The 115,343-nt window shown below is 72.1% G+C and carries 91 protein-coding genes (2 of these 91 cut by a window edge); 35 read left to right on the top strand and 56 right to left on the bottom strand.

Annotation, left to right across the window (positions count from 1 at the left end; all coding sequences use genetic code 11):
- The 5 genes from DQ384_RS25660 to DQ384_RS25640 form a co-directional block, all read right to left on the bottom strand.
- Nucleotides 1-773, bottom strand: partial view of a glycosyltransferase family 4 protein gene (locus DQ384_RS25660; RefSeq protein WP_114031432.1) — the 5' portion only. 355 nt of this gene lie to the left of the window's left edge; 773 of the gene's 1,128 nt are visible here — the first part of the coding sequence; it begins with the start codon at nt 771-773; its stop codon lies off the left edge, out of view.
- A gap of 268 nt (nt 774-1,041) precedes the next feature.
- Nucleotides 1,042-1,965 carry a lysylphosphatidylglycerol synthase transmembrane domain-containing protein gene (locus tag DQ384_RS25655; RefSeq protein WP_114031431.1) on the bottom strand — a complete coding sequence of 308 codons (924 nt, stop codon included), beginning with the start codon at nt 1,963-1,965 and terminating at the stop codon, nt 1,042-1,044.
- A 16-nt stretch (nt 1,966-1,981) separates the two neighbouring features.
- Complete coding sequence (locus tag DQ384_RS25650) at nt 1,982-2,836, bottom strand: class I SAM-dependent methyltransferase (RefSeq protein ID WP_220183126.1); 855 nt, start codon at nt 2,834-2,836, stop codon at nt 1,982-1,984.
- 23 nt (nt 2,837-2,859) lie between these two features.
- Complete coding sequence (locus DQ384_RS25645; RefSeq protein ID WP_114031429.1) at nt 2,860-3,936, bottom strand: glycosyltransferase family 4 protein; 1,077 nt, start codon at nt 3,934-3,936, stop codon at nt 2,860-2,862.
- A 19-nt stretch (nt 3,937-3,955) separates the two neighbouring features.
- Nucleotides 3,956-4,885 carry a glycosyltransferase family 2 protein gene (locus DQ384_RS25640; RefSeq protein WP_114031428.1) on the bottom strand — a complete coding sequence of 310 codons (930 nt, stop codon included), beginning with the start codon at nt 4,883-4,885 and terminating at the stop codon, nt 3,956-3,958.
- A gap of 382 nt (nt 4,886-5,267) precedes the next feature.
- Between DQ384_RS25640 and DQ384_RS25635 the strand changes: the two genes are divergently transcribed.
- Nucleotides 5,268-5,687 (top strand): SSI family serine proteinase inhibitor, encoded by a 420-nt coding sequence (locus DQ384_RS25635; protein ID WP_114031427.1) that lies wholly within the window; start codon nt 5,268-5,270, stop codon nt 5,685-5,687.
- Here the strand turns inward: DQ384_RS25635 and DQ384_RS43720 are convergent.
- A complete protein-coding gene (locus tag DQ384_RS43720; protein ID WP_281274107.1) occupies nt 5,684-5,809 on the bottom strand; it encodes a hypothetical protein in 126 nt (41 codons plus the stop codon). The genes DQ384_RS25635 and DQ384_RS43720 overlap by 4 nt on opposite strands.
- Nucleotides 5,806-7,875 (bottom strand): hypothetical protein, encoded by a 2,070-nt coding sequence (locus tag DQ384_RS25630; protein ID WP_114031426.1) that lies wholly within the window; start codon nt 7,873-7,875, stop codon nt 5,806-5,808. The genes DQ384_RS43720 and DQ384_RS25630 overlap by 4 nt, the downstream gene beginning before the upstream one ends.
- A 146-nt stretch (nt 7,876-8,021) precedes the next feature.
- On the opposite strand from DQ384_RS25630, the gene DQ384_RS41505 reads away from it, so the two are divergent.
- The 6 genes from DQ384_RS41505 to DQ384_RS25590 all read left to right on the top strand — a co-directional run bounded on the left by DQ384_RS41505 (nt 8,022) and on the right by DQ384_RS25590 (nt 17,562).
- Nucleotides 8,022-9,743: a hypothetical protein gene (locus DQ384_RS41505; protein ID WP_181871406.1), complete on the top strand. Its 1,722-nt coding sequence runs from the start codon at nt 8,022-8,024 to the stop codon at nt 9,741-9,743.
- Nucleotides 9,744-9,844: 101 nt separating this feature from the next.
- The gene (locus DQ384_RS25610; RefSeq protein WP_181871405.1) at nt 9,845-11,671 is read left to right on the top strand and encodes an LCP family protein; all 1,827 of its coding nucleotides are present in this window, start codon (nt 9,845-9,847) and stop codon (nt 11,669-11,671) included.
- A gap of 252 nt (nt 11,672-11,923) precedes the next feature.
- Nucleotides 11,924-13,768 (top strand): acyltransferase family protein, encoded by a 1,845-nt coding sequence (locus tag DQ384_RS25605; RefSeq protein WP_114031424.1) that lies wholly within the window; start codon nt 11,924-11,926, stop codon nt 13,766-13,768.
- 80 nt (nt 13,769-13,848) lie between these two features.
- On the top strand, nt 13,849-14,964 hold the full coding sequence (locus DQ384_RS25600; RefSeq protein ID WP_114031423.1) for a glycosyltransferase: 1,116 nt from the start codon (nt 13,849-13,851) through the stop codon (nt 14,962-14,964).
- A gap of 252 nt (nt 14,965-15,216) precedes the next feature.
- The gene (locus DQ384_RS25595; protein WP_245966772.1) at nt 15,217-16,455 is read left to right on the top strand and encodes an MFS transporter; all 1,239 of its coding nucleotides are present in this window, start codon (nt 15,217-15,219) and stop codon (nt 16,453-16,455) included.
- Nucleotides 16,456-16,815: 360 nt separating this feature from the next.
- Nucleotides 16,816-17,562, top strand: coding sequence for an acetoacetate decarboxylase family protein (locus DQ384_RS25590; protein WP_114031422.1), 747 nt, complete (start codon nt 16,816-16,818; stop codon nt 17,560-17,562).
- Nucleotides 17,563-17,672: 110 nt separating this feature from the next.
- Here the strand turns inward: DQ384_RS25590 and DQ384_RS25585 are convergent, their stop codons facing one another.
- Genes DQ384_RS25585 through DQ384_RS25570 form a run of 4 tightly spaced genes read right to left on the bottom strand, consistent with a single transcriptional unit; the run spans nt 17,673 to nt 26,259 of the window.
- A complete protein-coding gene (locus DQ384_RS25585; protein WP_114031421.1) occupies nt 17,673-18,719 on the bottom strand; it encodes a hypothetical protein in 1,047 nt (348 codons plus the stop codon).
- Nucleotides 18,716-20,275 (bottom strand): hypothetical protein, encoded by a 1,560-nt coding sequence (locus tag DQ384_RS25580; protein WP_114031420.1) that lies wholly within the window; start codon nt 20,273-20,275, stop codon nt 18,716-18,718. Before DQ384_RS25580 ends, DQ384_RS25585 begins: the two co-directional genes overlap by 4 nt.
- Before the next feature lie 6 nt (nt 20,276-20,281).
- Nucleotides 20,282-23,686, bottom strand: coding sequence for an acetate and sugar kinases/Hsc70/actin family protein (locus DQ384_RS25575; protein ID WP_114031419.1), 3,405 nt, complete (start codon nt 23,684-23,686; stop codon nt 20,282-20,284).
- Nucleotides 23,686-26,259 carry a P-loop NTPase family protein gene (locus tag DQ384_RS25570; protein WP_181871404.1) on the bottom strand — a complete coding sequence of 858 codons (2,574 nt, stop codon included), beginning with the start codon at nt 26,257-26,259 and terminating at the stop codon, nt 23,686-23,688. The genes DQ384_RS25575 and DQ384_RS25570 overlap by 1 nt, the downstream gene beginning before the upstream one ends.
- Nucleotides 26,260-26,419: 160 nt before the next feature.
- Between DQ384_RS25570 and DQ384_RS25565 the strand changes: the two genes are divergently transcribed.
- The 3 genes from DQ384_RS25565 (at nt 26,420) to DQ384_RS25555 (ending at nt 29,737) form a co-directional block, all read left to right on the top strand.
- Nucleotides 26,420-27,997 carry a coiled-coil domain-containing protein gene (locus DQ384_RS25565; protein ID WP_181871403.1) on the top strand — a complete coding sequence of 526 codons (1,578 nt, stop codon included), beginning with the start codon at nt 26,420-26,422 and terminating at the stop codon, nt 27,995-27,997.
- Between the two features lie 2 nt (nt 27,998-27,999).
- Complete coding sequence (locus tag DQ384_RS25560; protein ID WP_114031416.1) at nt 28,000-29,112, top strand: protein phosphatase 2C domain-containing protein; 1,113 nt, start codon at nt 28,000-28,002, stop codon at nt 29,110-29,112.
- Nucleotides 29,113-29,206: 94 nt separating this feature from the next.
- Nucleotides 29,207-29,737, top strand: a complete 531-nt coding sequence (locus tag DQ384_RS25555; protein WP_114031415.1) for a hypothetical protein — start codon at nt 29,207-29,209, stop codon at nt 29,735-29,737.
- A gap of 39 nt (nt 29,738-29,776) precedes the next feature.
- Here the strand turns inward: DQ384_RS25555 and DQ384_RS25550 are convergent, their stop codons facing one another.
- The 12 genes from DQ384_RS25550 to DQ384_RS25495 form a co-directional block, all read right to left on the bottom strand.
- Nucleotides 29,777-31,114: a hypothetical protein gene (locus DQ384_RS25550; RefSeq protein WP_114031414.1), complete on the bottom strand. Its 1,338-nt coding sequence runs from the start codon at nt 31,112-31,114 to the stop codon at nt 29,777-29,779.
- A 45-nt stretch (nt 31,115-31,159) separates the two neighbouring features.
- Nucleotides 31,160-34,876 (bottom strand): CHAT domain-containing protein, encoded by a 3,717-nt coding sequence (locus tag DQ384_RS25545; RefSeq protein ID WP_147268893.1) that lies wholly within the window; start codon nt 34,874-34,876, stop codon nt 31,160-31,162.
- Nucleotide 34,877: 1 nt separating this feature from the next.
- Nucleotides 34,878-35,840 (bottom strand): hypothetical protein, encoded by a 963-nt coding sequence (locus DQ384_RS40535; RefSeq protein ID WP_147268892.1) that lies wholly within the window; start codon nt 35,838-35,840, stop codon nt 34,878-34,880.
- Nucleotides 35,841-35,874: 34 nt separating this feature from the next.
- Nucleotides 35,875-36,642: a Crp/Fnr family transcriptional regulator gene (locus DQ384_RS25535; RefSeq protein WP_114031411.1), complete on the bottom strand. Its 768-nt coding sequence runs from the start codon at nt 36,640-36,642 to the stop codon at nt 35,875-35,877.
- 502 nt (nt 36,643-37,144) lie between these two features.
- Nucleotides 37,145-38,044 (bottom strand): glycosyltransferase family 2 protein, encoded by a 900-nt coding sequence (locus DQ384_RS25530; RefSeq protein WP_114031410.1) that lies wholly within the window; start codon nt 38,042-38,044, stop codon nt 37,145-37,147.
- A 204-nt stretch (nt 38,045-38,248) separates the two neighbouring features.
- A complete protein-coding gene (locus DQ384_RS25525; RefSeq protein WP_114031409.1) occupies nt 38,249-39,016 on the bottom strand; it encodes a CDP-alcohol phosphatidyltransferase family protein in 768 nt (255 codons plus the stop codon).
- A complete protein-coding gene (locus tag DQ384_RS25520) occupies nt 38,994-40,052 on the bottom strand; it encodes an iron-containing alcohol dehydrogenase family protein (RefSeq protein WP_114031408.1) in 1,059 nt (352 codons plus the stop codon). The genes DQ384_RS25525 and DQ384_RS25520 overlap by 23 nt, the downstream gene beginning before the upstream one ends.
- Before the next feature lie 40 nt (nt 40,053-40,092).
- On the bottom strand, nt 40,093-40,827 hold the full coding sequence (locus tag DQ384_RS25515) for a phosphocholine cytidylyltransferase family protein (RefSeq protein ID WP_114031407.1): 735 nt from the start codon (nt 40,825-40,827) through the stop codon (nt 40,093-40,095).
- Nucleotides 40,828-41,034: 207 nt separating this feature from the next.
- On the bottom strand, nt 41,035-41,718 hold the full coding sequence (locus DQ384_RS43715; protein WP_281274105.1) for a DUF5941 domain-containing protein: 684 nt from the start codon (nt 41,716-41,718) through the stop codon (nt 41,035-41,037).
- 1 nt (nt 41,719) lies between these two features.
- On the bottom strand, nt 41,720-43,495 hold the full coding sequence (locus DQ384_RS43710) for a CDP-alcohol phosphatidyltransferase family protein (RefSeq protein WP_281274104.1): 1,776 nt from the start codon (nt 43,493-43,495) through the stop codon (nt 41,720-41,722).
- Between the two features lie 465 nt (nt 43,496-43,960).
- Complete coding sequence (locus DQ384_RS25500; RefSeq protein ID WP_114031406.1) at nt 43,961-45,391, bottom strand: bifunctional cytidylyltransferase/SDR family oxidoreductase; 1,431 nt, start codon at nt 45,389-45,391, stop codon at nt 43,961-43,963.
- Nucleotides 45,392-45,571: 180 nt separating this feature from the next.
- Nucleotides 45,572-46,603, bottom strand: a complete 1,032-nt coding sequence (locus tag DQ384_RS25495) for a glycosyltransferase family 2 protein (protein ID WP_114031405.1) — start codon at nt 46,601-46,603, stop codon at nt 45,572-45,574.
- Nucleotides 46,604-46,706: 103 nt separating this feature from the next.
- Between DQ384_RS25495 and DQ384_RS25490 the strand changes: the two genes are divergently transcribed.
- Nucleotides 46,707-48,236: an LCP family protein gene (locus tag DQ384_RS25490; RefSeq protein ID WP_245966771.1), complete on the top strand. Its 1,530-nt coding sequence runs from the start codon at nt 46,707-46,709 to the stop codon at nt 48,234-48,236.
- 16 nt (nt 48,237-48,252) lie between these two features.
- Here DQ384_RS25490 and DQ384_RS25485 read toward each other — a convergent pair whose 3' ends face one another.
- A complete protein-coding gene (locus DQ384_RS25485) occupies nt 48,253-49,083 on the bottom strand; it encodes a phosphoribosylaminoimidazolesuccinocarboxamide synthase (RefSeq protein ID WP_114031404.1) in 831 nt (276 codons plus the stop codon).
- Between the two features lie 286 nt (nt 49,084-49,369).
- Here DQ384_RS25485 and DQ384_RS25480 point away from each other — a divergent pair, with 286 nt between their 5' ends.
- From DQ384_RS25480 to DQ384_RS25465, 5 genes are all read left to right on the top strand, one after another.
- A complete protein-coding gene (locus DQ384_RS25480; protein ID WP_220183125.1) occupies nt 49,370-52,381 on the top strand; it encodes an AfsR/SARP family transcriptional regulator in 3,012 nt (1,003 codons plus the stop codon).
- 95 nt (nt 52,382-52,476) lie between these two features.
- Entirely contained in the window at nt 52,477-54,015 is a 1,539-nt protein-coding gene (locus DQ384_RS41500) for a hypothetical protein (RefSeq protein WP_181871402.1), read from the top strand.
- Between the two features lie 321 nt (nt 54,016-54,336).
- Entirely contained in the window at nt 54,337-55,935 is a 1,599-nt protein-coding gene (locus DQ384_RS25470; RefSeq protein ID WP_147268891.1) for an FG-GAP repeat domain-containing protein, read from the top strand.
- A gap of 113 nt (nt 55,936-56,048) precedes the next feature.
- Nucleotides 56,049-56,252 carry a hypothetical protein gene (locus tag DQ384_RS43095; RefSeq protein WP_245966787.1) on the top strand — a complete coding sequence of 68 codons (204 nt, stop codon included), beginning with the start codon at nt 56,049-56,051 and terminating at the stop codon, nt 56,250-56,252.
- Complete coding sequence (locus DQ384_RS25465; RefSeq protein ID WP_245966785.1) at nt 56,249-56,689, top strand: M15 family metallopeptidase; 441 nt, start codon at nt 56,249-56,251, stop codon at nt 56,687-56,689. Before DQ384_RS43095 ends, DQ384_RS25465 begins: the two co-directional genes overlap by 4 nt.
- Nucleotides 56,690-56,889: 200 nt before the next feature.
- On the opposite strand, the gene DQ384_RS40530 is transcribed toward DQ384_RS25465, so the two are convergent.
- On the bottom strand, nt 56,890-57,105 hold the full coding sequence (locus DQ384_RS40530; RefSeq protein WP_147268890.1) for a hypothetical protein: 216 nt from the start codon (nt 57,103-57,105) through the stop codon (nt 56,890-56,892).
- Nucleotides 57,106-57,407: 302 nt separating this feature from the next.
- On the opposite strand from DQ384_RS40530, the gene DQ384_RS25455 reads away from it, so the two are divergent.
- The 3 genes from DQ384_RS25455 to DQ384_RS25445 all read left to right on the top strand — a co-directional run bounded on the left by DQ384_RS25455 (nt 57,408) and on the right by DQ384_RS25445 (nt 61,988).
- Nucleotides 57,408-59,012: an FG-GAP repeat domain-containing protein gene (locus DQ384_RS25455; protein ID WP_114031400.1), complete on the top strand. Its 1,605-nt coding sequence runs from the start codon at nt 57,408-57,410 to the stop codon at nt 59,010-59,012.
- 298 nt (nt 59,013-59,310) lie between these two features.
- Nucleotides 59,311-61,248 carry an FG-GAP-like repeat-containing protein gene (locus DQ384_RS25450; RefSeq protein ID WP_181871401.1) on the top strand — a complete coding sequence of 646 codons (1,938 nt, stop codon included), beginning with the start codon at nt 59,311-59,313 and terminating at the stop codon, nt 61,246-61,248.
- Nucleotides 61,249-61,346: 98 nt separating this feature from the next.
- Entirely contained in the window at nt 61,347-61,988 is a 642-nt protein-coding gene (locus DQ384_RS25445; protein WP_114031398.1) for a M15 family metallopeptidase, read from the top strand.
- Nucleotides 61,989-62,490: 502 nt separating this feature from the next.
- On the opposite strand, the gene DQ384_RS25440 is transcribed toward DQ384_RS25445, so the two are convergent.
- Nucleotides 62,491-63,654 carry an acyl-CoA dehydrogenase family protein gene (locus tag DQ384_RS25440; protein ID WP_114031397.1) on the bottom strand — a complete coding sequence of 388 codons (1,164 nt, stop codon included), beginning with the start codon at nt 63,652-63,654 and terminating at the stop codon, nt 62,491-62,493.
- Between the two features lie 173 nt (nt 63,655-63,827).
- Here DQ384_RS25440 and DQ384_RS25435 point away from each other — a divergent pair, with 173 nt between their 5' ends.
- Nucleotides 63,828-65,147 (top strand): UDP-glucose dehydrogenase family protein, encoded by a 1,320-nt coding sequence (locus DQ384_RS25435; RefSeq protein WP_114031396.1) that lies wholly within the window; start codon nt 63,828-63,830, stop codon nt 65,145-65,147.
- 148 nt (nt 65,148-65,295) lie between these two features.
- On the opposite strand, the gene purE is transcribed toward DQ384_RS25435, so the two are convergent.
- The 3 genes from purE to DQ384_RS25420 are packed head-to-tail and all read right to left on the bottom strand — an operon-like array spanning nt 65,296 to nt 67,982.
- Nucleotides 65,296-65,820, bottom strand: coding sequence for a 5-(carboxyamino)imidazole ribonucleotide mutase (gene purE / locus DQ384_RS25430; RefSeq protein ID WP_114031395.1), 525 nt, complete (start codon nt 65,818-65,820; stop codon nt 65,296-65,298).
- A complete protein-coding gene (locus tag DQ384_RS25425) occupies nt 65,820-66,989 on the bottom strand; it encodes a 5-(carboxyamino)imidazole ribonucleotide synthase (RefSeq protein ID WP_281274103.1) in 1,170 nt (389 codons plus the stop codon). The genes purE and DQ384_RS25425 overlap by 1 nt, the downstream gene beginning before the upstream one ends.
- 36 nt (nt 66,990-67,025) lie before the next feature.
- Complete coding sequence (locus tag DQ384_RS25420; RefSeq protein ID WP_114031394.1) at nt 67,026-67,982, bottom strand: DUF8094 domain-containing protein; 957 nt, start codon at nt 67,980-67,982, stop codon at nt 67,026-67,028.
- A gap of 188 nt (nt 67,983-68,170) precedes the next feature.
- Between DQ384_RS25420 and DQ384_RS25415 the strand changes: the two genes are divergently transcribed.
- Nucleotides 68,171-68,815 (top strand): GtrA family protein, encoded by a 645-nt coding sequence (locus DQ384_RS25415; RefSeq protein ID WP_114031393.1) that lies wholly within the window; start codon nt 68,171-68,173, stop codon nt 68,813-68,815.
- Nucleotides 68,816-68,934: 119 nt separating this feature from the next.
- On the opposite strand, the gene DQ384_RS25410 is transcribed toward DQ384_RS25415, so the two are convergent.
- The 8 genes from DQ384_RS25410 to DQ384_RS25375 all read right to left on the bottom strand — a co-directional run bounded on the left by DQ384_RS25410 (nt 68,935) and on the right by DQ384_RS25375 (nt 75,208).
- Nucleotides 68,935-70,206 carry an ATP-binding protein gene (locus tag DQ384_RS25410; protein WP_114031392.1) on the bottom strand — a complete coding sequence of 424 codons (1,272 nt, stop codon included), beginning with the start codon at nt 70,204-70,206 and terminating at the stop codon, nt 68,935-68,937.
- A gap of 11 nt (nt 70,207-70,217) precedes the next feature.
- Complete coding sequence (locus tag DQ384_RS25405; protein ID WP_030451323.1) at nt 70,218-70,886, bottom strand: response regulator transcription factor; 669 nt, start codon at nt 70,884-70,886, stop codon at nt 70,218-70,220.
- Between the two features lie 223 nt (nt 70,887-71,109).
- Complete coding sequence (bfr, locus tag DQ384_RS25400; protein ID WP_114031391.1) at nt 71,110-71,601, bottom strand: bacterioferritin; 492 nt, start codon at nt 71,599-71,601, stop codon at nt 71,110-71,112.
- A 15-nt stretch (nt 71,602-71,616) separates the two neighbouring features.
- On the bottom strand, nt 71,617-71,796 hold the full coding sequence (locus tag DQ384_RS25395; protein ID WP_114031390.1) for a (2Fe-2S)-binding protein: 180 nt from the start codon (nt 71,794-71,796) through the stop codon (nt 71,617-71,619).
- Between the two features lie 131 nt (nt 71,797-71,927).
- Nucleotides 71,928-72,563, bottom strand: coding sequence for an MBL fold metallo-hydrolase (locus DQ384_RS25390; protein ID WP_114031389.1), 636 nt, complete (start codon nt 72,561-72,563; stop codon nt 71,928-71,930).
- Nucleotides 72,560-73,645, bottom strand: a complete 1,086-nt coding sequence (locus DQ384_RS25385; RefSeq protein ID WP_114031388.1) for an S-(hydroxymethyl)mycothiol dehydrogenase — start codon at nt 73,643-73,645, stop codon at nt 72,560-72,562. Before DQ384_RS25385 ends, DQ384_RS25390 begins: the two co-directional genes overlap by 4 nt.
- Nucleotides 73,646-73,813: 168 nt before the next feature.
- The gene (locus tag DQ384_RS25380) at nt 73,814-74,326 is read right to left on the bottom strand and encodes a PH domain-containing protein (RefSeq protein WP_114031387.1); all 513 of its coding nucleotides are present in this window, start codon (nt 74,324-74,326) and stop codon (nt 73,814-73,816) included.
- A 63-nt stretch (nt 74,327-74,389) separates the two neighbouring features.
- Entirely contained in the window at nt 74,390-75,208 is an 819-nt protein-coding gene (locus DQ384_RS25375; RefSeq protein WP_114031386.1) for a biotin--[acetyl-CoA-carboxylase] ligase, read from the bottom strand.
- A 250-nt stretch (nt 75,209-75,458) separates the two neighbouring features.
- On the opposite strand from DQ384_RS25375, the gene DQ384_RS25370 reads away from it, so the two are divergent.
- The 3 genes from DQ384_RS25370 to DQ384_RS25360 all read left to right on the top strand — a co-directional run bounded on the left by DQ384_RS25370 (nt 75,459) and on the right by DQ384_RS25360 (nt 79,525).
- Nucleotides 75,459-77,672, top strand: a complete 2,214-nt coding sequence (locus DQ384_RS25370; protein WP_114031385.1) for an FdhF/YdeP family oxidoreductase — start codon at nt 75,459-75,461, stop codon at nt 77,670-77,672.
- A gap of 29 nt (nt 77,673-77,701) precedes the next feature.
- Nucleotides 77,702-78,664, top strand: a complete 963-nt coding sequence (gene fdhD / locus DQ384_RS25365) for a formate dehydrogenase accessory sulfurtransferase FdhD (RefSeq protein WP_114031384.1) — start codon at nt 77,702-77,704, stop codon at nt 78,662-78,664.
- A 276-nt stretch (nt 78,665-78,940) separates the two neighbouring features.
- A complete protein-coding gene (locus tag DQ384_RS25360) occupies nt 78,941-79,525 on the top strand; it encodes an NYN domain-containing protein (RefSeq protein WP_114031383.1) in 585 nt (194 codons plus the stop codon).
- A gap of 58 nt (nt 79,526-79,583) precedes the next feature.
- Here DQ384_RS25360 and DQ384_RS25355 read toward each other — a convergent pair whose 3' ends face one another.
- From DQ384_RS25355 to DQ384_RS25345, 3 genes are all read right to left on the bottom strand, one after another.
- Complete coding sequence (locus DQ384_RS25355) at nt 79,584-82,373, bottom strand: phosphoenolpyruvate carboxylase (RefSeq protein ID WP_114031382.1); 2,790 nt, start codon at nt 82,371-82,373, stop codon at nt 79,584-79,586.
- A gap of 120 nt (nt 82,374-82,493) precedes the next feature.
- Complete coding sequence (locus tag DQ384_RS25350; RefSeq protein ID WP_114031381.1) at nt 82,494-84,050, bottom strand: hypothetical protein; 1,557 nt, start codon at nt 84,048-84,050, stop codon at nt 82,494-82,496.
- Nucleotides 84,026-84,835, bottom strand: a complete 810-nt coding sequence (locus DQ384_RS25345) for an ABC transporter ATP-binding protein (RefSeq protein WP_114031380.1) — start codon at nt 84,833-84,835, stop codon at nt 84,026-84,028. Before DQ384_RS25345 ends, DQ384_RS25350 begins: the two co-directional genes overlap by 25 nt.
- A 76-nt stretch (nt 84,836-84,911) precedes the next feature.
- Here DQ384_RS25345 and DQ384_RS25340 point away from each other — a divergent pair, with 76 nt between their 5' ends.
- From DQ384_RS25340 to DQ384_RS25320, 5 genes are all read left to right on the top strand, one after another.
- Nucleotides 84,912-86,510: an acyl-CoA carboxylase subunit beta gene (locus DQ384_RS25340; protein ID WP_220183123.1), complete on the top strand. Its 1,599-nt coding sequence runs from the start codon at nt 84,912-84,914 to the stop codon at nt 86,508-86,510.
- A gap of 9 nt (nt 86,511-86,519) precedes the next feature.
- A complete protein-coding gene (locus tag DQ384_RS44260; RefSeq protein WP_114031378.1) occupies nt 86,520-86,723 on the top strand; it encodes an acyl-CoA carboxylase subunit epsilon in 204 nt (67 codons plus the stop codon).
- Between the two features lie 104 nt (nt 86,724-86,827).
- Entirely contained in the window at nt 86,828-87,775 is a 948-nt protein-coding gene (locus DQ384_RS25330) for an NYN domain-containing protein (protein WP_114031377.1), read from the top strand.
- Between the two features lie 180 nt (nt 87,776-87,955).
- A complete protein-coding gene (locus DQ384_RS43090; RefSeq protein ID WP_114031376.1) occupies nt 87,956-89,677 on the top strand; it encodes a DNA-3-methyladenine glycosylase 2 family protein in 1,722 nt (573 codons plus the stop codon).
- A complete protein-coding gene (locus tag DQ384_RS25320; RefSeq protein WP_114031375.1) occupies nt 89,674-90,180 on the top strand; it encodes a methylated-DNA--[protein]-cysteine S-methyltransferase in 507 nt (168 codons plus the stop codon). Before DQ384_RS43090 ends, DQ384_RS25320 begins: the two co-directional genes overlap by 4 nt.
- Nucleotides 90,181-90,225: 45 nt before the next feature.
- On the opposite strand, the gene DQ384_RS25315 is transcribed toward DQ384_RS25320, so the two are convergent.
- Both DQ384_RS25315 and DQ384_RS25310 read right to left on the bottom strand, forming a co-directional pair.
- The gene (locus tag DQ384_RS25315) at nt 90,226-90,876 is read right to left on the bottom strand and encodes an MOSC domain-containing protein (protein WP_114031374.1); all 651 of its coding nucleotides are present in this window, start codon (nt 90,874-90,876) and stop codon (nt 90,226-90,228) included.
- 188 nt (nt 90,877-91,064) lie between these two features.
- Nucleotides 91,065-91,511, bottom strand: coding sequence for an NUDIX domain-containing protein (locus tag DQ384_RS25310; protein ID WP_114031506.1), 447 nt, complete (start codon nt 91,509-91,511; stop codon nt 91,065-91,067).
- 246 nt (nt 91,512-91,757) lie between these two features.
- Here DQ384_RS25310 and DQ384_RS25305 point away from each other — a divergent pair, with 246 nt between their 5' ends.
- Nucleotides 91,758-92,693 (top strand): hypothetical protein, encoded by a 936-nt coding sequence (locus tag DQ384_RS25305; protein ID WP_114031373.1) that lies wholly within the window; start codon nt 91,758-91,760, stop codon nt 92,691-92,693.
- A gap of 139 nt (nt 92,694-92,832) precedes the next feature.
- Here DQ384_RS25305 and DQ384_RS25300 read toward each other — a convergent pair whose 3' ends face one another.
- The 12 genes from DQ384_RS25300 to cutA form a co-directional block, all read right to left on the bottom strand.
- Nucleotides 92,833-93,813, bottom strand: coding sequence for a hypothetical protein (locus DQ384_RS25300; RefSeq protein ID WP_114031372.1), 981 nt, complete (start codon nt 93,811-93,813; stop codon nt 92,833-92,835).
- A complete protein-coding gene (locus DQ384_RS25295) occupies nt 93,810-94,475 on the bottom strand; it encodes a hypothetical protein (protein WP_114031371.1) in 666 nt (221 codons plus the stop codon). Before DQ384_RS25295 ends, DQ384_RS25300 begins: the two co-directional genes overlap by 4 nt.
- A 152-nt stretch (nt 94,476-94,627) precedes the next feature.
- On the bottom strand, nt 94,628-97,618 hold the full coding sequence (locus DQ384_RS25290) for a BTAD domain-containing putative transcriptional regulator (RefSeq protein WP_245966770.1): 2,991 nt from the start codon (nt 97,616-97,618) through the stop codon (nt 94,628-94,630).
- Nucleotides 97,619-97,688: 70 nt separating this feature from the next.
- Entirely contained in the window at nt 97,689-98,198 is a 510-nt protein-coding gene (locus DQ384_RS25285) for a pilus assembly protein TadG-related protein (RefSeq protein WP_245966769.1), read from the bottom strand.
- A complete protein-coding gene (locus DQ384_RS25280; RefSeq protein ID WP_114031370.1) occupies nt 98,195-98,560 on the bottom strand; it encodes a TadE/TadG family type IV pilus assembly protein in 366 nt (121 codons plus the stop codon). The genes DQ384_RS25285 and DQ384_RS25280 overlap by 4 nt, the downstream gene beginning before the upstream one ends.
- A gap of 146 nt (nt 98,561-98,706) precedes the next feature.
- Nucleotides 98,707-98,940 carry a Flp family type IVb pilin gene (locus tag DQ384_RS25275; RefSeq protein ID WP_114031369.1) on the bottom strand — a complete coding sequence of 78 codons (234 nt, stop codon included), beginning with the start codon at nt 98,938-98,940 and terminating at the stop codon, nt 98,707-98,709.
- On the bottom strand, nt 98,941-99,867 hold the full coding sequence (locus DQ384_RS25270) for a type II secretion system F family protein (protein WP_114031368.1): 927 nt from the start codon (nt 99,865-99,867) through the stop codon (nt 98,941-98,943).
- Nucleotides 99,860-100,771 (bottom strand): type II secretion system F family protein, encoded by a 912-nt coding sequence (locus DQ384_RS25265; protein ID WP_114031367.1) that lies wholly within the window; start codon nt 100,769-100,771, stop codon nt 99,860-99,862. Before DQ384_RS25265 ends, DQ384_RS25270 begins: the two co-directional genes overlap by 8 nt.
- On the bottom strand, nt 100,768-102,075 hold the full coding sequence (locus DQ384_RS25260; RefSeq protein WP_245966768.1) for a TadA family conjugal transfer-associated ATPase: 1,308 nt from the start codon (nt 102,073-102,075) through the stop codon (nt 100,768-100,770). Before DQ384_RS25260 ends, DQ384_RS25265 begins: the two co-directional genes overlap by 4 nt.
- A 25-nt stretch (nt 102,076-102,100) precedes the next feature.
- Nucleotides 102,101-102,913 (bottom strand): hypothetical protein, encoded by an 813-nt coding sequence (locus DQ384_RS25255; protein WP_114031366.1) that lies wholly within the window; start codon nt 102,911-102,913, stop codon nt 102,101-102,103.
- A gap of 1 nt (nt 102,914) precedes the next feature.
- On the bottom strand, nt 102,915-103,616 hold the full coding sequence (locus tag DQ384_RS25250) for a hypothetical protein (RefSeq protein ID WP_114031365.1): 702 nt from the start codon (nt 103,614-103,616) through the stop codon (nt 102,915-102,917).
- Nucleotides 103,617-104,019: 403 nt separating this feature from the next.
- Nucleotides 104,020-104,355, bottom strand: coding sequence for a divalent-cation tolerance protein CutA (cutA, locus tag DQ384_RS25245; RefSeq protein ID WP_114031364.1), 336 nt, complete (start codon nt 104,353-104,355; stop codon nt 104,020-104,022).
- Between the two features lie 464 nt (nt 104,356-104,819).
- On the opposite strand from cutA, the gene DQ384_RS25240 reads away from it, so the two are divergent.
- On the top strand, nt 104,820-105,443 hold the full coding sequence (locus DQ384_RS25240; protein ID WP_114031363.1) for a COG4315 family predicted lipoprotein: 624 nt from the start codon (nt 104,820-104,822) through the stop codon (nt 105,441-105,443).
- Nucleotides 105,444-105,545: 102 nt separating this feature from the next.
- Nucleotides 105,546-110,183 (top strand): type VII secretion EssC family protein, encoded by a 4,638-nt coding sequence (locus DQ384_RS25235; protein WP_114031362.1) that lies wholly within the window; start codon nt 105,546-105,548, stop codon nt 110,181-110,183.
- Between the two features lie 33 nt (nt 110,184-110,216).
- On the opposite strand, the gene DQ384_RS25230 is transcribed toward DQ384_RS25235, so the two are convergent.
- Both DQ384_RS25230 and DQ384_RS25225 read right to left on the bottom strand, forming a co-directional pair.
- A complete protein-coding gene (locus tag DQ384_RS25230) occupies nt 110,217-110,672 on the bottom strand; it encodes a TadE/TadG family type IV pilus assembly protein (protein ID WP_245966767.1) in 456 nt (151 codons plus the stop codon).
- Between the two features lie 72 nt (nt 110,673-110,744).
- Nucleotides 110,745-111,017 carry a WXG100 family type VII secretion target gene (locus DQ384_RS25225; protein WP_114031361.1) on the bottom strand — a complete coding sequence of 91 codons (273 nt, stop codon included), beginning with the start codon at nt 111,015-111,017 and terminating at the stop codon, nt 110,745-110,747.
- A gap of 256 nt (nt 111,018-111,273) precedes the next feature.
- Here DQ384_RS25225 and DQ384_RS25220 point away from each other — a divergent pair, with 256 nt between their 5' ends.
- From DQ384_RS25220 to DQ384_RS25210, 3 genes are all read left to right on the top strand, one after another.
- The gene (locus DQ384_RS25220) at nt 111,274-113,019 is read left to right on the top strand and encodes an acetyl/propionyl/methylcrotonyl-CoA carboxylase subunit alpha (RefSeq protein ID WP_114031360.1); all 1,746 of its coding nucleotides are present in this window, start codon (nt 111,274-111,276) and stop codon (nt 113,017-113,019) included.
- 54 nt (nt 113,020-113,073) lie between these two features.
- Complete coding sequence (locus DQ384_RS41495) at nt 113,074-114,474, top strand: hypothetical protein (protein ID WP_245966766.1); 1,401 nt, start codon at nt 113,074-113,076, stop codon at nt 114,472-114,474.
- Between the two features lie 272 nt (nt 114,475-114,746).
- Nucleotides 114,747-115,343 carry the start of a pentapeptide repeat-containing protein gene (locus tag DQ384_RS25210; RefSeq protein WP_147268889.1) on the top strand. It continues 666 nt past the right edge of the window, so 597 of the gene's 1,263 nt are visible here — the first part of the coding sequence; the start codon lies at nt 114,747-114,749; its stop codon lies beyond the right edge, outside the window.

Genomic DNA, 115,343 nt, shown 5'->3' with positions numbered 1-115,343 from the left:
ACGCGCACCGTCACGGGCAGCTCGCTGATCGCGGCGTCGACCTCGTCGCTCCAGCCCGCGGCGCTGGCCAGCACGAGCGCGGGCGGCGAGGGAAGATCGCGCACCGCCTGGCCGAAGCCCCGCACCAGGTTCGGGACGTTCTTACGGGGCTCGAAGGCGCCGAGGAACGCGACGTACGGGCGGCCGTGCAGCCCGAGCCGGCCCGCGGCCCGCGCGACCTCCTGCTCGGACGGCTCGTGGAACAGGTGGCGGTCGACCCCGTGGTAGGCGACGTCGACGCGCGTGGAGTCGGCCGCGAGCAGCCGCACCAGCTCGTCGCGGGTGGCCTTGGACGGCACCACCACGCGGGCCGAGTCGCGGACCGCCGTACGCGTGGCGGCGCGGAAGAACGACGCCTTCAGATCGCCCTGGAGCTCGGGCTCGGTGAACCACGTCACGTCGTGCACGGTCGCCACGGTCGGCAGGCCCGAGTGCAGCGGGATCGAGTAGTAGGGCGCGTGGATCACCTGGGCGGCGACCCTGCGCGCGAGCACCGGGATGCCGGTCTGCTCCCAGACCAGCCGCGCGCCGCGGCTCGCGATCGCCGGAGGCCCCGTGAGGATGCGCGCCCTTGGCGCGATCTTGCCGTAGCGGTCGGCGTCGGCGCGCTGGCAGACGACCGCGAGATCGGCGCCCGCGCGGTCGAGGGCGCCGACGAGACCGTCCACATAACGGACCAGACCCCCGCGGTCGGCGGGGACCGCGGTGGCGTCGACGAGCACACGGGGCGTCACTAGCCGCGCTCCTTTCCGGTCACCGATTCACTCTATTGCGAGGCTCCCCCGATCCGTGAGTGATATGACCGCTCATTTCCCCACCCGCAACCCCCGGTACGGCGCCGAGCCCCTTTCATCCCCCAACCATGTCTCACCTGTTAACCACGGCGACGGTTACCGCCTCGCACGGGCATGACGCACGGAGATGCGGGAGCCGGGCGCCGCCGGAGGGCTGGAGTTCCGGTGCGATGCGGCTCGGGCCGTCAGCACGCCACCCCGCAGTCGGTCAATCCCCTCGGGTGGCCGCCGGGACGGGTTCGGCGCGGCGGGCGGCGGCACCGGCCGCGGCGGCGCAGACGAGATCGCCGGCGGAGACGACCAGACGGGAGCACAGGGCGGCCGCGATGGCCGTCCCGCCGTCCAGGACGGGCGCGAGGGCCGCCACCATCGCCACCTCGCGCACGCCCGCGCCGGCCGGGGCGATCACCACGATGAAGCCCAGGCACCAGGCGAGGGCGAACGCGCCCGCGGACAGCGCCAGCGCGCGCCCGCCGGTGGCGCCGAGGCCCGCGACGATCAGCGCGAGGTGGGCGCCGTACGCGACCCAGCCCGCGAACGCCCACCCGGCGGAGGTCAGCAGGCCGCGCCGGGTCAGCGGGCGCTCCAGCGGGGGGCGTTTGAGCAGCTTGAGGCCGAACCCGAGGGCGGTGTTGACGACCTTCGGGTGGAGCCCGGCGACGAGGAGGGGGAGCAGCAGGAGCAGCCAGGCGTACCGGGACACCGACGCGCCCGCGAACGCCGGGAGGGTCAGCAGGGCCACCGCGAGCCCGGTCGCCAGGTAGATCGGATAGGTCAGGAAAAAGGCGGTGGCGCTGCGGGGGCGCGGGACGCCGAGGTCCTTCCCCATCTCCATCTGCGCCAGCACCGGCCACAGCGACCCGGGGATGTACTTGCCGAGCTGCCCGATGAAGAAGACCTTGGCCGCGTCCGGGAACCGCAGCGGGGACCCCAGGTCGGCGAGCAGCGCCCGCCACATGAGCATGCCCGACACCAGCGCCGCCAGCACCGCCACCAGCGATCCCGCCAGCAGCGGCCACGACAGGCGGGAGAACCCGTCCGCGACCTGCGACCACTGCCCGGCGATCGCCCAGCCGCCGAACCCCAGCGCGACCAGGAGGAACGCGAACCTGAGGAGCTTCTTGCCCGTCATCGGCCGGTCCGGGCGCTCATCGGGTGGCGACCCGCTGGGGCGGCTGCGGCAGCGCGGAGCCGAGCGGCCCGCGGGGCGCTTTGGTGGCCACCCACAGGTAGGTCGGGACGACGGGCAGCAGCCCGCGCAGCGCCGCGCGCGGCGAACGGGCCAGCGTGGCCTGGGCGGCGCGGCCCACGGCCCCCGGGAACAGCTCGGCGCCCGCGAACCGCTGCGGCGAGGCCAGCACGGGCAGCGAGTAGTCCCAGACGTGGAAGCCCGCCAGCATGCGGCGCAGGCCGCCCCGGGTGCGGAAGCGCTCGTAGTAGTGGTCGGCCCGGCCGGACGCGCGGACGTACCGGTCGGCCAGCGAGGGCGGCAGGTAGGACAGGAACGGCAGCTTGTAGTGCGGCTCCATCACCCCGAGCCGGTTGCCGAGACCGAGGTACAGCACGCCGTCGTCGGCGAGCACCCGGTGCATCTCCCTCACCACCGCGTCGGGGTCCACGACGTGCTCGTAGATGTGGTTGAACACCAGGACGTCCATGGACCCGTCACGGAAGGGCAGCGCGGTGCCGTCGGCGCAGACGAAGTCGACGCGCTCGCCGAACCGCTCGGCCGCCTTGCGCAGGCCCGGGACGTCGATGTCCACACCGAACGCGCGCTTCGCGCCCGCCAGGGCCAGCTCGTCGGCGATGAACCCGGCCGAGCATCCGATGTCGGCGACGGTCAGCCCGTCCAGGACCGCGCCGCCGCCGTCCCGCGCCTCCCTTCCCAGGAAGTGCGCCAGCACGGCGATGATCTTGGCGGCCTTGCGCCGCCGCTTCGCCTCGTCCAGCATCGCGACCTGGAACTCGGAGTACTCAAGCTGCGCGACTCGTTCCCTACCCACCCGGTCAAGAGTAGTAGCCGGCGTCAGGTCCCCGGGGAGATCAGCGTTTCGGTGTAGGTGTTCCAGTAGGGCTCGGGGTCGACGGCCTTGACGTTCCCGCGGAGGCGTTCGGGTTCACCGTCCGCGTAGAAGCGGCTGATCGCCCCGGTGAGGGCGTCGGCCGAGCCCGGGTCGACGACGAGGCCGTCGACGCCGTCGGTCACATGGTCGGCGAGGGCGCCCACGCGGGTGACGATCACCGGCAGGCCGTGCTCGTGGGCGAGCCAGACGTTCTGGCTGGCGGTGGCGGAGCGGTAGGGCAGGACGAGGGCGTCCGCCGCGGCGAACAGCGTGGGCACGTCCTCGGCGGCCACGTACCCGGGCCGCAGCTCGACCCGGTCGCCGAGCCCCAGCTCCGCGACCAGGGCGCGCGTCTCCTCCAGGCCGCCCCAGAACTCCCCCGCCACGGTCAGCGACACGCCCGGCACCCGGGCCAGGGCGCGCAGCAGCAGGTCGAGCCCCTTGTACGGGCGGACCATGCCGAAGAACAGCAGCCTGCGCCGGACGCCCTCCCCCGCGCGCTCCCCGGACCTGGCCGGAAGGTGCGGCGGCAGGGCGGCGACGGAGACCGGCGCGGGACCGAGCTCTCGGGCGATGGCCGCCTGCTCGGGAGAGTGCGCGAGCACGCGGTCGGACCGGCGCAGCAGCGCCCTGACCAGCGGCGCGTCGTACGGCTTGCGCTCGTGGGGCAGCACGTTGTGGCACAACGCCACGACCGGCGCCCCGCGGCGCAGGGCGTACAGGATGCCGAGGTAGGCGGGCACCTGCACGGGGCTGAGCAGCGTCAGCACGACCAGCCCGGCCCCGCGCAGACGGCGTCCGCACCGGAGCCACCCGTCGGGCCGCCGCCAGTCGAGGTCGCGCCGGACGTGCGGGAACGGCTCGCCCTCCGGCGCGGAGATCGTCTGCTGCCCGGGATACAGGAACGCGGGATACTGCGCGCGCCAGGACTCGATCACGACGTCGTGGCCGCCGGCCGCGAGCCGGTGCGCCAGCTCGGTGGTGTGCTGCGCCCCGCCGCCCTTGTACGGGTACGTGGGCCCGACGATCGCGATCCGCATGTCCCCCGCCCCCCGCGGCCTACTCGCCCCGGGAGCGGACGATCAGGTCCGCCAGCAGCGCCAGCGAGCCGATGATCAACCCCGAGAGGAACACCATCACCGTGCTGGCGGGGAAGTAGAACGGGTGCCGGAACATGTCCACGACGCCCTTCACCAGCCCGATCACCACCAGCCAGATGGCGGGCGGCATGAGCACCTTGAGCGGGTTGAAGTACATCACCATCCGCAGCACCTGGAGGATGTAGCGGTAGGCGTCGGAGATGAAGCTGAACTTGGACTTCCCGGCCCGCTTGCTGTACTCGATCGGCATGTAGTGCACGTCGTGCTGGTTGGACAGGAAGGCCAGCGTGATCGTCGTGACACAGGAGAACCCGGGCGGCAGCAGCCGCAGGTAGGGCAGCGACACCGATTTCCTGAAGGCGCGCAGGCCGGAGTTCAGGTCGGGGATCTCCTGGCCCGCCAGGCGCTCGGCCACCTTGCGGATGAACCACTTCGCCGGCACCCGGAGGATCTTGTGCGAGCCCTGCTCGCTCGTGCGCGCGCCGACGACCTGGTCGATCGCCGGGTCCTTCTCCAGGATCTGCACCAGCTCGGGGATGCGCTCGTTGGGGTAGGTCATGTCGGCGTCGGTCCAGACGACGATCTCGCCGCGCGCGTCCTGCGTGCCGATGCGCCGCACGGTGCCCGAGCCGCCGTTGCGGTGGAACGCGACGATGCGCATGTTCGGGAACCGGGGCGCGGCCTCCTGGAGGCGGTCGAGGGTTCCGTCGGTGGAGTGGTCGTCGACGGCGACCAGCTCGTAGGTGTAGCCGCTCACGTCCATGGCCCCGCAGATGCGTTCGACCTCCGCGATGACGTGGTCCTGCTCGTTGTAACAGGGCAGGACGATCGTCACATAGGGCTTGGCGTCCACGGCGAGTCCAGTCTCAGGCGTCTCGGTCACACTCACGTCGGGCGAGGATACAGTGCCCGGCCGAGGTTGAAATCCACATCTTCCCCATCAGCAGAGTCTTATCCGTCGGCGGCCGTGCCACTCCGGCCGTCCCGATCTCGCCGATTCCGCGGGCGCGTGACGTCCGGACGCGCCTGACCACGTGCTTGCCCGGCGCTGTCCGGGTTCCGGGCTTGCCATTACGGGGACTTTTCGCGATTTGCCGTATTTTCGCCCCCTCGCCTTCGGGCCGCAGACGTCCATCATTTCCCGCCTCCCGTCCGCCGTGACCGGCGAGAACCCCCACCGGCCGGCCCTTTTCCCCTCGAACCACCCGCGGGCGCGGAGTAAAGTTCCCTCAATATATACGCTTCGTAGTTATGATCTCACTCTGAGTACCATGATCCGAGGAGGTCACCCGATGTACGCCGCCGCCCTGGCCACCACTCTCGCCACCACTCTGGCCACCACCATGACGCCGGTCCCCGCTCCCGCCGGAGACGCCCCCGTCCGCCTGGTGATCAGCAAGAACCACCTTCACGCCGGTGACACCAGGAGCTGGTCCCTGAAGTGCGATCCCACCGGCGGCTCTCACCCGGCGCCGGAGAAGGCCTGCGCCATGCTCCGCGCGATCGGCGGCGACCTCGACAAGATCAGGCCCCGGCCCGGCGTCATCTGCCCGACCATCCACGACCCCTACGACGTGCGGATCAGAGGCGTGTACGACGGCCGGATGATCTTCTTCGCCCAGCGCTACTCGAACGGCTGCGTGCTGGACGGGTCCGCCGGCCCGATCGTTCCCGGCCACCGGCTTCATTAGGCCAACTCGACGCCGAGCCCGTTCTTCCCCTGCCGGATACGCGCCGCCCACCCTCCCGAGCACGCCCGCCGCCGGTCGGACGCGGCGTTCAGGGCGTCGGTCGTCCACACGACGGCGTTCACGGCGTGGTCATCCACACGGTGGCGTTCAGCGACCACGTGCCGTCCGGCGGGCTCACCAGCGAGCGCTCGTCCTGGCGGGTGCGCAGGCTCACCACCTGCTCCGCCGTGCCGTACGGGGCGAGCTGGCGGCGATCGGCGGCGAGCAGGACGGGACGGCGGCCCGTGGACCGCACGCGTCCGATCAGCCGCTCCACGTCGGCGCGCGGCGCGACGTCCCCCTCCACGACGCGGACCGATGCGGTGGGCACGCCGCACATGCCCCGCACCACCTGCGGGAACCGGTCGCTCGTCACCCGCTCGACGATCAGCACGGAGGCGTCACGGGGCAGCGCGGCGCACAGCCTCTCCACCTGGGCGGCCTCCCCCTGCTCGATATGGGTGAAGGCCGTGCCGATCGAGGTGATCGCGGCCGGGACGACTAGCAGCGCCCCGATGATCGCGGACATCACCGCGCGCGCCCGCGGGCCGTACCCCGCCCACCGCGCCCGGGCCGCCGCCCACCGCCCGCCCCACACGGCGAGGACCACCAGGCCCGGGATCACCACCGGCACCAGGCGCCGGGACGCGAACGGGTGGTCGGGGGTGATGGCGGGCAGCCACAGCGTGGTCACCGTGGTCCAGCCGACGACGGCCAGCGGCAGCACCCAGGCGAACCCGCGTCCCCGCGCCATGCGGTGCACGAGCAGGGCGGCCGCGAACGTGGCCAGCACGACGGCCGGCACGCCGAGGTACCAGAACACCCAGTACAGCGAGTCCTCGTAGTAGAGCCGCGACCTGTCCAGCGGCAGCCCGTTGGCCTGCTGCACCGCCTCGATGAACCCCGCGTTGAGCTGGTCCTCGGGGGTGACGGCGACGCGGTGCACCGTCTGCAGCCACGGGCGCGCGGCGAACCCGAGCATGACCAGGAAGACCAGCCCGGCGGCCGGCCCCGGAACCCGGGACGCGAGCCGGGGCGCCCGTCCCGCCCGGGACGCGAACCAGGCGATGATCCTCGGGCCGAGCGACGCGCCCGCGGCGGCCATCACCAGCACGGCCGCGCAGATGTACAGCAGCGGCACCACCGAGCCGGACAGATACGAGAGGTAGGGACGGGCCAGGAGGAGCGCTGCGGCGAAGCCGATCCCGGCGCCCACTACCAGCCCGCCCAGCAGCCACGGCCCCATGGGCGCGTACACCGCGGCCCGGCCCCCCGCGCGGCGCATCGCGATCAGCAGCCCCGCGTACGCCAGCACAGGCAGGATGTCGCGCAGGCCGTCGATCCTGACCAGGAGCGCCAGGCCGAAGACCAGCCCGGCCAGGGCCGCCACGCGCGGGCGGGCGCGCGCGTCCAGGGCCAGCGCGAGGCCGCCGAACAGCAGGATCAGCGAGGGGATCTCGCTGAGCGTCGTGCGCGAGGTGTAGAGGATCGGCAGCGCGACCGCGAACGCCAGGGCTGCGAGCGGCGCCCACCGCGCGCCCGCCAGCCGGGCGACGACCCCCGCCACGGTCAGCACGGCGAGCGCTCCGAGCACCGCGGGCATCACCAGCAGGCCGTCCAGGCCGCCCAGCCAGTGGCCGGGGGCGTACAGCATCGGGGCGCCGGGCATGAACTGCGGCACCACCGCGCCGCCGTAGTCGTAGAAGCCGACGCTGTCGAAGCGCAGCGCGGGGTCGGCGCCGCCGAACGCCGCCGTGTCGTACGGGATCGGCAGCGAGCCCCGCCGGGCGAGCCAGGCGGCGTACTGCGCGTACGTGCCGGGGTCGCGGCGCACCAGAAGCTGCTGGCTGTGGAACAGGCCGTTGAACAGGCCCGAGGCGGCCGCGATGACCGCCACCGCCGTGACCTGCCAGAATGTGGCCTCGGGCGCCTCGCGGGCGCGGGTCAGCCGCACTGCGTACGCGCAGAGGGCGACGGCGAGCGCCCCGCCGAGCAGCAGGACGGGCAGCGGCCGGAACGCGCCGAACAGCAGCAGGACCAGACCGGCCGGCAGCCAGCCGGCCAGGAGGAGCGCGGGCATGATCGTGGCCGCGGCGAGCACCCGGCCCGCCGGCGGCCATCGCGAGTGGTCGAGCCAGGTTCCGTCCATCTGTTCCCGCGAGCCTAGCCGCCGGTCCGGTTCCCGGCGGCGCGGCGCCCGCCCGGCGGCCCGGCGTGCCTCGGGGCGGCTCTTCTCATAGGGTCGCCTGTGCCCGTCGAAGACGCGTATCCGCATCCGACCAGCAGGGGGATCCAGTGGCAGCAGCGAGGTGGCACGCCCTCGCGCACGCGGCCCGGCGGCTCGGCGCGGCGGCCTTGACGCATCGGTCGTTCCTGGCCGTGCTGGCGCTGGGCGCGGCGCTGCGGGCGGTCGCCATGCTCGGGTACCGCCCAGCCATCTGGTTCCCCGACTCCTACACCTACGTGGTCACCGCGATGCGGCCCCGTCCGGATCTGGTGCGCCCCGCCGGGTACTCGATGTTCCTGCGCCTTCTCGAGCCGTTCCACAGCTTCGGCGTGGTCGTGCTCGTCCAGCACCTGATCGGCCTCGCGACGGCGGTGCTCGTCTACCACGCCGTCGTGCGCGCGGGCGGGCGGCGGTGGGCGGGGACGCTCGCGGCGGCGCCGGTGCTGCTCGACGCCTACCAGATCGAGCTGGAGCACCTGCTCGTCTCCGACGCGCTGTTCGGCCTGCTCGTGGCGGGGGCCGTGGTCGCCGCGCTACGCGAGCCGACCTGGCGTACGGTCTGCGCGGCGGGCCTGCTGCTGGCCGCCGCGACGCTGACCCGGACGGTCGGCCTGCCGCTGATCGCGCTCGTGACGGCCTGGCTGGTGGTGCGGCTCGCCTCCGGCCGCCCGCCGAAGGCCGGAGTCCCGCGGGAAGCCGAAATCCGTACGAGGGAAGCCGGAGTCCGCCCGCCGAAGGCCCCGGTCCATGCCCGGGAAGCCGAAGTCCGCCCGCCGAAGGCCCCGGTCCGTGCGGGGGACGCAGAAGCGCCGGGGGCCGGAGTCCGAGCGTGGGTGGCCGGAGTCCGAACGTGGGTGGCGGGGCTGCGGTGGCGGCGGCTGGGCCTCGCCGGGCTGCTGGCGGCCGTGGCGCTGGCGCCGGTCGGGGCGTACGCGGCGTGGTTCTCGGCGACCCACCACCGGTTCGGCATCGTGGGCTCCAACGGGGTCTTCCTCTACTCGCGGACGATGGCGTTCGCCGACTGCGACGTGATGCGCCCGCCTCCGGACCTGGCAGTGCTCTGCGACCCCACCCCGCCCGCGCGCCGCCCCCCGTCCCAGGAGTACATCTGGGCGGCCGGATCCCCGCTGGTGGCGCTGCCCGGCATCACGTTCACCGAGGCGACCGACCGGCTCGCGGGGCGGTTCGCGTACCTGGCGATCCGCAGCCAGCCCGCGGACTTCGCGGCCTCGGTGCTGTCGGAGTTCGCCCGGACGTTCACCTGGGGGCGGCCGGTCTACCCGGACCGCGAGATCTACGGCTACTACGAGTTCCCGGTCACGCCGCCTCCGCCGCCCGGGCGGTACCCGGCCACGGTCGGCGCGGGGTTCGCGGAGCGCTACGAACAGGGGGCGATCGGCACATGGGTCTCTGAACCGTTCGCGGGGTGGATGCGCGGCTACCAGCATGTGGTGAGGCTGCCCGGCACCGCGCTGCTGGCCGTCCTGCTGGTGCCTCCCGCCGTCGCGATCGCGCGGACGGCGCGGAGGGGGAGGCCTGCGGGAACGCACCGGACGGCGTGGACGGCGTGGACCCTGCCGTGGGCGACGTCGGTGGCCCTGCTGCTGATCCCGGCCGTGACGGCTCAGTTCGACTATCGGTACGTGCTGCCGGCGGTGCCGCTGGCGTGCCTGGCGGCGGCGCTGGCCGGACGGGGCCGCCCCTGGTCAGGAGCCGTTCCAACCGGATCCTGTGAACTTCCAGTAAAGCCACGGATTACGATATTCCACCGAATATCCTCGCCTCGGTAAGCTTGACCGCCGGATCAACCCATCTGGAGTACTCATGATCATGCGTTCATTCACCCGATCATGGCTCCAAGAGCCGGGACGATGACTAACCTCATGACGAAATGAGCGAGTACCGACACGCCGCGGTCAGAGACCCCCGGGACGAGCCGCCACAACCCGGCCGCCGGAGCCGCGGCCGAGGCCAGCAGCCTCCCGGCCCGCCCCCGCAACCCCAGGGGGAACGCGGACGCCGCCACCGTGGCGGCCCTCCCGACCAGCTCGTCGCCGCGCCCGACGACCCCGGCGCGTACGGCGCCTACGCCGCCCCTCCCCGTCCCCGCGGCGCGCAGGAGGCCGAACCGGCCGACTCCCCGCGCTCCGGGCGCCGCCGAGGCGGCCCGCCCGCGCCGCCCCCACCGCCCGACGAGCCCTCGCGGGGCCGCAGGCGCACCCCCCCGCCCGGCGCCGGGGGCTTGGGGGTGCTGGCGTGGATCAGCATCGCGCTCACCGGCGTGCTGGTGCTCGTCGCGCTGACGGGCTACACGCTCTACCGGAACGTGCTGGGCGGCGTACGCACCGAGGACGTCACCGGCGACCTGAACGCCAACCGCCCGGTCAACACCACCGGTGCCCTCAACGTGCTGCTCGTCGGCTCGGACTCACGCGCCGGTGACAACAAGAGGTACGGCCAGCACATGGCCGGCGAGGGCGAGCGCACCGACACGATCATCCTCATGCACGTCTCGCCGAACCGCGACAAGGCGACGCTGATCAGCTTCCCGCGCGACTCGATGGTGCAGATCCCCGCCTGCAAGAACGCCCGGACGAAGGCCGCGATCCCGCCCCGCCTCGACATGATCAACTCGGCGTTCAACGAGGGCGGCATGGCCTGCACGATCAACACGGTCGAGGCGAACACCAACATCCGCGTCGACCACTACATCAAGGTCGACTTCACCGGCTTCAAGAGCATCGTCGACGCGCTCGGCGGCATCCAGATCTGCGTCCCCACGGCCGTCGACGACAAGGCGGCCAAGCTGCACCTGGAGGCCGGCAAGCAGATCGTGAAGGGCGAGACCGCGCTCGCGTACGTGCGTGCCCGCCACGCCCTGGGCGACGGCAGCGACATCAGCCGCATCAAGCGCCAGCAGATCTTCCTCTCGCAGGTGGCGAAGAAGGCCACCAGCGGCGACACCCTGACCGACCCCGCCAAGCTGATCAGCCTGGTCTCCGCCGCCGCCCAGTCGGTGGTGATGGACCCGCAGCTCGACGTCGACACGCTCATCCAGATCGCGCAGAGCGCCCGCAGCCTCACCGCCAAGGGCGTGAAGTTCGTCACCGTCCCCTGGGAGCCGTACCCGGCGGACAAGAACCGCGTGCAGTGGAAGCAGCCGGACGCCGGGCGCATGTTCGAGTCGCTGCGCAACGACATCGAGGTCACCCCGACGGCCAAGCCGAGCGCGGCGGCGTCGGCGTCGTCCGGCACCCCCGCCAAGCCCGCGCCCAAGCCGGGCCAGATCCAGGTGCAGGTGCTCAACGGCACCAACACCGCGGGCAAGGCCAAGGAGGTCGCCGAGGCGCTGGCCGCCCAGGGCTTCAAGGTCACGCAGGTGGGCGACGCGCGGCAGGCCGACGGCACGGACCGGCCGCAGACCATGGTCCTGTACTCCAAGACGGCCACCGAGGGCGCCGACTACGCCGCCCCGCTGGCCGCCAAGCTGATGACCAAGGTGACCCCGGCCGCGGGCAAGGTGAAGACCGGGCTCACCACCCCCTTCACCGTGCCTGCGACCATCCAGCCGCCCGCGGGGTCGACCGCGACGCCCGAGCCCGGCAGCCCGGTGATCCAGCTCGTCATCGGCACCGACTTCAAGGGCGTCAAGGTGCCCGTGACGATCCCGGACAGCGCGCGCGTCGTGGACTCCAAGACCGACGTGTGCAGCACCTGATGACCAGCGCCTGACCAGCACCCGGTCAGCGCTTGATCATTACGCCCGACGGCCCGGTCCCCCTGTGGGGCCGGGCCTTTTCATGATCGAAGTCGGGCGAACTCGGTGCTCTGCCGCGACAACCACCGGCCGGGGCGTTATGGTGGATGATCTGGTCGGCCCGCCACCGCCATTTCCGTCCGCCTCGCAGAACTTCAGGCCGCCCTCCAGAAGCCAGCCCTGGTCTCCCGACAGATAGCCGAGCTTTCCCCCGTGAGCGACACGAGATCCTCCTCCTTCCAGGTTCCGGCGCCCCGCACCGACGACGTCTCCACCGACGCCGACGCCACGGCCGCCCCCGCCAGCCCAGGAGAGAGGCCCGTCGACCCCGGCCCGGACGCCAAGGCGGCCGAGGAGGACGCGCCGACCGCCCGCTGGCCCGTCCCCGACTACGCCGAGCCGCCGACGGGCGCCTGGGACCGGCGGCGCCCGCAGACCGGCGACCAGCCCCGCCAGCCCCTGTGGCCCGTCGCCGAGCCGGACGCACCCACCCCTCACGACGGCGCGCGCCGTCCCTCCGGTGACGATGACCCGGAGACGTTCAGCTTCGACCGTCCCGCGTGGGACGAGACGCCGCAGACCTCCTCCGGCGGCCACGCGGCCCCGCGGACCTGGGAGTCCTCCGGCGGCCACCCCGCCCCGCAGGCGTGGGAACAACAGACCTCCTCCGGCGGCCACGCCGCCCCGCAGGCGTGGGAGCAGCAGACCTCCGGCCGGGTGAACGAGCCGTGGGACGGGCCCACCCCGCCCGCCGGCCACCGCCAGGCGGCCCCGCCCCCGCCGGTCCCCGCGTGGGAGGCTCCCCCGCCCCAGCCGCCGTCCTCCGACGGCTTCTCCTACTGGGAGCGGCGGGTCCCCGAGGCGCCCGCGCCCCCTCCCCCCGGCTGGGACACGCGCGGCCCCGCGCCCACAGGCTTCGGCTCCGGCGGCTTCCCCGGCCCCTCGGGATTCGACGGCGGCGCCCACTCCTGGCGGGCGGCCGGCGAGCCCGCCTGGGACGCGCCCGCCCCCGAGACCGACGAGGCCCCCGAGGCCTCGCCCGCCAGGCGCCCGCGCGAGCCGTACCTCGACAACGTGAAGTTCCTGCTGATCGCCCTGGTCGCCACCGGCCACTCCCTGGTGCCCACCCTGTCGGCGCACTCCTCGCGGTCGGCGTACCTGTTCATCTACGTGTTCCACATGCCGCTGTTCGTCATCATCAGCGGCTATCTGAGCAGGAACTTCTGGAACTCGAACGCCAAGACCAACAAGCTCGTCGACACCTTCCTCGTGCCGTACGTCGTCGTCGAGGTCGGGTACGCCCTGCTCCGCTTCGCGTTCGGCCACAAGCTCAGCCTGACGATCATCGACCCGGCCTGGCTGAACTGGTACCTGCTCGCGCTGCTGCTGTGGCGTCTGTCCACGCCCGTGTGGAAGCGCATGCGCTACCCGCTCCCGATCGCGGTCGCCGTGTACCTGCTCGCGGGCCTCTCCGACCTGCCCGGCGACTTCAGCATGGACCGCTTCTTCGGGTTGATGCCCTTCTTCGTGCTCGGCCTCCTGCTCCAGCCCCACCACTTCGACCTGCTCAACCGGCTCTGGGTGAAGATCCTGGCGGCGGGCGTGCTGGTGGGCGCGGCCGCGGTGGCGATCCTCATCGCGCCGCACGTGCCACTGGACCCGATCTACTACAAGGACAGCTACGCCGACCTGCACATCTCGTGGTGGATGGGCATGGCGATGCGCGCGGGGTTGCTGGTCGCGGCGCTGCTGGTCTCGGCGACGATCCTGGCCCTGGTCCCCCGCAGGAACACCTGGTTCTCCGACCTCGGCACGCGCACCCTGTACTGCTACCTGCTCCACGGCGTGCCCGTGTACATCGCCAAGGAGATGGGCTGGCTGGACCTCCCCTGGCTGCACGGCCCGCTCGGCGTCATGGCCATCACGAGCAGTTGCTTCGCGCTGGCGATCATCCTGTGCCTGCCGGAGACCCGCACGGTCTTCAAATGGCTGCTGGAACCGCGCCTCACCTGGCTTTACCGCAGACCGTCCGCGGAGGCCAGCGCGGGCACCCGCTAGGGGCGGATGTTCAGCGGCATTTTCACCGCGATTAACGGTGCGCATCCGGATTTGAAGGGAACGGCACCCAACATCTACATATGAAGGTATGTGTCGGCACGATCGTCCACCACCCGGAGGACGCTCGGATCATGCACCGGCAGATCCGCGCCCTGCTCGACGCCGGGCATTCGGTGACGTACATCGCGCCGTTCACCCACTGCAACGTCACCCCGCCCAGCGAGATCACCGCGATCGACGTACCCCGCGCCGTCGGCCTGCGGCGGGGACGGGCGCTCAGCGCCGCGCGGCGCGCGCTCAAGAAGGGCGTCAAGGACGCCGACATCCTGCTGGTCCACGACATCGAGCTGCTGCTCGCGCTGCCCCGCAGGCGGCCGACCACCGTGTGGGACGTGCACGAGGACCTCGTGGGCTCGCTGGACACCAAGACGTACCTGCCTGAATCGGCCCGCCGGATGCTCCCGCGCATCGTCCACCACATGGAGAGCCGGGCCGAGCGGCGCATGCACCTGATCCTCGCCGAGGCCGCCTACCGCGACCGCTTCCTCGGCAACCACCCGGTGATCCCCAACACCACGTACGTGCCCACGACTCCGCCGCCGCTCCCCGGCGGCAACCGGCTCGTCTACGTCGGCCACCTGTCGGAGGCCAGGGGCGCGCTGGAGATGATCGAACTGGCGCGCAGGCTCGCGCCCGCGGGCATCCGGCTGGACCTCGTCGGCGCCGCGGACCCGGACGTGCGTCCCGTGCTGCGCGACGCCCAGCGGCAGGGCCTGCTCGACTGGTACGGGTACGTGCCCAACGACCACGCGCTGCGCATGGCCGAGGGGGCGCTCGCGGGGCTCTCGCTGCTGCACGACGTGCCCAACTACCGGCAGTCGCTGCCGACCAAGGTCATCGAGTACATGGCCAGGGGCATCCCCACCATCACCACGCCGCTGCCCATGGCCGCCTCCATCGTGGGCCGCGCCGACTGCGGCGTCATCGTCCCGTACGGCGACGTGGACGCGGTGGCCCAGGCGGTGCTGCGCCTGCGCGACGACCCCGAGCGCCGCGCGGTCATGGGCGCCCGAGGCTACGCCGAGGCCCGCGGCCACTACCACTGGCCCGACCACGCCCGCGACTTCATAGCCCGCCTGGAGGAATGGGCCATCCCCGCACCGGCCCCGGCCCTCCCCCGCGCGGTCCCCGCCTGACCCCCTTCCTCGGCCACGTCGGCCGCTCACCATGGCGCCGTCGACGCCCGGGTGAGCCCCTGGGAGCAGTGGGGCTCAGCGAGAGTGGGCCGGTGGACCTTGGCGAGCGGTGGGCCTTGGCGAGCAGGGGCGGGTGCGAGAGGCGGGAGGAAGACCTGGTCGTCTTCGTGTGCACGTGGGGAGGCGACGCAGGGACATAATCGGGCGTCCAGGTAGATTGCGAACGCAACACCCCCTCTCGAAGGAGCGTCCGTGTCCCGCGACGAGTCATTGCCCGATCCGGGACGCCGACTGGTCTTCATCCTCGCGCTCGCATGCGGCGTCAGCGTGGCGAACGTCTACTTCGCGCAGGCGATCAGCCCGCTGATCGCGTCCGGGCTGGGGGTGTCGCAGGACTCCGCGGCACTGGTGACGACCGCGACGCAGGTCGGATACGCGGCCGGGCTCTTCCTGCTCGTCCCGCTGGGCGACCGCGTGCGGCACCGTCCGCTGATCGTCACGCTGCTCCTGCTCACGGGGCTCGGGCTGACGGCGGCGAGCCTCGCGCCCGCGCTCGGGTTCCTCGTCGGGGCGAGCGCGGTCGTCGGGATCACCACCGTGGTCCCGCAGATCATCATCCCCATGGCGGCCGGGCTGGTCCCCGACGGCCGGCGCGGGGCGCTGGTGGGGACGCTGCTCGGCGGTCTGCTCGCCGGAGTCCTGCTGGCGCGCACCTTCGGCGGGGTGGTCGGCGAATGGCTGGGATGGCGCGGGCCGTACATCGTGGCCGCCGGGCTGGCGCTCGTGCTCGCGGCGGTGCTCGCCGTCACGGTGCCCACGACGGCGCCGACCTCGCGCGAGCGGTACCCGTCCCTGCTGGCCGCGACGCTGCGCCTGCTGCGTACCGAACCGGATCTGCGGCGCTCGGTCTTCTACCAGGCGATGCTGTTCGCCGGGTTCAGCGCCGCCTGGACCAGCCTCGCGCTTCTCATCGACGGCCCGGTGTACGGGTTCGGGGCGCAGGTGGTGGGGCTGATCGCCCTGGCCGGCGCCGGTGCCGTGTTCTGCACTCCGGTGGCCGGGCGCTGGGTCGACCGCAAGGGGCCCGAGGTGGTCACCCTGGTGTGCGTCCTCGGGGCCATCGTGGCGGCGGGCGTGCTCGTGGCGGGTTCGCTCGGTGGCGGCGTCGGGCTGGCCGCCGTGATCCTTGGCATGCTCCTGCTGGACATCGCCGTCCAGTGTGGCCAGGTCGCCAACCAGGCGCGGATCTTCGCCCTGCGCCCGGAGGCGCGCAGCAGGCTGAACACCGTGTACATGACCGGCACCTTCACAGGCGCGAGCGTAGGGTCCTGGCTCGGGGTGCGCGCCTTCATGCTGTGGGGCTGGTACGCGGTGTGCGGCTTGGTGGCGACGCTGGCGCTCCTCGCCCTCCTACGCCACACGCTGCGCCGCTCGACACAGGGAGCCGCAGCCCAGGCCCCTCACCGCACAGAGGCGCCGACTTCGCCGTAGACCCATCTCGCCGCCGCGGCGCCCACTTTGTCAGCCATCGAGGGCGGGGAGCAGGCGGGCGGTCTGGGGAGTCGGGAGCGTGGACGGGCCGTCGGCCAAGCCCCTCACCATATCGAGGCCCACCCCCGCCGAGATCCATCTCACCACCGGCGCCGATTTGTTCGATTGCTCACTCACCACACGGTTCCCCCGTCCGGCGTCCTCCACCGGCACGGCCCGCCCACGCGCCCATCACAGAGCCTTCCCCCACCTGCGACGCCCGGTGCGGTGAGTCGGGATCCGACTGTTCACCGCGCAGTCCGCTCGCGTCGTTCCCGTACCGGTGGCGCGTGCGGGGCCGGGGTTGGTGTACTGGGTGTCATGGCTAGCCATCTCGTCCAGGGGCGTGAGGTCACCCTGCCGGTGAAGGTCGCGGACGCCACGGCCTGCGCGGCGATCTACACCGTCCGGGCCGACGCCGCCCGGGCCGTGCTCGCCTACTCTCCCGACCTGGACGTCACCGAAGCCCTCCCGGGCAAGGCCCTGTGCGTGCTCGGGTTCATCCGCTACGACGACGGCGATCTCGGCGCGTACAACGAGTTCGGCGTGGGCTTCATGGTCCGCCCCGCGGACGCGCAGCGGACGTCCGCCGCCCGCAACGCCCTGTACGGCATGCGCGAGCTGCGCAGGCAGGGCACGGGCGCGTTCGTCCACTGGCTGCCCGTGGACCAGCGCTTCACGATGGAGGCGGGCCGCTCGATCTGGGGCTTTCCCAAGGAGCTCGCCGAGATCGACCTGCGCATGTCCTCGCCGTACAAGCGGTGCATCCTCCGCAAGGACGGACGTCTCATCCTCGACCTGCTGATCCGCCCCGGAATGCCCGTCCCTCCCGGCTCCGCCCGCCTGGACGCGTACACGCACCTGGACGGCACGACCCGCCGCATCCGCTGGACGACCCGCCCCCAGAGCGTCCGCACCCGCCCGGGCGGCGCGCTGATCAGGCTCGGCAACCACCCCATCGCCAAGGAACTCAGCGAGCTGGGCCTCCCCAAACACGCCATCCTGACCACGACGATCACCCACACCGCCATGACCTTCGCCGAACCCGACGTCCTCCCCCGATCCTGAGGGCGAACCCCGCGATGCCGTCCATCCTGAAACAGAGATCGACCTGCGTGGCCGTACGCACGGCGGCACCAGCAACGCCCGGGTGCTGATCTGCGGGTCCGCGCTCTCCGTCATGGGCAAGGTGCTGTCCGGGCAGCCGCCCCTGCGCGGCCCGGAGGGCGCCGTCCGGTGATGTCGGTGCGGGCGACCTCGGCGGCCAGGGGGGCGGCCGCCATCGCGGCGAGCCGTGCCCGGCGCTGCGCGGCTCCTCCGGCGCGCACGCCGGGGCGCGCGGGTGCGGTGGAGACGTCGAGGGCGAGGATTTCCGTACATCGCCGGCTCACCCGCGCACAGGCGGCGTGGAACCGCTCGACGGCCGTGGACGTGTAGACGGCGGCGGGATCGGCCGCGAGCGGGCCGGTGATCCGGTCCAGCAGGCCGGGCATGCCGGACGCCCGCCGGTCCTCGTCCGCCCATCTGCCGTCGCGCCGCGCGGCCTCGACGGCGAGCGCCGAGTCGACGGGGACGATCGCCTCGTCGGGCCAGGACAGGGGCAGGCGCAGCGTGGCGCGGGCCCGCTGCCGCGCCCAGGCGGCGGCCACGACGGGTTCGGACCGCGCGCGTCCGAGGCCGTCGACGACGAGTGTCGTCCGGTCGGGACCGGTGTGTTCGAGGGCGACGGAGAACCAGGCGGCGGCCTGGTGGAGGCGCTCGGGCGCGCCGTCCGGCGCGGTGTTCCCGGAGACGTACCCAGAGCGGTGCCCGGACGTGTCTGCGGACGTGTGCCCGGACGTGTGCCCGTAGATGTCCCCGTAGTCGACGACCACGAGCGCCGCATGCGCGCCGGTCAGCGCGGTGCGCAGCGTCATGGCCGCCGTCGACCCGGCAGGGGTGCCGTCGTACGGATCGCAGACCGGCGCGACCGTGAGGGCGAGCGGCGGTTCCATGGGGGTTCCGGCGAGCGTCGTGCGCAGGGCTTCGGCCGTCGTGCCGGTCGCGGTGCTCACGGCCGACACGGCGAGGACGCGCAGTTCGTACTCGCCTCTCGACAGCGCGCCGGTCGTGATGGTGGTGAGGTCGTCCAGCAGGCACTGCGGCAGCAGTCCTCCGGTGACCGTCGCGGGCATCCTCGCGAGCAGCGACGCGAGCCGTGGCCAGCGGTCCGGCACCGCGCTCACGTCGGCGGCGGAGTGCGCCGGGACGAGGAGGGTATCGGTGACGCGCTGGGGACATAGGCGACCCGGCAGAGCTTGTCCGGTCCGTACCCCACGCGCAGAGTCCACACCACGCTCCCCTTGTCACAGCGCAGCAGATCGCGGTACCCCTCCCCGGTGAGCGCGATGGAGTCGTCGCTCACCCGCCCGGCCTTCCACAGCTCCTTGAACGGAGCGCTTCCAGGGGCGATGACGATCGCATGCCGTCCCTCAGAGTGCTCGTCGTTGATCGTCCGCAGTAACCTCACCTGCCGGTCCCACCAGCTGTTCTGTTGCGGCAGAGGGATCGGCACGAGGCCCCGGATCGCCTCGTCGGTTTCGGCCAGCCGGGCGAATTCCTCGACGCTGCCGGGATCCGCCGCCAGGAGATTGTCGAAGCGGCTGCCCATGGCCGAGCGGTACGACGTGACCTCGCCGGCCGCCGGGCGCAGATTCTTGTCCGGCGCGAGGGCGGAGAAGCCCATCCATGTCGCCGGGTCGTGCTCGGCCAGCCAGATCACCGAGGCGGCCAGCTCCGCCAGCCGCCTCCACGGTTCGCCGCGCCGGGGGTCCGAGCCGAGGAGCTCCGTGATCACGTCCGGGTCGAGGACCTGCGGCGGCCCGGAGTCGGACCGGCCCTCCGGGCCGCTCGCCGATTCGAGATCGCCCTCGTCGACGTCCTCGGGGTGACCGTTGTCGCGGAGGGCCCGGGAGACCAGCTCGGCCGCGCGCTTCCTCCACGTCTCCTCCGCGGCCGGGGCCAGGCGCAGGAACAACAGGGACGTCCGTCGCCGTACGGCCGCCGACCACTCATCAGGAGAGCCCGTCAGGTGGTCCAGCTCGTAGGCGACGGCGTAGTCCCTGGTCTCCGGGTCGTCGGCCAGTTCACGACAGAGCTGCCGTAGCGCGCCCGCCACGACTTCCGCCCGGCTCGGCCGAGGCGCGGGGGGCCGGGCCTCCGCGGACGTCTCCTCGCCGCCGGGAACCGGGATGTCTTCAGTGACATCTGCGGCCACCAGGGTGCTTTCACGCACGCTGTCCTTCGCCGGGGTCGTCGCGGCCGCGGGTTCGTCCGCGGACGCGTTCGGGACGGGCGCCATGGGTCCGGCTGTGACGGCGTCGGTCGCGTCGGTCCTGTCGGCTACGTCGGTTGCGTTGCCCGCGTTGCCGTCGTCGCCCGTGTTGCCTGCTTCTTCGGTGGGGGTCAGGAGCGAATCGTGGGCGTGGCCCTCCTGCGGAGCCAGGGCGACGGTCGGTGCCGGGGACGGCGACGGGTTCAGGAGCGGGGGCGCGCCTCCTGTACGGGCCGTGTAGAGCACGGTTTCCAGTGCCTCCTCCGCCGCCCGTACCAGCAGGTACTCCTGTTCCCACCCGTCGGGCGCCTCGACGTCGAGGGCCGACTTCAAGCCGTCGTGGAGGGTGTCGTACAGCTCACGGAGCTTCGCCCGGACGGGACGGGCCCGCCCCTCGGGAAGCCGGGTGAGGATCTCGATCATCGCCGGGCCGAGTCGTTCGGGGCCGGCGGCGCTCGGCGTGGTCATGGCGGATCAGTGCCTTCCGTTGAACGGGTTGCGCTCGGGCCTCAGCTCGGGCTCGCCAGGCTCCATGGGGACGCGCAGGACCGATCCGGGCGTCCGCTCGACGTCACGCACGGACCCTGCCTCCCAGTAGCGGGGCTCGCCCCGGTGCAGGCGCAGCCGTCCCCGCACGTCCAGGGTCGCCACGTACCGCGCGACGGGCCCCCGCCGGCCGATGACGTGCAGCGTGTCCAGCTCCTCCTCTTTCCCGTCGGGCCTGCGCAGGAAGAAGCGATAGTCCCCCTCGGAGGAGGGGGCCGGCAGCGGCGCGGAGATCACCCCGGGGACGGCCGGGCTCTCCAGGTGCGGCTCGTCGTGGAAGAACCGGGTGAAGTAGCCGGTCGCCTCGTCGCCGGCGGCGGGCCGCCACTGGGGGAACAGCTCGACCGCGCCGTCGGATCCGTCGGCGTCCGCGGCCACGACGCAGACCGTCGCGGGCAGCTCGCGCAGCCGCCGTTCCTCGGTGCTCCAGAAGGACGCGCCGAGCGCCTCGCGCAGCTCGATGACCTGGTTCGGGACCATCCCGACGTGGTAGTGGGCCGGTCCGTGGCTCAGGTGCAGGTACGGGGTGAGAGACTGGTCGACTTCGAGCTGCGCCCGCACCAGCGCGGGACGGGTGCCGTCCGAGCTCGGCTCGAAGATGGTCCTGTCCGGGCGGTAGCCGCCCCGGTCCTGGTAGTTGTAGGTGCGGAAGACCCCCCACTGGATGGTCCTCCCCCAGCCGGTGGGGCGATGGATCTCGAAGTTGGGGATCATCGGCTGCCACTGGGCGGCCCTGGCCGCCAGCGTGCCCCTGTCGTCCACCTCGATCATCTTCGTGCCGGGCCACAGCAGCGTCTTGCTCTGCCTGGCGGTGAGCTTGAGCTGGAACCCGCACGGCAGGCTGTGGAAAAGGTTCTCGACGTCGATGTTGACCCACGTCCGTCCCCGGTCCAGCTCCGACTCGCCGCCGCCGGTGCCGCGCTCGCGGATCGCCTGCGCCCAGCAGGCTCCGAGCGACGCCGCCTGCTTGGCCCGCTCGGACTCGACGGCGAGTTCGGACGGGTTCCACGGCAGTCGTTCCTCGCCGTGCGCGAGCACATCGGTGACGACCCGGGACAGCAGCGGCATCTTGCTGGTCTTGCCGGACAGCATGACGCGGTCGAGCGCGGCGTCCTCCGAGTCGGTCGACGTGGTGCGCACCAGCCACGCGGCCAGCTCCGCCGCCTCCTGCAACGCCGGACGGAGCAGTGTCTCGAAGTCCGCGCGGGACAGCCGCAGGTCCGTCTTCGGCAGGAGGTCGCTCAGCTTGGGCAGGCCGGAGACCTTCTGCGCGTCGACGGCGAGCAGAAGGTCCTGCAGGGCCGTGTGGCCGAGGTCGATGCCTTCGTCCTCGGTCCCGCTCATCTTGATCTTGGCGCTCTCGGCGAGGTTCCACAGGAGCTGGAAGGCGTCCTGCGCCTTCTGCCACCCCTCCTGACGGCGGTGCCAGCTTGTGGGCAGGCCCGCGGTCAGGGCGTTGCCGATCTCCTCCGGGACCGGGTCCTCCGCGTCCGAGCCGACGACCAGCGGCGCCAGCGGCACCCGCGGCTGCTCCTGGTCCGTGCCCTTGCCGCGGAGTCTGCCGAAGACGCGGTCGGCGAGCCGCCGCCGCGTCTGCTCGTCGCCGGGACCCGACAGCAGCGAGTCCAGCAGCGCCGCCTTGATCCAGTAGAAGACCCGCAGCGTCAGGTAGTTCCCGCCGAGCTGGGCGTGGCCGGTGGAGTTCAACACCTCCGGGCGCAGAATGTAGAGCCGTCCCCGGACGAGGCTGTCGGGGTGCTCGGGCGTGATGTCCTGGAGGGTGAGGCCGATCAGCGCGATGTCGGTCGTGCCGGCCCCGATGTCGACGAGCAGCATGTTCTGCCGCCAGGTGGGCGGATCCTCGGACACCAGGCGGGCGCGGGCGCGGATCGCCTCGGCGCCGAACTCCAGCCGGCCGCTGCCGAAGTCGCGCATCAGGAAGTACAGGCCGGCGGCCACCCCCTCGTCGAAGTCGATGACGACCTTCTTCAGGTCGAGGGACACTTCGAGCAGGTCGTGCAGGTGACGGCGGGCGGAGGGCGGGGTGGTGGTCGGGTAGGTGGCCACCAGGTTGATCAGCCGTTCGACCGGCTTCTCGTCCCCGTCGCGGGCGAAGTTCTCCGTGGCCTCGACGAGGATGCGGTACACGCGCGCGATCAGGTCGTCGGTGGTGGCCTCGCGGCCGTCCTCGACGGTCATGCCGGGCAGGAGCTCGCTCTCGAACAGGTAGTTCTTCAGGTCCCGCCGCACGCCCTGGCCGTCCACGCTGAGCTCGATCTCGACCGGGTTCTCGTTCGTGACGCGGATCGAGCTCGGCCGCTCCCGCAGGTCCTTGTCGGGGTCGAAGACGACCTCGCGGATCTGCAGCTCCTCCAGGTTCGGCACCGTGAACGCGCGGTCGAAGCACTCCAGCAACCGGGGCGCGAACCATTCGGCGAGGTCGGTCCCGCACGCGGCGAGCGACTTCTCCAGCACCAGGCAGACCTCGTCCAGCAGCGGGTCGGTGCCCCCGCCACCGGACACGGGACGCCCCTCCAGCCGGTCGGCGAGCGCCGCGGCGTCCGCGAGCCCGGCGTTCCCCGCCCGCGGCCGGACGGTCTCGACGAGTTCCCGAAGGAGGTCCCGCCAGGGCGCGTCAAGCGGCGACGGCGGCGCGGCGCGCAGCAGCCCCGCCAGCTTCTCGCGCAGCTTCGCCGCCTGCCCGACGTCTATCGCCCGCTGGTTGACGTACCGCGAGTCGTACAGCGCCACCGCCGAGGACGAGGTGCCGAAGTCGACCACGGCGAAACCGGTGTAGTCCTTCTCGTCCTCGCCGCGCACGCGCAGCACGGTCGGCTTGTGGCGGCGTGAGGCGCCCTCCTCGGGGGCCGGGGGCGGTGGCTGGACTCCGACCGGCATGAAGACCAGGCGTACCCGCACGTCGTTGGACGCCGACACGCCGGTGACGTCCGTGTACACGTATCGCCAGGTCACCACCGCCTCGGGGGACGCGCCGGGGCCGAACACCGGGAGCCCGGCGGACACGACGACCCGGGTGGCCAGCTCCCGCCTGCCGGACACCCAGCTCCGCCCGGTCTCCCACACGTCGGCCCGGTCGGCGGCGTCGTTCCACGCCGAGCGGATCGTGTCCGCGAGCCCCTGCTGGTCGGGCGTCGCCCCACTCGCCTTCACGACGGCGGCCTCCTGCAGCTCCGCCTTCGGGACGGCCGGCCCCGTGAACAGCACGACGTCGGGCAGGACGTAGAAGCCGTGGGTCTCGTACAGGCGGAACGCCCCGGTGGCGGCGACCTGCACGTGCTCGCCGGGCGTTTCGAAGGACAGTTCCAGCAACATCACCGGCTCCTCAGTTCCGCGATCACTTCGATGAGCGGACGCCCGCCGCCTCCCGGACCCCCGCCCGGCCCGGTCCCGCCGCCCGGCCCGGTCCCGCCGCCCGGCCCGGTCCCGCCGTCCTGCGTGGGTCCGCCCTTCTCCTCCGGTGGCCTACGGTCCGGCGGGAACATCAGGCGGGGCGCGGCGGGGCCCGGGATCCGCTGCCACAGGCTCTGGAGCACCTTCAGCATCCCGTCGTGCAGGCGGTCGACGTCGGCGTTGACCTGGGCCGTCAGCCCGGCGGTGAGGCCGTTGCACAGCTCCCGCTGGAGCCGGAAGACGTAGAACTGGTGCCGGGCCATCTGCTGCTCGGCGTCGTCCGGCGCCTCGCGGACCTTCTCGTGCCACGGCAGCGCCCGCACCAGGTGGAGGGGGTACCCCGCGGTGACGTACTCGGCCGGCACCTCGCCGTCGAGGATCCTCTTGATGCCCTTGGCCATCCACGACAGGTCGGCCAGCCGGTCGAGCACCTGCCCGAGATCGCCCTCACCGTAGAGCCGGCCGAGCCTGGGCAGCCCGACCGCCAGCAGCCTTTCGACCTCCGGGTCGCGCAACCGCTCCTTGAGGTCGCCGAGCTCCGCGCAGGAATCCTCGATCCAGCGCAGCGCCGCCTCCTCGACGCCCCGGCGTCCAAGGCCGGTCGCCGTCCCGAGCGCGGCGGCGTAGGAGTCGAAGAAGGTCTCGGTGGTCTCGTTGCCGATGGAGCCCTGGCCGAGGAGGTCGCCCAGCCCGAAGGGGTCGTCCTCAGCCGGCCGGACGGGTCTGGACTTCTGGATGAATCCGTCCTGGGATCGCTGGAGGATGGCCTGCCACTCCGGCCACCGCATGACCTCGGTGACCGCGGAGGTGCGGATCCGCTCCAGCAAAGGCGCCCCGTCGGGGGCGCGCAGCCCGGCCGGGTCACGGAGCGTCCTGAGCGACTCGGCCACCCGCTGGTGGCGAAGCCGGAAGTCGTCGAGCAGTCCTTCGACGACCCGGCGGGCCGAGGCGTTGTCGTCGTCGGTGGCCTCCTCGGCCAGCAGCAGCCGTTCGAGCTGGACCAGCGCCTGGCGCATGCGCCGGTCCTGGCTGCGCATGGTGAGCAGCTTGTTCTGGAGACCGTGCGTGCGCGCGTGGTCCTCGATCAGCTTGCGCAGCCCCTCCATGCCGCCGTCCTCGGCGAAGCCCGCCAGCGAGACCGCCCACGGGTCGGCCGGGTCGGCGGCGGTCAGCCGTGCGGCGACCTCACGCCACGCGTCGGCGACCTCGGGCGCGGCGGCCACGGCGGCCTGGACCTTCTCGCCTTCCTCGCCGGGGAAATGGCCGGTCAGCCCGTTCCTGCTGATCGCCACGGGCGAGGAGACCAGCCGGATCCGCTCGGCCTGGTCCTGCACGAGGTTGAGCGCCGTGTTGGACAGGCCGGTCAGCTTCTGGGACGCCGCGCGCAGATCGGCGAAGGTCAGCCGGTCGTGGACGCCCGCCGCGGGCACGGGGACGAGGTCGAAGCGGTTGCCCGCGACCAGGACGTAGTCGCGCAACTCCTTCTCCTCGCGCCCGTACCGTTGCAGCATTCCGTAGAACCGGTCGGGCACGCTGGTGGACGGGTTGTCCGCGTCGATCACCGTGATGATGGTGTGGATGTCGCGAAGCTCGCTGCGGCTCAGGTACTCGTCCCGCAGCGCCGAGCGCCGCGAGTCGAGCCCGGGGAAGTCCAGCAGCACGACCTCGTTGCGGTCGCGCAGGCCGTCCAGCGGCCACACCCGCGGATCCACGCGCACCTCGTAGGACACGCGCTTCATCAGGGGAAAAGTGGCGCGCAGGGCGTCACCGTCGCGTTTGACCCCCTCCAGGGTGACCGAGTGGACCGACCGGGGCGGGAAGTGCCCGGGTACCGGCATGTCGGCGCCGAGGTCGATGGCGTCGCGGATGAGCTTGCCGGCCACGACCACCCTCTGGCCGAGCACGTCGGGCGCGCTCAGCTGGGCGTCGCGGACGGCCAGCAGCTCCACGGCGATCTTCCGGTGCTCGATGTTGCCGTGCGCCCCCGCCCACACCTGGGCCCGGCACCAGTGCTCCAGCCGGTCCCAGCCCTGCGTGGTCGGGTCGTACTCGGACAGCGGGGCGACGTCGGCGTCGGGGAAGATCTTCTTGACGGACACGACGAGCTCGCCGAGCATGTCGCGCACGCAGTCGGAGAGCTCCTGCCGGCTCATGTACGAGACGGTCACGAGCTCGTCCCACTCGGTGCGCGCACCCGGCTCGCCGGGCTTCAGGTAGAGCGCCGTGACGTTGCCCGTGGTCGCGCGCTGCTCGGTGGGGAGCAGATCGGGACGGCCCAGGAGCGTGCCGATCATCATGGACTTCCCGACCGAGAACGCGCCCACCACACCGATGGTGATCGGCTCGTCCGCCTGTCTGACCAGGTCGACCGCGTGCTGCTCGACGCGGTCGCGCACCGCGCGCAGCGTCTCGTCGTCAGGGAACACATGGGCGTTCAGCGCGGCGCGCAGCATCTCGGCGTCCGCGCGCATCGCCGCTATCTCGTCGATCGCCATAAGGCCGGCCCTCCCTCCCGGAGTACGGCGTGAGCGTACGGAGGGAACCGGGCACCGCATCCCGTCCTTAAACGGGTTTCCGGTGAAACGTCCTGTGTTCACTGGGAACGCGTCCGAGGATCGCGCCGGATCCCCCCTCGGGCGTAGAGAGGACGGGGCGGTGATGGAGGAGTACCCCGACGGTACCGACCGTGCCGTCGCGGCGGCGATCGACCAGCTCGCGAAGGAACCCGAGCTGAGGGGCCGCGCCGCGGAACTGGAGGAGCTGAGCGCGATCCTGCGCGGCGGCTCGGCCGACGCCGATCGCTGGACCGGCACGGACCTGCTCGCGACGTTCGCGCGCGACGACATGCTCGCCCCCGTGCCGCCGCGCCGCGCCCGGCTGCGCCGGTCCCTGTCGCTGCTCGCCTCCAGCCTGGTCTTCCTGCCGCTGCTGTGCACGTGGCTGGGCATCAGCAACGCGGCCGCCGCCTACGGCGACATGCTGGGCGACCCGCGGGACGGACGCGCCGCCGCGGGCCACAGCTTCCTGGAGCTGTGGCAGAGCGGCTTCGGCGGGCGGCTCACCGGCCTGCTCGACCTGACCCATGTGGCCGCCTACGCGCTGGGGTCCATCTGCCTGCTCATCGGCGTCACGGCGACCGTCTCCTGGCTGCGGCAGGCCGACGAGCGGGCCGCCTCCCGGCGTCGCGACGAGCTGCTCCTGGAGCTGGTGCCGGCGCTGGGCCGGGCGCAGCGGGCGCTGGGCCGGCGGCGTCTGGACTCGCCGGCCCGGTTCGCCGCCGAACTCTCGCTCGCGGCCCACCGCCTCGGCGAACTCCTGGAGGACGTCGACCGGGCCCAGCGCAGCACCTCGGACCTCGCGCACCGCAACGCGCAGGTGTCGAGGGAGCTGCGGACCTCGGCCGTGTCCCTCACCACCGCGATCGGACGGCTCCAGGCGACGGGTGTCGCGGTGGACTCCGCGGCCACCGCGCTGCGCGGCGTCGTCGTCCGGCTCGGCGACGAGATCACCGGACGCGTCTCGGACGCGGCGGCCCGGCTGGAGACGGCCGCCGACTCCGCCAGGAGCGAGCTCGGCGCGCTCCAGGCGGCGGGCCGCACCACCCTGCACGAGATCGGGGAGCGGCTGGAGGAGGCCCTGGGCGCCATGGCCAAGCGGGTCTTCGAGGCCACCGACGGGCTCGTGGCGGCGGGCACCGGCTTCGCGGCCGAGATCGGCGCGTCGGGCGAGCGGGCCGCCCGCGACATCGGCCACATCTACCAGGAGGCCGTCGCGGCGGCCGCCGTGGATCTGGAGGAGAAGATGGTCTCGGTGGGCGAGCGGCTGGACACGGCGGTGCGGCAGGTCGACGAGACCACGCGCGCGCAGGCGGAGCAGGCCAGGATCACGGCCGCGACGACGGACGAGCAGCTCCGCGCGCTGGCCGAGACGGCCGCACGCGACCGGGCCGAGGCGGTGGCCCGGTTCGAGGCGCTGGAGCGCCATCTGACGGGCCTGGCCGAGATGACGGCCGCGGCCGCCGACCGGCTGAGCGAGACGCTCACCGCGACCGCCGGCCGCCCGGCCGTCCCCCTGCCCGTCACCGCCCCCGTCCCCGCAACAGCCGCCGCAACGGCCGCCGCGCCGAACGGGCGGCTCGGTGACGGACACGAACAGACGCGACCGCCCGGCGCGGCCACTCCACGCCAGGACGACGCCCCAGGACCCGGCACGCCGCTCCCAGAAAGTTCGTGACCATGGAATTCTTCAGCATCGTCGTGTGGATCGTCCTGTCGGCCGCGCTGGTGACCTGCGTCGTGCTGTGGGGCAAGGTGCGGGACCTGCGAGGCAGGCTCCCGGCGACCGTCAAGCCGCAGGTCCGGTACGTGGACCGGCCGGTCGAGGTGGTCAAGCGGGTCGACCGGCCCGTCGAGGTGGTCAAGTACGTGGACCGGCCCGTCGAGGTGATCAGGTACGTCGAGCGCGAGGAGGAGCCGGAGACCCCGCCCGGGGCCGAGCACCTGGCCGACCCGGAGGCGCTGCCGGACGTGCCCGACGCCGTGCCCGACAGCGTCGTGGACGGCGCCAGGTTCGGCCGGCTCACCGTCCGCGCGGCCTCGGTGCGGGGCGAGCACGCCCGTCAGAACGCCCAGCTCCGCAAGCAGACCGTCTCACTCGCCGTCCTGGAGCTGTTCGACCCGCCGGTCCTGCTGTCCGCGCTCGCCGCGGGCCGGCCGAACAGCAGGCGCTCGCAGGTCGGCGCCGCCCAGGTCTGCCGCAGCGTCCAGCACCGGCTGTCGGAGGCGGCCCCGGACCTGGACGCGGCCTGGCGCGCGGCCGTCACGGGCGCCCCGGACGCGTCCGGCCTGCTCGACCGGCTGCTCGGCGACGTGGCGCTCAGGCTGGTCGACCCGCTGACCGAGGCCGCCCGCCGGCGGGCCCTCGGCCCGGAGGACATCGCGACGGACCTCACCTGCCTGCTCACCCGTCTCGGCGACGGTCAACGGCGCGAGCATCTCGCCTTCGGCATCGGAGCCGGGTCGGTCACCGTGCTCAGGACGGACGGAACCCTGGCCCCGGCGTACGGCCCCGAGGAGGGTGGGCCGGAGCGGACCAAGGAGCTGCTGCCCATGCACCCCGGCGCGCTGCGGTGGGACCGCTTCTCGACCACGGCCGGGGAGGTGGCGGTGGCGTGCACGGCCTCGACGGCCCGCCTGCTGTCGGGGCCGCGGTTCGCCGAACGGATCGCCCCCGAGTGGCTGGACGGGCCGCCCGCGCTGATCCGCTTCCTCGGGGGCCTCGCCGTCCCCGAGCCGCAGAGCCGAGGGGACCGGTCGATGGTCGGCCTGTGGGAGAAGAAGGCCCGGTGAGCCGGGGACGCGCCAAGGCGTACGGGGACACGGGACGGCGCGCACGTCCGGCCCTCCTCGCCGCCGCGACACCGACGGGCCTGAAGGAGGAGCGATGGCGCGGAAGATCTCGCCGTTCGGCGGGGAGCGGGGCATGTCCACGCGCGCGGTGGCGGGCTGGCTGTTCGCGGACCTGCTGGCCGCGCTCGTGCTGGTCGTCCTCGGCGCCGAGGTCTCCGGCCCGGCCCCGGGGACGGCAGCCAAGCCCGCCGCGTCCTCTGCCCCGGCCACCCCTTCGCCGTCACCGCCGTCCCCCTCACCGTCCCCGTCGCCGGTGGTGATCAGCCTGTCGGTGAAGCCGGAGGTCGCCGTCGTGCGGGTCCCGGGCGACGCCGGCGGGCTGAGGCGCGAGCTGCGTGGCCGTGACCGCCGGTTCCTCGGCGCGCGGGCCGGGCTGGTGCTGACCTTCGGTGCGGGCGACGCCACCACCGGGTCCGATCTGGCCCGCACGGTGAACCGGCACCTGCGCGCGTCCTACCCGAAGGTCTTCTCGCGCGCGGTGATGCGGGACTTCCACGACGGCGGCCTCGCCCCCGGGACCGCCCGCCTGGAGATATACCTGTTCACCGGCGAGCCGGGGCGGTGAGGTGCCGGCGACCGCGCGGGGAGGGCGGGCCGCCGGGGATCAGAGGGCGGGGGGAACGAAGATCCAGGCGTTCTCGGAGAACTGCTTCTCCGGGATGACGACGGCCGCCGGGCGGAACTCCGAGGGCACCAGGTCCTCGTACCCGTGCGCGACCACCTCCCGGTAGAGGGAGTCGGTCACGGCGAAGGCGATGTCGGCGGACCTGTCGCCCGCCAGGGCCTCCCGGAGCGGCTTGGAGTCCAGGACGCGGTTCACCGCGATCGACACGGCGCCCACGTAGCCGTTCGCGGCCTCGCGGATGATGCCCCGGCACAGCGCCACGCGCAGCCGCAGCCGATGATGGGCGTCCAGGCCGGCGTTGGCGTCCTTCAGCTCGATGCGCAGCCCCCGGATCAGGTCGGGGATCACCTGCGTCTCGTCGATCGCCGGGGGGAGGATCGCGAACTGGCCGTCGCCCGACGCCTGGCGATCGACCTCGGCCTCGGGCACCCCGGCCCTGCGCCGGGCGTGCTCCAGCACCCTGACCAGCCGCCCCTGGGCGGCGTCCTGCTCGTTGTCGTCGAACCGGCTGTACTTCTCGATGTCCGCGCTCACGCACAGGCGTACGGCCGCCCGGGAACGCGAGGACGTGCCCGGCCGTGGCGCGGGCCCGTCGTCGTGGGCGCCGGGGGGCAGTCGCTCGCTGAACGCCGCCGCCGTGGGCAGGCCGGTGGGGAAGACGTTCGTCCGCTGACGCCGCGTTCGGGTGATCTCGGTGGTAAGGGTCGCGCTCCCCGCCAGGTCGGGGGTCCCCACGGGCATCTCGACCAGCGCGTGCAGGCCGTACCTGCGGCGCAGCCCGCCTCCCTGCCGGGCGGTCAGGCTGTAGCCGAACCCGTCGGCCCTGCGGATGCCGAAGATCTCCGGCTCCTCCTCGCCGGGGCCCGATCGGCGCAGCCGGCTCCACATCCACCTGCCCCGGCCGCCGCCCGTGGCCGCCGAGACCGGCGGCGCGGGCCACGGACCGACGGCATCGTCCCAGGCCCCGTCGTCGGCCCGCACGCTGAGCGGCATCGCCGCCTCGTCGATCAGGCGGACCTCGAAACGCACCCGCGTGTAGTGGCGCCCGGCGGGCAGGTCCTCCAGGTCGAAGGCGAACAGCACGCCGTAGTAGTCGACGCCCAGGCTCGCGCGCCGGCTCCGCAGCACGGGCGAGAGCCACTCGTCCGGGACGACGTACGCGAGCGGGCGGACGAGCACCGCGCCCGACTGGCGGGACCGCTGCTCACCCTCGCCGAGGAACCGCTCCGTGAGGAACAGGTCCGGGCGGGACAGCACGTCCCGCGGGTCCAGTTCCGGCTCGTCCCCGACGACGTCGGCGGTCGGAAGGTCGTTCATCGAACCGGCTCCATTCTGTGCTTCCGCGATTTGTCCTGGCACGACTCAGAGCCCGTAGTAGGTGCAGGCCGCCCACACGTGCGGCTCCCGGGAGGCCGACAGCTCGGCCGCGGCCTGGGCCTGCGCCCGTCTCAGGGCGCTGACCGGCTCCAGGCCGTCCTCCAGCCAGCACCCGTGGAACTCCACCATGACGTCGAGGGTGGTCACCTCGCCCACTGGATACAGCGTCATCAGCAGGGCGCTCGGCCCCGCGGCGAGGAAGGCCCGGCTGAACCCGACGACGCCGTCCGGGGTCACCTCGCCTCCCCCGGTCTCGCACGCCGCGAGGATCACCAGGTCGGCGGCCAGATGCAGGCCGGGGACGTCGCGGGCGCGCAGAAGCCCATCGTCCGCGTCCGACCCGGCGAGCGCCACGTACGACATCATCGGGTCGTCCCGGACGACCTTGGCGTGGGTGCCGAGGAACAGAACCGTGCCCTCGGCGCCCGCCTCGCGCAGCGTCGCGATGCCCGCCCCCGCGCCTCGGTGGACGCGGCGGCGGCCCTCGGCGTAGTAGCGGGCGATGTCCCCGAAGCCGCGCTCGGTCGCGTCCAGCGGCCACGAGCCGTCGGCCAGCGGCGCGGGGTTGACCAGCGCGACCAGTGAGGGTGCCGCCCGGGCGGCGCGGGCCCGGCGGGCGGCCAGGTCGGGCAGGATGGCGAGCGCGGGAAGCACCCGGATCGCGTGCCGGTGGACCAGATGGGTCCCCTCCGCGTCGCGCAGCGCGCAGAACGGCACCTGGAACAGCTCGGCGTGCGGCACCACCGTGACGGGGGCGTCCGGATCGGCGGGCAGCAGGCCGGCGGGGATGACCTGCCACAGGTCGGCGTGCAGCAGGCGCAGCGCGTCCGCCATGGCCTCGCGGAGCGGGTCGCTGAGCTGGCCGAGCCGGGAGAGCCGCGTGAACGTGCCGACCGCCTCCGTCAGACGGCGGCGGTCCAGCGGGCGGCGGATCACCCGCATCCGCCCGCCCGGGGGGACGACCCAGATCACCAGCAGGTCGCCGGTGAGGAAGTACTCCACCACGGTGGCGTCGTGCGCGGCCAGGATCTCCGCGAGCCGGGTGCGGTCGACGACGCCCGCCGTTTCCAGGCCAGGGGGCGCCGGACGGTCCGACCGGGCCTCCAGGAGGTCGGCGAACGCGCGGGCCCGGGACATCTCCGAGGCCACCAGGGCGTCCTCGGGGGCGTCCAGGTCCAGCAGCAGGGTCACGATGCGCTCGTAGAAGGGCATCGCGCGGCGGGTCGACTGGATCCGGTCCCAGTCGGCGTCGAGCAGCGCCCGGGCCATCTCCACGTACCGGCTCGCCAGGCGCAGTCCCTCCTGCGTGCCGTCCCGCAGCCGTGCGGCGCCGCCCGCCGCGTCCGACCCGGCCACCCGGTCGCGCAGCAGGTCCAGCTCGGCGGCTCCGTCCCGGGCGAGGATCGCGAACAGTTCCCTGGGGGCGGGCACCTCGTCCTCGCCGAGCGCCTCGGTGTAGACGCGGCCGGTGTGGTCGGACGACTCCCAGGACGCGGGCACCGCGGCGCGCAGGCCGTGCGCGGCGGCGGCCAGCGCCCGATCCAGCTCGGCGACCGCGGCGGCCGGCGCCGCGCCGAACCCGGCGCCCCTGGTGGAGGGCGCCGCGCCGAACCCGGCAGCCCCACTGGCGGACGCCACGTCCAACCCGGCAGCCCCAGTGGCGGACGCCACGCCGAACCCGGCAGCCCCACTGGCGGACGTCCCGTCCAGCGCGGCTGCCGCGCTCGTCGATGTGGCGAGGTCCTCGGGTACGGGCCGCATCCGGCCCACGACCTGCTCCAGCGGGGCGAGCGCCGCCACGGCGTCCGATGCCGCCGCGTGGACCTCGGTGGCCGTGACCAGGTCGGGCCCGTCGCTCAGCCGCTCGCGGGCGTCGGCGGCGGCCTGCCTGAAATACCGGAGCCGTTCGGCCAGCTCCGCGACCGAGGTCTCCGCTGAGCGGACGACGCTCCGCCATGGGTTCAGCGTGGTCACGCTGGTGCGGCGCAGGTCAGCCAGCACGGCCAGCAGGTCCCGCATCCGCGCGTGGTCGGAGCGGGCGAACGCGCAGCGGATCCGCGCCTCGACCAGCCCGAGGCGGTCGAGCACATCCTTCCCCATGTCGCCGGACTCGGGCGGATCCGCGTACAGCCTGGCCGCTCGCTCCAGCACCCGGTCCGCCTGGCCGTAACGGCCACTCGTCTGGAGGTCGATGCCGAGGTGGCGCAGCGCGGTCCGGTCCTCGGCGGTGAACGCGTCGTCGGCGTCCCGATCCGGGTCGTCCGGCTCGTCCGGGTCGTCCTTGTCGTCCCGGACGAGCACGGCCAGGCGCAGGTCCCCGTCGTCGGGGATGAGACCGGCCGCGACGTCCGGGCCCTGGGCGAGGCGCAGGAACCCGCGCCGGCCGAGCGCGTCGGCGCCCCCCGGCCGGGCCGCCCGGTTCACACGCCCGGAGGACACGGGCCAGAACTCGTCCCCGGCGACAGCGACGGCCACCCCTCCCCCGCGATCAGCCCCCTCCCCGGCGACGGCTCCCCCTCCCGAGCCGCCCCCCGCCACCACCGCTCGTCCCGCGTCCCCCGAACCCTCCCCCGCGACCACCGCTCCTCCCGCGTACCGCGAGCCCTCTCCGGGCACGGCCGGTTCGCCGCCTGTGCCCACGGCGAGACGCACGCCGGTGCCCAGAACGCCCCGCCACCGGCCACGCAGCGACGCGTCCGCAAGCTTCGCGGCCAGCCGCTCCACGGCCCCGCCGGAAGGGGAGGACGGCGGCGCGGGGTCCTGCCGGTACGAATCCGCGCCCGGCGGGCCCCCGCCCTCGCCGGGCACCCAGTCCGCCTTGACCCGCCGCCCCGAGAACGTCGCCTCGTACCGGCCGGCGACCCCGTCGGCGCCGACGCCGCCGAGCCACAGCCGGCCCGTCACCTGGTCGCCGGCCACCTCGATCCGCGCGCCGCCGCGCCGCGCCTGGACCAGCCCGGCGATCGGCAGCCGCGGCTCCCGGTACGCCCAGAACGCGCCGACGGGGTCGGACGGCCCCGGGTCGATGACGACGTCGACGACCCCGCCGCTCGCCGTGACCCGCGAGCTGCCGGGCTCGGCGGCGATCATCATCATGTCGCCGGGGCTGGTGACGGTGTCGGTCGCCAGGGTGACGTTCACCGCGAGCGGCGACCCGGGCGGCGGTTTCTCCAGGAACAGCATCGCCGGCTGTTCGGGCAGGCGGATCCCGTTGTGGGTACCCCGCAGGGTGACGGCGTACGAGGTCGGCACCGGGACCTCTCCAATCCGGCGGACGACCGGGCCCGCCTCCTGTTCGTGAAGCGACACCAGCCGCTGCCGCACGCGCGCGATGACGGCGCCGAACCGGCCCGGGCCGACGTAGAGGGCGTCCAGGCTCCACGACCCGTCGGCGTCCATGGTCAGATAGCCGTCGATCGACGTGGGCCGCACCTCGCCGGGCGGGCTCTCGGCGGCGACCTCCAACGAGCCACCCGCCGTCCACCAGCTTCCGCGCAGCGTCGCCGATCCCAGGTGGGCCACGAAGAAGCCGTCCCCCGAGAGGGACAACGTGTCGTCGGTGAAGGCACGCGCCACGAATGCGTCCCGGGGGCGCAGAGGCGCCAGGTGCCAGCCGTCGAGGGTGCCGTCGGGACGGGTCCTCGGCTCGGCCTGCTCGACCTCCGGCGCCTCTCCGCGCAGCACGCGGTCCGGACCGCTCATGTCACTCCTTCTCCGAGTTACCCGGCTTCTCTGACTTCTCCTCGTTCTCCGGTCCCCCCGCGTTATCCGCGTTCTGCGGGCTCTCCAGGTTCTGCGGGCTCTCCGGGTTCTGCGGGTTCTGCGGGTTCTCCGGGTTCTCCGGGTTCTGCAGGCTCTGCGGGCTCTCCGGTTCTACGGATTCTCGGGGTTCTCCGGTTTCCCCCAGTTCCCCCTGCTCGCCGGGTTCTCTCAGTTCCGCGGGGTTCCCGGATTCTGCTATTCCTCGCGATTCTTCTGGTTCTCGGATCGCCCCCGTTCTCGCCTTCCTCCCACTTCTCCATTTCGTCGGGTTCTCCTCGTTCTCCGACCGCTCCCCGTTCTCGGCTTCCGCCGGGTTCTCCGATTCCTCCGGGTTCTTCGCGATCTCCGGGCCGAAGAGCCGGATCCAGGCGGGCATCGGGGACTTCGCGCCCGGCACCTCCACGCCCACCCGCCGGAACCGGTCCTGGCGCAGCACCGGGAACTCCGGCTGGGTGATCTCGTCGAACAGCGGCGAGGAGATGATCAGGGCGAGGTCGCACCGCGGGTCGGCGGACAGCTCCGCGTCCAGCTTCTCGACCGCGCACATGCCGCTGACCGCCGTCACCGCCCGGCCCTCGAAGCCGTCGGGGCCCAGCCGGGTGATCCCCTGGTGGAAGGCCAGTCGGAGCCGCCAGGCGGCCGAGCGCCGCGCCGCACGGCGCAGCTCGCGCGTGAGATCATCGATGACGCGGGCCTCGTGGACGCCGGGGGGCATCACCAGCACGAGCCCCGGGTTCCCGGCGCCGCTCCACTGCTCCTGAAGGAACAGCCGATCCAGATCGGCCGCCGCGCAGGCCTCCCGCACGACGTCGAGCAGCCAACGGTGCGGGTCCGCGGCCCGCGCGCGCGACGGTCCCTGCGCGCGGACGGCGGCGCACAGTCGCCGTACCGGATCGGAGTCCATGTCGCCCCTTCGCCGCCGGCGTGCGCCGGACCGGTCACTCCCCCTCACCTTGGGGCCGGGGCGCGGACCACACCCCGTATTCCGGCGGGATCTCGGCGATTCCCGCGATGGCGTGCAGGGCGGCGGGGTCACGGATCAGGATCCGCCGGTATCCGGTCTCGACCACTCCCTTGTGGCGCAGCGCGCGCAGTTCCTTGTGCACGGTGGGCTCCCGGGCCCCGGCCAGCGCGGCGAGGTCGGGCTGGGTCAGGGCGAGCCGGATCTCGATCCCCTCCCGCACCCGCTCGCCGTGCTGGGCCGCTAGCAGGACGAGCACGCGGGCGAGGCGCAGCGGCGCGGGCGTGCTGCCGTACTCGATCCGGTGCCAGGTGGAGTTGCGCAGCTTCGCCGTGACGACCCGCTGCACCGCCCGGGACACCGTGGGGTGATGGTCGAGGAAGTCGAGGAACTCCGCCTGGCCGACGCGGCGCACCACAGAGGGCTTGACCGCGATGACGCTCGCCAGCCGAGGCCGGCCGTCCAGGCTGGCCAGTTCGCCGACCAGGTCGCCGTCGGTCCTGATGGCGAGCAGGACGGTGTGACCGTCGGCGGTGTTGCTGACGACCTTGACGCACGCCTCGATCAGCAGCAGCACGTGCCGGGACGTGGGGTCCCCCTCGCGCAGCAGGGACTCGTTGGCCCCGAACTGCGTCGCGGTACCGAGCCTCAGCATGAGCTCCCGCGTCGCGGGCTCCAGACTGCCGAGCAGGCTCCGGGGAGGCCAGTTTCCTATTCGCCGCGGCCCGGAGGTGCCGTTCTTCATCCGGCCCTCCGCGCGTTACATAAAGAATTCACGACAATGAGCCGGACGCGATCGGCGGCCGGTCGAAAGCGAGAGCTCGGACATACCGATTCATGCCTGCCTGGGTGTGTGCCGTCGCTCATGAGAACCTCCGGTGAGGGACCCGGGTGATCGATTGGAACGATGCAGTTCCGACGCGAGGCGCGCCGTGGCTCATCTTTCTCACGCTACTGAACAGTAGCCAACTGATGGCGGACAGTCTGCGAAAAATCACTATCCGTCCCTGGCCCCCGGACAGCGGCGCTCGACCGCGCATCCGGCCGAGACGGGCGCCGACCGCCAAGCCCTACTCCGCCGAAGCCGCCCCGCATTGACGAGGGCAAACACGCTGTGATCATCCAAACGATAAAACACCGTCGCGACGCTTACCGTCCGTAACGGATCGATCAGAGGCAGGTGAGCCCGAGACAGAAGCTCGGGCTCACCCACCGGGATGAGGCAACGGGCGGACCGTCTGGGAGCGTCAGACGATCGGGGGGCGGCCGAGGCGGAGCATGCGCCAGGCCGTGCGCCAGGCCATGGGGCGGCGCTCGCCGGCCGGTTCGCGGATGCCCTCCACGAAGCCCTGGAACCAGGACCGGATCGCCAGGGACGAGCGCTCGCGCACCAGCGTGAGCATGATCCAGTCCAGGAGGTACAGGACCGCGAGCGGCCAGGGAAGGTTGCGGCGGGCCAGCCAGACCCGGTTGCGCGCGTTGAGCCGGTAGAAGTTGGCATGGCGCGTCGGCGGGACCTGTGGGTGGTACATCACGCAGTCCGCGTCGTACTCGATGCGGTAGCCCTCGCCGAGCAGCCGCCAGGCCAGGTCGGTCTCCTCGTGCGCGTAGAAGAAGTGCCCGGGAAGGCCGCCGACCTGCAGATACGCCGAGCGCCTGATGGCCGAGGCGCCGCCGAGGAAGGTCGTCACCGGCGAGGAGCGCTGGGGGTCGCCCGCACGCAACCGGGGCACGTGGCGGCGCTGGCCCACGCCGCCCTCCGGGTCCATGACGCGGAAGGACAGCACCGCGAGGTCGGGCTCGTCCGCGAAGCGCTCGCGGACGTGGGCCGCCACCTTGTCGTCGGCGTACCAGCCGTCGTCGTCGAGGAACATGACGACGTCGCCGCTGCACTCGCGGACGCCGTGGTTGCGCCCTTCCGGGATGCCGACGTTGTCCGGGATGCGCACGATGCGGACGGAGGCCGACCCGATGCGTGAAACGGACGCGAGCGGAGGGACGTCGGCGCCGTTGCCCACGACGACGACCTCGACGTCGCCGTCCGTCTGCGTCAGCGCGGACTCGACCGCCCGGTCGAGCTCCGCGATACGGTTACCCATAGTGAGGATGACACAGGAGATCTTCAACGCGTCATCGCCCCGACGCATGGAGAACGCATGTGTTCATGATCACCGAGTCTGTGTGAGCGGGCAATCCCGGCCGTGTCTGCATACTGCCAAATAAGCGTATCGGAACTGTAAGGAAACCCCCACCGAACATTGAACGTCAATCCGGCGGCGACTCTTGACAAAGTTCCACGCGATAGAGGTACGACGCCGACAGGGCGCCACCGGTTCCGTGGCTCTGTCATGTCACGCAAGCCGCCGGGACGCCAGGATGCTCACCAGGTGGAGGACCGTCTGCAGCCCCGCGAACAGCACGCAGGCGACGGTCAGCACCTGCGTCGCGGTCAGGCCGCCGGCCACGGCGTCCCAGACGGCCGCGACCACGGCGATCAGCGACAGCTCGACCGCCTGGATCACCCGGTGGAAGCGCAGCGCCGCCGCGACCTTCCGCGCCGCCCCGAGCCGCCGCGACTGGAACTGCTCGGCCGCGGCCTCGGTGGTGGCCGTGAGCCCCGAGCGGGCGCGGGCGACGTCCACCAGGTCGGTCTCGGACTTGATGAGGATGGCCCCGAGCGCGGCGGCGACGCCGAGCACGGTGTACCAGTCGGGCAGCGTCGCCGACGCCCGGAAGCCCAGGCCGATCAGCAGCGCCGCCTCGGCGAAGTAGTGGCCTACGCGGTCGAGGTAGACGCCCGTGATGGACGTGCGGTGGGTCCACCGGGCCAGCTCGCCGTCGGAGCAGTCGAGCAGGAGGTACACCTGGATGAGGACGGCCGCCGCGACGGCCGCCCACAGCCCCGGCAGGGCCAGCACCACGCCCGCCAGGACGCCGGAAAGGATCATCAGCCCGGTGACCTGGTTGGGGGTGATCGCGGTGCGGGCCAGCGCCCACGTCACGTAGATCGACAGCTTGCGCATGTACAGCGCGCCGGCCCAGTGCTCGCCGGAGTTGCGGCCCATGGTGGTCTGCGGCTGGGCGACCGCGCGAAGCTCAATTACCGACGGCCCGGACATATCGCTCCACCCGGTCGCGCACCTCGGCCTCGGACAGGCGCAGGTGCTCAAGGATCGTGTACCGCCCGGGACGGGTCGAGGGCGCGAGCATGACGGCCGCGCAGAACTGCTCGCTCGTCAGCCCGATGTCGCCCGGGGTCACCGGCAGCTCGTGGGCGCGCAGGCATTCGACCACCGACGACAGCAGGCGGTCCTCCTCGCGCAGGAAGTAGCAGAACGCCGTGCCGATGCCGGCCAGCTCGCCGTGGTTGGACGTGCCCGGGTAGAGCTGGTCGATGGCATGCAGGATCTCGTGGTCGCCGCCGCTGCCCGGACGCGAGGACCCCGCGACGACCATCGACATGCCCGAAAGGATCAGCGACTCGGCCAGCACCGTCAGGAACGCGTCCGACTCGATCGAGTCCTGGCGGCCCAGCACGGCCTCGGCCGCGGTGCGCGCCATCGAGACGGCCAGGCCGTCGATGGGCTCGCCGCGCTCGACGTTGCCGAGCTGCCAGTCGTCGATGGCGGACAGGTTGCTGATCACGTCCCCCACTCCGGCCCGCACGAGCCGCGGGGGCGCGTCGTGCACGAAGTCCAGGTCGACGAGCAGCGCCAGGGGCATCGGGACGCCGAACGACCCCTTGCCGCCCTCGTGCTCCAGCGAGGACACCGGCGAGCAGATGCCGTCGTGCGAGAGGTTCGTCGCCACGGCGACCATGGGGATGCCGGCGAGCGACGCGGCGTACTTGGTGACGTCGATCGTCTTTCCGCCGCCGATGCCGACCACGGCCTCGTACGCCCCCTTGCGCAGGTCGGCGCCGAGGGAGACGGCCGCGTCGACCGAGCCGTCGGGGACGCGGAAGACCTCGGCCTCGCCGAGGGTGGGCGCGATCATGCCGGAGATGTGGTCGCCCTGGCCGGAGCCCACCGCGACCGCCACGCGGCCGGAGGTGGCCACCCGGCTGTCGGCGAGCAGCGCGCCCAGCTGGGCCACCGCGCCCCGGCGGACCTCGACGGTCAGCGGGGCCGTGAGCATTCGAGCTAGAAGGGGCATGCGGTCTCCAAGGCCGTCGTCGCGCCGGCGGGCGGGCCGGCTAGTACGTGCACGCGATCTCCCTGGCCTTGGCGAGGTCGTCGTGGTTGTCGACCTCGACCCAGTCGACCTTGCCGATGGGGGCGACGGCGATCTGCTCGCCGCGGGAGACCATCTCGCCGTAGCCGTCCTCGTAGTAGAGCTGCGGGTCGCGCTCGAAGGTGGCCTTCAGGGCGTCGGCGAGACGCTCGGCGGCGCCCGGACGGATGAGCGTCGCGCCGATGTACTCGCCGTACGCCTCGGAGGGGTCCATCAGCTTCGTGATGCGGCGCAGGTGGCCCGCCTCGTCGAGTGTGACCTTCATCTCTTCGTCGGCGAGCGTCTTCACGTCGTCCACCGCGAGCAGGATGTCGCTCGTCACTGGGGCGTCCAGGAGCGTGCGCTCGACCGAGACGGGGTGGACGGTGTCGCCGTTGACGAGCAGGGCACCCGACGCGAAGTGGTCACGGGCGCACCACAGCGAGTAGGCGTTGTTCCACTCTTCGGCCTTGTCGTTGTGCACGAGGGTGAGCTTCACGCCGTGCCGCCGCTCCAGCTCCGCCCGGCGGTCGTGGACGGCCCGCGCCGCGTACCCGACGATGACCACGACTTCCCGCAGGTCCACGGCCGCGAGGTTCCGCAGCGCGATGTCCAGGATCGTGGTCTCACCGTCGACCGGCACGAGCGCCTTGGGCAGCGTGTCGGTGTACGGCCGCAGCCGACGTCCGGCCCCGGCGGCCAGCACCATTCCCAGCAACGTGCACTCCTCAGTGTGGCGTGAAGTCTGTAAGGCCAAAGGTTAGTTGCCTGGAGGTGGTGATCGTGTAATCGGGAGTTCACCTATTCGATTACAAGACCTTGCCTTGGCAATGTAGGCCGTGACAGGGGTGCCACGTGTGACGCTCGGGGCTGAGGTGCGCGGCCGGCTTTGGCCGGGGCTTTGCCCGGCCAGGGATGCCCGCCGTCAGTCCTGCGTGCCGAGGTCGGCCGCCTCGACGCCGGATCTGGGCGCGGCCAGCCAGCACGTGACGCTCTCCCAGCAGAACAACGCCGAGAGATACAGCGCGGCCAGCACGAAGACGGCCGTCACGATGCCCAGCAGGGCGCCCATGGCGATGATCAGCATACGCCCCTCCCAGCCCAGACCGGCCGACGCGAGCCAGGTGGGTGGGTAGACGTGCTGACGGCAGCGGTAGACGACGTCGTAGTGGTGGAACAGCACCGCGCCGAGCAGGGCCAGCACCAGGAAGCGGGGGACGCCCCAGGCGAAGCCCACGCTGGCGATGAAGCCGTACTCGGTGACGCGCAGGATGGGCGGGACCAGCCAGTCGAGCCGCCCGTCGTGCGGGTGTGAGCTGCCTGGGCCCGCCAGCATCAGCGCCACGGCGGGCGCGAACACCGCGGGGCCGTCCGCGCCCGCGACGCCGAGGAACAGCATCACGCCGGTGACGAAGGCCCCCGCGATCGCGGGCGGCAGGGGCGGGAGCTGCCCGGCGACGAGCAGGCCCATGCCGCGCGCCAGCACGCCGTCGTCGCGGTAGGTCACCACGGAGCTGCGCGGCACCCGGGTCATGTGCACGGTGGTCATCTCGGGCGCGGCCTGACGCTGCCGCTCACGGGGCTGCCTGCGGGCGGGTGTGGTGGTCATGTCAGAAAGACCTCGCGATCCTGCCGGTGAGCGTGTACAGAAACGCGAAGCCGCCCCAGGCGAGCAACGCCAGGAACGTCGCCCGCGCGTCGAACAGCGCGGCGGTGACGCCGATCAGCACCATGCGGTCGCCGATCGGCAGGACGATGATCTTCCTCAGCCAGCGCGCGGCGGTGTTCCCGTCCAGGCGCCCCTGGACGCGCGCGACGGCGCCGCCGCCCGCGCCGGCCGCGCCGGCCTCGGCCCGCGCGTCGGCGAAGGAGAAGTCGACCATGTGGCGGACGGCCTGCAGCAGCATGGCGGCGACCGCCATCGCCCAGATGCCGTCCGACCCCAGCGCCCCCACGTCGGCCCCACCGGCGTACCCGACGGCGAGGCCGACGTAGACGACGTACTCCTTGACGCGGTCGAACGTGGCGTCCAGCCAGGCGCCGAGGGGCGAGAACGTGCGGGTGTAGCGGGCGAGCTGCCCGTCCACGCAGTCCAGGACGAAGGACAGGTACAGGAGCACGGCCCCTGCCACCATCGCGCGGCGCCGGCCCGACGAGAACGCCACGGCGGCGAGGCCCGCGAGGCCGACGGACAGGCCGGTCACGGCGTTCGGCGACAGGCCGAGACGCGCGGCCGCCCGCACGAGATGGCCCGACCACGAGCTGACCAGGTAGGTGGACGAGAAGCCGTCGTCGGACTTGATGGCGGCCTGCAGGCGGGCGTGGCTCTCGTCCACCTCCGCCAGCCGGGTCATCGCGGCGTCCGCGGCCGGCTGGGTGGTGACCCGCTCGCAGTGCAGCCGGCCGAGCGGCGCGGCCCGTACCGGCACGCCGACCCGCACCAGCCCGGCCAGCAGCAGGGCCGTGACCTCCGACTCCCCCGCGTCGCCGAGGCGGTCCTCCTGGGCGAGGTCGGCGAGCTCGTCGGCGACCTCGGCGAGGCTCGCCAGATCGGCCTCCGCGACGTGCAGCACCCCGCGGAAGGCGGCGTTGGGGCCGCTGACCGTGTGGAACGAGTTGCCCGCCGCGACCACCTTGGCGCGCTCGGCGCGCACAGGGGGAAGCTCGGGGTCGCCCTCGGCGTACCCGGAGGACACCAGCGCGCCGGTGCCCCGCGCGGGGTCGGACAGCAGCAGGGCCAGGGCCTCGGTGTGCGCCACCAGATCGCCTGGGAGCACGGCGACCGGGCCCGCGCCGGACCGTGCCAGGTCGGCCACCGCACGCAGATCGCCGGGGAGGCCGCCGCTGCGCGTCCCCCTGGACGCGGTAACCGTCGCCTTGGAGGCGGAGGCCCTCCACTCGGGCGCGGAGGTCGTCCGCTCGGGCGCGGGGGTCGTCCGCTCGGGCGCGGGGGCCGTCCGCTCGGGCGCGGGGGCCGTCCGCTCGGGCGCGGGGGCCGTCCGCTCGGGCGCGGGGGCCGTCCGCTCGGGGGCGGGGGTCGTCCGCTCGGGGGCGGGGGTCGTCCGCTCGGGCGGCGGGCCGGTGGCCGGGTCGGCGACGAGCACGGCGGGCCGGGGCGCCGGGACCGGAGGCGGGGGCGGGAGCCCAGGCTGGGACTGGAGCTGAGGCTGGGACTGCGGCTCGGGCTGGAGTTGGGCGGGATGTGATGACTGGGGCGGGTCGGTCGCCTTCGTGACCTCGGCGCCGATCGCGACAGGCGTCACCCTTGTGATGAGATGCACCGGGCCGGCATGGAGCGCGGCGAGCTGTCCGATCAGGCGGTCGGCCAGCGTGCCCTCGGCGCAGGCCAGGCGGGTGGCCGGGGTCGTCGCGAGCACGACCGCCACGCGCGCGGACGTCCTGACGTGCGGCGGCCGCGCCGGAGCGCCTACGGGTGCCGGCGAGGGCTGCGCGGGGGGTGGGGACGCGGACTCGGGCAACCGGGGTCTCCTTCCGCGACCGGGGATCGTCCACCCCGCAACGTAACCGAGCGATCACACGGCTCGCAATCCCATCCGGCGCGTCGCCCACCGCGCCGCAGGTGAAAAGCCTCCGCGCTTCATGGAACGGACGATGCCACGCGGCGCCCGACAGTGACGGAGCGCGACGATCGCCCTACTTCACACCGAACGACCGATACCGGACACCACCCCGACAGGGCGACGGCCCGGGTAAAGATCAGCAGGACAGGCGCACACACGCCGTCGAAGATCCCGGCGACCCGCCGACCGCGACTGACAACAGACCCGAAGACCAAGACCAACAATCACCAGTAATACAGCAAGAATCCCGCCGACAACACAGCCGACGCGTCAGGGGGTGTGGGGTGTACCGGTGGCGTGGCCTGTTACGTCGGAGGTGAGGATGTTCAGGCACGTCTGAGCAACGTCGGGCGGTGGCGGAAGCGGGTCGCCGTCGCCCGGGGAGGACTCGCCGGGAAGCGTGCCGGTGCTCCGGAGGCTGACGCAGTTGACTTTGACGCCGAGGTCCGCCCATTCATCCGCCAGCGCCTGGGTCAGCGCGACCACGGCGGCGTCGGTCGAGCACCGGAGGCTCGCGTTCGCCGATCTCTCCGCGGGCGAGTCGGCGCGGGAGCCGATGGTGGACAGCAGGAGGTGGCCGCGCGTCTCGCGTAGGTAGGGCAGGGACGCTCTGGCGATGTTGACCGGGCCGAGGTGGTTCACGGCGATGGTCTCGCGGACGGCTTCCCCGTCGGCCTCGTCCAGCCGGCCTTCACCCGCCGCCGCCGTTTCGGTGAGATGGACCACGTGGTCGACGCGCCCGCTCTGCTTGGACGCCTGTTCCAGGGCGTGGGCCACCGACGCCGGGTCCTCCACCCGTACCCCGCTCCCGCCGGACCCCGTCCGCGAGAAGACGTGGACGGCAGCCCCGTACCCGGTCGCGAGGTCGGCGATCCGCGTACCGATGTCGTCGCCGCCGAAGACCGCCACCGTCGTGCCCTCCAGCGCCCGCCGGTGGGCGTCGGGTCCGGCCGGGACGGGCGCGGCGCGCGAGGCCAGCTCGATGAGCTTCTCCGCGATGTGGACGTCGACCGGGTGTGTGACCTTCATGTTGCGCTCGCTGCCCGGCACGATGTGAATGGGGACGTCCGGGAGGTAGCGCAGCACCACGCCGCAGTCGTCCGTGGCGGGACGTCCCGCGAAGCCCGGGTCGCGCAGCGCCCGCTCGTACGCCTCCCGGATCACCGACAGCCGGAATCCCTGCGGGGTCTGGACGCGCCGCAGCAGGGAGCGGTCCGGGACCTCGCGGATGACCTCGCCGGAGGGGCCGGGAGCGGCCACCAGGATCGTGTCGGACGACGGGATCGCGACGTTCACCGCCGAGTGCGTCCTCAGCGCCTCGACGCAGTCGGAGATGATGCGCGGCTCGACGAGCGGCCGGACCGCGTCGTGCAGGAGCACGTCGCACTCGTCCGGCCCGAGCGCCTGAAGGGCCCGCCAGGTGGACTCGGTGCGCGTCGCGCCACCCTCGACGACCTGGCGGACCTTGTGGAAGCGGCCCCGCGCGACGATGCGCTCGGCCTCGGCCGTGAAGCCCGGTGCCATCAGGACGACTACCTCGTCGATCTCGGGCGCGCGCTCGAAGACCGCCAGCGTGTGCTCGATGATCGACCGTCCGCCGATCTTGAGCAGTTGCTTCGGCCTGCTGTGTCCCATGCGCCGGCCGACGCCCCCCGCGAGCACGACTCCCACGACCCGCCGCCGCACTTCTCCTCCAGCCAACGTCCGACCGCTCCCTGTTGTCGTCGTCACTCCCAGTGTCCTGCACCGGGCACGCCCGCCCGCACCGAACGGCACCCGGCCGGACGCCTCCCTGAGCCGGTCCCCGGCCCGCGACTCTCAGAGCCCGCGCCTCAGGCCGGCGGATGCGGCGGCTCTGAGCTCCTCCAGCAGGTTTCCGGGTCAGGCGGGGGTGGTTCTCCGGGGTGGCTTGCTCAGGGCGGGGGGGCTGGTCAGGAAGCCCCAGCCCCAGGAGAGGTGCATGGTGGCGTAGACGATCGGGAGGCGGGCCAGGGCGTCGGCGGGGAGGGTGCGGCCGGTCAGCACCGAGCCGGCGAGGACCGCGGCGACGTAGGCCGCCGGGACCAGCAGGGCGGGCCAGAAGAACGGGGAGACGAGCAGGCCCAGCAGTATCGCGGCCACGGCGATCGGCGGCGCGAGGTAGCGCAGGTTGATCGTGCCCTCGTGGGTGCGGGCGACGACCCGGCGCCAGCGGCCGTAGTGGAAGTACTGCTTGGCGAGGGCCTTGACGCTCGGCCGGGGACGGTAGGAGACGCGCATGCGCGGCTGGAACCACACCAGGCCGCCGGTCTCGCGGATGCGGTGGTTCATCTCCCAGTCCTGCGCGCGCTGGAAGTGCTCGTCGTAGCCGCCGACGCGCATCAGGGCCTCACGACGGAAGACGCCGAGGTAGACGGTGTCGGCGGGCCCGGCCTCGCCTCCGGTGTGGAAGCGGGCGTTGCCGACGCCGATCTTGGACGTCATGGCGCACGCGACGGCCTTCTCGAACGGCGTGACGCCCTCGGCGGCCATGATGCCGCCGACGTTGTCGGCGCCAGTGGCCTCCAGCGTCTCGACCGCGACCTGGAGGTAGTCCTCCGGGAGCATGGCGTGGCCGTCGACCCGGGCGATGATCCCGTTGCGGGACGCCCCGATGGCGGCGTTGAGCGCGTTCGGCGTGCGTCCGGTGGGGTTGGGCACCACGATCACGCGGGGATCCTCGGCCGCGAGGGCGTCGGCGACCTCCTGCGTGCGGTCGTGGGACGGGCCCACGGCGAGGACGACCTCGATCGGGCCGTCGTAGCGCTGCGCGAGCACCTGTCGTACGGCCTCACGCAGGTGGCGCTCCTCGTTGAGCACCGGCATGACGACCGAGATGGGCGGCCAGACGCGTGTGGTCCGGCTTGTTCGGGGCGAGTCGGGGAACTCCTTCATGGCGGCGCTCACGCTACTGTACGAGCGGGTGGGGACGGCAACCCACGGACGCGCGAAACGTCCTCACCGGTGACGCGTTCTCGTCGATGAGGGGGGCACCACGGTGAGCGACGACGATGCCGGCGTTCCCGTGGGCGCCGAGTCCGGTGTCCACGTGGGCGGTGACGCGTACGGCGGCGTGCGGCTCGCGCAGCGGCGCGCGAGGCGGTCACGGGCGGGCGCGCGGGGCGTGATGGTGACCGGAGCGCTGTCCACCATGGTGCTGGCCGGGTCGGGCGTGCTGTGGTTCCTCTCGACGTACGCGACGAGCCAGATCAGGTCCGTGAACGCGGGGACGGCCGGGTCGGACGCGCGGGGTGCGATGAACATCCTGCTGGTCGGGGTGGACAAGCGCGACGACCTCACGCGGCAGGAGCAGAACCGGCTGCACCTCGGCCGCGAGGTGGGGCAGCGCAGCGACACGATGATGGTCATCCACCTCTCGGAGGACCACGAGAAGATCACCGTGGTGAGCCTGCCCCGGGACAGCTGGGTGAACATTCCCGGCAAGGGCACCCACAAGATCAACTCTGCGTACTCCCTCGGCGGCGCGCAACTGGCCGTCCGCACCGTGCGCGAGGCCACCGGGCTGACCATCAACCACTACGTCGAGGTCAACGTGCTCGGCTTCATCAAGGTCGTGGACGCCCTCGGCGGCATCTCGGTCTGCACGCCCGTGGCCATCGACGACCAGCACACCAAGTTCAAGCTCCAGCCGGGGACCTACGAGCTCGACGGGGTGAAGGCGCTGTTCTACGCCCGCACCCGCGCCACCGCCCGCTCCGACCTGGACCGCATCGACCGCCAGCAGCAGGTGATCTCGGCGCTGCTGCACCGCGCGCTCAGCGGCGGCACCCTGGCCAACCCCGCGAAGCTGACCGGGCTGGTCGGGTCGACGCTGAAGACGCTGACGGTCGACGACGCGCTGGCCAAGGACATGCTCGGGCTGGCCAACCAGCTCAAGGACGTCTCCACCGACGACGTCGCGTTCACGACCGTGCCCCTCGCGGACGTCGACTACCGGGCGCCCACCGGCGAGTCGGCGGTGCTGTGGGACAAGGCGGCGGCGCGCGACCTGTTCCGGCGCATCGGCGACGACGAGCCGCTCGTCAAGCCCGCCGTCACGAAGACCGCGATCCCTGCCCCGTCGTCCACCCCGCCCACGTCGCCCTCGCCGGACCCGGCGGCCACGTCCGGCGCGAAGGAATTGACGGTGCCGCCCGAGCGCATCGCGGTGCGCGTGGTCAACGGCACGGCCATCACCGGCCTCGGCGCGCGCACCAAGGCGGACCTGCTGCGCATGGGCTTCCAGGTGCCGTCCGCCCCGGGCGACACCGCGACCAGGAACTACACCGACCCCGTGGTCCGCTACCCGGCCGGGCGCGAGGAGTCGGCGCGTACGGTGGCCGCCGCGATCCCCGGAGCCGAGTTGCGCGAGGCCGACGTGGCGGGCGTCGAGGTGATCGTCGGCTCCAAGTACTCGGGCGTGCGCAAGGTGACGGTCAAGGACACCGCCGCGTCCCCCTCGACCAGCCCCTCGGCCTCGGGCTCCCCGGTGGCGCGGACGGCGACGCAGAACATCTGCAAGAAGTGACCGGGCCCGGCGGGCGCTACCAGGCCTTGCCGGTGATGAGCTCGTAGGCCTCGATGTAGCGGGCGCGCGTGGCCTCGACGATGCCGGCGGGGACCTCCGGGGCGGGGGCCTGCTTGTCCCAGCCCGTCCCGGTGGCCCAGTCGCGGACGAACTGCTTGTCGAACGAGTGCTGCGCGCGCCCCGGCCGCCACTGGCCGGCGGCCCAGAAGCGGGAGGAGTCGGAGGTCAGCAGCTCGTCCCCGAGCATGAGCGTGCCGTCGGCGGACCGGCCGAACTCCAGCTTGGTGTCCGCGATGAGGATGCCGCGCTCGGCGGCGATCTCGGCGCCGCGCCGGTAGACCTCCAGGGTGGCGCGGCGGAGCTCTTCGGCGGTCTCGGCGCCTTCCTGGGCGATCACGTCGTCGAAGGTGATGAACTCGTCGTGCTCGCCGAGCGGGGCCTTGGTGGTGGGCGTGAAGATCGGCTCGGGCAGTCGTGAGCCCTCGACGAGGCCGGGCGGCAGCGCGACGCCGGACACCGAGCCGCGCGCCTGGTACTCCTTCAGGCCGGACCCGGTGAGGTAGCCGCGCGCGATGCACTCGACGGAGACCATGTCCAGCCTGCGGCACCGCACGGCCCGCCCCGCGAACTCCGGGGGGACGTCGGTGGCCGAGATCACGTGGTTGGGGACGACGTCGGCGAGCTGCTCGAACCACCACAGCGACAGCCGCGTGAGGACCTTGCCCTTGTCGGGGATGGGCGTCGGCAGGATGACGTCGTAGACGGAGACGCGGTCGGAGGCCACGAGGACGATGTCCCCACGATCCTCGTAGACGTCCCGCACCTTCCCGGAGTGGAGAAGCTTCACCCTGCCCCCTGCTCTGCGGTCCCAGGCGGCCCACCCGCCTCCCCGGCAAGCTCTCAGGCTACCGCCGCCCGGCCCGCCGCCGTCCCCCGCCCCGGGGCGCGCGGGCGCGAGCCGCGTGAGTGTCCGGCTCCAGCTCCGCGCGAGGCCTGTGGCTCAATGGTTGGATCACGAAAGGAAGCCCGTCGCGCGACCTTGCGCGCCGAGCCGGCACTGGCCATGCTGTGCCTACATATCTGTTAATTCAGTAAAACTGCCTCGCCGGAAAGCCGACATACGGGGAGTGGCGGTGGAGTTTCGGCTTCTGGGGCCGGTCGAAGTGACGGCGGCTACGGGGGTGTCCGTCCCGCTGGGCGGAGCCAAGCCGCAGACCTTGCTGGCCACGCTGCTGCTGGAGCACGGGCACATCGTGCCGATGGCCCGGCTGATCGACATCCTCTGGCCGGACGACCCGCCGGAGACCGCCAAGGCGGCGATCCAGACCTACGTCAAGACGTTGCGCCAGGCCCTGGCCCGGTACGGCATCACCGACGTGATCGTCACCCGCGCGCCCGGCTACATGGCGCAGCTCCCCGTCGGGTCGCTGGACGTGGACCGGTTCGAGCAACTCCTGGCCAAGGCGCGGCAGGCGTCCAATCTCCAGGAGACCTCCGACCTGCTCGGCGCGGCGCTGGCCCTGTGGCGCGGGCCCGCCCTGGCCGGGCTGGGCACCTCACCGCTGGGCGGGGAAGTGGCCCGGCTGGAACAGCTCCGGCTGACCGCCACCGAGGAGCGCATCGAGGCGGATCTCGCGCTCGGCCGGCACGGCGAGCTGGTGAGCGAGCTGGCCGCGCTGGTCGGCCGTCACCCCGTCAACGAGCGGCTGCGCGCCCAGTACATGACCGCGCTGTACCGGCTCGGCCGCCAGTCCGACGCCCTGGCCGGTTTCCGGGAGAGCCGCGAGGTGCTGGCCGAGGAGCTCGGCGTGGACCCGGGTCCAGAGCTGACCGAGCTGTACCACGCCATCCTGCGCGGCGACCCCGCCCTGCTGGCGCCGCCGTCCGGCGATACGGTCCGCGTCGCCGCGCCGGCCCAGCTCCCGCTGGCGCCCGCGGACTTCACCGGCCGCGCGGCCGAGACCTCCGCCCTGGTCACGGCGCTGACCGCGGGCGCGTCCCCGGTCATCCAGGTCGTCGCGGGCCGCGCAGGCACCGGCAAATCGGCCCTGGCGGTGCACGTCGCCCACCGGGTCGCCGCCGCCTTCCCCGATGGTCAGCTGTACGCCGAGTTACGCGGGATGGGCGAGACCCCCGCCGACGCCGGCGAGGTGCTCGGCCGGTTCCTCACGGCGCTCGGGGTCGAGCCCTCCGCCGTCCCGGCCGGAACCCCGGAGCGGGCCGAGCTGTACCGGTCCCTGCTGGCCGGCCGCCGGGTGCTGGTGCTCCTGGACGACGCCGCCGACGAGCGGCAGGTGCGCCCACTGCTGCCCGGCGGTCCCGGCGGCGGCGTGCTGATCACCTCGCGCAACCGGCTCGGCGGCCTCGGCGGCGTCCGCCGTACCGACCTGGACGTCCTCGACCCCGCCGAGGCCATCGAGCTGCTCGTCAGGATCGTCGGGCCCGAGCGGGTGGCGGCGGAGGAGCCGGTGGCCCGGGAAATCGCCGAGCTGTGCGGCCGGCTGCCGCTGGCGATCCGCATCGCCGGGGCCCGGCTGGCCACCCGTCAGCGCTGGCCGCTGCGGCTGCTGGCCGACCGGCTGACCGACGAACGGCGGCGGCTGGACGAGCTGGCCATCGCGGACCTCGAGGTCCGGGCCGGCTTCGAACTCAGCTACCGGGGGCTTGACGACGACGCGCGCCTCGCGCTGCGGCGGCTCGGCCATCTGGGCGTCCCGGAGTTCTCCCCGTGGATCGTCGCCTGGCTGAACGACGTCCCGGCGACGCTCGCCGAGGACATCGTGGAGCGCCTGGTCGACGCGCAGCTCGTGGACTTCAGCCGGGTGGACGACATCGGCACGCTCCGGTACCGGATGCACGACCTGGTACGGATCTACGGGAGCGAGCGGGCGGAGGCGGAGGAATCCCCCGAAACGGTCTCGGCGGCCGTGGGCCGCGTGCTCGGCGGCTGGCTGAGCGTGGCCAAGCAGGTGACCGCCCACGTCCCGTCCGACGAGATCGGCTGGCGGCGCCCCGCCGTGGCGGCCTCGCCGGTCCCGCGCGAGCTGGTGGCGCAGGTGCTGGCGGCCCCGCACGACTGGTTCGACATCGAGCGGCCCGCGCTGGTCGTCGGCCTGGAGCGCGCCGCCGCCCTCGGCCTGCACGACCTGGTGTGCCAGTTCGCCTCGGCCCGGCTCGGCCCCTCGTTCCTCGGGGTCAACAGGTTCGAGGCCCGGGAGCGGATCAACCAGGCGGCGCTGGCCGCGGCGCGCCGCGCGGGCGACCAGAACGGCGTGGCGACCATGCTGGCCGAGCTCGGGCAGCTCCGCTACGACCAGGACCGCTTCCCGGAGGCCCGCCGGGTCCTGGGCGAGGCGCTCGGCGCCTTCCGCGAGCTCGGCGACGCGCGCGGCCAGGCCGTGGCACTCGCCGGGCTCGGCATCACCTGCCGGGAGGCGGGACGCCTGGTCGAGTCGCTGCACTTCCTCGACCAGGCCACCACGCTGCTGGCGGAGCTCGGCGAGGACGTAGGGACCTTCTACCTGCTGCGGCTGGCCGCCTCCGTACGGCTGGAGCTCGGCGACTACCCCACCGCCTGGTCCGGTCTGGAGCAGTCCCTGGCCGCCTACCGCCGTCTCGGCAGCCCGCGCGGCGAGGCGGTGACGCTGCGCACGATGAGCCTGTTCCACCGGGCCACCGGCCGCTACGTCCCGGCGATCGAGACGGCCGAGGCCGCGGCGGCCATCTTCGCCCGGCTCGGCGACAAGCTGATGGAGGCGCACTCGATCCGCGCGCTGGCCAAGGCGCGGCTCCGCCTGGGCCGGACCGACCTGGCTCTGGCCCCGTTGGAGGGCGTGCTGTCGACCTGCCAGGCGATGGGCGACCGCTGGGGGCTGGGCATGGCCCTGCGCACCCTCGGCGAGCTGCACCTGGCCGACGGCGACCTGACGGACGCGGCGGCCTGCCTCACCGCGGCGATGGACGTGTGGCGGGACATGGAGGCCCCGCTGTGGCTCGCCCGCACCGAACGCGACCTCGCCCTGCTGCACGAGGCCCGCGGCGAGACCGAGACCGCTGCCGAGATCCGCGCCCGGGTCGTCAAGGTCTTCCACGACCACGGCGCCCGCGAGTACGCCGAGCTCGCCGAGGGTGCGCCCGCGTCCTGAAATCCGCCCTCCACGGATTTTCAGCGGAGTTTCAGCGCCCGACTCGAACCTTTCGGTGCAAGGACGCACAACGCGCCTCCATCGGAAGGATTTCGATGAAACTCAACCGCCTGATCTCCAGCACGCTCAGCGCGATGGTGGCAGCGGCCCTCAGCTTCTCTGCCGCCGCGGTCACCACCGTCACCGTCGCCACGCCCGCGCACGCCGCCTCCACGGCCGACGGCCAGATCACCCGCTCCGAGGTCTTGTCCCGGGCCCAGTACTGGGTCGACCAGGGGTACACCTACTTAAACAGCTCGGATAAAACCACATGGCGGACGGGCCCGGTCGGGAGCGAGAAGTATCGCCGCGACTGTTCCGGGCTGGTCTCGATGGTCTGGCACCTGTCCGAGGGCTACTACGACACCAGCGTCTTCGAGAGCTGGATCGGCGGCCGGATCACCCGCCTGGACAGCTTCAACGACCTCAAGCCGGGTGACGCCGTCCTCCGGGTGAACTTCAAGGGCCTGTCGGACCACATCGAGGTGTTCGCCGGCTGGAAGAACAACGCCGACCACGGCGCCGGCGCCTACTTCTACTCGTTCAACAGCACCGGCGAGACGGTGCGCAACCCGTACAAGGACAGCAACTTCGGGAACCTGGGCTTCCGCTCCCTGAGCGCCATCACCAGCGACTTCGAGCACGCGATCCACTACAACGGCATCCTCGACGACCCGGGGGCCACCCCGCCGGTAGACGACGCGACCGGCAATGGAGGTCTGCGAGCCGATTTCAACGGCGACGGTCTCGGTGACGTGGCGGCGTTCTACGACTACCCCGGCCTGCGAACCGTCCTGTTCGTCTGGTCGGGCAAGACCGGGGGCGGCTTCACCGGACCGGTCAACGCCTGGGACTCGGGCGCAGGCGGCTGGGACCAGACACGGTCCAAGCCCGTCAGCGGCGACTTCAACGGCGACGGCATGACCGACGTCGGCGTCTTCTACGACTACCCCGGCCTGCGAACCGTCCTGTTCACCTGGACGGCCAAGACCGGGGGCGGCTTCACCGGACCGGTCAACGCCTGGGACTCGGGCGCAGGCGGCTGGGACCAGACACGGTCCAAGCCCGTCACCGGCGACTTCAACGGCGACGGCATGACCGACGTCGGCGTCTTCTACGACTACCCCGGCCTGCGAACCGTCCTGTTCACCTGGTCGGCCAAGACCGCAGGCGGCTTCACCGGACCCGTCAACGCCTGGGACTCCGGCGCAGGCGGCTGGGACCAGACACGATCCAAGCCCGTCAGCGGCGACTTCAACGGCGACGGCATGACCGACGTCGGCGTCTTCTACGACTACCCCGGCCTGCGAACCGTCCTGTTCACCTGGTCGGCCAAGACCGCAGGCGGGTTCACCGGACCCGTCAACGCCTGGGACTCCGGCGCAGGCGGCTGGGACCAGACACGATCCAAGCCCGTCAGCGGCGACTACAACGGCGACGGCCGGGGAGACGTCGGCATCCTCTACGACTACCCCGGCCTCCGAACCGTCCTGTTCACCTGGACGGCCAAGACCGCAGGCGGCTTCACCGGACCCGTCAACGCCTGGGACTCCGGCGCAGGCGGCTGGGACCAATCCCGCACCAAACCCCTCTGATCACCACGCATGCCTGAACTCCAGCAGTCGGCCGAACCCTGCTGGGCCGACCAGCAGTGCGGCGTGCGGTGGTCCCGCACGCCGCACTGGTCGCCAGATCCCCGACCAGGTCCCGCCAGAGCCACCCCCCGGAGAAGAACTGTGGACTCGACCCATCCCCATGTCCCTCGTGGCACTGCCCCTCGCGTACCCGTCGTTCGCCTACTGATCGTGCTGACCGTTCTCGTCGCCGGCTTCCTCGCCAGCGGTACCGGCACCGCGGCAGCGCAAGCTCCTCACCCGACGCCAACGGCCGGCATTCCCGGTCCGGCAGGCCCTCCGGTGTCCACCGAACTGGCGCCGATGCTGGCCTACGCCGCATGCGTACCAGGCGGGGAGACCGGCACCGACGCCGCCATCGCCGGCCAGGTACGGCCACAGATGAACGGCCCGCGCCTGGGACAGAGCGTGAACGCCTACAACGTCTCGTGCGCCCGGATCATCGTTGACACGACCAAGAGCCGGAGCCTGGACAAGCGAGCGGCTGTGATCGCCGTGACCACCGCCATCACCGAAAGCACCTTGCACAATTACACCGTTGCCGTGGATCACGACAGCCTGGGACTGTTCCAGCAGCGCCCGTCGCAGGGCTGGGGCACCCCCGCCCAGTTGACCGACCCGGTGTACTCCACCAACGCGTTCCTCAACGCCATGCTGCGCAAGTTTCCCAACAACGGTTGGATGAGCGGGGACATCGGGACCATCTGCCAGACCGTGCAGGTCTCCGCGGTCCCGGACGCTTACGGCAGAGAGGTCCACGACGCCCAACTACTCGTCGACGCCCTCTGGACCGCAGAGCCTCCGTCCGCACCTCCTGCGGATTCTTCAGGCATGCGGGCGGATTACAACGGCGACGGTCTCGATGACGTGGCGGCGTTCTACGACTACCCCGGCCTGCGGACGGTGCTGTTCGTCTGGACGGCGAAAGCCGGAGGCGGGTTCACCGGACCGGCCAACGTGTGGGACTCCGGCCCCGGCGGCTGGGACCAGACCCGGTCCAAGCCCGTCAACGGCGACTTCAACGGCGACGGCCGGGCAGACGTCGGAGTGTTCTACAACTATCCGGACCTGCGAACCGTCCTGTTCGTCTGGACGGCGAAAGCCGGAGGCGGGTTCACCGGACCGGCCAATGTGTGGGACTCCGGGGCCGGCGGCTGGGACCAGACTCGATCCAAGCCCGTCAGCGGAGACTTCAACGGCGACGGCCGCGGAGACGTCGGAGTGTTCTACGACTACCCCGGCCTGCGGACGGTGCTTTTCGTCTGGTCCGCCAAGACCGGAGGCGGGTTCACCGGACCGGCCAACGTGTGGGACTCCGGGGCCGGCGGCTGGGACCAGACCCGATCCAAGCCCGTCAACGGCGACTTCAACGGCGACGGCATGACCGACGTGGGAGTGTTCTACAACTACCCGGACTTGCGGACGGTGCTTTTCGTCTGGACGGCCAAGACCGGAGGCGGGTTCACGGGACCGGCCAACGTGTGGGACTCCGGGGCCGGCGGCTGGGACCAGACCCGATCCAAGCCCGTCAACGGCGACTTCAACGGCGACGGCCGGGCAGACGTCGGCGTCTACTACGACTACCCCGGCCTGCGGACGGTGCTTTTCGTCTGGTCCGCCAAGACCGGAGGCGGGTTCACGGGACCGGCCAACGTGTGGGACTCCGGCGCCGGCGGCTGGGACCAGACCCGATCCAAGCCCGTCAACGGCGACTTCAACGGCGACGGCATGACCGACGTGGGAGTGTTCTACAACTACCCGGACCTGCGAACCGTCCTGTTCGTCTGGACCGCCAAAGCCACGGGCGGATTCACCGGACCGGCCAACGTCTGGGACTCCGGCCCCGGCGGCTGGGACCAGACCCGCACCAACCCCCTCTGATCCCGACCAGGCGGTGCCATACCACCGCACCTCCCTCCTCCCAAGCGCGGACAGGCCGCCCGGACTCCCACCGGGCGGCCTGTCTAGCCGTCCAGACCCGATGAGGACAGACAATGATCCTGCTCTCCGATCCCGTGATCAGCCGCATTCCGGTCGAGGAGGCCGGGGAAAAGCTGGTCGACCTGCGAAGCGTCCAGGCGCTGCGCCTCGACCCGCGCCTGGCCGACCCGGACGGCGACTACGGCCACCTACGCCTCAGCGTCGTGGACCGCCTCGTCACCGCACAAACCCTCCTCCCCCCGAACTCCACTTCCTGATCGTCGAAGGCTTCCGCCCCATCGAACTCCAGCAACGGTACTTCGACGCCCACGTCGACCGGCTCAAGATCGCCCACCCCGGCCACGACCACGCCTGGTACCGCCGGGAGGCCGGCCGCTACATCTCCCCGCCCGAGGTCGCACCGCACGTGGCGGGAGCCGCCGTCGACCTGACCCTGTGCGACGCGGACGGCAACGAGCTGTGGCTGGGCACGCAGGTCAACGACACCGACACCGACGCCTGCCACACCGCCGGCACCGCCGTCCCGGCCGAGGCCGCGGAGCGCCGCCGCGTCCTCGGCGAGGCGCTGACGGCGGCCGGCCTGGTCAACTACCCGACCGAGTGGTGGCACTGGTCTTACGGCGACCGCTACTGGGCCTACGTCACCGGGGCGTCGGCCGCGCGGTACGGGCCGGTGACGCGGGCCGGCTTCTGACCGCGCGGCGCCGGTCGCGCCGAGGCGGCGTTCTCGACGCCAAAGGTTCACAGGCCATTACGCCCTCGACTGGGCGGCCCCGTGGACCGACCGCATGTACGAGCCCGGTTTCGACTACGACGGCTGCTACAGCTCGTGGACTTCAGCCGGGTCGACGAGATCGGCACGCTCCGGTACCGGATGCACGACCTGGTACGGATCTACGGGAGCGAACGGGCCGAGGCGGAGGAGTCGGCCGAAGGGGCGGCGGCGGCCGTGGGCCGGGTGCTCGGCGGCTGGCTGAGCGTGGCCGAACAGGTGACCGTCCACACCCCGTCCGACGAGATCGGCTGGCGGCGCCCCGCCGTGGCGGCCTCGCCGGTCCCGCGCGAGCTGGTGGCGCAGGTGCTGGCGGCCCCGCACGACTGGTTCGACATCGAGCGGCCCGCGCTGGTCGTCGGCCTGGAGCGCGCTGCCGCCCTCGGCCTGCACGACCTGGTGTGCCAGTTCGCCTCGGCCCGGCTGGGCCCGTCGTTCCTCGGGGTCAACAGGTTCGAGGCCCGGGAGCGGATCAACCAGGCCGCGCGGGCGACCGACTCGGCGAGGCGACCATGCTCGCCGAGCTCACCGAGGGTGCGCCCGCGTCCTGAAATCCCCGCTCCACGGAGTTTCAGCGAATTTTCAGTGCCCCATCCGAACCTTCCGGTGCAGGACGAAACGCCTCCCCGGAAGGGACACCATGAAACTCAACCGCCTAGTCTCCGGCGCCCTCGGCACGATGGTGGCAGCGGCCATCGGCTTCACGGGCACCGTGGTCACCTCGGTCGCGACCGCCGCCCCGGCCCACGCCGCCTCGTCGGCCGGCGGCCAGATCACCCGCTCCGAGGTCCTGGCCCGTGCCCAGCACTGGGTGGACCAGGGTTACACCTACCTGAACAGCTCGGACAAGAGCACATGGCGAACCGGCCCCACGGGGGGTGAGAGATATCGCCGCGACTGCTCCGGGCTCATCTCGATGGTCTGGCACCTGACCGAGGGCTACTACGACACCAGCGTCTTCGAGAGCTGGATCGGAGGAAGCCGGCTGACCCGCCTCGGGAGCTTCAACGACCTCAAGCCGGGAGACGCCGTACTGCGGGTGAACTTCAAGGGCCTGTCGGACCACACCGAGCTGTTCGCGCGCTGGAAGAACAACGCCAACCACTCCGAGGGCGCCTACTTCTACTCGTTCAACAGCACCGGTGAGACGGTGCGCAACCCGTCACGGAACAGCAACTTCGGCAACCTCGGTTTCCGGTCCCTGAACGACATCACGAGCAATTTCGAGCACGCCATCCACTACAACAACGTCATCGAGGACCCGCAAACGCCGCCGCCCGTGCCGCAGCAACTGGGGACCCTGGGTGATTTCGACGGTGACGGGAAGCAGGACATCGCCGGCGTGGCGGGCGGTGACCTGTGGATCCACCGCAACACCAGCACCCCCGGAAACTTCTCCACGCAGGGCACGTTCATCTCCTCCGGCTGGGGCACCGTCGGCAAGTTCATGGCCGGGGACTTCGACGCCGACGGCAAGGACGACATCATCGGCTTCAACGGCGGCGACGAACTCATGATCTGGCGCAGCACCAGCACCGCCACCACATTCAGCTTCGCCGCCTACAAAAGCCTCGGCACCGGCTGGGGAATCTTCGACAAGCTCCTGCCCCTGGCCGACTACGACGGCGACGGCAAGAAGGACATCGCCGGCATCGCCGGCAGCGACCTGTGGATCCACCGCAACACCAGCACCCCCGGAAACTTCTCCACGCAGGGCACGTTCATCTCCTCCGGCTGGGGCACCGTCGGCAAGTTCATGGCCGGGGACTTCGACGCCGACGGCAAGGACGACATCATCGGCTTCAACGGCGGCGACGAACTCATGATCTGGCGCAGCACCAGCACCGCCACCACATTCAGCTTCGCCGCCTACAAAAGCCTCGGCACCGGCTGGGGAATCTTCGACAAGCTCCTGCCCCTGGCCGACTACGACGGCGACGGCAAGAAGGACATCGCGGGCGTGGCGTACAGCGATCTGTGGATCCACCGCAACACCAGCACGCCGGGCAACTTCTCGACGCAGGGTGTGTTCGTCTCCTCCGGCTGGCTCACCGTCAGCAAGTTCCTCGGAGCGGACTTCGACGCGGACGGCAAGAGCGACATCATCGGCTTCAACGGCGGCGACGAACTCATGATCTGGCGCAGCAGCAGTAACGCCACCGACTTCGGCTTCGCCGCGTACAAGAGCCTAGGCACCGGCTGGGGAATCTTCCGCCAGCTTCTCACCTCCGCGGCCGTGAGCTGACCACGACACCGGCGAGCGTCGGTGGCCGCAGCGCACGCCACGGCCACCGACGCTCGCGCCTTCCCCGCGTTCGAGTGGTCGTGCCCAAGCGCACGACGCCGGACCGGTCAAGAACCCGCGGAATTCCCAGGTGATCGGAGCAGACATGTCCGCGTTCTCAGTTCAGTTCGGGCGACGGTCGAAGTGGGCTCACCGTCTCGTCGCCGCGGTCCTCGCCGTCGGAATCGCCGGGGCGCTCGGACAGCCCGCGAACGCCTCGTCCGCAAGCCCGCAGCCGGGACAGTATCCGGTGAAGGGCGTGGACATCACTGAATACCAGCACCCGGGCGGCGCCTCGGTGAACTGGTCCCAGATCCGCCAGTCCGGAGTGACCTTCGCGACGCTGAAGGCCACCAGGAGCACCAACAAGATCAACTCCTACTTCCGGGGCGACCTGGCCGCGTCTCTGGCCCAGGGGATCGCCACCGCGCCGTACCACTTCTTCACCGGCTACAGCGCGAACACCGCCGGCGCGCAGGCCGACTACTTCATCGCCGAGTTGCGCGCCGCGGGCTACACCGGACACCGGGCGGGCGAGTTGCCGCCGATCCTGGACATGGAGTGGACCGACGACGGCACCAGCGCCTGCCCGCCGTACACCACGGTCTCGCAGGCGCAGATCTTCCTGGACAAGGTGCAGGCGGCCTTCGGCGTCAAGCCGTGGATCTACACGGCGGCCGGCTTCATGACGGGGTGCATGGCGAGCACCACCGCCTTCGGCTCCTACGGACTCCAGGTCGCCGACTACGGCAGCGGACGGACGACCCCGAGGGTGCCGCCCGGCTGGAGCACCTGGCTGATGTGGCAGTACGCCGACGTCGGCAGCGTCCCCGGAGTCCCCACCACTAACGTCACGCTGAACGTCTTCAACGGCACGCAGGCTCAACTGGACGCTCTCGCCCACCGCGACGTCCCTCCGCCTCCCGCACCGTTGCCGGGGACGCTCGGCGATTTCGATGGCGATGGGAAGCAGGACATCGCCGGCGTGGCGGGCGGTGACCTGTGGATCCACCGCAACACCAGCACCCCCGGAAACTTCTCCACGCAGGGCACGTTCATCTCCTCCGGCTGGGGCACCGTCGGCAAGTTCATGGCCGGGGACTTCGACGCCGACGGCAAGGACGACATCATCGGCTTCAACGGCGGCGACGAACTCATGATCTGGCGCAGCACCAGCACCGCCACCACATTCAGCTTCGCCGCCTACAAAAGCCTCGGCACCGGCTGGGGAATCTTCGACAAGCTCCTGCCCCTGGCCGACTACGACGGCGACGGCAAGGTCGACATCGCCGGAATCGCCGGCAGCGACCTGTGGATCCACCGCAACACCAGCACCCCCGGCAACTTCTCCACCACCGGGGTCTTCGTCTCCACCGGATGGCGCACCGTCAGCAAGTTCATGGGCGGCGACTTCGACGCCGACGGCAAGAGCGACATCATCGGCTTCAACGGCGGCGACGAACTCATGATCTGGCGCAGCACCAGCACCGCCACCACATTCAGCTTCGCCGCCTACAAAAGCCTCGGCACCGGCTGGGGAATCTTCACCCAGTTCCTCCCCCTGGCCGACTACGACGGCGACGGCAAGGTCGACATCGCCGGAATCGCCGGCAGCGACCTGTGGATCCACCGCAACACCAGCACCCCCGGCAACTTCTCCACCACCGGGGTCTTCGTCTCCACCGGATGGCGCACCGTCAGCAAGTTCATGGGCGGCGACTTCGACGCCGACGGCAAGAGCGACATCATCGGCTTCAACGGCGGCGACGAACTCATGATCTGGCGCAGCACCAGCACCGCCACCACATTCAGCTTCGCCGCCTACAAAAGCCTCGGCACCGGCTGGGGAATCTTCACCCAGTTCCTCCCCCTGGCCGACTACGACGGCGACGGCAAGGTCGACATCGCCGGAATCGCCGGCAGCGACCTGTGGATCCACCGCAACACCAGCACCCCCGGCAACTTCTCCACCACCGGGGTCTTCGTCTCCACCGGATGGCGCACCGTCACGAAATTCATCGGCGGCGACTTCGACGCCGACGGCAAGAGCGACATCATCGGCTTCAACGGCGGCGACGAACTCATGATCTGGCGCAGCACCAGCACCGCCACCACCTTCAGCTTCGCCGCCTACAAGAGCCTGGGCACCGGCTGGGGAATCTTCCGCCAGCTTCTCACCACCGCCGCCAACAACTGATCCCACCACCCCACCCAGCGCCGGTGGCCGCACCCACTGCGGCCGCCGGCGCTCACGGCTATCGCGCCCAGCCCGAACCGACCACCGAAGGAAACGAAATGATCCTGCTCTCCGATCCTGTGATCAGCCGGATCCCGGTCGTGGAGTCCGGGGAGAAGCTGCTCGACCTGCGCGGCATCCCGGCACTGCGCCTCGACCCGCGCCTGGCCGATGCGGCGGGGGCGTACGCCCGGCTCCGGCTCAGCGTCGTGGACCGCCTGGTCACCGCGCAGACCCTGCTGCCGCCCGAGCTGCACTTCCTCGTCATCGAAGGCTTCCGGCCCCTGGAGCTGCAGAAACGGTACTTCGACGCCCACGTCGACCGTCTCCGCACGGCCCGCCCCGGCCATGAGCCGGCCTGGTACCGCCGCGAGGCCGGCCGCTACATCTCGCCGCCGGAGGTCGCGCCGCACGTGGCCGGCGCCGCCGTGGACCTGACCCTGTGCGACGCGGACGGCAACGAGCTATGGCTCGGCACGCAGGTCAACGACACCGACACCGATGCCTGCCACACCGCGAGCACGTCGATCTCCACGGACGCCGCCGAGCGCCGTCACATCCTCGGCGAGGCGCTGGAGGCGGCGGGCTTGATCAACTATCCGACCGAGTGGTGGCACTGGTGCTATGGCGACCGCTATTGGGCCTACGTCACCGGGGCGTCGGCCGCACGGTACGGGCCGCTGACGCTGGCCGATCTCTGATTCCGGCAGGGCGGACGTTCTGGACGCCAAAGATTCACCGGTCCTTAAATTTCTCCCTATTTCGTTATTGACTAACGGATGTCAGGATCCTAGCGTGATCCTCGATCATGGTCTGGAACCCCGCCCCCTTTCCGGGGCAGGCGGTTCCGCCATGCCGGGAAATGAATGAGGGAGGTCCAATGCGACCGGCGTTGCCCGGAGAGTCGTTTCCCGGTGGACCTCCGGTCAAGAGCCGGCGCCGGTTCGGAAACCCGTCGTTCGCGGCTCGCGTGCTCACCGCCAAGCCGGTGGGCATTCCCTTCGATCCGTACGCCTGAACAGGGGCCACCCGGTTCAGGATGGGTAGTACGCCGGGACGACGAACCGCAGTACTCCCTGACGATTCACGATCTTCGCCGGTTGAGGTCCCATGAGCACACGCCCCCGTCGCGTCCCCGTTCAACCAGCGATGGAACGCGGGCGCGGCAGGGGCGCGCCGCGGACCGTCTCGAAACCGGGAGCCCTACTTCAGGAGCTGCCGGGCCATGACCATGCGCTGGATCTGGTTCGTGCCCTCGTAGATCTGGGTGATCTTGGCGTCGCGCATCATGCGCTCCACCGGGTAGTCGCGGGTGTAGCCGTAACCGCCCAGAAGCTGGACGGCGTCGGTGGTGATCTCCATCGCGGCGTCGGAGGCGGCGCACTTGGCCGCGCTGGAGAAGAAGGTCAGGTCGGCGACCCTCTCACCGTGCATGGCGGCCTCGGACTTGGCCGCGGCGGCGTAGGTGAGCTGGCGGGCGGCCTCCAGCTTCATCGCCATGTCTGCGATCATGAACTGGAGTCCCTGGAACTCGGCGATCGCCTTGCCGAACTGCTTGCGCTCCTTGACGTAGCCGATGGCGTAGTCGAGCGCGCCCTGGGCGATGCCGAGCGCCTGGGCGGCGATGGTGATCCGGGTGTGGTCCAGGGTGGCGAGGGCGGTCTTGAAGCCGGTGCCCTCCTCGCCGATCATGCGGTCCGCGGGGATGCGCACGTTCTCCAGGATGACCTGGCGCGTGGGCGAGCCCTTGATGCCGAGCTTCTTCTCCTTGGCGCCGAAGCTCACGCCCTCGTCGTCCTTCTCGACGACGAAGGCCGAGATGCCCCGGGCTCCGGCGGCGGGGTCGGTGACGGCCATGACGGTGTAGAACTCCGAGACGCCCGCGTTGGTGATCCACATCTTCGTGCCGTTGAGCACGTAGTGGTCACCGTCCCTGACGGCCCGGGTCTTCATCGCGGCGGCGTCGGAGCCCGCCTCCGGCTCGGACAGGGCGTAGGAGAACATGCCCTCGCCGCGAGCCACTCGCGGCAGGTAGCGCTGCTTGAGGTCCTCGGAGGCCGACAGCAGCAGCGGCACCGTGCCGAGCTTGTTGACCGCGGGGATGAGGGAGGAGGACGCGCAGGCCCGCGCGACCTCCTCGATGACGATCACGGCGGCGAGCGCGTCGGCTCCGGCGCCGCCATACTGCTCGGGGACGTGCACGGCGTGCAGGTCGGCGGCCACCAGCGCCTTGTACGCCTCCCACGGGAACTCTCCGTTCTCGTCAACGGAGGCGGCGTGCGGGGCGATCTTCTCGTCGGCGAGGGCCCTCACGGTCTCGCGCAGCATGCGGTGCTCGTCACCCGGTGCGTACAGAGGGAAGCTCATAGACAAATAGTAGGACGTCCAACAATACGGGGACTGAACCAGGGGTATATGGATAGCGCCCCCGGTGAAATGTCCGGTTTGTACTGTTGCGGGAGCCAGGGGGGCCGGTAACATGCCTCGGCAACGTAACGGTAAAGATGGGGTCGACAGCGGAACATGGAGGGAGCACGCTCGTGTCCTATCGCCTGACGGTCCTGGGGACCGGATACCTGGGTGCCACACACGCGGCGTGCATGGCCGCGCTCGGTTACGAAGTGCTCGGCCTGGACGTCGATCCGGGCAAGGTCGCCAGTCTGTCCGCCGGTGAGCTCCCCATCCACGAGCCGGGCCTGGAGGAGATCCTCCGCCAGGGCCTCGCCTCAGGACGGCTCCGATTCACCACCTCCTACGAGGAGGCGGCCGAGTTCGGCGACGTGCACTTCATCTGTGTGGGCACTCCACAGAAGAAGGGCGAGTACGCGGCGGACGTCTCCTACCTCGACGCGGTGGTCGAGTCCCTCGCCCCGTACCTGAACCGCGAGTGCGTGGTCGTCGGCAAGTCGACCGTGCCCGTGGGCACCGCCCAGCGCCTCGCCGACAAGCTCGCACGCCTCGCCCCCGCCGGGGAACTGGTCGAGCTGGTCTGGAACCCCGAGTTCCTGCGCGAGGGCTTCGCCGTCCGGGACACGATGCGCCCCGACCGCATCGTGCTCGGCGTCGTCTCCGACAAGGCCGAGAAGGTCATGCGGGAGGTGTACGAGCCCATGCTGGCGGAGGGCACTCCGGTGATCATCACCGACTACCCCACCTCCGAGCTGGTCAAGGTCGCGGCGAACGCCTTCCTCGCCACCAAGATCTCGTTCATCAACGCCATGGCCGAGGTCTGCGAGGCCGCGCACGCCGACGTCAAGGACCTGTCGCTGGCGCTGTCCTTCGACGAGCGCATCGGCGGCCGTTTTCTCAACCCCGGCCTCGGCTTCGGCGGCGGCTGCCTGCCCAAGGACATCCGGGCGTTCATGGCCCGCGCGGGCGAGCTCGGCGCCGACCAGGCGCTCACCTTCCTGCGCGAGGTCGACGCGATCAACATGCGCCGCCGCGCCCGCATGGTGGACCTGGCCCGCGAGCTCGCCGGGGGCTCGTTCCAGGGCTGCACGGTCGCGGTGCTCGGGGCGGCGTTCAAGCCCAACTCCGACGACATCCGCGACTCGCCGGCGCTCGACGTCGCCGTGAAGATCCGCGAGCAGGGCGGCGACGTCACGGTGTACGACCCGGTGGCGCTCGGCAACGCGCGCAAGGCCCACCCGACGCTCGGGTTCGGCGCCTCGGCCCTGGACGCGGCCAAGGGCGCGCACGTCGTGCTGCTGCTGACCGAGTGGCAGGAGTTCATCGACCTCGACCCCGAGGAGCTCGGCGGGGTCGTGGCCGCCCGCAAGATCGTGGACGGCCGCAACGCGCTGGACGCCGAGACCTGGCGCGCCTCGGGCTGGCACTACCGCGCACTCGGCCGGCCGTAGCCCGCCCGGCCGTAGCCGGGCCGTGCCTGGATACGGCCACCGAAATGCCACAGGGCCGCTCCGAACGGAGCGGCCCTCTCGTACGAGCCCTGTGCCGAGCCTCCGTGTGAGCGCCGTGTGAGCCCGGTGCCGACCGAGCAGCCGGCCCTCAGCCGCCCAGGCCGGCGGCCTCGGCCCGCAGCCGCTCGCCCTTCGCGTGGGCCTGGTCGCGCAGGGTCGCCTGGAAGTCGGTCATCTTCGCCCGCAGCCCCTCGTCGGCGGCGGCCAGGATGCGCACGGCCAGCAGCCCCGCGTTGCGCGCGCCCCCGACCGCGACCGTGGCCACGGGAACTCCGGCGGGCATCTGGACGATCGACAGCAGCGAGTCCATGCCGTCGAGGTACTTCAGCGGGACCGGCACGCCGATCACCGGGAGCGGCGTCACCGAGGCCAGCATGCCGGGCAGGTGGGCGGCTCCCCCGGCCCCGGCGATGATCACGCGCAGGCCCCGCCCGGCGGCCTGCTCACCGTAGGCGATCATCTCGCGGGGCATGCGGTGGGCCGAGACGACGTCGGCCTCGAAGGGGACGCCGAACTCCGCGACCGCCTCGGCGGCGAGCCGCATCACGGGCCAGTCCGAGTCGCTGCCCATCACGATGCCGACCTGGGGGCCCACCAGGGGCGATCCCGCCATCAGACGTACTCTCCCGTGGCGAGGTGGACGGCGGCGTGGCGGGCGCGGGCGCGCACCTCGGCGAGGTCGGTGCCGAGCGCGGTGACGTGCCCGATCTTGCGGCCCGGCCGGACCTCCTTGCCGTAGAAGTGGATCTTCACGCCGGGGTCGTGCGCCATGACGTGCTCGTAGCGGCGGAACAGGTCGGGGTCGGCCCCGCCGAGCACGTTGGCCATGACCACGACGGGCGCGGCGGGGGCGGGCGAGCCGAGCGGCAGGTCGAGCACCGCGCGCAGGTGCTGCTCGAACTGCGAGGTGCGGGCGCCCTCGATCGTCCAGTGGCCGCTGTTGTGCGGGCGCATGGCCAGCTCGTTGACCACGAACCGGCCGCCGGGGAGTTGGAACATCTCGACGGCCAGCAGCCCGGTCACCCCGAGCTCGTTGGCGATCTTGAGCGCGACGTGCTGGGCCTGGGCCGCGTGCTCGGGATCGAGGCCGGGCGCGGGGGCGATGACCTCGACGCAGATGCCGTCCTTCTGGACGGTCTCGACGACGGGGTAGCTCACGCCCTGGCCGTGCGGCGAGCGCGCGACCAGCACGGCCACCTCGCGCTCGAACGGGACGAACGCCTCGGCGATGAGCGCGGTGCCGGAGGCCAGCACCCCGGCGGCCTCCCCCGCCGACGCGCAGACCCACACGCCCCGGCCGTCGTACCCGCCGCGCGCGGCCTTGAGCACGACCGGCCAGCCGTGCTCTTTGGCGAAGCCCTCGACGTCCTCGGCGGTGGACACGCGGGCCCACGCCGGGCAGGGCGCGCCGATCGCGGTGAGGCGCTCGCGCATGACCGCCTTGTCCTGGGCGTGCACCAGCGCCTCGGCCCCCGGGCGCACGGCCACGCCCCGCGCCGCCAGCGCCTCGATGTGGCCGGTCGGGACGTGCTCGTGGTCGAAGGTGATCACGTCACAGCCCTCGGCGAACGCCTGGAGCGCGGCGAGGTCGCGGTAGTCGCCGAGCCGCGTGTCGGCGATCACCCGGGCGGCGCTCTCGTCGAGGGAGTTCGCGAGGACGCGTAGCTCGACGCCGAGCGCGATTGCCGCCTGCTGGGTCATCCGGGCAAGCTGGCCCGCCCCCACCATGCCCACGACGGGGCCGATGGGAGGCACTGCCCCCCTGGTCGCTTCACTGGTCACAAGCCCAAACCCTACCCAGCCGCCTCCTGTGCGCGGTCAGGTGGCCGTGATGTCGGCCGGCGTCCTGCGCAGGGCGACGGTGGTCATCCTCCCGTCGGGGGCGACCGTGGTGGCCAGGAGGATCAGCTCGGTGGCGGTGACCGTCTTCGGGCTCGCCTTGCCGGTGAAGGCGCGTACGGCGGCGGCGCCGAAGACGGGGTGGGCGACCTTTCCGGTGCGGGCCCGCTGGCTGTAGACGACCTGGAGCGCGTGGAAGACGAGCGCGCCGCCGCCGGCGAGGGCGAGGGCCCGGGTCTCGCCGGGGACGAGCCGGACGTCGACGCCGAGCCGGTCCGGGCGCACCTGGGACGGCTTGCGCACCAGCTCGGCGAGCAGGCGGGTCATCGCGTCCCCGGAGGCGAACCGCACGCCGCTCAGCCCGGCCGGGTCGGAAAGGTAGGCCAGGTGCTTCTGTGGCGCCAGCCGGGCGCGGACGCCGTCCTCGGGGTCGTCGGCGGGCACGGCGTGGGCGGCCTGCGTCTCGTCGACGTCGAGCTCCGGGGCGTCGCCGACGAGCCTGATCGGGCCGAGCGCGAGCCGCCAGCGGCCCTCGTCGTGCTCGAACAGGAAGTAGGACGGGTGGGGGCGGTGGGCCAGGGCGACGAACCAGGGGCGGCCGCCGAGGGCGCCCGGGATGTAGTAGTCGACGTCGCCGTAGGCGAGGGAGGCGGGGACCGGGCGGCCGTTCCGGGTCGCCTCGCAGGCACGACCGCCCAGCCCGCTCTCGGGCGAGGCCGTCAGGAAGGCGACCTCGGCGCAGTCCTTACCGCTCCACGCGTCGTCGAGCCGTCTCAGCAGGCCGAACGCGGTCGCGGCTTCGTCGGGGCCGACCGTGGGGGCGGAGGTCGCGACGTTCGCGGGACTCGGCGTCCCGACCGGGGGGCCGTCGTCGCGCGCGCCACAACCGGGAAGGAGGACGACGCCGATCGCGAGAGCGGCCAGCCGACGCAGCACGCTGGGAGCCACCTCTCCAGGGCACACCATTGCGGACTGCGGCGCAGCCTAGCGCACCGCACCGGTTACTAGCCGTTAAAGTCCGGATATTTCACACAACAGTCTTTATGGGAGGTCTGTGGACACGACACGCGGCTCACCCCGGCACCGGTAACCTAAAGGGGTTTTCGACCCTAGGAAGGACCGTTGTGCAGCTCATACGTCGCCTGTATGACAGGTTCTCCTCGATCTTCGACGAGCTCGCGAAGTTCGGCACCATCGGAGCCATCGCCTTCGTAATCGACTTCGGCGGCTCCAACCTCATGCGGTACGTCCTCGGCTTGGGGCCGGTGACCAGCAAGGTCATCGCCACGGTCGTCGCGGCCACCATCTCCTACCTCGCCAACCGCTACTGGACGTGGCGGCATCGCGAGCAGTCCGGCCTGGCCCGCGAATATTTCCTGTTCTTCGTGCTCAACGGCATCGGCCTGCTGATCTCGGTGCTCATCATCAGCTTCGTCGAGTACGTCCTGCAGATGCAGAGCATCCTGAGCTACAACATCTCAATGTTCATCGGCACGGCCCTGGGCACGCTGTTCCGGTTCTGGTCGTACAAGAAGTGGGTCTTCCTGCCGCCCGGGCTGCCCCCGGTCGACCCGCACACCGGCCTCCCGGAGGCCCCCGGCACCCCGGCGCAGGCCCCCGGCGCCGAGGTCACGTTCCAGACCTTCGACGGCACCTCGGCGCGCAGCCTCAACGGCAACACGCCGCACGGCCCCGAGGGCGCCTCGCCGCAGAGCAGTCCCGGCGGCGCCGCCTTCTTCCCCACGGCCCCGCCCGCCAACAGGCGCTGACCGGGCGGGGCCCACAAGGCTCGCCGCCGCGCTGCCCCCGCCCGCGCTGATCACGGGCCGACAAGGACCCGTAAGGGCCCATAAGGGCTCATATGGCGCAAGGGCTCATATGGCGCTCATCACGCGGGGCCGCTCACCACACGGTGGCGCGCGGTCTCGTCGGCCGGGCGCAGGAACAGGGCGAACACCGCCGGTCGTGGCCGGATCAGCTCCAGGCGCCCGCCGTCGGACGCGGTCAGCGCCCGCGCCAGCGTCAGCCCCAGCCCCGTCCCCCCGGCGCCGCTGACGTTGCGGTCGAACACCCGTGCCCGCAGGTGCTCGGGGATGCCCTGCCCCTCGTCGGCGACCTCGATCACGACGGACCTGTCGCAGTTGCCGGTAGTGATCGTCACCGGGCCGTCCCCGTGCTCCAGAGAGTTCTCCAGCAGCGTCGACACCACCTGGCTCAGCCCGCCCTTGCTGACCAGCGCGCGCAGGCCGCGCGCCCCGTCCAGGTGCAGCGTGCGCCGGGACCTGCGGAAGGCGGGCTCCCACTCGGTGATCTGCTGGCGCAGCACCTCGTCCAGGCAGATCGCCTCCGCCTGGGCATGGCGCTGCCGCCGGGCGGCGGCCAGCAGCTCGTCGATGACGGCCGTGAGCCGCTCGGCCTGGATGATCGCCGCCTCGCCCTCCTCCCGGACGATCGCCGGCTGGTCGGCCGCGGCCACGATCTCCTCCAGGCGCATGGTGAGCCCGGTGAGCGGGGTGCGCAGCTGGTGGGAGGCGTCCGTGGCGAACTCCCGCTCGCGGCTCAGCAGCTCGGCGAGGCGGGTGGCGCTGCGGTCGAGCACCTCGGCGACCCCGTCCAGCTCCGGAATGCCGTACCGGTGCCGGCTCGGCCTGGCCTCGCCGGAGCCCAGCCGCTCCGCGATCCGCGCCAGATCCAGGAGCGGCAGGGTCAGCCGGCGCGACTGGACGACGGCGAGCGACACCGCGACCGCGAGGGCCAGCCCGGCCAGGGCCACGATGAGCATGAGCCAACCCCGGATGTTCCGCTCCACCTGGGCACGGTCCCTGGATATGCGGACATAGACCCCGCTCTCTGAGTGGGTCTCCTCGGTCATCTGCCGATCGGGGGGCGGCTCCGTACCGACGATGACGGTCGGGCTGTTGCGGATGAAGATCTGGACGTATCTGTTCGGATACTGCCGCTGCAGCTCTTCGGGATCGATCGGCCGATCCTCGATGCGGGCGTATTCCACCTGGCTGAGCAGCAGCGTCGCCTGTGCCCGGAGCTGCTGGACCGCCTCGTCGTCGATGAGACGAGTGACCACCAGCCCGAGTGGGACGCCCAGGAGCAGGACCGCGATGGCCGCGACCACCAAGGTCGAGGACAGCAACCTACGGCGCATCTAGCTGGATGCTATTCGCGCTCGAATCGGAAGCCGACCCCACGAACCGTGGTGATGTAACGCGGCTTCGCGGCGTCGTCCCCCAGCTTCCGTCGCAGCCACGAGATGTGCATGTCGAGTGTCTTTGTCGAACCCCACCAGTTCGTGTCCCACACCTCCCGCATGATCTGCTCGCGCGTGACGACCTTGCCGGCGTCACGGACGAGCACGCGCAGGAGATCGAATTCCTTGGTGGTGAGATGCAGCTCCTTGTCTCCCATCCAGGCACGCCGCGAGTCGGCGTCGATGCGCACGCCCTGGACCACGGGGGTCTCGGACGTGCCGCGCCGCAGCAGCGCCCGCACGCGGGCGAGCAGCTCGGCGAGCCTGAAAGGCTTGGTGACGTAGTCGTCGGCCCCCGCGTCGAGGCCGACCACGGTGTCGACCTCGTCCACGCGAGCCGTCAGGATGAGCACGGGCGTGCCGTGCCCTTCGGCGCGAATACGGCGGGCGACCTCAAGGCCGTCCATTTCCGGTAGGCCGAGGTCGAGCACGATGAGGTCGACGCCCCCGGACAGAGCCCTCTCCAGGGCCTGCGGGCCATCAGGGCTCACCTCCACCTGATAACCCTCACGGCGCAACGCGCGCGCCAGGGGCTCCGAGATCGAGGTGTCATCCTCGGCGAGAAGTACGCAGGTCATAAAGCGATCGTAGGACCTTAGGCGATCGTTTCCCGGGTACAGCGCGCGGTTTGACTCGTCGTTGACCCACCAATTGACCTGGGCAAAGACGACGAAACCTGGATGAGCTCGCCCGCAGTACCCTCACACACCCGCTGCACCATCCGTACCCTCGGTCACGGCTTCGACACGCCGGTGGGACGAATCGCGGGGCGGCTCCCGGACGCGGGCGAGCCCGCGCGGGTCAGTCGGAGCCCTCGCCTCCGGGGACCTCCAGGAAACGCTGGAGGTACAGCCCGTCACCGAGCGTGTCCAGCAGCTGGAGCTCGGTCTCCAGGTAGTCGATGTGGTGCTCCTCGTCCTGGAGGATGTCCTCGAAGATCCGGGCCGAGGTGACGTCCCCCCGCTCGCGCATCAGGGCGATCCCCGGGCGCAGGCGCGCGACCACACCGAGTTCGAGCTGAAGATCGGACTCCAGCTGCTCCCTGACGGTCTGGCCGATGTGCAGCGTGCCGAGCTTCTGGTAGTTCGGAAGACCCTCGAGGAAGAGGATGCGGTCGGTGAGCACCTCGGCGTGGCGCATCTCGTCGATCGACTCGGTCCGCGTGTACGCGGCGAGCTTGGTGTAGCCCCAGTGCTCCTGCATCTTGGCGTGGAGGAAGTACTGGTTGATAGCGGTCAGCTCGGATGTGAGCTGCTCGTTCAGCAGAGCGATGATGTCCTTGTCCCCCTGCATGGGCAGACCCTCATTTCACGCGGTTGCGACAAGCTCCGTAGATCGGTTCAGAATCGCACAGATCTTGCGGACGCAGGTCGCGCAGTCCTTGCCCGCGCCCGTGATGTCGCGTACCTGGCGCGCCGTCCTCGCACCTGCGGCGATACAGGCGTGAACCTCGTTCTCCGTCACAGCCTCGCAGATGCATACGTACATGCTGAAAACGCCCTTCGGGGAATGGAGGAAAAGGTAAGCCTCACCTTAGCCGAGGTAGGTAAGGCTTGCCTATGTGAGTTCCTCCACACTTGCCCCCTGTCCGGGGGCGCGGGCGTGCCCGTGAGCGGGGGTCAGTGGCCCCGGGCGATCCATTTCTCCAGGTCAGGGGCTTCGGCGCCGATGCTGGTCTCGTCGCCGTGGCCGGTGCGCACCACCGTCTCCGGCGGCAGGACGAGCAACCGATCCCTGATCGAGCCGATGATGGTGTCGAACGAGGAGTACGACCGGCCGGTCGCGCCCGGCCCGCCCGAGAACAGCGTGTCGCCGCTGAAGACGGTGCCGAGGTCGGGCGCGTACAGGCAGACCGCCCCGGGCGCGTGGCCCGGCGTGTGGAGCACGCGCAGCCCGGTGCCCGCGACCTCGATCACCTGGCCGTCCCGCAGCGGATCGAACGCGCGGTCGGCGCCGTACACCATCGCCCACAGCACCTCGTCGTCCGGGTGCAGCAGGATCGGCGCGCCCGTGGCGTCGGACAGCTCCCCGGCCGCGTTGACGTGGTCGTTGTGGGCGTGCGTGCAGACGATCGCCTTCAGCCGCCGGTCACCCACCGCCGCCGCGATCGCCGCGGCGTCGTGCGCCGCGTCGATCACCACCACCTCGCGCTCGTCGCCGACCAGCCAGACGTTGTTGTCGACGTCCCACGTGCCGCCGTCCAGCGTGAACGTCCCGGACGTGGCCAGGCGCCCGATACCCGGCGTGCCCGTCACAGGACCACCACCGAGCGCAGGACCTCGCCGCGGTGCATCTTTCCGAACGCCTCCTCGACCTGGTCCAGCTCGATGGTCTCCGAGACGAACCCGTCGAGGTTCAGCCGGCCCTGCAGGTAGAGGTCGATCAGCATGGGGAAGTCCCGGCTCGGCAGGCAGTCGCCGTACCAGGACGACTTCAGCGACCCGCCGCGGCCGAAGACGTCCAGCAGCGGCAGCTCCAGCGTCATCTCCGGCGTCGGCACGCCGACCAGCACGACCGTGCCGGCCAGGTCGCGGGCGTAGAAGGCCTGCTTGTAGGTCTCCGGCCGCCCGACCGCCTCGATCACGACGTCGGCGCCGTGGCCGCCGGTCAGCTCGCGGATCGCCTCCACCGGGTCGGTGGTCCTGGAGTTGACCGTGTGCGTCGCGCCGAACCCTCCGGCCAGGTCGAGCTTGCGGTCGTCGATGTCCACCGCGATGATCTTCGCCGCGCCGGCCAGCGACGCGCCGAGGATGGCGGCGTCGCCCACCCCGCCGCAGCCGATGACCGCCACCGAGTCGCCGCGGGTGACGTTGCCGGTGTTGAGCGCCGCGCCCAGCCCGGCCATCACGCCGCAGCCGAGCAGGCCCGCCACCGCCGGCCGCGCGTCCGGGTCCACCTTGGTGCACTGCCCGGCGGCGACCAGCGTCTTGGACGCGAACGCGCCGATGCCGAGCGCCGGGCTGAGCGGGGTGCCGTCCTCCAGGGTCATCTTCTGGGCGGCGTTGTGCGTGTTGAAGCAGTACCACGGACGGCCGCGCAGGCACGCCCGGCAGTTGCCGCACACGGCCCGCCAGTTGAGGATCACGTAGTCGCCGGGGGCGACGCCGGTCACCCCGGGTCCGACCGCCTCGACCACGCCCGCGGCCTCGTGCCCGAGCAGGAAGGGGAACTCGTCGTTGATCCCGCCGTCACGGTAGTGCAGGTCGGTGTGGCACACCCCGCACGCCTGGACGTTCACCACGGCCTCGCCCGGCCCCGGGTCCGGGACGATGACCGTCCGCACCGACACCGGCTCGCCCTTGCCCGCGGCGACCACGCCCTGCACTTCGTACGGCATGCTGACTCCATTCCCTGTTCATCGTTTTTCCGCATATGTCGACGTCTATGCGTCCTCGAAGAGGCGCCGACCGCGTTCACGATCCAGATGACCGTTGTCGATGACCGGCACGCCCGTCAAGACCCGCGCCGCTCAGGACCCGCCCGGACGCGCGCCGCCCCCGCGACACTAGCGGCCGTCGATATCCCCGTCCGAGGCGTCCTCGACGAGACGGAACAGCTCCGCCCGCACCGCCTGGATCTTCGGGATGTCCCTGAGCGTGATCTCCCCCTTGTCGGACGCCGACTCCACCACCAGGGTGCCGCAGCCGAGCATGCGCTCGACGAACGTCTGGTCGGAACTGACGCTGTTGACCTTCGCCAGCGGGATGTCGTCGTCGGACTTGTTCAGGATGCCCGTGCTGATGTTGAAGCGGTGGGTGGTGAGCGTGTACGAGGTCGTCTTCCACCGCAGATACGGGATGAACGACCACAGGATGAGCGCGACCACGGACACGACGGCGACCGCGATCCACGCGTACCGGACGTACTCGTAGTCGGTGGGAATGTAGAGGAACGCCACGCTGGAGGCGGCGACAACGAGGACCAACGCGAGGAACGGCACGACCAGCCGCTTCCAGTGCGGGTGGAACGAGTGGACGACCCGCTCCCCGGTCGTCAGATGATGTTCAGGGAGACCCATGGGGCAAATCGTGGCACGACGATCAGCCCCGCGTCTGCCCCACACACCGCGCCGCGCCGACGCTCAGGTCGCCCGGACGTGGACGACGTCGCCGACGCTGACCGCCCGCTCCACCCCGTCCGCGGTCACGAGCAGATGGCCCGACGCGTCCACGCCGGTGGCCCGGCCCTCCAGGATGCGCTCGCCGGGCAGCTCGACCCGGACGTCCCGGCCGATGGTGGCGCTCATCGCGACGTAGGCGGGCCGAAGCCCGCACGCGTCCGGGTCGCCCCCGGCCGCCACCCACTCGCGGTAGTGCGTCTCGATCTCGCGCAGCACCGCCCGGATCAGCGGGTCGCGGTCGGCGCACTCGGCGTTCTCCAGAGACAGGGAGGTCGCGGTGGGCACCGGCAGCTCCTCGGAGCGCACCGTCACGTTCAGCCCCATGCCGACGATCACCGCGCTGTCGACGCGCTCGGCCAGCACCCCGGCCAGCTTCCGCTCGCCGGCCAGCAGGTCGTTCGGCCACTTCAGCCGGACGTCCACGCCCGCGACGCGGCGGACCGCCGAGGCGGCGGCCAGCGCGACCAGCAGCGTCACCCAGCCCTGCCGGGCCACGGGGACCGGGGGCCGCAGCAGGACGGAGAACGTCAGCCCCGACCGCGCCGGCGCCGTCCACACCCGGCCGAGCCGGCCGCGCCCCGCGAGCTGGAGCTCCGCGATCAGCACGGCGCCCTCGCGCGCGCCGTCGCGGGCCGCCTGCGCCAGGTCGGCGTTGGTGGAGCCGGTGCGGTCGACGACGCTGAGGCGGGACCACAGGCCCTCCGGCCGGACGAGCGCACGGGTCAGGGCCTCCTGCGAGAGCGGCGGCCGGTCGAGATCGGTGTACGGCGAGTCGAGCACGCCTCCATCCTCCTCTCTCCGCCGCGGTGGCGTGCCAGTCCGGGTGTGCGGACCGTCGAAGACTCCGTTATGCCCCCCAGATTTTGTCTCCGCCTTACCGAACCTCCGGCCGGGTGCTCGGGACCGCCGTTCGTCAAAGAGGGACGAGGGGTGATGCTATGGGTATCGCCCACCTGACCACGGCGGGCGAGCGGAACGGCCGGGTGACGGCCGGACCGGGTCGGAACGGCTAGGAGACGGTGAACCCCCGGTGAGCAAGCGTCTGGACCCTCGGAACTGGGCGAGCTGGAAGCCCTTCGGCATCGGCGAGCGCAAACCCAACAACTACCTGGAACTGTGGAAGGCGTTCCGATCGGTCAAGGGCAACCGGCGCTACGCCTGGCGCGTGCTGACCCAGGGCACCTGCGACGGCTGCGCGCTCGGCACGCGCGGCATGCGCGACTGGACCATGGACGAGATCCACCTGTGCAACATCCGGCTGCGGCTGCTCAAGCTGAACACCATGCCCGCGCTGGACGCCTCGCTCCTGGCGGACGTCGCCCCCCTGACCGGGATGCGCAGCGCGGCGCTGCGCGACCTCGGCCGCCTGCCGTACCCCATGCTGCGGCGGCGCGGCGAGCCCGGGTTCACCCGCGTGAGCTGGGTCGACGCGCTGGAGCTCGCCGCGTCCCAGGTGCGCGGCCACCGGCTCGGCGTCTACCTCACCAGCCGGGGCATGCCGAACGAGAACTACTTCGCCGCCCAGAAGGCCGTGCGCGCGCTCGGCACCAACTCGATCGACAACGCGGCGCGCATCTGCCACTCGCCTTCGACCGTCGCGCTCAAGCAGACCATCGGCGCCGCGGCGACCACCTGCTCCTACACCGACTGGATCGGCTCCGACCTGATCGTCTTCATCGGGTCCAACCCGTCCAACAACCAGCCGGTCGCGATGAAGTACCTGTACCACGCCAAGAAGGCGGGCACCCGCGTCGCGATGGTCAACGCCTACCGCGAGCCGGGAATGGAGCGCTACTGGGTGCCGTCCAACGCCGAGTCCGCGCTGTTCGGCACGAAGATCACCGACCACTTCTTCGGGGTGAACGTCGGCGGTGACATCGGCTTCCTCAACGGCGTGCTGAAGCACCTGATCGAGAACGACTGGCTGGACAAGGCGTTCATCGACGAGCACACGGCCGGTTTCGAGGAGGCGCGGGCGGCGGTGGCCGCGCAGTCGTGGGAGGAGCTGGAGGCGCTGAGCGGCGCCACCCGTGAGCAGATGCACGAGCTGGCCTCCCTGCTGGGCCAGGCGAAATCGGCGGTACTGGTCTGGTCGATGGGCATCACCCAGCACACCTACGGCGAGGACAACGTCCGCTCGATCGTCAACCTCGCGCTGGCCCGCGGGTTCGTCGGGCGCGACAACTGCGGGCTCATGCCGATCCGCGGGCACAGCGGCGTCCAGGGTGGCGCCGAGATGGGCGCGTACGCCACCGGCCTGCCCGGCGGGCTGCCCGTCACCCCCGAGAACGCCGCGATGTTCAGCGAGAAGTGGGGCTTCGAGGTGCCCGCCACGCCCGGCCTGACCGCCACCGACATGATCGACGCCGCGCACGCGCGGGAGCTGGACGTGCTGATCTCCTCCGGCGGCAACTTCCTGGAGGTCCTGCCCGATCCCGCGTACTGCCGCGAGGCGCTGTCCCGCCTGCCGCTGCGCGTCCACGTCGACATCGTGCTCTCCAGCCAGATGCTGGTCGAGTCCGAGGGCGACGTGCTGCTGCTGCCCGCGCAGACGCGGTACGAGATGGAGGGCGGGGTCACCGAGACCTCGACCGAGCGCCGCGTCATCTTCTCCCCGGAGGTCGCGGGGCCGCGCGTCGGCGAGGCGTGGCCGGAGTGGAAGATCTTCACCGAGCTGGCCGCGCGCGCCCGTCCGGAGCTGGCCGACCGGGTGCGCTATCCGGAAGGGACCGCGGAGATCCGGCGGGACATCGAGGCGGCTGTGCCGTTCTACGCGGGAATCGCCGGGCTCGCGAAGTTCGGCGACAACGTGCAGTACGGCGGGCGGCACCTGTGCCCCGGCGGGCGCTTTCCCACCTCGGACGGCCTCGGCCACTTCTGCGCCGTGCCCGTGCCGCCGCTCGAACGGCCCGAAGGCGCGTTCATGGTGGCGACCCGGCGCGGCAAGCAGTTCAACAGCATGGTCCACGAGCGGCGCGACGGCTTCAACGGCGCGACCCGCGAGGCCGTGCTGATGAGCCCGTACGACGCCGACCGGCTGGGGCTGGCCGACGGCGCAGAGGTCGAGCTGACCGGGGCCGCCGGACGCTTCACCGGGCGCGTGCTGCGCGCGCCCCTCACCCCGGGCAACCTGCAGATCCACTGGCCTGAGGGCAACGTCCTGCTCGACGCCCACCGCCGCTCGCCCGACGCCCGCATCCCGGACTACAACGCCACCGTCACCCTCCGCCCCCTCACCCCATGACGGCCGCCGAGGTGGGTAGGGACCATGCCATGACCAGCACCGAGGCCTTCACCGCGAGGTCCGCGCGCCCCGGGCCGACGACGCGGGTGCGCGTCCGGGAGGTCTCGGGCACGGCCGTGCGTGACCGCCGCGACGACCTGGCCACCGAGGAGCCCCTGGAGATCCGCCTCACGGCCGGCGGCGCCACCCGCACCCTCGCCGTCACCATGCGCACCCCCGGCGCCGACTTCGAACTCGCCGCCGGCTTCCTCTCCGGCGAGGGCATCGCGGGGCCCGGCGACATCGCCTCGATCGCGTACTGCACCGACGAGGACCTGCCGCCCGAGGCCCGCTACAACACGGTGACCGTACGCCTGCACGGCCCGGCCCTGCCCGACCTGCCCACCATGCACCGACATTTCATGACATCCAGCGCCTGCGGCGTCTGCGGCACCGCCAGCCTGGAAGCCCTGCGCGCCCGCCAGACCCCTGCCCCGATCCCCGACACCTCCGGGAGGGTCACCGGTGACGCGCTCGTTCCCGCCGCCCGGCCATTCGGCCCCATAGCCGCCGAAACCCTGTACGACCTCCCTCGACACCTCAGAAAGGCCCAGGGCATCTTCGGCAAGACCGGCGGCCTCCACGCCGCGGGCCTGTTCACCTCGGACGGCACCCTGCTCGCCCTGCGCGAGGACGTCGGCCGCCACAACGCCGTCGACAAGCTCGTCGGCTGGGCCCTGCTCTCCGGCCGCCTCCCCCTGACGTCCTGCCTCCTCCTGGTGAGCGGCAGAACCAGCTACGAGATCATGCAAAAGGCCCTGTCCGCCGGCCTCCCCATGGTCTGCGGCGTCTCGGCCCCCTCCTCCCTGGCCGTCGACCTGGCCAGGGAGTTCGACCTGACCCTCATAGGCTTCCTGAGAAACGAACGCTTCAACATCTACTCATCCCCCGACCGCGTCAGGCGCCCGGACGCAACCGCCGCACACACCACCGACCACGCCGAATCCAACTGAACCGGCCTCAGCCACACGCCCTCGCCGGTGGTCTTGGGGCACTGCTCCCCGCCGTCCTCCGGGACTGGCAGGGATTATTGTCGTGTCAGCCGGTGGCGAGGCCGTCGACTCCGTTCCCGACCACAGTCGGCAACTCCATGCATCCACATCATCACGTTGAGCATGCGAAGTCCTTACCGTAAAGCTATCTTGGCTTAGGGCAACTCATTGCTACACTGTTGACATTGCTCCCCGCCGTCCTCCGGGACTGGCGGGGCTTTTTCATGGAGTCAGAACGTGACCGAGCGTGTCGCCGTCTTCCTCGACTTTCAGAATGTCCATTTGAGCGGACATAACGTATTCGAGAGGTACGGCGCCCCTCTCTATTCCTGCGTCCCCGACCCCAGCAAGATCGCCGACCTCATCGCGAAACGTCGCCTACGCCCCAGCGAGGCAGCCGCGGTGCGCGTATACCGGGGCAGACCCGACCCCAACCATCAGCGCACCCCGGCCGCCGCAAACGACGCCCAAGCCTCCAGGTGGGAGCGCGATCCACGCGTACATATGGTGCGGCGTCAGCTTAACTACCGCGGATGGCCGCATAACTCTCCGCAAGAGAAGGGCATCGACGTGGCGATCGCCGTGGACCTTCTCCATCTCGCATTCCGGAAGTTGTACGACGCACTTGTGCTGTTCTCCAGCGACACGGACCTATTGCCTGCCTTGCAGACCATCACGCAGCTTCGGCTGGGTCACGTAGAAGTAGCCTGCTGGTCCGGGTTCAAGCCGCTTCGCATAGCAAACACCAGGCTCCCTTACTGCCACTTTCTCAACGAAGAGGACTGGCTAGGGGTCGTGGAGGACTGGACTGGCAAGATCTGAACGCGAAAGGCACCCGTACCTGATCGGCCGGGTGCCCCGCGTGTCGCGGTCCGCGGCGTCAGCCGGTGTTCTGGAGGCCGGCGGCGACGCCGTTGACGCTCAGGAGCAACAAGGTCTCCAGGCGTTCGCGTTCGTCTTCGGGGAGGTCGGAGGCGGCGCGGAGGGCCGAGAGGGCGCGCAGTTGCAGGTGGGACAGGGCGTCCACGTACGGGTCGCGGAGCTGGACGGCGCGGGAGAGGACGCGCCGGCTCTCCAGCAGGCGGGAGTGCCCCGTCACCGCGAGGACCAGCTCGCGGGTCAGGTCGTACTCGGCGAGGACCTGGTCGGCGAAGTCCTGGCGTCCGCCTAGGGCCAGATAGCGGGAGGCGATCTGGCGGTCGGTCTTGGCCAGGGACATCTCGGCGTTGTCCAGCAGCGAGGCGAACAGCGGCCACTCACGGTAGGCGCGGCGCAGTTCCTCCAGGCCAGGACCGATCTCGGTCGAGCCGCCCACCGGCGCGCCGTTCTCAGGCGAACCGTCCACCCGGCTGGTCTGCGCGGGGCCGGTCTCGGGTGAGCCGTTCGCGGTGCCGGCCGGGGCGGTGTCCTCGGCGGAGCGGGTCGCGGCGAGGAGGCCGCTGCCGAGGCCGTACCAGCCGGGGAGGTTGACGCGGGTCTGGGCCCAGGAGAACACCCACGGGATCGCCCGCAGGTCGTCCAGGGACTTGGGCGCGCCGAGGCCGCGCCGGGCCGGGCGGGAGCCGAGGCGCAGGGAGCCGATCTCCTCCAGGGGGCTGACCAGGCCGAACCACTCGGGGAAGCCGGGCGCCTCGGTGAGCGAGCGGTAGGCCCGCTCGGAGGCTGAGGCGACCCGCTCGGCCAGCAGGCGGTAGCGCGCGGCGGCGTCGGCCGTGCGGGACTCGACCGAGGACGTGGAGGCGAGCAGCACGGCGTTGGTGACCTGCTCGATGTGGCGCAGGGCGATGGCCGGGTGGCCGTACCGGGCGAAGATGACCTCGCCCTGCTCGGTGACCTTGAACCGGCCCGACACCGACCCCGGGGCCTGGGCGAGCACGGCCCGGTTGGCGGGACCGCCGCCCCGGCCGAGCGCGCCGCCGCGGCCGTGGAACAGCGTCAGCCGGATGTCGTTGGCCAGCGCCCACGACGCCAGCTCCGCCTGCGCGTCGTACAGCTTGAGGGTGGCGGCGGCCGGGCCGAGTTCCTTGGCCGAGTCGGAGTAGCCGAGCATGACCTCCAGGCGCCGTCCGCCCTGGTCGAGCCGCCGCTGGACGGCGGGGATGCGCAGCATGCCGGTGAGCACGTCCGCCGAGTTGGCGAGGTCCTGCCCGGACTCGAAGAGCGGCACGACGTCCAGGACGGGCGCGCGGGCGCCGAGGGCGTGCTCGGCCAGCTCGTACACGGCGGCGACGTCGTCGGCCGAGCGGGTGAAGGACACGACGTACCGGGGGCAGGCGCGGACGCCGAAGCGCTCCTGGATCCAGGCGATCATGCGGATCGTCGCCAGGACCTCCTCGGTGCGCTCGGACGTCCTGCCCGCCCGCAGTTCCTCCAGCGCCGTGGCGTGCACCTGGGAGTGCTGGCGGACCTCCAGCTCGGCGAGGTGGAACCCGAAGGTCTCGACCTGCCAGATGAGGTGCTGGATCTCGCCGTACGCCTGCCGGACCGCGCCGCCGGCCACGAGGGACGCCTGGCAGGTGCGCAGGTCGCGCAGGAGCTCGTCGGGCGAGCGGTAGGCGAGGTCGAGGTCGCGGCGGCGGGTGGCGGCGATGCGGGCGGCCACGAAGAGCATCCACTGGCGGTGCGGCTCGCGAGGCGCGCGCGTGGCCAGCTCGGAGACCAGCTCGGGGTGGTCGTCGACGGCCAGGGCGATCGCGTCGGCGAGGTCCTTGCTCGGGTCGCCGTACTGCGCCGAGACCGTGAGCGTGCGCCCGATGCGGGTGGTGGCGTTCTCCAGGGCCGTCAGCACGTGGTCGGCCTGGATCAGCACGGCCTCGCGGGTGACGCGGGCGGTGACGTTGGGGTTGCCGTCGCGGTCGCCGCCGATCCAGCTTCCGTACCGGATGAACGCCTTCGCCTTGGGCTCGCGGGTGCCGGTGCCCTCGGCGAGCGCCGCGTCCAGCGACCGGTAGACGCGCGGCACCGTGCGGAAGAGCGTCTCGTCGAAGGCCGCCATCGCCGTGCGGACCTCGTCCAGCGGGTCGAGCTTGGTGTGCCGGAGCTGGGCGGTGCGCCAGAGGAGGTCGATCTCCTCCAGCATGCGGCGGTACGCCTCCTGCCGCTCCTGGGCTCCGCGGTCGGGTGAGTTGTACTCGGCGAGCTGGGCGCTGACCCGCTGGATGGCCGTGGCGATCGCGCGGCGGCGGGCCTCGGTCGGGTGGGCGGTCAGCACCGGCCGGAACTCCAGGTCGGCGATGAGCCGGGTCAGCTCGTCCTCGCCCAGGTCGTGCTTCAACTCGCTGACGGCCTGGGCCAGAGAATCGGGCAGGGCCGCCTCGCCGGTGTCCCGCGACCTCAGGATGCGCATCCTGTAGTGCTCTTCGGCGAGGTTGACCAGGTGGAAGTAGCACGTGAAGGCGCGGGCGATCTGCACGCTGCGCTCGATCGGCCACTCGGCGACCATGGCGGCCACCTCGTCCACGGAGATCTCTCGCCTGCGGGCGGCGATCACGGCCTTGCGGAGGCGTTCGACGTCGGACAACAGGTCGGGGCCGCCGTCCTCGGCGATCACGCGACCCAACGACTCACCGAGCAGGCGCACGTCGGCGCGCAACTCGTCTGGCATCTCGGAAACGGCGCTGTGCCGTTCGGCGGAGGAACGGTCTGCCTGCTGCGAAGCGTTGGCGGCCATAGCACGAAGGGTATCCAAGCGTCGCCCGGAGCTGGATACCGTCTCACGTATTGGACTAGACCAATGTGATCGAGGGCCGCGCGCGAACGGGGCGCAGGACGGGCCTTCGGACAGGGCGCCTCAGGCGGGGCGCGAGACGGCGGCGATGATCTCCGGAAGGCGGGGATAGCCGATCGAGGCCGCGAGCACCCGGCCCCCGAGCGCGATGCCGAACCCGTACGCGACCCCCAGCACCGACACCCAGGTCAGCCCCAAGAAGACCGGCAGGACGAGCGGGACCGCCAGCGCGACGGTCGCGATCATGGCGACCATCGACCCGGCGAACGCCACCGCGCCCTGGCCGGGGGCGGCGCTGGAGAAGGCGTTGAGCCGGTCGGGAAAGGTGTAGGGCATCAGCACGCTCGCCACCGCGCCCACCCCCAGGGCGACCAGCAGCAGGCCGGTGCCGGTGAGCAGGGCGGGGACGGCCGCGAGCGGCTCCCCGGCGACCAGGGCGGCGGCCAGCGACAGCACGGCCAGGATCGGGACGCCGACCAGCGCGACGGCGAGTTGCCGTCCGGCGAGGTCGGTGCGCAGGTCGCGGCCGGAGGAGTAGGCCAGGGCGCTCATCCACAGCGCGCCGCCGTCGCCGCCGAACAGGTTGGCCGACTGCAGCCCGATCAGCAGCGCCCCCATGCATACGGGCCCGAGGGCCGACATCACCGCGGGGACGGCCTCGGCGTCGCCGGTGGCGGTGAAGATCAGGACGGCGGAGACTCCGATGGCGGCCAGCCAGCCCATGCGGCCGCGCGGCTCGCGGCGCAGGTACTTCACCTGCTTGCCGGCGACGGCGCCGAGCGGGCCGCCGGACAGCAGGGCCTCCAGGCGGTCGCGGCGCACCGAGCCGGCCTGCGTGGAGGAGTCGGCGGTCACCATGGCGCGGCCCAGCGTGGAGATCCACACCCAGGCGAGCAGCAGGACGACCACGGCGACGGCGGCGACCTCGGCCAGGCCGACGAGCCCGCCGTCGGCGATGGCGTGCGCGGCCATGCCGGGCGGCCCCCAGCGGACCACCGAGGCGAGGCCGGACAGGAACGCGCGGGCGTCGTCTCCGTAGCCGCGGCTGAGCAGCAGGTTGGGGAGCTGGCTGACCAGGATGACGACCACGACCCCGAGAGCGAGCAGGTCACGGCCCCGCCGGCTGCGCAGCAGGCGCGACAGGCCCGTCGTGACGGCCCGCGAGGCGACCATGCACAGCGCGACCTGCAGGACGACGGCCACCAGGCCGATCAGCGCGCCCGTCAGGCCGCGTGCCAGCCCCATCACCGCCCCGAGCAGGATGAGGATCGAGGCCAGGGGCCAGGGACCGGCGGCGGAGGCGGCGAACATGCCGGTGGCCATCTGCCTGGGCGTCAGCGGGAACAGCGCCAGGCGGGCCGGGTCGAGCGTCTCGTCCACTCCGAACGCCATCAGCGGCGCGACGATCCAGACGACGGCGAGCAGGGTGAACAACACCATGCCCACCTGCACGGCGACGTCCGGGGGCGCCAGGCGCAGCAGGCTCGTCAGCGCCAGCCCGCCGAAGCCCGCGACCACCGCCGCGATCAGCGTCACCACGAAGCCGATCCGGCGGACGGCGTCGCCGCGCAGGTTTCCGGCGATCAGCCGCAGCTTCAGGCGGACGAAGAGCCAAGCCACGACAACCCCTCCTCGCCGTTGCCGCGCGCGCCGACCAGGTCGAGGATCGTCTCGTTGAGGGTGTTGGCGCCGCGGACCTCGTCGAGGGGGCCCTGGGCGACGATGTGGCCCTGGTTCATCACCGACACCCAGTCGCACAGCCGCTCGACCAGCTCCATGACGTGGCTGGAGAAGATGATCGTCGAGCCGGACGCGGTGTAGCGGCGCAGCACCTCGACCAGCGTGCTCGCGCTCACCGGGTCGACGCCCTCGAACGGCTCGTCCAGGAACAGCACCTTCGGGTTGTGCAGGAGCGCGGCGGCCAGGCCGATCTTCTTGCGCATGCCGGTGGAGTAGTCGACCACCAGCTTGTCGGCCGCGCCGGCCAGGTCCATGACCTTCAGCAGTTCCTCGGCGCGCCGGGCGACCTCGTCCTTCGGGATGCCGCGGATCTGCCCGTTGTAGGACAGCAACTCGCGCCCGGACAGCCGCTCGAACAGCCGCAGCCCCTCCGGGAGCACCCCGACCTGGGACTTCACCGCGACGGGATCGCGCCAGACGTCCGCGCCGCCGACCTCGGCCGACCCCGCGTCCGGCCGCAGCAAGCCGGTGATCATCGACAGGGTGGTCGTCTTCCCGGCGCCGTTCGGCCCGACCAGACCGGCGAAGCTGCCGCGCGGGACCATCAGGTCCACCCCGGCGACCGCGACCTGGGGGCCGAACCGCTTGAACAGGCCACGTGTGCGGACGGCGGGGGGCGACCCGCCGGGCTCCGCGCGAGGGGACTCACCGGCTGAAGGGGTCATGAGGTCACTCTAATCGGGCATGCCCTACGGCGACTCCGTGTGACGGCGTCGTTCGCGGGAGGACTAACCTACGGGCATGAGCGCTGAGCCCGTGTCACACATCGAGGGCGCCGACCCGCACACCACCGCGGGCAAGATCGCCGACCTTGAGCGGCGCCTGGACGAGGCCGCGCACGCCGGTTCCGCGCGTGCGGTCGAGAAGCAGCACGCCAAGGGCAAGATGACCGCCCGCGAGCGGCTGGTCGAGTTCCTGGACGAGGGGTCGTTCGTCGAGTTCGACGAGCTGGCCCGCCACCGGTCGTCCAGCTTCGGCCTGGAGCGCGAGCGCCCGTACGGCGACGGCGTGGTGACCGGCTACGGCACCGTGGCCGGCCGCCCGGTCGCGGTGTTCGCGCAGGACTTCACCGTCTTCGGCGGCTCGCTCGGCGAGGTCTTCGGCGAGAAGATCGTCAAGGTCATGGACCACGCCCTGAAGACGGGCTGCCCTGTTGTCGGCATCAACGACTCCGGCGGCGCCCGCATCCAGGAGGGCGTGGTCTCGCTCGGGCTCTACGCCGAGATCTTCAAGCGCAACGTGCACGCCTCGGGCGTGATCCCGCAGATCTCGCTGATCATGGGGCCGTGCGCCGGCGGCGCGGTCTACTCCCCCGCTCTGACCGACTTCGTGCTGATGGTGCGTGAGAAGTCGCACATGTTCATCACCGGGCCGGACGTGATCAAGACGGTGACCGGCGAGGAGGTCACGTTCGAGGAGCTCGGCGGCGCGCACACCCACAACTCCAAGTCGGGCGTCGCGCACTACGAGGCCGTGGACGAGGCCGACTGCCTGGAGTTCGCCCGGGCGCTGCTGTCGTACCTGCCGTCCAACAACATGGACGAGGTGCCGGCCTTCGACAGCCCCGCCGACCTCACGGTCACCGACGCCGACCGCGAGCTGGACGTCCTGATCCCCGACTCGCCCAACCAGCCGTACGACATGCACCAGGTGATCGGGCACGTCCTGGACGACGGCGAGTTCCTGGAGATCCACGCGGGGTTCGCGCCGAACATGGTGGTCGGGTTCGGGCGGGTCGAGGGGCATTCGGTCGGGGTGGTGGCCAACCAGCCGATGAGCTTCGCCGGGACGCTGGACATCGCCGCTTCCGAGAAGGCCGCGCGATTCGTCCGCACCTGCGATGCCTTCAACATCCCCGTCCTGACCTTCGTGGACGTGCCCGGCTTCCTCCCGGGCACCGACCAGGAGTGGAACGGCATCATCCGGCGCGGGGCCAAGCTGCTGTACGCCTACGCCGAGGCGACCGTGCCGCTGGTCACCGTCATCACCCGCAAGGCGTACGGCGGGGCGTACGACGTCATGGGCTCCAAGCACCTCGGCGCCGACATCAATCTCGCGTGGCCGACGGCGCAGATCGCCGTGATGGGCGCGCAGGGCGCGGTGAACATCCTGTACCGCCGGGAGCTGGCGACCGCCGAGGACCCGGAGAAGGAGCGCGCCCGCCTGATCGCCGACTACGAGGACACGCTCGCCAATCCTTATCTCGCGGCCGAGCGCGGGTACGTCGACGCGGTCATCCGGCCGTCGGACACCCGTATCAAGATCGTCCGGGCGTTGCGGGCATTGCGCAACAAGCGCGCGACGCTGCCGCCGAAGAAGCACGGCAACATCCCGCTGTAGGAGAAGTCCATGGCTCAGTCGTATCTGAGGGTCGTGCACGGGGCGGCCACGCCGGAGGAGGTCGCCGCGCTGGTCATCGCGGTGGCGACAAGGGCGGCAACTCCCCCGCGACCCGCCCAAAAGCCAGCTTTGTGGCGTAACCCTGCACACCAGATGAGAACGGCGCTCTCTCCGGGATCAGGGGCGTGGCGAGCGAGCTCACGGCCTCATTAGATCTTTGGAAGTGGGTGTCAAGCGAGCCAAGAGTTGGGACTATCTAGAAATGGGGGAATATAGTCAGCCGATCATCGCCTGAGTCAGAGGCCCTGGAGGAGAGCATGGCAATCCCGGACCTCACACCGCATCCCGTGGCGGCGAAATACGCCGTCCTCGTGGATGTCGGCTACCTCTACGCGGCGGCGGGCGAGGTCCTCTTGGGCGCCAAGGAGCGCAAGGAATACCGCGTCTCCGCCGACGAGCTCATCCAGGCGCTCAAGAAGCATGCCATGGAGCGCATCCCCGGTGAGCTCCTGCGCGTCTACTGGTACGACGCCGCCCGCGACCGCGTGCCGACCGTCGACCAGCGGGTCATCGCCCAGCTTCCCTGGGTCAAGGTCCGCCTCGGCAACCTGAACGCCCGGGGGCAGCAGAAGGGCGTCGACGCGCAGATCCGCAGCGACCTGGAGGCGCTGGCCCGCCACCACGCGGTGAGCGACACCGTCCTCATCGCGGGGGACGAGGACATGGTGCCCGCCGTCGAGGCCGCGCAGACGTTCGGCGTGCGCATCCACCTGTGGGGTGTCGAGCCCCCCTACGGGACGAATCAGGCCGAACGGCTCGTATGGGAATCCGACACGGTGGAGGAGCTGGGCTCCGACTTCCTGCGGCCCTACTTCAGCCGCGCCGCGCAGGTCGTGCCCGCCGCGGCCCCCTCGCCGCCGTCGCCCGCCCAGGTCTTCGCCGGACGCACCCCGATCAGCACCAAGCCCGCCGTCAAGCACCCCGGCCAGGTCACCAAGCTCGGCCCGAGCCGCCCGAGGGTCGAGGAGGTCGGCGAGCACGTCGCGCAGAAGTGGATCCTCACCCGGGGCCGCGACAACATCCGCGACCTGCTCCCCGGCCCGCTCCTGCCGACCGTCATCGACACCGAGCTGCTCATCGAGGCCGAAAAGGAACTGGGCCACTCCCTGCGCCCCTACCCGGAGGCCCGCGTCTGGCTCCGCGACGGCTTCTGGGCCCGCGTCTACCGGGAGTTCGACCTCGGCGTCGGCATCTCCACAAAGTAACGCCCCCCCTGCCGACTGTGTCTGTTTTTCGCTAGATCATCCCGCTCGTGGGGAATATCCTCCCTCGGTACCGTCTGGTCGGCGGAGCGGTGGAGCTTCACCTCATGGTCGGGAGGCCGGGCATGGTGAGGTCTGAATTCCGCCAGTTGCTCGGTTTCTGCGGCGCATAGCTTTGGGGGTGTGACACCCCATCAGACGCTCGACTTCGACTCCTGTTACCGGGCGGTCAGTGCCCGGGACACCAGGTTCGACGGGCGGTTCTACACGGCCGTCACCTCGACGGGCATCTACTGCCGCCCCGTCTGCCCCGCGCGTACGCCCGCCCGGCAGAACGTCCGCTTCTACCGGCACGCCGCCTCGGCCGAGGCCGCCGGGTTCCGCCCGTGCCGCCGCTGCCGCCCTGAGCTCAGCCCTGGCGACCCCGGCTGGGACGTGGCCGCCGACCTGGTCGGACGGGCGCTGCGGCTGATCGACGACGGCGTGGCCGACGAGTACGGCGTCGCCGGGCTGGCGGGCCGCCTGCACGTGACCGAGCGCCACCTGCTGCGCCTGTTCACCTCGCGCCTCGGCGCCGGGCCGCTGGCGGTGGCGAGGACCCGGCGGCTCCTGCTCGCCAAGCAGCTTCTGACCGAGACCTCCCTGCCGGTCACCGACGTCGCCTTCGCGGCGGGCTTCGGCAGCGTCCGCCAGTTCAACGCCACGATGAAGGAGGCCTACGGCTTCGCCCCCAGCGACCTCCGCAAGACCTCCGGCCCCCTCACCCGCCCCGGCGGAAAACCCTCCGGCAGCCCCTCCCGGCCCGACGACTCCGCCCGGTCTCCCCTGGCGGATGGCGCCACGGACGGCACCACCGGCCCTCGTACACGGGCGGCGGCCTCTTCCCCACGCGCCCACGGGGCCGCGAGGGCCACGGTCCAGGGCACCCCGGCGGCGCTGACGCTGCGCCTCCACCACCGGAAGCCGTACGACGCCGGCAACCTGCTCGGGTTCCTCGCGGCGCGGGCCGTTCCCGGCGTCGAGCAGGCCACCGCGACGATGTACCGCCGCGCCGTCCCCGGCGGCATCATCACGCTGACCCCCGCCGACGGCCACATCGACCTCTCGGTGACACTGGACGACACGCGTCACCTGGCCAGGATCGTCTCCCGCTGCCGCCGCCTGCTCGATCTGGACGCCGACCCCGACGCCATCGCCGACGCCCTCCGCACCACCACGCTCCGCCCGCTCGTCGAAGCCCGCCCCGGCCTACGCGTCCCCGGCGCCTTCGACGGCTTCGAACTCGCGGTCCGCGCCGTCGTCGGCCAGCAGGTCTCCGTAGCCGGCGCCAGAACCCTGCTCGGCCGCATCACCGCCCGCACCGGCTCGCCCGCGAAACCTTGTGACATCATCCCGCCCACCACCCCCGATCGTGATCCCGAGACCCACGAATCCACCGGAGCCGGAGCCGAAGAACCCTCGACCTCGGACCAGGGGTGCACGAGGTCCGGTGGGAGCGGGCAAAGGGGCGCCAAGGCCGTGCCGGAGGTGGCCGGCGGGCAGCCCTATCTGCTCTTTCCCACGGCCGCGCAGCTCGCCGAGGCGGATCTGAGCGGACTCGGGATGACCGGACGCCGGACCGAGACGCTGAGGATTCTCGCGGAGAAGACGGCCGCGGGTGAGATCCACCTGGACGGAGGCGCCGACCCGGCCGAGACGGCGGCGCGGTTGATGGAGATCCCCGGAATCGGCCCGTGGACGACCGGTTACATCGTGATGCGCGCCCTGCGCGACCCGGACGCCTGGCCCTCGGGCGATCTCGTTCTGCGCAAGGCGATGAAGGCGCTCGACATCACCGAACACGACGTCGAACGGTGGCGCCCGTGGCGGGCGTACGCCGCTCTCTACCTCTGGAGCTCGCTATGACCGAGACGATCGACGCGCAGGTCCTGCCCACCCCGATCGCCCCGCTGTCGCTGCTCACCCACGGCGGTGTGCTGGTCGCGGCCGGCTTCACCGGCGACCCCGGCGAGATGTTCGCCCGGCTGCCCGCGAAGCTCAGGGCTCTGCCCCTCAACCCGGTGGACGACCTCGGCAAACCGGCGCGGGCCGTACGGGACTACCTCGACGGCGACCTGTTCGCGCTCGACAGCGTGGAAGTGGACCAGCCCGGCACGCCCACCCGTCAGCGCCTGCTGGCGGCCCTGCGCGCGGTCCCGCCGGGGACGACCGTGTCGTACGCCCGGCTCGCCGAGCACGCGGGCCTGCCGAAGACGGCCGCCCGCGCCGCCGGAGGCGCCTGCGCCCAGAACCTGATCGCCCCCTTCGTCCCCTGCCACCGCGTCCTCCCCTCGGTGGGCGGCTTCGGCGGCTACTACTACGGCGCCCACGTCAAGGAATGGCTCCTCGGCCACGAAAAGGCCCTGTGACGGCGTGACCTCCGCCCCCTTCGCGCGCCGTCGGACCGTATGCCTCTACGAGTTCACGCGGCGGCGCGCCTGGTGCTTCAGTTCCTCGGGCAGGGCGTCGGCGGCAGAGAGCAGGGGGAGGAGTCCGGGTTCGAGGGTGGTCGCGCGGAAGGTGACGGCGACGGTCACGTCGTGGTCGGGGCGGTACACGACCTCGATCGGGTCGCCGGCGCGGATCTCCCCCGGCTCGATCACCCGCAGGTACGGGCCGGGCAGCGCCGCCGCTGTGAACTCCTTGATCCAGTGCTCTCGCTCCAGCCACCCTTGGAAGGTCCCGCAGGGCAGCCGTGGACAGGACACCTCCAGGATCACCTGGTCCCCGATACGCCAGCGCTCGCCGATCAGCGCCGCGTTGACGTCGAGACCGGCCGTCGTGAGATTCTCCCCGAAGGCCCCGTTCCCGAGCGGTCTGCCCAGCTCGGCCTCCCACCTGTCGAGATCCTCGCGGGCGTAGGCGTAGACGGCTTGGTCGGTCCCGCCGTGGTGCTTGACGTCGTAGACGCGGTCTCCCACGAGCCCCGAGACCCCGGTGCCCTTCGGGCCGGGCTCGACGACGGCGACGGGCCCGTCCACGGGCCGCTTGTCGATGCCCGTCATACCGAGTCCCTTCCACGGGTTGGTCCGCGGCCTGCCGACATTGACGGACAGCACTCTCATGCGACCGACAGTACGTTCCGGCCGCCAAAAGAGGCGACCTCTATTCCGCATGGCCACTGCCGCCACATCCCGCATATACCCGCGGACTCCCGCACACACCGGCGCGGCGGAATCCGCATCCGAGCGGAGCTGGATCAGGGATACCGCGCTCGAAGCCCAAGGCGGTTACCTGACCGGCGCTCCAGCTCCTATTCGCCGTGGATCAGCAGGCGGTGACCCTCCTGGAGGCCTTCGGGGAGGGCGTCGGGGGTGAACCAGCGTGCTTCGAGGATCTCCAGGGAGTCGATGCGCGGGGTTCCCCCCGTCACGCGGGCCTCGTAGGCGACCTCGACGCGGAGCTTGTAGCCGCTCCTCAGGTGGGCGAGGCGGCCGACCTGGACGTCGAGGCCGGTCTCCTCGCGTACCTCCCGGACGATGGTGTCCTCGAAGGTCTCCCCCTTGTTCGCGCACCCGGTGGGCAGCCCCCACTGGCGGCCCTCCGGCCAGAAGCGGTGTTTGAGGAGCAGCACGTTGCCGTCGACGTCCCGCACGATTCCGGTGACGCCGACCATGAACTTGGCGTGGCGGAGCCACAGGACGCGCCACTGGAGCGGCCCCGCCAGACCACGCCAGAGCCGGGCCATGAGCTGTTTCACGTAGTCCTCCCGGAAAGTGGGCCGAGCGACGTCCCGGACCGGGAACCGTCCCACGATCCTGGCACGGACGACCCACGACGGCCCGCACTCGCGTCGGCCCACGAGGGCGGGGACTCGGGGCCGAACGGGTCGTGACGAGACCGTGATCTCCACGTGAAGGGTCGTCTCGGCGTCTTCTCGGCGTGGTTCGGGCGGTTTACGTTCACCGTGACCCGGACCCAACCCCCCAGTCACGGGAGATTCGGCATGCTCCGACGAAAGCTCGCCTCACTCGTCCTCACGGCATCGGCCATCGCGGTGATCGGCCTCACAGGGACGGCGGACGCCGCGGTCGGCGACGCGGACCTGGCGTACCGCTGGGCCCCCGTTCACTACCAGGACAGCGCCTCGTCCAAGTACACGGCCGACTACCTGGCCCCGGTCGACTACGACGGGGACTGGAACACGCGCAACAACTGGGACAACCTCGACGCGAACGTGTCACGGCTGGTCGGCACGGTTTACTACTCGGTGGTAGAAACCGACACCCACTGGTTCATCACGTATGGCTTCTTCCACCCCCGCGACTGGAAGACGCTCGGCCCGCACGAGAACGACATGGAAGGGCTGCTGCTCACGGTCAGGAAGGACGGCAGCCAGTACGGCGCGCTCCAGGCGATGGTCACCCTGTCCCACGACAACTTCTACTCCTACACGCCGCCGGGCAGCCCGTTCACCGGGGGACGCGAGAACATCGACGGCACCCTGATCATGCAGAACTGGGACGGCCAGCCGCATCCGACCGGCTTCCAGGAGGCCAAGGGGCACGGCTACAAGGCCTGGAACGGCGGCGGCTTCCCCGGCGGTGACGGCATCGTCTACTACCCGAGCCGCGGGGACGGAGAGGTGCCGTCCGGCGGCGACGACCGCTCGGTCGCCTACCGCCTGGTCGACATCTTCGGCGCGGGCGGCCTGTGGGACCGCCGCTTCGACCCCCAGCCCTACGCCTCGTGGGGCACGTTCGCGGGCGACAACGGCCGCGCGAACGCGGCGCACGCGCCGTGGGCCTGGGACGACATGGACGACGGCAGCGACCTGCAGCCCGGCGTCCTCGCCACCGACCCCGCGTACCTGATCTCCCAGTACTTCGCCAACCGCGGTACCTACAGCCTGACCTACACGCGCAACACCTACCGTCAGTAGAAGGCGGCACCGCAGGCCCCCGGGTACCGGACGAGGTCGTCCGGTACCCGGGGGGGCCGTGTTCACGGCCGAGACTCCGGCTCGGCGGGGGCGGGGCGCCCTCAAGTCGCCGTTCCTCCGCCGTCACGCCCCGAACAGGTCAGGAATCGCCGGGACCTTCCCGGACGATGCTCTGGACCTCGCCCACGGGGACGTCTCGGGCGGCGGTCACCTGGACGGGGGCGTAGGCGAAGCCGGCCGCGGCGGCGGTCACGGTCCAGACCGTGGTGACCTGCAGGGTGTACGCCTTGCGGGGCCGGTCGGCGGAGGCGTGGAGGTAGCGGACGCCGCAGGTGAAGGTGCCGCCCTTCTGGTACGGGTGGCCGGTGGGGCCGCAGTCCTCCTTGACCTCGGCGCGGTCGGAGGTCGTGCCGGGGTCGATGTCCACCCGGCTCAGGTTCGCGGTGACGGTGGCGGACATGACGCCGGGGAGCTCGGCCGTGACCGAGCGGGTGGGGGCGCCGATGCCGGTCAGCCACACCCAGGTGGGCAGGTTCACGTAGCTCTTGACGTCGGGGCTGAGCTCGATCCTGGGCTCGGGGACGGTCAGCGCGGCGCGCGCGATCTGGTACAGCTCCTCCAGGGTGATGCCGCCCGGGGGTGTGCCGCCCGCGGGCACCCACACGGCGCCCTGGAGCCCGGACCAGCACGCGAGCCCGTCGGGGTCGGCCGCGTTGAAGGCGGGCGTCCACCACCGCCCGTCCTTGCCCACCTTGTTCTGGAACTGCTCCATGTGCTTCTTCTGGTCCTGCTCGCTGGCGTCCGGGTTGAGGTGCCGCCAGTAGACGTCGGCGTCCTGCTGCTTCTTCAGCATCGCGTCGGCGTCGTCGCCGGGCTCGTACCAGCAGGGACGTTTCACCCGGTAGCCGTCGCCCTTGCCGCCGAGGCCATCGCCGCTGACGACGATCTTGGAGTGCTGGAGCACGACGCCGCTCGTGCGGCCGTCCTGGAAGCCCGTGCCCTTCGGACCGCCGTCGTCGTCGAACGCCGCGGCGGCGGTCGGAGGGGGCGACAAGGTCAGGGTCGACAAGGTGAGAGTGGTCAGCGAGGCGGCCAGCGCCAGCGCCTTCAGTGTTCTCATCGGCGGCACTCCTTAGCGCGCTGATGGGGGTAGGCGGCGTGCATGAACGCCTTGGTGCGCCAGGCTCCGTCGTCGCCCTTGCGCAGGGCGGCGACCTGGAGGTAGATCGCGGCGGGCGGCCGGGTCCAGGACGGCTGGGTGGCGACGGGGCTCCCGCCGGTGCCGGTGACCTGGAGGCCGGACTCGTCGACGCAGGCGTCGACCTCCGCGCCCCGGCCGACGACCGAGGCGACCCGCAGGGCGTAGAGCTTGGCCGTCCCGGTGGCGGACTGGCCGCGGTTCAGGAAGCCGCGCACCCAGGTGTAGGCGTCACGCGCGGCCTGGTCCTCGACGCCGTCGAGGTACGACTTGTCCTCGCCGCCGGTGGTGACGGCCCGCCACGCGCCGACGTAGCCGTCGGTGAAGGCTCTGACCATGGCCTGCCGCGAGGAGTCGAGGCCGGCGGGCCACTCGATCGACACCGACAGGCCCGGGGCGACGTCGACGGTCTCGGCGCCCGCGGTGGACAGGGCCTTCGGGGCTCCGGGCGTGACGACCCCGGCTCCCGAGGAGGCGGAGGGTGCCGCGCCGGACGCGCCGCCGGGGGTGAACGGACGTTCCGCGCCGGCCGAGCAGCCCGTGGCGAGCAGCGCGACGGCGGCGAGGGCGACCCGCATCCGCATACCCGCGACGGTAATCACGGCTTGGGCGCCCCAACCACCGTTTTGCGGGTATCGGTATGACTCGCCGGATTCATCGAGCCCCACGAGCCCCGCCACCCTCGCCATCTCGTCCGCTTCTGTCGGCGTCTGCACCTTTTGTCACTTCTGTTCGATCATGCGGACGGCATCGAATGCAGCCGCCATGACGGGAGCAGCTCGTCGATGAGCGCCTCCGTCTCCGGGGCCATCCCGCCGCCGTACGGATGCGAGGCGGCCCGGCGGTGCAGGCCGTCCACGACCGCGCGCAGCTTGAGCGGGTCCCCGGTGGCGTGCGCGGCCCTCAGCAGGTCGCGCCACAGCCCCTCGTCGTCGGCCGCGAGCAGCAGCCCCGCGCGGACGGCGGCCACCGCGGCCTCGGCGTCGCCGTGCGCCAGCCGCACTTCGCACAGCCGGTGCGCCGCGTCCGCCACGCTCGCGCTCACCTCGTACTCCAGCTCGTCGGCCGCCAGCCACGCGTACCGCCCGCGCGGCCTGCCGTTGAGCAACGGCCCCCGGACCAGGCCGAGCGCCCGTTCCAGCAGCACGGCCCGCGCGCCCGGGTCGTTGTGCGAGCGGCGGACCAGCTCGCGGAAGAGCTGCCAGTCGGACCGCACCTCGGGCCCGAGCCGGAGCCGTCCGGTGTCGTCGGTCCTGAGGTTGGGCCTGCCCTCGCTGTCGGTGCCCAGCCAGTCGGCGACCCGGGCGATCGTGGCGTCGCGGACGACGGACTGCACGCCGCGGGGCCACAGGATGCCGCCGAGGACGACCGGGTGGACACCCGCCGGGTGCGAGGCCAGGTACACCACCATCTCGGACGCCAGCTCGGCCCTGCCCTCCTCCAGCGGCGGCACCGGGCCGATCTCGACGGGCCCGAGGATGCGCACGTTGATCGTGGGCGAGGTGGTGAACTCCTGCGGCGCCTCCTCCTCGCGCACCGGTTCGCCGTCGAGGCGCTCGGCCGTGCGGAACAGCTCGATCACCGCGTCGTAGTGGCGGCGGGGCAGCAACTGGGCGGCGACCGTGACGCCGAGCGCGTCGACCTTCGCCTTGCCGTCCTCGGTGATCTCCCACGTCCACGTGGGGTGCGGGACGTCGCCCGCGACGACGTACCCGGCCGCCATGCGCGTGCCCAGGCGGCCGAGCCGGGCCAGGCGGACGGCCTCGTCGGGGTCGGGCGCGATCGCGGACAGCAGGAAGTGCGGCGGCCAGGCGGGGTCGGCGGCGCGCGCGTGGACGCGGCCGGTCAGCACGCCGTCGCCCGACGCGGCGACCTCCTCGGCCTGGGACTCCAGCTCGGGCAGCGCCTCGGCCAGGCTGCCCACGACCCGCACGCGCTCCGGGGCGATCATCGACAGGTCGCCGCCGAAGCCGACGAGCGTGACCCGCATCCGGTCGGACCAGCGGTTGGTCACCAGCTCGACGGCGAGCGCGGCCAGGGCGTCACGCACGCGGTGCCCGGTGACGGCGATGACGCCGTGCGCGGCCTCCAGATCAATCAGGACGCGGCCCGAGTCGGTCACCCCCAGCGAGACCAGGCCCGGGTACGGGGCGGGGGCGTCCGCCAGCGCGTGCTCGTCGATGCCGCGCCCCTCGTGGGCGGGCAGCCGCCAGGTACGGCCGCCGTCGTGCGACTCCCAGGGCTCGGGCGCGTCCGGCTCCGGTGGGTGCACCCACAGGTCCAGGCCCCGGGCGGACAAGTGGACGGCGTAGACGGTCGGGGGGACACGGCCCTGCTCGGCCAGCAGCTTGCCGAGCAGGCGCAGTCCGTTGTCCAGCATGCGGCTGCCGGGCGCGTCGGAGCCCAGGCGCAGCGCGACCTCGGCCCCGGCGGCGTCCCCGCGCGGCCGGGCGATGCGGCGGCCGAACGCGCGGTTCCAGAGCTGCTCGCGGCGGCGGCGTCCGAGCGCGGCGAGCAGGCCGGCCGCCGCCAGCGATCCCCCGGCCAGATAGTCGATGAGGTCTAGACCCCCGCCGGTGTCCTGCGTCTCGGGCTTCTGGAGCCTGTCGGCCTGCTCGGGCTTGGCGGTCCTGTCGGCGCTCTTGACGGACGGGACCGCCGTCGCGCCCGTCCCCTTCTGCGCGGGCAGGTGGTAGGCGCGGTGGGGCGGCGGGGAGGGCGGGGTGGAGATCTTCCTCTCCTCCTGCCCGGCGTTCCTCGCCTCGGACGTCCCCTGCTCGACGCCGGCCTCGCGGTTGACCGTGCCGAGGCGGTCGCGGGAGACGTCCGTCCCGCCCGTCCGGCGGTGCCCGGCGTCCTGGACCACGAACTGCGTGCGGCCGTCGGCCTCGACCGGCTCGCCGGCGTGGCGCTTCAGCGTGGCCTCGCGCGTCTCGTCCACCGGCACTACGTGGACGCCCCGCGCGTCGTCCGGCATGTCGAGCACCCAGCCGGGCCTGATCAGGTCGGCCATCTGCAGGCGGGTGCCGTCCGGCTGGGTCTTGTGCTGGTTGAGCCGGTAGATCTCGGGATAGCGGCGCCCGTCGCCGAGGCACTTGTCGGCGATCTCCCACAGGCTCTCGTGGTGACGCCCGTGCGGCGGCTGGACGACGTACACCTTCTTGACCTGGCGCACCGCCTCCAGCGAGTCCAGGGAGGCCGTCGAGGCGTCCGTGCTCGCCGGGGTGTGCAGGGCCGAGGCCACCACCGTCGGCCTGGCGGGAGGCGGGGCGGAGGAGAAGGCGGTGAGCGGGATGGCGGCGGCGGACACCGTGAAGAGCATGAGCGCGGCCGATACCAGCCGGTTGGCCAGCGCCTGCGGCCCGCCGGAGAGGGGGACGCGGGCGGGCATGCCGATCCTGCGGATCCCGGCGTACACCTCGACGATCACGCAGATCACGAGCTGGAACCAGGTCAGCCAGACCAGCAGCACCAGGATCGCGACGGCCGTGCCGGTGCCGATCTGGCGGGTGAGCAGGTCGCCGCTCAGCAACTCCGGGGACAGCGGCGGGCCGGCGTAGCGCAGGAGGGCGTAGGGGACGCCGCCCATGAGCGCGGCCAGGACGATGAGCGCTCCGATGCCCACGATCACGTCACCGGGCGTGCGGCGCGGCCGGATGCGCGCGACCGGCGCCGGCGTGATCCCCCTGGACGGCGTACGCGACGGGGGCGTGCGTGACGCGGTCATCCCTCTCCTTCCTTCGTCCCCCGGTCATTCGAGCCTCTTACGCGGCGTCCGCCCGCGACGGGCGGCGCGGTCACGGCGGCTGGTCGCCGGGGTCGGGGCCCGCGACGGCGGTCCCGGACATCTCGGCTCCGGGGAACCCGAACGCCGCCAGGAAGATCGCCTTCCAGCGGACGCCGACCGCGACGTCCACCTCGGCCTGGCCCGCGCCGGTCTGGCAGCGCGTGAGCCGCAGGTCGGAGTCGCCGTGGGCGGCCACGATCCGGCGCGCCTTGCCGCACACCGCGCCCTCGTCCCCGAGCAGGCGGACGGTGCCGGTCGCGCGCAGGTTCTCGACGTCGATCTGGTCGGCCGCCGCCCGCGCCGCCTGCTCGGCGACGTCGGACGCCCGCAGCCGCGCGTTGATCGCGGCCCCGCCGTCCACCAGCAACCCGGCCAGCATGAACACCACCACCGAGAACAGCACGGTGAACACCGACATCGAGCCCCGGTCGGTGAGGACCGACATCGGCCCGCGCCCGGTGGACGAGCATCGGCCGCTGGACACCGGCATCGAGCCGCCGCGGTCCCGAGCGGGTCTCATCCGACCCTCCGGAACAGCTCCAAGGGCACCACGGACGTGCCCTCCACCTGCTTGATCGCCCCGAACCCGAGGAAGTCCAGGCTCAGCTCGCAGGTCACGGTCGCGCGGACGGTGCCGCCCTCGTTCCAGTCGCTGCCCGCCAGGCTCACCTCCGGTCGGCACTGGCCGCCGAGCGCCGCCTTCGCGGCCTCGGCCGCCGCGCCCGACGCCGCGCCCATCGTGCGCTGCACCGAGGCGGCGCGCGCGGCGTCCCTGGCGGCGCCGTTCACCTCGCCCTGCGCCTCCACGACGCGGCCCGCGCCGACGAGGAACATCAGGAAGAGCAGGAAGACGGGCGCGAGCATGACGGCCTCGACCGCCATCGACCCCCGGTCCTCACGACCGGCCCGGTCGCTCCGACCCACCCGAGCGCCCTGGCCCACCCGAGCGCCCTGACCGGCCCTGGCGACCCGGCGACGCCGGGCGAACCGATCGCCCGGTGACGCGCGATCCCGGCGGAAGCGCACGGTCACGGCTTTCCGCCGGTACCGCCGCCCCCGCCGAAGTTGGTCTGGATCTCGTTCTGCTTCTGGGTGACCAGCGTCTTGATCAACGTGGCGAGCCCGAGGGCCACGCCCGCAATGATCGCCGTGATGATCACCCACTCGACGGCGGAGGCTCCGCGCGAGGGGGCGTTCCTGGCCCGGTCGACCCGCACGTGCAGCACGGCGACCAGGTATTCGAGCCACGGTGGAGTGAGCATCTACGCCCCCAACATCTTCATCGCTGCCGGAAAACTGAGAAAGATCACGAATCCCGCGCAGAGCAGGAGCTGGGCGACCAGCATGGACTGGGAACGCTCGCCGGCCTGGCCCTCGACCTCGGCGAGCTCGCGCCGCCGCATGGTCGCCGCGCGGGCGGTGAGCGAGGCACGGACCTTGGCGCCGTCGTCGGCCACCAGCCCGAGCGCCGCCGACAGGTCGCGCAGCTCGTCGACGTTGATCTCGTCGCCGAGCTGGCCGAGCGCCTGCCAGGGGGTGATGCCGACGATCCTGGCGTTGCCGAGCGCCTCGCGGATGCGGGCCATCGCCCAGTTGGACGTGCCGCCGCCCTCCCCGACCGAGACCGCCATCAGCAGCGCCTCGGGCACTCCCCTGCCTCCGGCGAGGTTCATCGCCACCAGGTCGAGGAAGGCGCCCACGGCGTGCCGGAAGTCGCGCCGCCGCACGGCGGCGTCCCGGCGTATCTGCAGGTCGGGCAGGAAGAAGAACACCACGCCGACGACCAGCGCCGCCCACAGCGGCACCTGGAGCGAGATCGACCAGCCGATCAGCGCCAGCCAGCCGACCAGGACCGGGAAGGACAGCAGCCCGGACACCGCGAGCAGCACCTTGGTGGCGAGGTAGCCCTCGAAGGAGCGGCCGAGCAGCGTCAGGTCGGCGCGGACCGAGCGGACCTCCCAGCCGCGCGAGGCGTAGAACTGGGCGAGCCGGACGCCGAGGCCCCGCCGGAACGCGCTGACGTTCTCGTCGGGGCTGATGAGCTGGCGCCGGAACGCGTCGTCGCCCTCGCGCACCGAGTCCAGCGCGAGCAGGCGGGCCACCAGGCCGGGGCGGGGCGGGAACAGGGCCCTGAACAGCAGGAACAGGCCGAGGCCCACCGCCGCGCCCGCCAGGACGTTCTCAACCACGGGCGCCTCCCGAGACCAGCTCGCGCTCCACGGGGGCGCCGGTGGCCGGTCCGAGCAGCCGGGCCGGCTTGTCGAACCGGGCGAGCCGCCGCATCCAGGCGAACCCGGCGCCGAACAGCGCGGCGACGACGACCAGCACGGCCTGCCCGAGCAGCGAGTTGTACTCCTCGACGTAGGAGCGGTTGAAGACCACCAGCAGCGTGGCGAACGCGACGGCCGTGCCCACCACGATCTGGACGCTGCGCCGCGTGGACCTGCGCTCGGCCTCGACGCGGCGGCGCATGTCCAGCTCCTCGCGGGCCGAGACGGCGAGCGCGCCGAGCACCTCCCGAAGGCCCGGGCCGCGCAGCTTGGCGTTGAGGATCAGCGCGGCGATCACCAGATCGGCGGAGGGGTCGTCCAGCTCGTCGGCGAACAGGCGCAGCGCGTCGGCCAGGGGCATGCGGGTGTGCAGGCGGTCGACCAGCGAGCGCAGGTGGGGACGCAGCGTCGGCGCCGCCGCCCTGATCGAGGACGGGATCGCCTGTTCGAGGCCCGCGGCCCCGGCGATGGTGTCCCGGAGCGATTCGGTCCAGGCGGCGAGCCCTTCGAGCCGGCTCATGGCCGAGCGCTCCTCGGCCGCGCCGCCGGTCAGGCCCCGCCAGGCGAGGACGAGCAGCACCGCGCCCGCCGCCATGACCGGCCACTGGGTGACGACGAGCACCAGGCCGCCGGTGATGGTGGCCACGGCCGACCGGGTGGAGAGCCTGCGCACGAGCTCGCGGCGGCGCGCGCCGCGGTCAGGGGTGGCGGGCTTCGGGCGGACGCCGTACAGGGCGAGGCCGAGCAGGAACAGGCCGCCGCCGACCGCGGCGCCGGCCAGCAGCGCCAGCCAGTCGAAGAGCCCGGCGGGCAGCGGGATCACGACCAGGCCCCCATCGTCGGGTCGTAGCCGTGGTCGATCAGGTCGTTCAGGCAGGCGATCGGCGCGAGCGGCACGGCGTACCCGTCCGGGCCGGGGGCGAAGACCTCCGAGGAGAGCACCCGCCCGTCGACGCCCGCGACCTCGCGGACGCTGGCGACGTACCGGCGCAGGCGGCCGCCCTGGTGGTAGTCGTTGCGCTTCTCGATGAAGACCACGAAGTCGATCGCGCCCGCGATCAGCATGTGCGTGGCCTCGATGGGCAGCCGCTCCTCGGCCTGCAGCGCGTAGGTGGCGATGCGGTTGAACACCTCCATCGAGGAGTTCGCGTGGATGGTCGACAGGGACCCGTCGTTGCCCTGGGTCATCGCGTTCAGCATCGTGACGATCTCGTCGCCCAGCACCTCGCCGACGATCACGCGGCTGGGGTTCATGCGCAGCGAGCGGCGCACGAGCTCGGCCATGGTGATCTCGCCCTGGCCCTCGGAGTTGGGCAGGCGGTGCTCGAAGGCGACGACGTTCGGGTGCAGCTCGGGGAACTGGTCCAGGCCCAGCTCCAGGGCGCGCTCGACCGTGATCAGCCGCTCGTGGGGCGGGATCTCGTTGGCCAGGGCCCGCAGCAGCGTGGTCTTCCCGGCGTTGGTGGAGCCCGCGATCATGATGTTCTTCCTGGCGGCCACGGCGGCCGACAGGAAGCGGCCGAGCTCGGCGGTGAGCGTGCCGTTGCCGACCAGATCGCTGAGGAAGACCTTGCCGAGGCGCGCCCGGCGGATCGACACGGCCGGACGCACCGTCACGTCCATGACGGCCGAGAGGCGGGAGCCGTCGGGCAGCCGCAGGTCGAGCTGCGGGTTGGCGGTGTCGAACGCCCGGCTGGACAGGCCGCTGTAGGCGGCGAGGATCTGGATGAGCTCGACCAGCTCCTCGTCGGAGTCGGCCACCGGGTCGTGCATGAGCTCCTGGCCGTCGGCGTACCCGACGAACACGCGGTCGCAACCGTTGACGTCGATGTTCTCGACCTCGGGGTCGTCCAGCAGCGGCTGGAGCCGTCCGACGCCGAACAGCGCGGCGTGGATGCCCGCCGCGAGGGCCTCTTCCTCCTCGGCGGTGGGCGGGGTGCGGCCCGAGCCGATCTCGTTGCGGGCGTGCTCCTCCAGCACCTGGGAGATCAGCGCCCGTGCGAACTGGCGCTCGTCCTCGCCCGACATGGGCGCGAGGCCGCCGGCCTGGTCCAGACGGCGCTGGTGCGCGAGACGGTCGCCGACGTCCTGCCGGAACCGCTTCACCAGCGTGTGGTCGATGCTCACCCGCCGACCTCCTCTGCCGTGACGCTCATCTGGAGAGGCCTCCCGTCCGCGGGCGCGGCGCGTCGCCGGCCGGAGGCGACGTGCGGCCGGGGGCGGGCGTACGTCCGGGCGCGACGCGGGCGGCCAGGCGCCCGGCCAGCTCGCGGGCCGTACGGATCAGCAGGGAGCGGTCCAGCCGGCCGCCCCACTGGCCGCGCAGCAGCTCGGCTCCCTTCGGGTCGTACGCGAGGCCCGCCACGAACGCGACCTCCTTGCTCGTCGCGGCGACGATGCGCCGCACCTCGTCGATCGACCCGCGATAGGACCGGGGGTCGGAGATCACGACCACGCCGACCTGCCCGGTGATCAGCATCAGCCGCTCGCGCAGGTGTGCCACGTGGTCCAGGCTGGGCCGGGTGAACAGCAGCGTCAGCTCGGCCTCGGCGATCAGCTCGTTCATCTGCGGGTGGCCGCCCAGCCTGCCGAGGTCGGCGAGGACGTCCGCCTGCGGAAGCGCGGCCAGCGCGCGGCCGAGTGGGCCCCACAGCCAGGTCAGCCCGGCGGCCTGCTCGCCGTTGGTGAGCCCGGTGAGGACGTCCAGGCCGCCCACCAGCTTCTGGGTGTGCTCGTAGACCTGCTCGGGGCGCAGGCCGCGCCGGGCCGTCGCGCCGAGGCTGAGCAGGCCGCGGGAGGGGTTGAGCACGGACCCGTCCATGCCGGGCAGGCGGTAGACGAGGTCGCCGCCGGAGGGGTCGCACTCGGCGAGGAGCACCGGGCGGGGCCACACCGCGCCGAGGGCGGTCGCGGCCGTGGTCACGCCGGGGGCGCCCTTGTCGGCGGCGAGGGCGATGAGCGCCACCTCAGCCCGTTCCCGCGAGCTTGCCCAGGGCGATCTCGCCGCTGGAGGCGTACATGGCGATGGTGGGCGAGACCGAGGAGTCGACGATGATGGACACCAGCCCCGTGCTGCTGGTCTCGCTGGAGCCCACGCTCTCGACCAGCGCGCTCGGCGCGAGCACCCTGCCCTGCGACGTGCCCCTGCCCGAGCCGGGGACGTACAGCACCTGGACGTGGTCGCCGCGCAGCAGGCCGAGCGGCACCTGGCCGGCCTTGAGCGCCAGTCCGAGGGTGACCTTGCCCGGGCCGCTCTGCTCGCTGTCCGTGCTGACCATCGCCTCGGTGAGCAGGGTGCCCGGCAGCAGGGTGACGCGGGCGAAGGTGGCGGCGACCTTCTCGCGCTGGCGGTAGTCGACGTAGGCGATGCCCGTGTCGGCGATCTGGACCTCTTCCATCGCCGCGAGGATGATCGGCTGGCCCGCGCCGATCTGCTGGGTGATGCGGATGGCCGAGACACGGTCGCCGCTGCGCACGACGAGCAGGGTGGTGGCGAGGGCGCCGCCGAGGACGAGCAGCAGGGCGAGGGCCGCGAGGGCGGGCTTGCGTTCGCGGGGCGGCACGGGGAGCTTGCGGGACGCGGGGCCCGACAGCGCACCCGGCGACCCCGGGCGGTCCGCGTTGACGGTCGCACGGCTGTCGCGGTCGGGTTTCTCGCTGATCCTCATGGGTGGGGGGCTCCCGAATCAGGGACCAGGCCGATGCCCGCACCATGCGCTGATATCGATCAACTCTGGGCCGATCGAGACGAACCGCATGACCACGGGGCGGAACGGCATGGTCACGGATATGTTAGGACGGAGATCTTCGGTTATGGGACCGAATTCTCGTACCTTCGCGTGCAGCTTGCACCAAGCTCAGGGTTGGAAACCGGACCCATGCTCATCCACTATCGATTAGCTGTCAATGGGAGGGTCAACAATCCCAGCGTTCCCGTCACACCGATCGCATCGAAATTTGCGCCTATATTCCCCTTTGTATCGGCTGTAACCCCCGTAACAGGCGTCACTATCGTCAGTTGCCTGTTCCCCGCGAACCCGCATCTTAACCGCTCCCGGGACGGACCCCTTCCTAGGGCTGCAAGGGAACCCGAGCCGTTTCCTCGTCGATCCACCGGAGGTACGCGCCGAGGCCGCCCACGACCGGAAGCGCGATGATCTCCGGGGTCTCGTACGGATGCTCGCGGCGAATGTGCTCGATCAACTCCCCCGAGCGCTCGCGCGTCGTCTTGACGAGCAACAGGAACTCCTCGGCCGTCTCGATCTCGCCTTTCCAGCGGTAGACGCTGGTCATGGGGCCGACGGCCTGGGCGCAGGCGGCGAGCCCGGCCGAGACCACCGACCGCGCCAGCGCCGCCGCCGTGGCGCGCCCGTCCACCGCGACCTGGACCTGCACGTATTCGGGCATGGGCGTACCTCCGCGTTAACCGGCCGGACACTTTGCCGGCCGCGTGTGCACAATCTTGTCCACATCTTTGTCCACAACCCCGGGCGGGGACCGTCCGAGTAGTTCTGTCTGAAATATAGGCACATATCCGGTTTATCCCGTCCCGCCCTCCGTTGCCCACAGAGTTATCCACAGGCGAGGGTCGATTTCCACATGGCTGTGGACGACGGGCGCCATCCGACCTCCAGGTGAACGGGAACCCGCGCACATCAGCGCCGGAGCCGCGCCCCCGAAGGACGCGGAGCCGCCGGGCGATCACCCAGGCTATCGGTCTTTCCGTATCGGTCTTTAAGCATGAGACCAGCCGAAACCAGACGGATGTGCTGAAACCCGTTATGGCGGGGAACGATAGCTACGTCCCCCCTCGACAGGTGCATATGTCCGTCTCGGCACGCAGGTGCGGAGCACGTGAGAAGGAGGGGGTCATGAACAGAATCCTGACGTCCGGCGTCGGGCTGGCCACGACCGTTCTGCTGGTGGGCGCATGCGGCAATTCCGCCACGCCCACGACGCGGTACAGCAACGCGGCGGCGAACGCCACGGAGTCCGCGTCCCCGACCGGCTCGGAGTCCGCCTATCCGGGCTATCCCGGGACCTCTCCCACGGGGTCCCCCACGGCCACGGCCACCTCCTCGCCCGGGGCGTCGCCCTCCGGCACCGAGTCGATGAGCCCCATGCCCACGCCCGAGCACGCCAAGGTCAAGGTCGCCGACTCCAAGTACGGCAAGGTCCTGGTGGGCGACAACGGCAGGGCGCTCTACGTGTTCGACAAGGACACCGGGAGCACACCGAACTGCACCGGCGCCTGCGCCACCGCCTGGCCGCCGCTGATCACCCGTGACAAGCCGCGGGCGGGCGACGGGGTCAAGGAGAGCCTGCTCGGCACCACCACGCGCCCGCAGGGGGAGAAGCAGGTCACCTACGACAAGCACCCGTTGTACTACTACAGCGGCGACAAGGCGGCCGGAGACTACAACGGCCAGGGCAAGACCGATTTCGGCGGCAAGTGGTATCTCATCCACCCAGATGGCAAGAGAGTGGAGAAGTAGGAGAACGGGCACCCGCGGGTCTGGTTGGCGTAAACCTCCGGACCGGGCGAACTCCCGTCGCTACGTTGAAGCGCGGGAGCCGGTACCCGGAGGAGACGCCGCATGCGGATCATGCTTACCGTGGTCTCAGAGCACGGCCATCGCGACGTGGTGGCCGAGGGCGACGAGGAGACCACGGTCGCGGGGCTCGCCGCCGCGCTGAAAGGCGCGCCGGCGGAGACCCTCGGCAACGTCGTACGCCTGCCGCGCGCACGCGCGCCGTACGGCATGGGAGGGCAGGCGCGCCCGCGCGCCGCCAAGGAGGGGCCGTCGCTGTGGGTGGACGGCCGGCGGCTGGACCCCGACGCGACGGTGGTCGCCGCCCTGCGCGACGGCGACCTGGTCACCCTCGACCAGCGCGCCGCCGGGTCGACACTGCTGGCAGAGCCGGGCGGCGTGATCGAGATCAGGGTGGTCGGAGGGCCCGCCGCCGGGTCGGTGCACAGGCTGGGCCTCGGGGTGCACGTCATCGGCTCCGATCCGGCCTGCGCGGTGCCGGTGGGCGACCCGGAGATGCCCGCCGAGGCGGTCGAGGTGCGGGTCACGCCGGACGAGGTGCTCCTGCGCTCCTCCGCGCCCCCGGGCAAGGAGGCGGCCAAGCCCCCGCGGAAGAGACGGAGACGGGCACGCCGCGACTCCGCCGCGAGCCTGGAGGCGGCCTCCGCCGAGATCATCGGCGCCATGACGCGCGGCGCCACCCACACCACCGCGCACATCGGCGGCGAGCCGGTGGGCGCGCCCCGGGCGTGGCCGGACGGCGCCCCGCTGACCTGCGGCAACTCCGTGCTCGTCCTGCGGGCCACCGAGCCGCCCGACGCGCACCTGGACGCGCTGCCCGAGGGCGGCCTGGCCTACAACCGGCCGCCTCGCCTGCGCCCCGCCGAGCGGCGCAGGCGCTTCGAGGTGCCCGCGGAGCCCACCCGGGGCGAGGGTGTGCGCCTCCAGTTGCTGGCCGCCTGCCTGCCCGCCGTGCTGGGCTTCACGCTGGCCTGGGTGTTCCAGATGTGGTTCTACCTGCTGATCGCCCTCATGACCCCGATGATCATGATCGGCCAGTGGATCAGCGACCGGCGGCACGGCCGCAGGAAGTACCGCCAGGAGCTCAAGGCGTACAAGGAGCGCCAGGCGGGCTTCGAGGCCGCGGTGGAGAAGGCCAGGGCCGTCAACGAGCTCGAACGCCGCGCCGCCTCCCCCGACCCCGCCGAGCTGCTGCTCACCGCCACCGGCCCGCGCCGGCGCCTGTGGGAGCGCAGGAGCCACGACCCCGACGCCCTGCGGCTGCGCGTCGGCCTGGCCGACCTGCCCGCCGAGATCGAGTTCGTGCCCGAGCGCGGCGCCTCCGCCGACCTGGCGATGCCCGAGCCGCCGACCTCCGGCGCCGTGCCCGTCTCGCTGGCCATGCGGCGGCTCGGCGTCGTCGGCGTGACCGGACCGCGGGAGGTCGCCCTCGGCGTGGCCCGCTCGCTGCTCGGGGCCGCCGCCACGCTGCACAGCCCCCGCGACCTGTCGGTGGTCGTCCTGTCGGCCAACGCCGACGGCTCCGCGCAGTGGAACTGGGCCCGCTGGCTGCCGCACTGCGCCCCCCGCGACACCGACGCCCTGGCGCTGGTCGGCGCCGACCCCGAGGCCGCCGCCCAGCGGGTCGCGGAGCTCGCCGCGCTGATCGGCGCGCGTCTCGGCGACGACGACCCTCAAGGAGCGCTCGGCGGCGCGCTCAAGTCCTGGGGACGCTCGTCGCAGCCCGGCGAGGAGCCGCTGTTCGCCTCCTACGACGACCGCCCGTACGACGTGCTGGTGATCCTCGACGGCGCCCAGGTGCTGCGCGGCCTCCCCGGCATGCCGCAGGTGCTCCGGCAGGGCCCGCGCGCGGGCGTCTACACGATCGCCGTCGACGAGGACCAGCGGCTGCTGCCCGAGGAGTGCGCCACCGTCGTCGACTGCGGCGAGAGCGGGTTCGTCCGGCTGCGCGGCGGCGGCCTCGACGCGATCGGGGAGATCCTCGCCGACCAGGTGTCCGTCGCCTGGTGCGACCGCCTCGCGCGCTCCCTGGCCCCGCTGCGGGACGTGAGCAGGGACGATTCGACGGCCGTCCTGCCCGGCTCGGTGCGCCTGCTGGACCTGCTGGCGCTGCCCGCCCCGACCGGACGCGCGATCGCGGCCCGCTGGCGCGCGGGCGGCCGTACCACCACGGTGCCGATCGGCGTCGGCGCCGACGGGCCGTTCAGCGTGGACCTGCGGACGGACGGCCCGCACGCGCTGGTCGCCGGCACCACGGGCGCGGGCAAGTCCGAGCTGCTCCAGACGCTCATCTGCTCGCTGGCCGTGGCCAACCGGCCCGACGAGATGACGTTCGTGCTGATCGACTACAAGGGCGGGGCCGCGTTCAAGGAGTGCGTGCGCCTGCCGCACACCGTGGGCATGGTGAGCGACCTGGACGAGCACCTCACCCAGCGCGCGCTGTCGTCCCTGGCCGCCGAGATCCGGCGCAGGGAGCGCCTGCTGCTCGCCCACGGGGCCAAGGACATCGACGACTACCAGGAGCTCACCGGCTCCCGCCCGTCCCTTCCCCGCCTGCTGCTGATCATCGACGAGTTCGCCGCGATGGTGTCCGAGCTGCCCGACTTCATGGACGGGCTCGTCGACATCGCGCGGCGCGGCCGCTCCCTCGGCATCCACCTGGTGCTGGCCACGCAGCGACCGGGCGGCGTCGTCACCGCCGACATCCAGGCCAACACCTCGCTGCGCATCGCGCTGCGGGTGACCGAGCCCGCCGAGTCGGCCGACGTCATCTCCGGCCCCGAGGCCGCCCACATCTCCAAGTCCACGCCCGGCCGCTGTTACGTCCGCTCGGGTGCGGGCCCGGCGCAGCCCGTCCAGACGGCCAGGATCGGCGGCCGGGTCCCGGAGGTCGCGCGCCGCGCCCATGGGCCCCGGGTCGTGGAGGTCGGCTGGCGCGACCTCGGGCACCCCCTGCGCACGGTCCCCGAGTCCACCGGGGGCGTCTCGGCGTCGGGGCCGGCGTCCGACCTGGCCGTCCTGGTCGACGCCCTGGTGGACGCGGCGCGCCTCGCGAACGTCCCCGAGCAGCCCAGCCCGTGGCTGCCGCCCCTGCCGGACGCGACCCTCCTGGAGGGACCTGAGGAGACGTGGTCGGCGCGGGCCCTGACCAGGGCCGGGGAGGTGCCGCCGCTGCCGTTCGGCGTCACCGACCTGCCGTGGGCGCAGGACCGCCGCCCGCTCGCCCTCGACCTGCCGCGCGGCGGCCACCTGCTGATCGCCGGCACCGCGCGCACCGGCAGGTCGACCGCGCTGCGCACGCTGGCGGGCTCCATCGCGCGGCTGGCCTCGCCCGAGGACGTCCACGTGCACGCCATCGACTGCGGCTCCGGCGCGCTGCTGCCCCTCGTGGCGCTCCCCCACTGCGGCGCGGTGGTCACCCGGGACCAGCTCGACCGGGTCGAGCGGCTGCTCACCCGCCTGCGCGCCGAGATCGGCCGCAGGCAGCAGGTGCTCGCCGAGGCCGGGTACGCGTCCCTGGCCGAGGCCAGGCAGGCGGCCGGGCAGACCGGAGGGCACGGCGACGAGGCGCTGCGGATGCCGTGGCTCGTGCTCATGCTGGACCGCTGGGAGGGCTTCGCCGCCGCCTTCGAGGGCTACGACTACGGCCGGCTGCTGGACGCGCTGATGCAGTTGCTGCGCGAGGGCCCCGCCGTGGGGCTGCGGGCCGTGGTCACCGCGGACAGGTCCGGGCTGCTCGGCCAGATCTCCACGCTGTTCGACGACCGGCTGATCATGCGGCTGGCCGATCCCGCCGACTACGGGCTGGCGGGACTGCCTCCGCGCAGCCTGCCGTCCGTCATGCCGCCCGGCCGCGCGCTGTCCATGGGGGAACAGGGGCTCGTCGAGAACCAGATCGCGCTGCTGGACGAGGACCCGGCGGGCCCGGCTCAGGTCGCGGTCCTGCAGGCGCTCGCCCGCGCGTCCGCCGAGCGGCACCCCGCGCCCGCGTCGCTGTTGCGCGTGGACGCGCTGCCGATGCGCATCACCTCCGCCCAGGCCCTGGACCTGGTCCCGGGCTTCAAGCCGCCCTCGCCGCTGTGGGCGCTGCTCGGGGCGGGCGGGGACTCGCTGGCCCCGCTCGGCGTCGACCTGGGCGCGCAGGGCCCTGCGGCGGTGGTCGCGGGCCCGTCCAGGTCCGGACGGTCGTCGGCGCTGCTGACGGCCGCGCGCTGGCTGCTCGGCCAGGACACGCCGGTCGCCGTGGTGGCCCCGCGCCGCAGCCCGCTGCGCGAGCTGTCCGGCCAGGACGGCGTGCTCGGCGTTCTGACCGGCGAGGGGGACGACCTGCCCGGCGCGCTGGCGGGGCATGACCGGTACGTCGTGCTGGTGGACGACGCCGAGCTCGTCTCCCCCGACTCGCCGCTCGGGATGGCGCTGGAGGCCACGCTGCGCAGCGGGCGGGACGGCGAGCACGGGCTGCTGATCGCGGGCACGACCGGCGACCTGGCGACGGCGTACCGGGGGTTCGTGGCCGAGGCGCGCAAGTCGCGCACCGGGCTGCTGCTGTCGGTGCAGAGCCCGGCGGACGGCGACCTGTTCAACGTGCGGCTGCCGCGCGGCGCGGTGGGCGGGCCTCCGGGACGCGGCCTGCTGGTCGTCTCGGGCGCGGCCACGCCCATGCAGGCCGCTCTGGCCACGTAAGCCGGGGCCGAGCCCGGCCTGAGCCCCCGGACCCTACTGGCAGTCGCCGGTGCCGTCGTCGGGGCGGAAGCACTCGATGGGCCCGCCGAACGTCGAGGTGATCCTGAAGGACATGCCCGGGAGCAGGGGGACGGCCGCGACCGCGTCCCCCTCGACCGTCACCCCGCGCTGGTCGCCCCTCTGCCAGGCCCGGACGGTCACCGACTGGAGCATCTTCGGCCCCACGGCGCGCACGATGCCGCGCGCCTTCGCCTCGGCGGCCCCCTGCCAGCCCCCGGACCCCGTTCCGGCGGACCTGGCGATCCTGGCGCCCTCGCGCGCCGCGGCGTCCGCCACCTGACGGCCGTGGAAGACCAGGGCGAACTGCACGATCAGCAGGATGACCACCAGCACGACCGGCATGATCAGCGCCAGCTCGATCACCGACGCCCCGCGGTCGCGCGACGCCGCCCGCGCCCGGAACGGCGAGGCCCGGCGGTGGAAAGCCACTCGCCGGGCCGTAACGCGGTCCGTACGGGACGGCGAGCCCGCCGCCGCCCCTGAGCCCCCGCGTCTCACGCGCTATCGCGTCGCGGACTCGATGTTGCCGCGGTAGGTGTTGATCAGGCGGGACGCCTCGGCGAGCTCCTCCGACATCCGCTGGAACGCCTGGCGGTAGTTCTGCCAGGCGCCGCCGAACCGCACCGCTCCCGGGCCCGTCCACGCCGTGCCGACCTTCGCCGCCTCGCGGTCGAGCGCCGCCATCGTCTGACGCACCTGCTCGGCCTGCTGCGTGAACTGAGCGGCCATGTTCTGCATTTCCGCGGGGTCGCCGCCGAGCAAGCTCTGGCTCATGCCGGTCTCCTTGGGGATCGTATGCACACAGGGGGTAGCCAAACGCCCCTACCTTAGACGTCCAACCCCTATGATGCACTGCTTATATCGACTGGTTATCGGGTTTGACCCCCGCATAGGCCCCTGAGGCCTCATATCCAGGGGCGGGGGTAGGGGGGCTCTCGTGAGATCAGAGGCCGCTTACACTCCGTGGAAGGCGCGCAAGGCCCTTGGGAGGATCAGACCCCTTGGGAGGAAACGGAAAGGGACGACCTCGGTGGAGAAGGTCCTGATCGCCAATCGTGGCGAGATAGCGGTGCGGATCGCCCGGGCGTGCAAAGACGCCGGGCTTCTCAGTGTGGCGGTTTACGCCGAGCAAGACCTCGACGCTCTACACGTCCGCATGACGGACGAGGCGTACGCCCTCGGCGGGCAGACCCCGGCCGAGACCTATCTCGACATCGGCAAGATCCTGCGGATCGCGGCCGAGTCCGGCGCGGACGCCGTGCACCCCGGCTACGGTTTCCTGGCCGAGAACGCCGAGTTCGCCCAGGCCGTGATCGACGCCGGCCTGACGTGGATCGGCCCGCCGCCCGCGGCGATCACCGCGCTCGGCGACAAGGTGGCCGCGCGCCACATCGCCCAGCGGGTGGGCGCCCCGCTCGTCGCCGGCACCCCCGACCCGGTGTCCGGGGTGGACGAGGTGGTGGAGTTCGCCTCCCAGCACGGCCTGCCCATCGCGATCAAGGCGGCCTTCGGCGGCGGCGGGCGCGGCCTGAAGGTGGCCCGCACCCTGGAGGAGATCCCCGAGCTGTACGAGTCGGCGGTGCGCGAGGCGGTGACCGCGTTCGGGCGCGGCGAGTGCTTCGTCGAGCGCTACCTCGACCGGCCGCGGCATGTCGAGACGCAGTGCCTGGCCGACAGGCACGGCGGCGTCGTCGTGATCTCCACGCGGGACTGCTCGCTCCAGCGACGCCACCAGAAGCTCGTCGAGGAGGCCCCGGCCCCCTACCTCTCCCCCGAGCAGCTCGACCTGCTGTACTCCTCCTCCAAGGCCATCCTCAGGGAGGCCGGGTACGTCGGCGCGGGCACGTGCGAGTTCCTGGTCGGCCAGGACGGCACGATCTCGTTCCTGGAGGTCAACACCCGCCTCCAGGTCGAGCACCCGGTCAGCGAGGAGGTCACCGGCATCGACCTCGTGCGCGAGATGTTCCGCGTCGCCGACGGCGAGCCGATCGGCTACGACGACCCCGAGGTGCGCGGGCACTCGATCGAGTTCCGGATCAACGCCGAGGACGCCGGCCGCAACTTCCTGCCCAGCCCCGGCACGCTGACCACAATGCACGTGCCCTCGGGGCCCGGCGTGCGCCTGGACGCCGGGTACGAGCCGGGCATGACCGTCCCGCAGTCGTTCGACTCGCTGATCGCCAAGCTCGTCATCACCGGCCGCACCCGCGCCGAGGCCCTGGCCCGCTCGCGGCGGGCGCTCGCCGAGTTCGCCATTGAGGGCATGCCGACCGTCCTGCCGTTCCACCGGGCCGTCGTGGCCGACCCCGCCTTCACCGGCGAGCCGTTCGGCGTGCACACCCGCTGGATCGAGACCGAGTTCACCGGCAAGATCGAGCCCTACGCCGGGGACGTCGTCACCGCCGAGGAGTCGGCCGAGCGCGAGCGCGTGATCGTCGAGGTCGGCGGCAAGCGCCTGGAGGTCGTGCTGCCCGCCGCCCCCGCCACGGCGCGCCAGGCCAACCCCAAGAAGCCCGCCCGGCGCGCGGCGAGCAGGGGCGGCGCGGCGGCAGGGGGCGGGAACGCGCTGGTCAGCCCGATGCAGGGCACCATCGTCAAGGTGGCGGCCTCCGACGGCGACGTCGTCCAGGCCGGCGACGTCATCGTGGTGCTGGAGGCCATGAAGATGGAGCAGCCGCTCACCGCCCACAAGGCCGGCACCGTCACCGGGCTGGCGGCCACGGTCGGCCAGACGGTGACGGCGGGCGCGGCCATCTGCGAAATCAAGGACGCCTGAGTGGAACCTTGTCGACCCGCCGTTCGTCCTGTAGGGCGAAGGAGGCATATTGCCGTGACCACTCATTCGGTGCGCCGCGCGGCGGCCACAGTCGTGGCCGCCCTGGTCGGCCTTTTCACGCTGCTCGCGCTGGCGCCCTCGGCGCAGGCCGCGGCCCCACCGCCCGATCCGAACGCGGTCGTGGCGGTCTGGAAGTCCAGCGACCCGCTATATGTAGGCCCGGGCGTCACCCTGAGCAAGGACCAGCTCTCAGAGATCCGTGACGCGCTGGAGGGCGCCGATAGCAAGATCTACGTGGCCGCCCTCGCGGACGGCACGGTGACCAGCGGTTCCGCCGCCGGTCAGTTGATCACCGCCCTGGGCCAGTCGCTCGCGCAGGAGGGCCGCAACCGCGCCACGGTGGCGCTTCTGGACGGCAACTCCCTGTTCGCCGGCTCCACCGCGATCCGCAGGACCGGTCTGGCCGGCGACCTCGCCGAGGCCGCCGTCGCCAACAACAAGGACGTCGTGTCGGGCATGAAGGACTTCGTGGCCCGCGTCGACAAGGCCGTCAGCGGTGACACCCGCGGCGCCCTGAAGTCGGGCACCTCCGCGGGCGGCGGCGGTGGCGCGGGAATCCTGATCGGCATCCTGGTGATCGCCGCCGTCGGCGGCCTGGGCATCTTCCTGATCTCCCGCAAGAAGCGGCGCGACCGCGAGGCCCGCGAGGCGCGCGAGCTGGCCGCCGTCAAGCAGACCGTCGAGGAGGACGTCACCAAGTTCGGCGAGGAGATCACCGAGCTGGACCTGGACGTCAAGGTGGCGGGTGCCGGTGCCTCCGACCAGGACGACTGGCGTCAGGCCCTCGACTCCTACGAGCGGGCGAAGACGGAGCTCGCCGCCGTCAAGCGCGCGGACGACCTGCGCGGCGTGACCGGCATCCTCGAAGAGGGGCGTTACGCCCTGGCCTGCGTCAAGGCGCGGGTGGCCGGCCAGCCGCTCCCCGAGCGGCGCGCGCCGTGCTTCTTCAACCCGCAGCACGGCCCGTCCGTCCGCGACGTCCGCTGGGCCCCGCCCGGTGGCGCGCCGCGCGACGTGCCCGCCTGCGCCGACGACGCGCGGCGCGTCGAGCAGGGCTTCGACCCGATGACCCGCGAGGTCATGATCGACGGCCAGCGCCGTCCGTACTATGACGCCGGCCCGGCCTACGCGCCCTACGCCTCCGGCTACTACGGCGGCTTCGGCGGCGACCTGATGACCGGCATGCTCATCGGCACCGTCCTCGGCAGCTCGTTCGGCGGCTTCGGCTGGGGCGGCGGCGGTTACGGGGCCGGGTACGACGCGGGCTACGCCCAGGGCGCCGACGCCGGAGGCGGCGACTTCGGCGGCGGCGGCGACTGGGGCGGCGGCGGAGGAGACTGGGGTGGCGGCGACTTCGGTGGCGGCGACTTCGGCGGCGGCGGTGGCGACTGGTAACGGTCCCCGGGTCACCGTCCCGGCCCGGACCGGCCGGCGCATGACCCGACGGCGCTGAGCGCTCTCAGCACGCACGTTCACGGAGCCCCGGCGGCATCGTCCCGCCGGGGCTCCTTCGCGCTCACAGGGCCGCTCAGCGGTTCCCTGGACGGGCGGGCGCGCCACGGTGGCCCGGCGGGAGCGGCGGGGGGCGAAAGCGATCTGCAAGGATCGTGCAACCCCGCGTATATGATCACCTGCGAGACTCGGCGCAGTTGTCGAGGAGGCCTGCGTTGCGTCGTTCAATCCCCCTTGCCCTGGTATCCGGCCTTGCCGGGCTCCTGGTGCTCACCGGGCCCGCCGGGCCCGCGTCGGCGGCAGGGCCGTCGTCCGCCTCGGTGGCCCTCACGGCCTCCGCGCCCTGCAAGCCCGGCTCCGGACCGAAGCTCCGCGGCGAGGACTTCACCGGCGGCGCCGCGCTCCCGGACGATCTGCGCTGCGCCGACCTCACCAATGCCAAGCTCGACGAGGTCGACTTCACCCAGAAGGACCTCAGCGGCGCGCTGCTGCACAACGCGTCGATGAAGGAGGCGGACTTCACCCAGGCGAAGCTGGAGTACGCCGACCTGACCGGCGCGGACCTGTCCAAGGCCGATCTCGGGCAGATGCACGCCAAGCACGCCGTCCTGCGCGATGCCGTCCTCACCGACGCCCAGGGAGGTCAGGCCGAGTTCCCGCACGCGGACCTCACCGGCGCGATCATGGCGCGGGCCGAGCTCACCCAGGCCGACCTGACGGACGCGACGCTGGTCGACGCCGACCTCAACGAGGCGACGCTCGGCCAGGTCGAGGGCAGGAACGCGGACTTCACCCGCGCCAAGATGCGCGAG

It is taken from the genome of Sphaerisporangium album (assembly GCF_003323745.1).
GTDB classification, from domain to species: Bacteria; Actinomycetota; Actinomycetes; order Streptosporangiales; family Streptosporangiaceae; genus Sphaerisporangium; species Sphaerisporangium album.
Note: the sequence above shows the minus strand (reverse complement) of the source record. Positions and strands in the feature narration are given on the sequence as shown.

Bases quoted from the DNA above. Each gene is read 5' to 3' on its own strand.
- DQ384_RS25570 (WP_181871404.1), bottom strand. From the start codon at position 26,259: ATGGCGATCGACGAGATAGCGGCGATGCGCGCGGACGCCGAGATGCTG.
- DQ384_RS43095 (WP_245966787.1), top strand. From the start codon at position 56,049: ATGATCCTGCTCTCCGATCCCGTGATCAGCCGCATTCCGGTCGAGGAG.
- DQ384_RS25345 (WP_114031380.1), bottom strand. From the start codon at position 84,835: ATGACCCCTTCAGCCGGTGAGTCCCCTCGCGCGGAGCCCGGCGGGTCG.
- DQ384_RS25240 (WP_114031363.1), top strand. From the start codon at position 104,820: ATGAACAGAATCCTGACGTCCGGCGTCGGGCTGGCCACGACCGTTCTG.
- DQ384_RS40535 (WP_147268892.1), bottom strand. From the start codon at position 35,840: ATGGACTCCGATCCGGTACGGCGACTGTGCGCCGCCGTCCGCGCGCAG.
- DQ384_RS25225 (WP_114031361.1), bottom strand. From the start codon at position 111,017: ATGAGCCAGAGCTTGCTCGGCGGCGACCCCGCGGAAATGCAGAACATG.
- DQ384_RS25440 (WP_114031397.1), bottom strand. From the start codon at position 63,654: ATGAGCTTCCCTCTGTACGCACCGGGTGACGAGCACCGCATGCTGCGC.
- cutA (WP_114031364.1), bottom strand. From the start codon at position 104,355: ATGCCCGAATACGTGCAGGTCCAGGTCGCGGTGGACGGGCGCGCCACG.
- DQ384_RS25600 (WP_114031423.1), top strand. From the start codon at position 13,849: ATGAAGGTATGTGTCGGCACGATCGTCCACCACCCGGAGGACGCTCGG.
- DQ384_RS25290 (WP_245966770.1), bottom strand. From the start codon at position 97,618: ATGACCGCGTCACGCACGCCCCCGTCGCGTACGCCGTCCAGGGGGATC.
- DQ384_RS41500 (WP_181871402.1), top strand. From the start codon at position 52,477: ATGAAACTCAACCGCCTGATCTCCAGCACGCTCAGCGCGATGGTGGCA.
- DQ384_RS43715 (WP_281274105.1), bottom strand. From the start codon at position 41,718: ATGACCACCACACCCGCCCGCAGGCAGCCCCGTGAGCGGCAGCGTCAG.
- DQ384_RS25575 (WP_114031419.1), bottom strand. From the start codon at position 23,686: ATGTTGCTGGAACTGTCCTTCGAAACGCCCGGCGAGCACGTGCAGGTC.
- DQ384_RS25285 (WP_245966769.1), bottom strand. From the start codon at position 98,198: ATGAGACCCGCTCGGGACCGCGGCGGCTCGATGCCGGTGTCCAGCGGC.
- DQ384_RS25295 (WP_114031371.1), bottom strand. From the start codon at position 94,475: ATGCGGATGCGGGTCGCCCTCGCCGCCGTCGCGCTGCTCGCCACGGGC.
- DQ384_RS25520 (WP_114031408.1), bottom strand. From the start codon at position 40,052: ATGCCCCTTCTAGCTCGAATGCTCACGGCCCCGCTGACCGTCGAGGTC.
- DQ384_RS25235 (WP_114031362.1), top strand. From the start codon at position 105,546: ATGCGGATCATGCTTACCGTGGTCTCAGAGCACGGCCATCGCGACGTG.
- DQ384_RS25530 (WP_114031410.1), bottom strand. From the start codon at position 38,044: ATGCGTCGGGGCGATGACGCGTTGAAGATCTCCTGTGTCATCCTCACT.
- DQ384_RS25410 (WP_114031392.1), bottom strand. From the start codon at position 70,206: ATGCGCCGTAGGTTGCTGTCCTCGACCTTGGTGGTCGCGGCCATCGCG.
- DQ384_RS25250 (WP_114031365.1), bottom strand. From the start codon at position 103,616: ATGAGGATCAGCGAGAAACCCGACCGCGACAGCCGTGCGACCGTCAAC.
- DQ384_RS25630 (WP_114031426.1), bottom strand. From the start codon at position 7,875: ATGGACGGAACCTGGCTCGACCACTCGCGATGGCCGCCGGCGGGCCGG.
- DQ384_RS25610 (WP_181871405.1), top strand. From the start codon at position 9,845: ATGAGCGAGTACCGACACGCCGCGGTCAGAGACCCCCGGGACGAGCCG.
- purE (WP_114031395.1), bottom strand. From the start codon at position 65,820: ATGGCGGGATCGCCCCTGGTGGGCCCCCAGGTCGGCATCGTGATGGGC.
- DQ384_RS25635 (WP_114031427.1), top strand. From the start codon at position 5,268: ATGATCCGAGGAGGTCACCCGATGTACGCCGCCGCCCTGGCCACCACT.
- DQ384_RS25280 (WP_114031370.1), bottom strand. From the start codon at position 98,560: ATGGCGGTCGAGGCCGTCATGCTCGCGCCCGTCTTCCTGCTCTTCCTG.
- DQ384_RS25320 (WP_114031375.1), top strand. From the start codon at position 89,674: ATGACCGAGACGATCGACGCGCAGGTCCTGCCCACCCCGATCGCCCCG.
- DQ384_RS25550 (WP_114031414.1), bottom strand. From the start codon at position 31,114: ATGAACGACCTTCCGACCGCCGACGTCGTCGGGGACGAGCCGGAACTG.
- DQ384_RS25590 (WP_114031422.1), top strand. From the start codon at position 16,816: ATGGCTAGCCATCTCGTCCAGGGGCGTGAGGTCACCCTGCCGGTGAAG.
- DQ384_RS25300 (WP_114031372.1), bottom strand. From the start codon at position 93,813: ATGAGAACACTGAAGGCGCTGGCGCTGGCCGCCTCGCTGACCACTCTC.
- DQ384_RS25525 (WP_114031409.1), bottom strand. From the start codon at position 39,016: ATGTCCGGGCCGTCGGTAATTGAGCTTCGCGCGGTCGCCCAGCCGCAG.
- DQ384_RS25580 (WP_114031420.1), bottom strand. From the start codon at position 20,275: ATGACCACGCCGAGCGCCGCCGGCCCCGAACGACTCGGCCCGGCGATG.
- DQ384_RS44260 (WP_114031378.1), top strand. From the start codon at position 86,520: ATGGCTCAGTCGTATCTGAGGGTCGTGCACGGGGCGGCCACGCCGGAG.
- DQ384_RS25655 (WP_114031431.1), bottom strand. From the start codon at position 1,965: ATGACGGGCAAGAAGCTCCTCAGGTTCGCGTTCCTCCTGGTCGCGCTG.
- DQ384_RS25495 (WP_114031405.1), bottom strand. From the start codon at position 46,603: ATGAAGGAGTTCCCCGACTCGCCCCGAACAAGCCGGACCACACGCGTC.
- DQ384_RS25355 (WP_114031382.1), bottom strand. From the start codon at position 82,373: ATGGCCGCCAACGCTTCGCAGCAGGCAGACCGTTCCTCCGCCGAACGG.
- DQ384_RS25405 (WP_030451323.1), bottom strand. From the start codon at position 70,886: ATGACCTGCGTACTTCTCGCCGAGGATGACACCTCGATCTCGGAGCCC.
- DQ384_RS25305 (WP_114031373.1), top strand. From the start codon at position 91,758: ATGCTCCGACGAAAGCTCGCCTCACTCGTCCTCACGGCATCGGCCATC.
- DQ384_RS25455 (WP_114031400.1), top strand. From the start codon at position 57,408: ATGAAACTCAACCGCCTAGTCTCCGGCGCCCTCGGCACGATGGTGGCA.
- DQ384_RS25385 (WP_114031388.1), bottom strand. From the start codon at position 73,645: ATGCCGTACGAAGTGCAGGGCGTGGTCGCCGCGGGCAAGGGCGAGCCG.
- DQ384_RS25535 (WP_114031411.1), bottom strand. From the start codon at position 36,642: ATGAAGAACGGCACCTCCGGGCCGCGGCGAATAGGAAACTGGCCTCCC.
- DQ384_RS25645 (WP_114031429.1), bottom strand. From the start codon at position 3,936: ATGCGGATCGCGATCGTCGGGCCCACGTACCCGTACAAGGGCGGCGGG.
- DQ384_RS25560 (WP_114031416.1), top strand. From the start codon at position 28,000: ATGGAATTCTTCAGCATCGTCGTGTGGATCGTCCTGTCGGCCGCGCTG.
- DQ384_RS25555 (WP_114031415.1), top strand. From the start codon at position 29,207: ATGGCGCGGAAGATCTCGCCGTTCGGCGGGGAGCGGGGCATGTCCACG.
- fdhD (WP_114031384.1), top strand. From the start codon at position 77,702: ATGACCAGCACCGAGGCCTTCACCGCGAGGTCCGCGCGCCCCGGGCCG.
- DQ384_RS25545 (WP_147268893.1), bottom strand. From the start codon at position 34,876: ATGAGCGGTCCGGACCGCGTGCTGCGCGGAGAGGCGCCGGAGGTCGAG.
- DQ384_RS40530 (WP_147268890.1), bottom strand. From the start codon at position 57,105: ATGTCGAACCAGTCGTGCGGGGCCGCCAGCACCTGCGCCACCAGCTCG.
- DQ384_RS25330 (WP_114031377.1), top strand. From the start codon at position 86,828: ATGGCAATCCCGGACCTCACACCGCATCCCGTGGCGGCGAAATACGCC.
- DQ384_RS25445 (WP_114031398.1), top strand. From the start codon at position 61,347: ATGATCCTGCTCTCCGATCCTGTGATCAGCCGGATCCCGGTCGTGGAG.
- DQ384_RS25275 (WP_114031369.1), bottom strand. From the start codon at position 98,940: ATGCTCACTCCACCGTGGCTCGAATACCTGGTCGCCGTGCTGCACGTG.
- DQ384_RS25315 (WP_114031374.1), bottom strand. From the start codon at position 90,876: ATGAGAGTGCTGTCCGTCAATGTCGGCAGGCCGCGGACCAACCCGTGG.
- DQ384_RS25380 (WP_114031387.1), bottom strand. From the start codon at position 74,326: ATGGGTCTCCCTGAACATCATCTGACGACCGGGGAGCGGGTCGTCCAC.
- DQ384_RS25340 (WP_220183123.1), top strand. From the start codon at position 84,912: ATGAGCGCTGAGCCCGTGTCACACATCGAGGGCGCCGACCCGCACACC.
- DQ384_RS25395 (WP_114031390.1), bottom strand. From the start codon at position 71,796: ATGTACGTATGCATCTGCGAGGCTGTGACGGAGAACGAGGTTCACGCC.
- bfr (WP_114031391.1), bottom strand. From the start codon at position 71,601: ATGCAGGGGGACAAGGACATCATCGCTCTGCTGAACGAGCAGCTCACA.